This is a genomic window from Verrucosispora sp. WMMA2044 (assembly GCF_027497155.1).
GTDB classification, from domain to species: domain Bacteria; phylum Actinomycetota; class Actinomycetes; order Mycobacteriales; family Micromonosporaceae; genus Micromonospora; species Micromonospora palythoicola.
The window spans coordinates 5,109,161-5,223,269 of record NZ_CP114913.1; the positions used below are offsets into that span (position 1 = coordinate 5,109,161).

Below are 114,109 nucleotides of genomic sequence, written 5' to 3' on the forward strand. Positions count from 1 at the left end.
GCGTCGGCCCGTCGACGGCGATCACCCCGATGGTGATCACCCGCTTGTCGGCGTTGACCACCACCATGGTCAGCGCCGCGAGCACCGCCAGCAGCGCCAACGGCAGCTGTACGGGGTGCCGCAGCCGCCGGGGCACGAACGCCTCGACCAGCACCCCGACCACCGCCGCGCTCAGCATGATCAGGATCGGCGCGATCGCCGCGTAGTCGATCGGCGGCAGTTCAAGCTCAGTCACTGGACCGACCTTTCGTTCGCGACTGCGGGGCTCGCAAGCTCACTCCTCGCGCTCACGGAGCCAACCTTTCGTCTCGCGGCTGCGGGGCTCGCAAGCTCACTCCTCGCGCTCACCGGCTCGCCTCCTGGACGGTGTCTACGGACGGGGCCGGGTCGGTCCGGCCGACGTCCTGCATGGTCGCCTGGATGGCGGGGTTGATCACGTCCGTCACGGGCTTCGGGTAGAAGCCGAGCACCACGATCAGCGCGATCAGGGGGGCGACGACGACCTTCTCGCGCAGGTTGAGGTCGCGCTTCATGCCGTCGATCTCGGTCAGCGCCGGGTTCAGGGTGCCCTGCGTGGTGCGCTGCACCATCCACAGCACGTACGCCGCCGCCAGGATGATGCCCAGCGTGGCGATCACGGCGACCGGCTTGTTCACCGTGAACGTGCCGATCAGCACCAGGAACTCGGAGACGAACGGCGCGGTGCCGGGCAGGGCCAGCGAGGCGAGACCGGCGAAGAAGAGCACGCCGGCCAGCACCGGCACCAGCTTGCCCGCGCCACCGAAGTCGCTTACCAGCGCCGAGCCCCGACGCGCGATGAGCATGCCCACCACCAGGAAGAGCAGCCCGGTGGCGAGGCCGTGGTTGACCATGTAGAGCACCGCGCCGGTGCCCGCCTGGGTGGTGAAGGCGAAGATGCCCACGCCGATGAAGCCGAAGTGGGCGATCGAGGTGTACGACACCAGTCGCTTGAGGTCGTTCTGCCCGACGGCCAGCAGCGCCGCGTAGATGATCCCGATGACCGCCAGGGCCAGCGCCCACGGCGCGAACCACTGGGCCGCGTCCGGGAACAGCGGCAGGCAGTACCGCAGGATGCCGAAGGTGCCGACCTTGTCCAGCACGCCGACCAGCAGCGCGGCGGCACCGGCCGGCGCCGCGCCACCGGCGTCCGGCAGCCAGGTGTGGAACGGGAAGAACGGCGCCTTGATCGCGAACGCGACGAAGAACCCGAGGAAGAGCCAGCGCTCGGCGCCGGTGGAGATGTCCACCTGCGACAGCGCCACCCAGTCGAAGGTCTTGCCGCCGACCACCCACAGGCCGATCACGGCGGCCAGCATGAACAGACCACCGACGAGCGAGTAGAGGAAGAACTTCACCGCCGCGTACTGCCGCTGGTGGCCGCCGTAGCTGCCGATCAGGAAGTACATCGGCACCAGCATGACCTCGAAGAACACGTAGAACAGGAAGACGTCGGCGGCGGCGAAGACACCGATCATCGTGCATTCGAGGACGAGCAGCAGCGCGAAGTAGACCGGCACCGACCGCTTCGAGGCCTCCGCGTCGTGCCAGGACGCGAGGATCACCAGCGGCACCAGCACCGCGATCAGCATCAGCATGACCAGCGCGATGCCGTCGGCGGCGAAGGTGAAGTTGACCCCCCAGTTCGGGATCCACGGGTACGACTCGCGGAACTGGAACCGGTCGCCGCCGACCTGGAAGGTCACCCACATGACCACCGACAGCGCCAGCACCAGCAGCGACCAGCCGAGCGCGACCTGCTTGGCCAGCGTCGGCCGGCTGCGCGGCAGGAAGGCGACGACCACGGCGCCGACAAGCGGCGCCACGGTGAGCACCGAGAGGAACGGGAAGTCGGACATTATGCGGCCTTACCTCCGTCGTCACTGTGCGGTCCGCCGGCGACGGCCGCCTGTGAGGCCGACAGCCTCAAGAGGTCGATCACGCGAACCACCCCGCCTGTACGGCCAGGAAGGCGGCCACCACCAGCAGCGCGCCGGTCAGGATCGAGGTGGCGTACGACCGGACGAAGCCGGTCTGCAACCGCCGTAGCCGGCCCGATCCGCCGCCGACGCCTGCGGCCAGGCCGTTGATCAGCCCGTCGATGCCCCGGTTGTCGAGGTAGACGAGCGCCCGGGTGAGGAAGATGCCCGGCTTCTCGAAGACCGCCTCGTTGACCGCGTCGGTGTAGAGGTTCTTGCGGGCGGCGGTGACCAGCACCCCGGCCGGCTGCGGCGCGGTCGCCGTCCCGCCCCGGAACAGGAACCAACCCAGACCCGCACCGAGCACGGTGACCCCCTGCGCCAGGAAGAAGATCGCCAGGTGCGGCAGCACGCCGTGATGTTCCTCGGTCTCGGCGAGGCCGGCGGTGGTGGTCAGCCAGTCCGGTACGGAGGTGGCCAGCAGCGCACCACCACCCAGCGAGCCGACGGCCAGCAGGATCAGCGGGATCGTCATCAGCGCCGGGGACTCGTGCGGGTGCTCGATGTCCTCGGTCCACCGCTTGGGCCCGTGGAAGGTGAGCACGAACAGCCGGGTCATGTAGAACGCGGTCAGTCCGGCACCGAGCAGCGCGGCCCCGCCGAACAGCCAGGCAGTCCACCCCTCCCGAGCGAACGCCGCCTCCACGATCGGCTCCTTGGAGAAGTAGCCGGAGAACGGGATGATGCCGATGATCGCCAGCCAACCGGCGCCGAAGGTCAGCCAGGTGATCTTCATGTACTTCGCCAGACCGCCGAAGCGACGGATGTCGACCTGGTCCTTCATGCCGTGCATCACCGAGCCGGCGCCGAGGAACATGTTGGCCTTGAAGAAACCGTGCGCCAGCAGGTGCACGATGGCCAGCGCGTACGCCGCGCCACCCAGCCCGACGCCGAGGAACATGTAGCCGATCTGGCTGACCGTGGACCAGGCCAGCACCCGCTTGATGTCGTCCTTGGCGCAGCCGATGATCGCGCCGATGAGCAGGGTCAGCGCGCCGACGCTCACCACCACCAGCTGCAACGTGGCGTTGGCCGAGAAGATGATGTTGGAGCGGGCGATCAGGTAGACACCGGCGGTGACCATCGTCGCGGCGTGGATCAGCGCCGACACCGGAGTCGGGCCCTCCATCGCGTCCGGCAACCACGCCTGGAGCGGGAACTGGCCGGACTTGCCGGCCGCGCCGAGCAGCAGCAGCACACCCAGCACCAGCACGGTGCTGCCGGCCAGCGCGCCGATCCCGTTGAACACCTCGTCGTACTGGGTGGTGCCGAGGGTGGCGAACATGATGAAGATCGCGATCGCCAGGCCGGCGTCGCCGACCCGGTTCATCAGGAACGCCTTCTTACCGGCGGTGGCCGCGGCCGGCTTGGTGTACCAGAACGAGATCAACAGGTACGACGCCAGACCGACGCCCTCCCAGCCGAAATACAGCATCACGTAGTTGTTGCCGAGCACCAGCAGCAACATGGCCGCGATGAACAGGTTGAAGTACGCGAAGAAAAGCCGCCGGCGCTCGTCGTGCGCCATGTACTCGACCGCGTACAGGTGGATCAGGAAGCCCACACCGGTGATCAGCAGGACGAAGACCCCGGCCAGCGGATCGAACAGCAGACCGAAGTCCACGCGCAGGCCGCCGACCGCGATGAAGTCCCAGAGGCTCAGCTCGACCGACCTGTTCTCCAGACCGCGCAGGCCGAGGAAGTAGCTCAGGCCGAGCAGGAAGGCGGCACCGACCGCGGTCACCCCGAGCCAGTGCCCCCAGCGGTCGGCCCGCCGGCCGAGCAGCAGCAGGATCGTGGCGCTGACCAACGGGATGGCCACCAGCAGCCAGACGCTGCTCAGCAGCCCGTCCGCCGTCGCGTACGAGACGGTCTCGGCCGGAGCAGCCTGGGCGTACGTCATGATTTCGTCCACCGGTGGGCCCCTCTAGTACTTCAGCAGGTTGGCGTCGTCGACGCTGGCGGAGCGTCGGGTGCGGAAGATCGCCATGATGATGGCCAACCCGACCACGACCTCGGCCGCCGCCACCACCATCACGAAGAACGCCATGATCTGGCCGTTGAGGTCACCGTTCATCCGGCTGAAGGTGACCAGCGCCAGGTTGGCCGCGTTGAGCATCAGCTCGACACACATGAACAGCACGATCGCGTTGCGCCGGACCAGCACCCCGGCGGCGCCGATGGTGAACAGCACCGCGGCGAGGACCAGGTAGTAGTTCGGCTCGACCGAGAAGAAGTCACTCATTTCTCAGTGCCCTTCAGCGTGGTCTCCTCGGCGGTCAGCTCCCGCACCGGCAGGACGTCCGGCGTGCTGCGGTCGCTCAGCCGGCCGTCCGGCAGGCGGGCCGGGGTGGCGACCGACGAGGAGGTGGCGAAGACACCCGGGCCGGGCTTCGGGCCGGGGTAGTTGCCTGGCGCGAAGCGGGCCTTCATGGTGGCCACCTGGTCGCGCTTGTCCTCCTTGCGCCGCTCGACGTGCGCCAGGATCATGCCGCCGATGGTGGCGGTGATCAGCAGCGCCGCGGTGAGTTCGAAGGCGAAGACGTAGTCGGTGAAGAGCAACCGGGCGATGCCCTCCACGTTGCCACCCGCGTTGGCCTGCTCCAGGCCGATCGGGGTGCTGCCCTGCGTGGCCCGGTAGACCCCACTGCCGAGCAGGCCGGCGAAGCCGAGACCCAGCCCGATCGCCGCGATCCGCTGGCCGCGCAGCACCTCGATCAGCGAGTCGGACGCCTCGCGGCCGACGAGCATCAGCACGAACAGGAAGAGCATCATGATCGCGCCGGTGTAGACGATGATCTGCACCATGCCGATGAACGGCCCCGCCTGGAGCACGTAGAACACCCCGAGGCTGAGCATGGTCAGCACCAGCCACAGCGCCGAGTGCACCGCGTTGCGGGCGGCGACCATGCCGATCGCACCGGCCAGCGCGAGCGGAGCGAGGACCCAGAAGGTCACCGCCTCGCCGCCGGAGACCGCACCGGAGGCGGCGAGCAGCGTCGAGGTGCTCATGCCGACTCCCCCTTCTCCGCCTCGGCCCGCGCCGCGGCCTGCTCGGCACCGGGGAAGGTGACGCCCGGGTGCTCGTCGACCTGGTAGCGCCCCGGCCCCATCGGTGAGCGCTCCGCCCCGGCCGAGGTGCCCGGGTTGGTGAGGCTGCCGACGTAGTAGTCCTTCTCGCTGTCGCCCAGCCGCATCGGGTGCGGCGGCTGCTCCATCCCCGGCAGCAGCGGTGCCAGCAACTGCTCCTTGGTGAAGATCAGGTCCTGGCGGTTGTCCCGGGCCAGCTCGTATTCGTTGCTCATGGTCAGCGAGCGGGTCGGGCAGGCCTCGATGCACAGTCCGCAGAAGATGCACCGCGCGTAGTTGATCTGGTAGACGCTGGCGTACCGCTCGCCCGGCGAGAACCGTTGCTCGTCGGTGTTGTCGCCACCCTCGACGTAGATCGCGTCCGCTGGGCAGGCCCAGGCGCACAGCTCACAGCCGATGCACTTCTCCAGCCCGTCCGGGTGCCGGTTGAGGATGTGCCGCCCGTGGTAGCGGGGGGCCGGCGTCGGCGGGGTGAAGGGGTAGTCGGTGGTGACGACCTTCTTGAACATGTGCGAGAAGGTGACCCCGAAGCCCTTGAACGTTCCGGTGATCGCGCCCACGTCACACCTCCTCAGAGTCCTGGCCGGCGGGGGCGTTGGCCGGCTCCCGCTCGGCGACCATGCGCCGGGTACGCGGGCTCGGTGGTACCTGCAGATCCAGCGGGGGCAGCGGGAAGCTGCCCGGCGGCCGGTTGTCGACCTGCTCGACGAGGGTCGGCTTCGGTGCCGCCTTGCGGCTCGGCCAGAACAGCGCGGCGAGCAGCACGATGCCGGCCGGGATGCCGATGGCGTACATCCGGCTCTGGGTGTCCCAGTCGTCGATGGTGCGCAGACCGGCCAGGACCACGATCCAGACCAGGCTGATCGGGATGAGCACCTTCCAGCCGAAGCGCATCAGCTGGTCGTAACGCAGGCGGGGCAGCGTGCCGCGCAGCCAGACGAAGACGAAGACCAGCAGGATGACCTTGCCGAAGAACCAGAGCAGCGGCCACCAGCCGGAGTTGGCCCCCGACCACTCGGTGATCGGCCACGGCGCGTGCCAGCCGCCCAGGAAGAGCGTCACGGTGAAGGCCGACATGGTCACCATCGCGACGTACTCACTGAGCATGATCAGCGCGAACTTGAGCGAGCTGTACTCGGTCATGAAGCCGGCCACCAGCTCCGACTCCGCCTCCGGCAGGTCGAACGGCGGCCGGTTGGTCTCGCCGACGATCGAGATGAAGAAGACGATGAAGCTCGGGAAGAGCAGCAGCGCGTACCAGCCCGGCGTCGGGATGTCGGCGCCGAACAGGGTCAGCTGGGTTCCGTTGCCCTGGGCGGCCACGATCTCACTCGTGGACATCGTGCCGGCGAGCATGAACACCGCCACGATGGACAGCCCCAGCGCCACCTCGTACGAGATCAGCTGGGCGGCGGACCGCAGTCCGCCGAGCAGCGGGTAGGTCGAGCCGGACGCCCAGCCGGCGAGCACGATGCCGTAGACCGCCATCGACGAGAGAGCGAGCACCACGAGCACCGCGACCGGCACGTCGGTGACCTGCAACGGCGTCTGGTGGCCGAAGATGCTCACCATCGGGCCGAACGGGATCACCGACAGCGCGGTGACCGCGCAGATCACCGAGATGGCCGGGGCGAAGAAGTAGATGACCTTGTCCGCCGACTTCGGGAGGATGTCCTCCTTGAAGGCCATCTTCAGGCCGTCGGCCAGCGTCTGGAGCAGACCGAACGGGCCGAGCTGGTTGGGGCCGGGCCGCACCGCCATCCGCCCCACCACCCGCCGCTCGAACCAGACACCGAGCAGGGTGCCGAGCAGCGCGACGACGAAGGCGAAGACAATCTTGCCGAGGATCAGCCACCACGGGTCGTGGCCGAAGTCGCTCAGCGACGGCGCCTGGGCGAGCGGGTTCATGCGACACCCCCGGAGGAGTTGAGGAGCGGGCCCGGACGGCCGGCCGCGTCGGCGGCGACCGGCTCGGTCGTGCCGGGCGCGGAGATCCGCACCACCGCGCCGGAGGTCGCGCCCAGGCTGCGCCGCACGGTCGAGCCGGGCGAGTTGGTGGGTAGCCAGACCACGCCGTCCGGCATCTCGGTGATCGCCGCCGGCAGGGTGAGCGCACCCCGGTCGGTGCCCACCGTGACCGGGTCGCCGTCGGCGACGCCGAGCGCCTCCGCGCTGCCCTTGCCCAGGCGGACCACCGGCGGCCGGGCGGTGCCACCCAGGTGCTCGTCGCCGTCGGTGAGGCTGCCCAGGTCGACCAGCTGATGCCAGGTCGCCAGCACCGCCTCGCCCGCACCCGGCTGCGGCACCGACCCCGGCCGCACCGTGGGAGCGTCCGGGCGGCTCACCCGGGTCGCCGGCAGGCCGCCCAGTTCACGCCGGACGGTCAGCACGTCCCCGGTACCCAGCCGCACGTCGAGCTGCGCGGCGAGCGCGTCGAGCACCCGCCCGTCGGTCATCGCGGCGGTGTTCAACACCGCGTCGAACGGGCGCAGCCGGCCTTCCCAGTCCAGGAAACTGCCGGCCTTCTCGACCACCGGTGCCACCGGGAGGACCACGTTCGCCCGGCGGGTGACGGCGCTGGCCCGCAGCTCCAGGCTGACCAGGAACGGCACCGCGTCCAGGGCCTGCTCGGCCAGTCGCGGGTCGGCCAGGTCCGCCGGATCGACGCCGGCCACCACGAGGGCACCGAGCTGACCCGCGGCGGCGGCGGCGAGGATGCCGTCGGTGTCCCGGCCGGCCTGGCTCGGGATCACCCCGGCCGGGATGTCCCAGGCCTCACCCAGCTCGGCGCGGGCGGCCGGCTCGGTGACCAGGCGACCGCCGGGCAGCAGGTTGGGCAGGCAGCCGGTGTCGACGGCGCCACGGTCACCCGCGCGTCGCGGCACCCAGGCCAGCTTCGCCCCGGTACGCGCGGCCACCTCGGCGGCGGCGGACAGGCCGCCCGGTACGGTGGCCAGCCGCTCGCCGACGATCAGGATCGCCCCTTCGGCGCTGAGCGCCTCGGCGACGGTGGCGTGCTCGGCGAGCACCCCGGCCTCCTCGCCCGGCACCACCCGGGCCAGCTTGGCGCCGAGCTTCTCCAGGCCACGGGTGGCGAACGGGGCGATCGCGTACACCTTCAGCTTGTTCTTCAGGTACGCCTTGCGCAGCCGCAGGAAGAGGATCGGGCACTCCTCCTCCGGCTCCAGGCCGACCAGCACCACCGCCGGTGCGTTCTCGACGTCGGTGTAGGTGACGTCGGTGCTGCCGGCGACCGTACTGGCCAGGAAGTCGGCCTCCTCGCGGGAGACCGGGCGGGCCCGGAAGTCGATGTCGTTGGTGTGCAGCGCGACCCGGGCGAACTTGGCGTACGCGTACGCGTCCTCCACGGTCAGTCGACCACCGGTGAGCACGCCGGCGCCCTGGCCGGTGTCCCGGGCGGCCCGCAGCCCCTCGGCGGCCACGCTGAGCGCCTCGCTCCAGGACGCCTCCCGCAGCTCGCCGGTGTGCTCGTCGCGGACCAGCGGGGTGGTGAGCCGGTCGACGGCGCGGGCGTACTGGAAGCCCCACCGCCCCTTGTCGCAGTTCCACTCCTCGTTGACCTGCGGGTCGTCCCCGGCCAGCCGGCGCTGCACCTTGCCTCGACGCCAGTCGGTGCGCTGGGCACAGCCCGCCGAGCAGTGCTCGCAGACGCTCGGGCTGGAGACCAGGTCGAACGGCCGGGCGCGGAAGCGGTACTGGGTACCGGTGAGCGCGCCGACCGGGCAGATCTGCACGGTGTTACCGGAGAAGTACGAGTTGAACGGGACGTCGCCGTCCTCGCCCTCGGTGCCGTAGTCCTCGTCCCGGTAGATGTTGATCTCCTCGGCGGAGGAGCGGTTCATCAGGTCGATGAACTTGTCACCCGCGATCTCCTCGGAGAAGCGGGTGCACCGCTGGCAGAGCACGCACCGCTCCCGGTCGAGCAGCACCTGGGTGCTGATCGGCAGCGGCTTCGGATACTCCCGCTTGTGCTCGTGGAACCGCGAGTCGGTGCGACCGGTCGACATCGCCTGATTCTGCAGTGGGCACTCGCCGCCCTTGTCGCACATCGGGCAGTCGAGCGGGTGGTTGACCAGCAGCAGCTCCATGATCCCCTCCTGCGCCTTCTTGGCGACCGGAGAGGTGAGCTGGGTACGGACCACCATGCCGTCGGCGACGGTCTGGGTGCAGGAGGCGACGGGCTTGCGCTGCCCCTCCACCTCCACCAGGCACTGCCGGCAGGCACCGGCCGGGGCCAGCAGCGGGTGGTCGCAGAACCGGGGGATCTCGGTGCCCATCTGCTCGGCGACCCGGATCAGCAGCGCCCCCTTCGGGGCGGTGACCTCGACGCCGTCGATGGTGAGGGTGACCGTCTCGGTCGGCTTGGCAACGTCCGTCACAGTGCTCGCCTTTCGCTCGCGGCTGCGGGGCTCGCTCCGCTCACTCCTCGCACTCGCATCAGTGGGCTCCCACCAACTGCTTGTCGGACAACTTCGGCGCGGTCCGTCCCTCGATGTAGTCGAGGTAGTCCTGCTTGAAGTACTTCAGCGACGAGGTCACCGGGCTGGTGGCGCCGTCACCCAGGCCGCAGAACGAGCGGCCGAGGATGTTGTCGCAGGTGTCGAGCAGGGTGTCCAGGTCGTCCTGGGTGCCCTGGCCGGCCAGGATGCGCCGGTAGACCCGCACCATCCAGTAGTTGCCCTCCCGGCACGGGGTGCACTTGCCGCACGACTCGTGGTGGTAGAACTCCAGCCACCGGTAGGTCGCGTAGACCGGGCAGTCCTGGTCGGAGAAGATCTGCGTGGCGGTGGTGCCGAGGATCGAGCCGGCGGCGGCCACCCCCTCGAAGTCCAGCGGCACGTCCAGGTGCTCGGCGGTGAGCAGCGGGGTCGACGACCCGCCCGGGGTCCAGAACTTCAGGTTGTGGCCCGGCTGCATTCCGCCGGCCAGCTCGATCAGCTCGCGCAGCGTGATGCCGAGGCCGCACTCGTACTGACCGGGGTTGGCGATCCGGCCGGAGAGCGAGTAGATCATCGGGCCGGCGGACTTCTCCGTGCCCATCGACTTCCACCAGTCCGCGCCGCCCAGCACGATGTACGGCACGCTGGCGATGGTGCCGACGTTGTTGACCACGGTGGGGCTCGCGTACAGGCCGTGGGTGGCCGGGAACGGCGGGCGCAGCCGGGGCTGGCCCCGGAAGCCCTCCAGGGAGTCCAGCAGCGCCGTCTCCTCACCGCAGATGTACGCGCCGGCACCCGAGTGCACCACCAGGTCCAGGTCGAATCCCGAGCCGAGGATGTCGCGGCCCAGGTAACCCTTGGCGTACGCCTCGTTCACCGCGTTACGCAGCCGGCGGGCGGCGTGCACGGCCTCGCCCCGGATGTAGATGTAGGCCCGGTTGGCCCGGATCGCGTACGAGGCGATGATGACGCCCTCGACGAGCGAGTGCGGGTCGTGGGTCATCAGCGGCAGGTCCTTGCAGGTGCCGGGCTCGCCCTCGTCGGCGTTGACCACGAGATAGTGCGGCTTGCCGTCACCCTGCGGAATGAAGCCCCACTTTAGGCCGGTGGGGAAGCCGGCGCCGCCGCGACCGCGCAGCCCGGAGTCCTTCACCAGCTGGATCAGGTCGTCCGGGTGCGCCTTGATCGCCTTGCGCAGCGCCGCGTAGCCGTCCAGCTTCTCGTAGGTGTCGATCCGCCAGGCGTCCGGAGACAGCCAGCGCTTGGTCAGCACGGGCGTCAACTTGGCCAGGGTCTGCGGCGCGGGCGTGGTCACTTCTGAGCCCCCTTGTCGTGCGCGGAATCTCGGCCACCGCCGTTGGATTCCGCTTCCCTGAGGTTGCGCTCCTGCGCCCCGGTGTCGTCACCGGCCGGCTTGCCGTCGCCCGCCGGCCTGTTGGCCGCCGCCCCCGCGGCCTCCGCGGCCCGGGCGTCGCCCGCCGCGGGCGGCTGCCCGTCGACGGGGGCCTTGGTGCCGGGCGCGTCCGGGACGGCGGTCTTCGCGTCCGGCTGCCGGGTCTCGGCGGTACGCACCTGCGGCGACTTGCGGTCCGGCGCCGGAACGTCGGGTGCGGTGCTGCCGGTCGGTGCGGCCTTCGCCGGGGTGGCCGGTGCCGGCTTGTCGCCCGCCTTGCCGCTGCGGATCGGGGTGTTCGGGTCGAAGCCCGGTGCCGAGATGCCGTGCTGCTGGGCCAGCCGCAGACCGCGCAGTGTCGGCTCGCCCGGCACCCCGTCGGCGACGGCACCCTCCCGCTCGTCGGCGAAGCCGGCGAGCTGGACCGCCATCTCCTTCAGGGTGCAGAGGCGGGCACCACGGCTCGGCGTGGGCCGGCCACCGGCGCGCAGCTCGTCGACCACCCCGACCGCGGTCTGCGGGTCGACGCCGTCGAAGAAGTCGTAGTTGACGGTCATCACCGGGCCGTAGTCGCAGGCGGCCAGACACTCGGCGTGTTCCAGGGTGACCTTGCCGTCGGCGGTGGTCTCGTCGTGCCCGACACCCAGGTGCTCGGCGAGGGTGTCGTAGACCTCCTGGCCACCGAGCACGTTGCACATGGTGTTGGTGCAGACGCTGACCAGCCAGTCGCCGGTCGGCCGACGCTTGTACATGGTGTAGAAGCTGGCCACCGCACCGACCTGGGCCTTGTTGAGGCCGAGCACCTCGGCGCAGAACGCCACGCCGGCCGGGGAGACGTAGCCCTCCTCGGCCTGCACCAGGTGCAGCAGCGGCAACAGGGCCGAGCGGGACCGGTCCGCCGGGTAGCGGGCGATGATCTCCCGTGCCCTGGTCCGCGTCTCGTCAGTGAAGACAGTCATCAGCGTCGCCTTCCGTTCGCGACTGCACCGGCGTCTGCCCGCGACTGCGGGGCTCGCTCCGCTCTCTCCTCGCGCGGGCGGATGGGGCTCGCAAGCTCACTCCTCGCGCTCACCGGTCACACCCACCCATCACCGGGTCCAGCGAGGCGCCGCCGGCGATCACGTCGGCGATCAGGCCACCCTCGGCCATCGCCGGCAGGGCCTGGAGGTTGACGAAACTCGGCTCCCGGTAGTGCACCCGGTACGGCCGGGTCCCGCCGTCGGAGACCGCGTGCACGCCCAGCTCGCCACGCGGCGACTCGACCGCGACGTACACCTGACCCGGCGGCACCCGGAAGCCCTCCGTCACCAACTTGAAGTGGTGGATCAGGGACTCCATCGACTGGCCCATAATTTTCGCGACGTGCTCCAGCGAGTTGCCCATGCCGTCGACGCCGATGGCCAGCTGCGCCGGCCAGGCGATCTTCTTGTCGGCCACCATCACCGGCCCGGGCTTGAGCCGGTCCAGCGCCTGCTCGACAAGCTTCAACGACTCGCGGATCTCGGCCAGCCGGACCAGGTAACGGCCCCAGACGTCGCCGTCGGGGTGGGTCGGCACATCGAACTCGTACGTCTCGTAGCCGCAGTACGGCATGGTCTTGCGCAGGTCCCAGGCCAGGCCGGCGGAGCGGAGCACCGGGCCGGTGACACCGAGCGCCAGGCAGCCGGTCACGTCGAGCACCGCCACGTTCTGCGTCCGCTCCAGCCAGATCGGCTGGCCGGAGAGCAGGTCCTCGTACTCCTTGAGGCGCTTCGGCATCAGCGTGAGGAAGTCGCGGATCTTGACGATCGCCTCGTCCGGCACGTCCTGGGCGACACCGCCCGGCCGGACGTACGCGTGGTTCATCCGCAGCCCGGTGATCAGCTCGAAGATCTCCAGGATGTACTCGCGCTCCCGGAAGCCGTAGAGCATCATGTTGATCGCGCCGAGCTCCATCGCCGTGGTGGCCACCCAGACCAGGTGCGAGGAGATCCGGTTCAGCTCCATCATGAGCACCCGGATGGTGGTGGCCCGCTCGGTGATCTGCTCCTCGATACCGAGCAGCTTCTCGACGGCCAGCGAGTACGCCGTCTCGTTGAAGATCGGCGAGAGGTAGTCCATCCGGGTCACGAACGTCGAACCCTGGACCCAGTTGCGGTACTCCAGGTTCTTCTCGATGCCGGTGTGCAGGTAGCCGACGACCGAGCGGGCCTCCCGGACCGTCTCGCCCTCCAGCTCCAGGATCAGCCGGAGCACGCCGTGCGTGGACGGGTGCTGCGGGCCCATGTTGACGACGATGCGACCCTCGTTGATCGGGTCGACCCCCGACACCACGTCGTCCCAGTCCCCGCCGGTGACGTTGAAGACGCGGCCCTCAGTGGTCTCGCGTTCGGTGGCGTAGTTGGACGCGGTCATTGGTAAGACCTCCGCTTGTCGGGCGGCGGGATCTCGGCGCCCTTGTACTCCACGGGCACGCCGCCGAGGGGGTAGTCCTTGCGCTGCGGGTGACCCTCCCAGTCGTCCGGCATGAGGATCCGGGTCAGCGCCGGGTGGCCGTCGAAGATGACGCCGAACATGTCGTACGTCTCCCGCTCCTGCCAGTCAGCGGTGGGGTAGACCGCGGTGACGCTGGGCAGGTGTGGTTCCTCGGCGCTGACGGCGGCCTCCAGCCGGACCTGCCGACGGTAGGTCATCGAGGTGAGCTGGTAGACGACGTGCAGTCGGCGGGCGTCGGCACCCAGGTAGTCCACGCCGGACACCGACGAGCACAGCTCGAAGCGCAGCGCCGGATCGTCCCGCATCACCTGGCAGACCTCGGCGATCCGCTCGGGGCGGATGTGCAGGGTCAGCTCGCCCCGGTCGACCACGACCTTCTCGATCGCCTCGCCGAACGCCGGGTACGCCTCCTCCAGCGCGTCCCGGACCTCGTCGAAGTAGCCGCCGTACGGCCGCGGTGAATCCTCGACCGTGCGGTGCGGCCGGACCAGTCCGCCGAACCCGGAGACGTCGCCACTGCCCTGGTTGCCGAACATGCCCCGGCCGGCCGGCGCGGCCGGCGGGAACTCGGCCGGTGCGCCACTCGTCGCTCCGGCCGGCGTCACCGGGACCGGCACGCCGCCGGTGCTGGGCTTGTCGTCAGTCACTTGATCCCCCGGTACGGCTGGAGGTGGTTCTGGGCCTTCATCCAGTTCTCGATCCGCAGCTGCTCCTCGCGGCCCTCGCGGACGGCCTTCGTCCACTCGGCCCGCCGGGCCTTGTCGCTGCGGTACGACGACGGCATCGAGCCGTACGGCACCACCGGCACGTCACCGCGTGCCTCGCGGGCGGCAAGCATCTTGCGACCGTTCGGGCCGAGTGGCTCGTGGCCGATCTTCTCGCGCAGCTTGAGGATCGCGTCGATCAGCATCTCCGGCCGGGGCGGGCAGCCCGGGAGGTACATGTCGACCGGTACGACGTGGTCGACGCCCTGCACGATGGCGTAGTTGTTGAACATGCCGCCGCTGCTGGCGCAGACGCCCATGGAGAGCACCCAGCGAGGCTCCGCCATCTGGTCGTAGATCTGGCGCAGCACCGGGGCCATCTTCTGGCTCACCCGGCCGGCGACGATCATCAGGTCCGCCTGCCGGGGCGAGGCCCGGAAGACCTCCATGCCCCAACGGCCCATGTCGTAGTGCGGACCACCGGCGGCCATCATCTCGATCGCGCAGCAGGCCAGGCCGAACGTGGCGCCCCAGACCGACGACTTGCGCGACCAGTTGACCAGCTTCTCCACCGAGGTGAGCAGGACGCCGGCGGGGAGTTTCTCCTCGATACCCATAGCGGTTCCTCCCTCAGTCCCAGTCCAGGCCGCCGCGTCGCCACTCGTAGGCGTACGCGACGAAGACGGCACCGATGAACACCAACATGGCGACGAACCCGAAGACCGGCAGGATGTCGAAGGAGACAGCCCACGGGTACAGGAAGATCATCTCCACGTCGAAGACGATGAAGAGCATCGCCGTCAGGTAGAACTTGACCGGAAACCGGCTACCGCCGATCGGCTGCGGGCTAGGCTCGATCCCACACTCGTAGGCTTCCAGCTTGGCCTTGTTGTAGCGGTGGGGGCCGGCGAACCGGGCGGCGGCTATCGAGAACAGCGCGAAACCCGCGGCGAGGGCGAACAGCCCGATGATGGGTACGTAAGGCGAGAGCGACATTTCTTCTCCTGCTCGTCCTTCCCTGCCCTCGGTGGTTGGCGAAATTCACACTATTCACATCCCACCCCGCGCCCTTCGGCGGGGGTGGACATTGCCTGCTCCGCGCCCCTACACGGCCGGCGCAACCCGGGTCATCGCATTGATCACCCGGTCCATCGCGTCACCGCCACGCGGGTCGGTGAGGTTGGCCAGCAGCTTGAGCACGAAGCGCATGAGCGTGGGATGGGGCATGCCGTGCTTCGTCGCGACGCGCATGATCTCCGGCCGGCCGATCAACTTCACGAAGATCCCGCCCAGCCGGTAGTAGCCGCCGAACCGGGTCTTCAACTCCTGCGAGTACGCCATCAGGGCCCGCTCCCGCTCCGCGCCGGCCGGCCGGGCGAGCGCCTGGACCGCGACCTCCGCGGCCAGCTCGCCGGACTCCATGGCGTACGCGATGCCCTCTCCGTTGAACGGATTGACCATGCCGCCCGAGTCGCCGACGAGCATGACCCCCCGGGTGTAGTGCGGCACCCGGTTGAACCCCATCGGCAGGGCGGCACCGAGGATCGAGCCCTCGGCGTTGGTCTCGTCGGTCATCCCCCACTCCGGCGGCGTGTTGGCCAGCCAGTCGGTGAGCAGCCGCCGGTAGTTCGTCTTGCCGAAGGCCGAGGACGAGTTGAGGATGCCGAGCCCCACGTTGACCCGGCCGTCACCGAGACCGAAGATCCAGCCGTACCCGGGCAACAGTTCGTTCGTGCCCTTGGCCCGCAGTTCCAGCCAGGACTCCAGGTAGTCGTCGTCGTGACGGGCCGCGGAGCGGTAGTAGCGCCGCACGGCGACACCGATCGGGCGGTCCTCCCGCTTGGCCAGCCCGAGGGCGAGCGGGAACCGGCCCGAGACGCCGTCCGCGGCCACCACCAGCGGAGCGTGGAAGGTGACGGGTGCCTTGTCCGGCCCGTCCTCACCCTGCACCCCGATCACCCGGCCGTCGCCGTCGAGCACCGGGCCGATGACGTTCACGCTGGTCCGCAGCTTGGCGCCGGCCGACACCGCGCGCTGGGCGAGCAGGTCGTCGAAGTCGAGTCGGGTGCGCACCAGACCGTAGTTCGGGAAGCTGGCCAGATCCGGCCAGTCCAGTTCCAGTCGGACACCGCCGCCGATCACCCGCAGGCCACGGTTGTGCAGCCAGCCGGCCTCCGGGGAGGTGTCCACCCCCATCCGGATCAACTGCCGCACCGCGCGCGGGGTCAGCCCGTCGCCGCAGACCTTCTCCCGGGGGAACTCGGTCTTCTCCAGCAGCAGCACGCGTACGCCGTGCCGAGCCAGGTGGTACGCGGTCGCCGAACCACCGGGACCGGCGCCCACGACGATCACGTCGGCGTCGTTCTCCACCGCGGTCATTAGCGCCTCCTCCCCGCCCTGCTCGTGAAATGCTTCACAAGCCAGCGGGGTCGAGTCTATGACCGGCGCCGTAAGCTCGCCTTGTTAGGTAGGCCTAACCTGCTGGAACGATCTGGGGGCCGGCAGCCCCCTCAGTGCCGGGCCGGGTTGGCGCCGTCCAGGCCGGCTCGGATGGTCTCCGGCAGCTGCTCGCGCAGGGCGCCACCGGCGGCCCGGTCCAGGGCCGCGAGCACCTCGGTCACCACCTGGCGGACGTCGGCGGGATCCGCGCCGGCCAGACCCCTGAGCTGTTCGACCAGCTCCGCGGCATCCCCGATGGCCACGTTCTTCGGATCCGTCATGCCGGCCAGCCTAAGCGGCAAACCCGACAAAATCGCCTTATTCCCCTAAATGACAGTGCTGCTGCCGCGTCGACCCGCGAGGGGCACCGGGCTCATGTCCACGGGGGCGGCGCGGCGAGCGCCGGGCTCAGGTGCGCACGGCGCGGTGCAGCGCCACCACGCCGCCGGTCAGGTTGCGCCACGCCACCCGACCCCAGCCCGCGGCAGCCACCCGCGCCGCCAGCGCCGGCTGGTCCGGCCAGGCCCGGATCGACTCGGCGAGATAGACGTACGCGTCGGGGTTGCTGGAGACCGTCCGGGCCACGGCCGGCAGGGAGCGCATCAGGTACGACAGATAGACGGTGCGGAACGCGGGATTGACCGGGGTGCTGAACTCGCAGACCACCAGCCGGCCCCCCGGACGGGTCACCCGGGCCAGCTCGGCCAGGGCGGCGTCGGTGTCGTTGACGTTGCGCAACGCGAAGGAGATGGTCACCGCGTCGAAGCTGGCGTCGGCGAAGGGCAGCCGCAGGGCGTCCCCGGCCAGCAACGGCACCTGCGGCCGGGTGCGCTTGCCGGCGTACAGCATGCCGAGGGACAGGTCGGCCCCGACCGCGTACGCCCCGGAGTGGGCGAGTTCCTCGGTGGAGACACCGGTGCCCGCGCCGACGTCCAGCACCCGGTCGCCCGGTCGCAGGTCGAGCGCCGCCCGGGTGGCCCGCCGCCAGAACCGGTCCTGGCCGAAGGAGAGGACGGTGTTGGTCAGGTCGTAACGGGCCGCGACACCGTCGAACATCGCGGCGACCTCGTGCGGCTGCTTGTCCAGGCTGGCGCGCTGGCCCTGCGGGGTACGGCTCACCCCTCCACTCTGCCAGCCCGACGGGCGACGGCCCGGACAGGGTCGAGCCGACACAGTGAGGGCGGGATGGTCACCCATCCCGCCCTCACTGCCGTGCGTTATGTGAACGGCCCGCGCGGGCCGATAGAGGACGAACCTCAGGCGTTCGTCTTCTCGTCACCCGGGGTCACCAGGACCACCCGGCGACGGCGGGCAACCAGGAACATGGCCACACCGGCGGCCAGCACACCCGCGCCGACGCCACCGATCAGACCGACCTGCACACCGGTGACCGGCAGGCCGCCACCGTCACCGTTGTCGCCACCACCGGAGCCACCCTTGGCGGCCACGACCACCGCGAAGTCGTCGGTGTTGTCGCTCGGGTCGACGTCGTTACCCGCGACGCCCGTGGCGTTCTCCGGCAGCGCCGAGGTGGCGGCGGACCGGAGGATGCTGGGGGCCTCCTGCACCGACAGCGAGTCGATGGTGACCTTGCCACCGGTGAGGCTGCTCGGCTTCACACCGTCGGCGACCTTCACCAGGTTGTAGAAGCGGGCGCCGGAGAAGAGGTCGTCACCGTCGGTGTCCTGCGCGGCCGGGATGAGAACGGCCTTGTCGTACTCGCAGGTCAGCGAGGTCATCGCGGCGTTGTAGGTGCAGTCCGGCTCCTTCTCCGCGAAGGTCGCGCCCTTGGGCAGCTGCACCTCGATGCGCAGACCGCGGGCGGCCTGGTCACCCTGGTTGAAGGCGCCGTAGATGAGCTGGCCGGTGTTGCCCGCGTACAGGTCGCCGACCTCGGTGATCGTGCCACCCTCGACCTTGACGGCCTTGCGGACATCGTCGGCGACGACGGTCAGGTCCGGCCCGGTGCCCTCGACCTTGACGTCGACGGTCACCACGTTGTCGGACTCGTCCGGGTCCTCGCCGCCGTGCAGGATCACGGCGGTGATGGAGCCGGCCGGACCGACCTCCTTGCCCTTGCGGGTCAACGGGAAGAACCAGTCGACGTCCTCACCGGCACGGATGGTGTCACCCTCGATGCCACAGAGGATCCAGCCGTCCTCGCGCGGGTTGCAGCCGGTCTCGTCGATGTCGACGAGACCGGTCTTCAGCTTGCTGACGTCGAGGGCGACGAGCACGTTCTTGGCGTCGACCTTGCTCTTGTTCAGCAGCGAGACGCTGGCGTCCTTGCCCGGCGCACCGACCGCGATCGTGGTGCCGGTCGCCTTGATGGCGAGGTCCGCGCTGTCGTCCGCCAGAGCCGGGGCGGCGAAGGCGCCGGCCGCGAGGACGCCGGCGGCACCGGCTCCCAGGTACGCGGCAGCCCGGTTACGGAAAATCATGAAGGTGTCTCCCCGTGGGGTGAAGGAAGCGTACGGGCGGGGACGTTAGCGGTCAGCGATCACCCGCGCCACCCTGGATCACACCAGTCACAAGCTGCTCAGCTAATGGCAACTTAAGGATTGTCCGGATTGATGGGTCTTGCTACCTGCTCGCGCCCCCGCACCTGGCCGTGGCGGCCTGGCGCTTCGAACCGGACGGATGATCCACGCGAGCCGTTCGGCTGACAACCGATCGAGCCACCCCTGTCACCCAGCGCCCGAAACCCAGTGACACTTAGTGATCTCTCGCCCGCCGCCACCCCACCACCCAACGACGCCGCCCGCCGCGACGAGGGCCCGGGATGCCGCAACTCGTACCCTCCCGCCGCCGGGAAGACCCAAGACACCGCAACTCGCGGCACGCCGCTGCACGGGGCGACCCGGGATGCCGCTACTCGGGACTCACGGTGACGGTGTGCGACGGCCCAGGTCGCCGACCGGCGTTCGCTCCGCTGATCGGGATGGGGTGTCGGTCAGCGTGCGTCGACCAGGGGCAGCGATCGGCCGGCACCGCCGCCGGGCAGGGCGATCGACGAGAAGTGCGAGACCACCCGGTCGTCGCTCGGGTCGTCGTCGGGCGTGTGGTGCACGGCCAGTCTGTTGTAGAGCGTGTCGCGCTGGGCCGGGATCCGGTCGGCGGAACGGATCATCCCGATCAGCTCGTGCAGGTTGGACCGGTGCCGGGCACCCGCCGAGGAGATGACGTTCTCCTCCAACATGATCGAGCCGAGGTCGTCGACGCCCATGTGCAACGCCAGTTGACCGACGTCCTTGCCGGTGGTCAGCCAGGACGCCTGCAGGTGCGGCACGGTCTCGAAGAACAGCCGGGACACCGCCACCAGCCGCAGGTATTCCAGGGTCGTCGCCTGGGTGCGGCCCTTGAGGTGGTTGTTCTCCGGCTGGTACGTCCACGGGATGAAGGCCCGGAAGCCGCGCGTACGGTCCTGCACGTCGCGGATCATCCGCAGGTGCTCGATCCGCTCGGCGGCGGTCTCGCCGGTCCCCATCATCATCGTCGCGGTCGACTCGACACCCTGCCGGTGCGCGAGTTCCATGACCTCCAGCCAGCGCTCGCCCGACTCCTTGAGCGGCGCGATCGCCTTGCGGGGTCGCTGCGGCAGCATCTCGGCACCGGCACCGGCGATCGAGTCGAGCCCGGCGGCCTTGATCCGGGCGATCGCCTCGTCCAGGCTGACCCCGGAGACCTTGGCCATGTGCAGGATCTCGCTCGGGCCGATCGAGTGGATCGCGAGCTGCGGGTACGCCTGCTTGACCGAGGAGAACAGCTCCTCGTAGTACTCCACGCCATAGTCCGGGTGGTGGCCGCCCTGGAGCATGACCTGGGTGGCGCCCAGCTCGACCGCCTCGCCGCAGCGACGCAGGATCTCCTCGGTCGGATGGGTCCACCCTTCCTTGTGCTTCGGCGCCCGGTAGAACGCACAGAACTTGCACGCCGTCACGCAGACGTTCGTGTAGTTGATGTTGCGGTCGATCAGGTACGTGACGACGTTGTCCGGGTACCGCCGCCGACGGACCGCGTCCGCCGCCTCACCGAGGGCGTGGAACGGGGCGTCGGTGTAGAGCAGCAGGGCCTCCTCGGGCGTGATTCGCCCGCCGTCCGCACCGCGCTGCAGGATGTCGTCGATCTCCCGGTTCACCGTCACATCTCCGAGGGTACGCCGAGCCTGATCAGCGACAACCGGGCCCTGCTGGGATCTGACCCACAGCCAGCGAACAGCTCAGAACAGTGGATCTCCCTCACTCGTCGGGCTCTTGCGCGGCTGGCGTCGACCCCGTGGCGACAACTTCGGTCCAGGTCCGTAGGTGACCGAGGGACCACGCCGTGACTCGGAGATTCTGGCGAGCACTCCTTCGTCGACGAGGCCACCAAGTAGACGCGATGTGGCCTGCGCATCCAGGTCGAGCGCCACTCGCACCATCCGGGCATTGACTTGCCCTGCGGCCTGCAACAGTTCGATCACTTTGCGCTCCGCGTCGTCCCGGTGTCCGCGGTGGTACCGGACCGCCGGGCCCAATGCACTCAGCGCTGAACCTCGTAACCGATAGTTGGGGTGTCTACGTCTGGCCGTCTCCCGGGTCGACTCGAGCATCGCGACCGGCTCCGTACTGAGTCGCAGCAGAACCTCCTGTGCCTCAACGACATCCTTCTGCAACAGAGGAACGGCGTCGACGGCGGAGAGGACACGATGAGTCAACAAGTGATAGAGGATCAGCAAGGTGTCCGCGTCGTCCTGCTCGGTTTCCGGCAGCGCCGCGACATAACGCGCGAGATGCCGGTTCGGTGCGCCGCCCAGCAACGTCACGGTGACCCTGTCCGGCTCTTCCAGGTATCGAGGTGGCTGATGGCCCACCCGGACCATCTCCCGATACATCCGATCTACGCCGACACCGGCTTCCTCGGCGAGACCCAACGTCCGGACAGCGCCGGCAAGTAGCGGATTTCGAGGTCTGGAGGTGGTGGTCAGGATGTTCTCCACTGTCACACCGAAGACCAGCGGCCCGGGAGATGCCACCACCAGGCGAGTGGGCGCGTGCTCGATCTGCACTGGACCAGCCAGACGATAGTCACGATGCACAAGGGCGTTGACCACAGCTTCCCGTACCGCCGCCTCAGGCAGGTCAGCTAGTTGCACCTGCTGCCCGCCCGGCAGATTGACCGGGGTCTTGTCCACCCGCGCATCGATGAGTTCGAGTATCCGCACCAGGGCAGGCAGGAGCGGTCCAGTGATGCGATGCACGACTGTCGGTTCGCCCGCCGGGGTCTTGCGGAACTGGTAGACCACAAGATGTGAGCCGTTGCCTGGTCCGCCGTCCTCTTCGGCGAACAGCAGCAGCCCGGCTCGGTTTAGCCGGCCAGCCTCGTTCACTACTCCCAGAATTCGTAGCAGGTCTCCGTCGCTTTCCGCCGCGTATCGCCGACGAACCGGATCGGAGCTGCGGCGCAGCAGCGTACGGGCGATATCCAAGGCGACGGGGGACACCTCGGCGCGGGCTAGGTCGGTGTCGCCGGCAGACCAGTCGTCGTTGCGACGGTCAGCCAAGGCGGACGCGATCTGGGTAGCGGTCATCGGAAGGCACGAGGTGCCCACCCGATGCGTGGCACGCTGGTCGACCTGATGGATGTCGGGACTTCGGGGCACGGTGATGAGCAGCAGCCGTGTGTCGGAGACCTCGATCGCCTCGCTGAAGACGGTCAGGGCTGGTTGGGTCAGCTCATAGATTCGCTGCACCACACGAATCGGATCCAGGTCAGTACCCGCGAGGGCGTCGACACCAGCGATCCTGTCGTGCACGCCGACCACGAGCGTTCCGCCGATCCCGTTCGCGAAGCAGGCAGCCGCTGCGGCCAAGTCCCGGAGGGTGTCGTCGCGAGATCTTCCCTGCCGCTTGAAGTCCAGGGTTCTGGACTCCAGAGCTGCGGCCGTCTCACCAGCGAGAATTCGAGCCAGCGCCTCCTCGTACTCATGCCCAGTCATCTCGGTTTCCGATCGGTTTAGACCATTCCTTGCGAGGAAGGATAGCGCAAAACTATTGGAAAACCGGCTCCAGCCTCGTCGCGTGAACCCCGAACGCCCGACGCCTCACGCGTCGTAGTCGATGGTGAGGGTGTCGGTGAGCGGGCTGGACTGGCAGGTCAGCACGTAGCCGGCGGCCACCTCGTCGGGCTCCAGGGCGTAGTTGCAGGCCATCTCGACCTCGCCGGAGACGACCTTCGCCCGGCAGGTCGAGCAGACCCCACCCTTGCAGGCGTACGGCAGCTCGCCGCGGACCTTCAACGCCGCGTCGAGCACCCGTTCGTCGCGGCGCATGGTGAAGCTCGACGAACGTCCGTCGAGCGTGATCGTCACGTCGGTGCCGCCGGACGCGTCGTCGCTGCGGCGTACCGGCTCGGGCGGCGCGTCGACGTGGAACAGCTCGGTGTGCACCGCCGACTCCGCGACACCCCGCTCGGTCAGCACCGCACGAGCATCGACCACCAGCCCGTACGGGCCGCAGAGGAACCACTCCTCGATCGCCTCACCGGGCACGATGGTCTCCAGCAGCCGGCCGAGCCGCTCCGCGTCGATCCGGCCCGACAGCAGCGGCGAATCGCCCTGTTCGCGGGAGAGCACGTGCACCAGGTGCAGCCGGGTCGGGTAGCGGTCCTTCAGGTCGGCCAGCTCCTCGGCGAACATCACGCTGCCGGCGGTGCGGTTGCCGTACACCAGCGTGAAGGTGCTGGCCGGTTCGACGGCCAGCGCGGTGGCGACCAGCGACAGCACCGGGGTGATGCCCGAGCCGGCGACCACCGCGCCGTAGCGGCGAGCCCGGTCCGGTGCGAAGGCCGTGGTGAAGTGCCCCAGCGGCGGCAACACCTCGATGGTGTCGCCGTGCCGCAGCGCCCCGCAGGCGTAGCCGGAGAAGGCCCCGCCCGGAATCTCCCGCACGCCGATCCGCAACCGCCCGTGCCGGGCCAGCTCCGCCGGGGTGGAGCAGATCGAGTACGAACGGCGCACGTCCCCGCCGCCGTCACCGTCCGGGGCGACGGCGGCGGCCGGCAGGCGTACGGTCAGGTGCTGGCCGGCGCGGAACGCGAAGGTCTCGCGCAGTTCCTCCGGTACCGCGAAGGTGATCGCGACGGCATCGGCGGTGAGCCGGTCCACGGCGACGACGGGCAGCGGGTGGAATACCGGTCGGCGGCGGACCGGGCGCGTGATGGTGACAGTCACAGGGCCTTCACCTGGTCGAAGGGTTCGGAGCAGGAGCGGCAGCGCCACAGCGCCTTGCAGGCGGTGGAGCCGAAGCGGCTGAGCTGCTCGGTCTCCGGCGAGCCGCAACGTGGGCAGCGCACCGTCAGGGTGAGCGGAACGACGCCGTCGCGCCGGACCGGAGCGGGTGGGGCGATGCCGGCGGCGGCCAGCTTGGCCCGCCCGACGTCGCTGATCCAGTCGGTGCTCCAGGCCGGGCTGTGCACCGTACGCACCTCGGCGTCGGGATGACCGGCGGCGGCAAGCGCGCGCCGGATGTCGGCGCGGATGACGTCCATCGCGGGGCAGCCGGTGTAGGTGGGAGTGATCGTCACCACCACCCGACCGGTGGCCGGGTCCTCCAGCACCGACCGCAGGATGCCGAGATCGTCGATGGTGACCACCCGGATCTCCGGATCCACCACCGCCGCCACAGCCTCCCGCGCCCGGCTCATCGGCTCACCAGCGGGCCCCGGGATGGGCGCGGTGCAGCACCTGCATCTCCGCGAGCAGGTACGACAGGTGTTCGGTGTGCACGCCGTCGCGTCCACCGGCCGGCGTCCAGCCGACCTCGGGGACGGTGAGGGTCGCCTCGGCGAGCACCGCGGTCACCGTGTCGTCGAAGTCGGGCCGCAGGGTCGCCGGGTCGACCGGCGCGTCCGGCCACGCCGCGAACAGCTCGTCGGCGTACGGCCAGATCTGGTCGACGCCGGCCTGCATCCGCCGGTGTGACTCCTCGGTCCCGTCACCGAGCCGCTTCACCCACAGCGCGGCGTGGTCCAGGTGGTAGGCGGACTCCTTGCGGGCCTTGGCTCCGACGGCGGCCAGCCGCTCGTCCGGGCAGCCGGCCAGGGCGGTGTAGAGCGGCACCTGGTAGGCCGCCAGCACGAGCAGTTTCGCCATGGTCACCGCGAAGTCACCGTTGGGCAGCTCGACCAGCAGGCAGTTGCGGAACTCCCGGTCGTCGCGCAGGTACGCCAACGCGTCCTCGTCCCGGCCGGCGCCCTCCAGCTCACCCGCGTACGACAGCAGGAGGCGGGCGGCACCGAGCTGGTCCAGGGCGATGTTGGCCAGCGCGATGTCCTCCTCCATCTCCGGTGCCCGGGTGCTCCACTCGGCCAACCGCTGCGCCGCGATGAGCGCGTCGTCGCCGAGGGCGAGGGCGAAGTTCGCGCTCACAGGGCGATATCCGTTCGCGACTGCGGGGCTCGCAAACCCGGCTCACTCCTCGCGCTCACAGGTGCGCCACCCCGTCTGGGACCTCGTAGAAGGTGGGATGGCGGTAGACCTTGTCGGCGGCCGGGTCGAAGAAGGCGTCCTTCTCGTCGGGGCTGGACGCGGTGATGGCGCTCGCCGGCACCACCCAGATCGACACCCCCTCCTGACGTCGGGTGTAGAGGTCACGGGCGTTGCGCAGGGCCAGTTCCGCGTCGGGCGCGTGCAGGCTGCCGACGTGGGTGTGCGCCAGCCCGCGCCGGGCCCGGACGAAGACCTCCCAGAGCGGGGTGTGTTGCCGGCTCACGCTGCCACCTTCTCCTTTTCCTTCACCGCACGCTTGGCGGCGTACGCCGTGGCCGCCTCGCGCACCCAGGCACCCTCGCGGTGGGCGCGGCGCCGGTGCTCCATCCGCTGCCGGTTGCACGGCCCGTTGCCGTTGATCACCCGCATCAGCTCGTCGTAGTCCGGCTGGGTGAAGTCGTACGCCTGGCGCTCGTCGTTCCAGCGCAGCTCCGGGTCGGGAATGCGGAGCCCGAGCGCCTCGGCCTGACCGACGCACATGTCCACGAAGCGCTGGCGCAGCTCGTCGTTGGAGAACCGCTTGATCTTCCAGGCCATCGACTGAGCGGAGTGGGTGGAGTCGCCGTCGGGCGGGCCGAACATCGCCAGCGACGGGTACCACCAGCGGTCCACGGAGTCCTGGGCCATCGCCTTCTGCGCCGGGGTGCCGTGCGCCAGGGTGTGCAGGATCTCGTAGCCCTGGCGCTGGTGGAACGACTCCTCCTTGCAGACCCGGATCATGGCGCGGGCGTACGGGCCGTAGGAGCAGCGGCACAGCGGGACCTGGTTGACGATCGCGGCGCCGTCCACGAGCCAGCCGATCGCTCCGACGTCGGCCCAGCTCAGGGTGGGGTAGTTGAAGATCGAGCTGTACTTCTGCCGGCCGCTGAGCAGCAGGTCGACCAGCTCGTCCCGGCTGACGCCGAGAGTCTCGGCGGCGGCGTAGAGGTAGAGGCCGTGACCGGCCTCGTCCTGCACCTTGGCCAGCAGGATCGCCTTGCGCTTGAGCGACGGTGCGCGGCTGATCCAGTTGCCCTCCGGCTGCATGCCGATGATCTCGGAGTGGGCGTGCTGCGCGATCTGCCGGATCAACGTGCGCCGGTACGCCTCCGGCATCCAGTCGCGGGGCTCGATCTTCTGGTCCGCGTCGACGACCTCGGCGAAGTAGGCGGCCAGGTCGCCACCCGGCTCGGCGGCGCCACGGTCGCGTGCCGCGGCCGCGCGCAACGCCGCCTCCGCCGCCTCGACCTCACCGAGCAGCCCGCCGGGCGGGTCCTCGCCCGGGAAGTCATTGCCATACATGCCCCCAGTGTTACAGCTAGGCGTTGATTAAGCCAGGGGGTGTCATACAAATTCGAGACTGCCCACCGTTACCCCTCGGTCGCCATCGGTGGCGCGGGAAACTATGAATTGGGTCACGAATCAGCGACAAATCCTCGCAACGACCGCATAGCGGTTCGTTATCCCGCCTTCACGGCGAGTCGCCAGGTGTCGAGTCCTGGCATAACGCCGATCCGCACGTAGACTTCCCCCGTCACACCGATCGGCTGACGACGATCGCCAGCTCAGGCCACTTCCCCCGGCCCAGGTGATCCGCACCGGTCAGTCCTGGCAGCAAGCCGGTCCCCCCGGCCCTGACATCTGGAGCTCACCCGCTCATGCGACCTCGCGTGACCATGGTGTTCGCCGCGACGGCGGTACTGCTCGGCGGCGTCATGCTGGTGCCGGCCGCCTACGCCCGGCTCTCCGCCGGCGAGGCCGAGGCCAGCCCGGAGAGCGTCGCCGCGCCCACACCCGCGCCACCGCCGCCGCCGACCCTTGCCGCCGGCAAGGTCTCGGTGAACTTCAAGGGCGAGTTCTTCTCCTGGGCGCTGCTGGACCGGGAGACCGACCAGCTCGCCGGCTCCAAGAACCTGGCCGCGACCAGCTCCACCGAGTCGATGCTCAAGGCCTGGATCGTCGCCGACTACCTGCGTCAACTCGGCGACAAGGAGCCGCCGGCGTCGATGAAGAAGGCGGCCAGCCGGGCCATCCGGGACAGCAACGACGACGGGGCCAACCAGGTCTACTTCGCTGCGGGCGGGTCCTACCGCCTGCCGGCCAAGGGGCAGCCCGGCGCGGTGGTCAAGCGGGCGATCAAGCTGTGCGGCCTGACCGACACCAAGCCCGGCAAGGTCAAGGGCTACGAGGGCTGGTGGAGCTTCACCGAGATGTCCCCGCGCGACGCGGTACGGCTCGGCGACTGCATCGCCGACGGCACCGCCGCCGGACCCAAGTGGACGAAGTGGCTGCTCACCGAGATGAGCAAGGTTCGCGGCAGCACCGCCGCCAAGGACCAGAAGGCCCGGGAGGGCGGCGGCCGGTGGGGCATCATCGACGGACTGCCGGAGTCGATCACCAGTCAGGGCCCGGTCAGCATGAAGAACGGCTGGACCGTGCTCAACTACGACGGCAACTGGCACGTCAACTGCCTGGCCGTGACCGAGAAGTGGAGCCTCGCGGTGATGCTGCGTTACCCCAGGCAGGGCGGGCTCGACTACGGAGCGGACGTCTGTGCCAGCGTCGCCAGCCAGTTGGTGACGCCACAGCCCGGCGGTGCCCTGAAGGTGCCGCAGCAGCCGATCGGGAAGCTCTGATGGCCGGCCGCAGCCGCGGCGAGACATCGCCGCTCCGGCTGATCGCGATCGCGGCCGTACTGATCGGGCTGGTCCTGGTCTCGCTGCGCCTGCTACCCGGTTCACCGTTCGAGTCCACCGCCGCCGCCCAGTGGGGCCAGGGTGAGTCTCCGACGGGCCGGGACGGGAGCCGGACCGACCGCAGCGTACGGCCGTCGCCGTCGCCAAGTCCCTCGCCGGAGCCCGAGCCGCTGCCGTTCGAGGACAGGGAGATCGACCTGGACATCGACGGCTGGTACGCGTGGAGCGTGCTGGACCGCCGGTCCGGCGAGATGATCGGCTCGGAGAACATGGCCGAGACCAGCACCACCGCCTCCCTGATCAAGGCTTGGATCGTCGCCGACTACCTGCGCCGTACCGCCGACGCCGGGCAGACCCCGAGCGACGGGAAGCTGGACGACCTGACCCGGATCATCCGGGACAGCGACAACACCCGCACCGAACAGCTCTACACCCAGATCGGCAGGTCGGCCTCGATCAAGCGGCTGCTGTCCACCTGCGAGCTGACCGACAGCAAGGTGTCCAGCGATCTCGGCTGGAGCCGTACCCAACTCTCCCCCCGGGACACCGCCCGCCTCGGCAACTGCATCGCCGAGGGCACCGCCGCCGGCCCGAAGTGGACCAAGTGGCTGCTCAGCGAGATGCGCCAGGTACGCGGTGCCGGCGACTTCGGCATCCGCAAGGCGTTCCCGGCCGCCGAGGCGAAGAAGATCGCCATCAAGAACGGCTGGGTCGACCGCACCCGCGAGCAGGAGATCCACGTCAACTGCCTGGCGATCGGCGACACCTGGACCATGGGCGTGATGCTCCAGTACCCGATCAACAAGGGCTACGAGTACGGCATGAAGAACTGCGAGAAGATCACCGAGGCGCTGCTCACCACCAGCCCGTGAGCCTGCCGCACCCGCGGGTCAGCGGGTGAAGAAGGCGGGGCCGGTGGCGGGTAGTGGCGGGGTTTCGCCGTGGGTGGCGGTGAGGCGGGCGAACTCGCGGATGCCGGCGATCTGGCGCTCGCCGAGGGAGAAATCCAGGGTACGGAAGTAGTCGGCGAGCGTGCTGGCCTCGAACGGCTCCCATCGGGCCGCCGACTCGGCAACCTGGTCCAACTCGGCCAGGCACAGGTCACGCGAGCGGAGGAACGCCTCGTGCACCTCCTTGACCAGGCCGGGATGGGCGGCGGCGAAGTCACGGCGGACCGCCCAGACGGCGAAGACCATCGGCAGTCCGGTCCACTCCCGCCACGCCTGGCCCAGGTCGGTCACGGTCAGCCCCTGTCGGGGTGCCTCGTACATCGCCCGCAGCGCCACGTCGCCGATCAGCACCGCGGCGTCGGCCTCCAACAGCATCTGGGTCAGGTCCGGCGGGCACCGGAAGTACTCCGGACGGACCCCGTACCGCTCGCGCAGCAGCAACTGGGCGAGCAGCACGCCGGTCCGCGAGGTTGAACCCAGCGCCACCCGGGCGCCGTCAAGGTCCGCCAGCGGCCGGGTGCTGACCAGGTTGACCGACAGCACCGGTCCGTCGCTGCCCACCGCCAGGTCGGGCAGGAGCAGCAGCTCGTCGGCGTGCCGCAGGTACTCGACCAAGGTGATCGGCCCGATGTCCAGATCACCGGCGACGAGTTGGGCGCTGAGCCGGTCCGGTGAGTCCTTGCGCAGGTCGACGTCGAGCAGGGCGCCGGAGCGCATCAGCCCCCAGTAGATGGGCAGGCAGTTGAGGAACTGGATGTGCCCGACGCGGGGGCGGGCAAGGCGCTCGACCATGCCCCGACCGTATCCCCGCCGCCGGTGACCTGCTCAGCCGGACGTCGCGGAAGTGGCCAACCCCGCACCAGCCGGCCCGGTCTGCGCAGGGCCAGCCGGCGGGAGTTGCCGGACGCGGGAGCGTTCGGCCCGGACCGCTCGGCGGACGGGTACCACGAAGCCCAGTACCACCAGCAGCCCGGCCACCCCGCAGCCGACGATCAGCGGGCGTGGTGCGGTCGCCTCCAGCAGCAGACCACCGAGCAGGTAGCCGACCATCGCCGCGCCCTGCACCGAGGCACCCACGGCGGCGAAGGCCCGCCCGCGCGCCGCCTCGGGTACCCGCCGCGCCACCACCAGGTTGTGGAAGACGTTGTCGCCGCCGTTGCAGAGGCCGCCGAGCAGCCAGAGCGGCACCAGCAGCGCAGCGGTGGGGACCGTCACCGAGAGCAGCACCGCCAGGCAGCAGCCGCCGAGCAGCAACAGGCCGCCCTGGACCAGGGCGCCGTCGTCGGCGAGCCGGCCGGCCACCCGGGCGAAGATCCACGCACCGCAGAGCACCCCGAGCGTCCAGGCGCCGGTCACCAGGCCGTAGACGGAGGCCGACGCACCGAGGGTTTCGCGTACGTAGAAGACCTCGATGACGTTTATCGCGCCGATGGCTGCTATGACGCCGGCCAGGGTGGCCACCATCGCCACCAGCAGCGGGTCCCGCCGCAGCCGCCAGCCACCGGCCAGCTCCGCGCCCGTGGCATCCACGCCCACCGAGGGGCCATCGCCGGTCGCTGTCACGCGCCGCGCGCCGCCTCTGCGGGTCCGGACGAGCAGGCCGGCGACGACGAGCGCCAGATAGCCGACCGCGGCGATAAGCAGCGGTACCCGGGTGCCGAAACCGCCCACCAGGAACCCGGCCAGGGCCGGTCCGGCCAGGACGCCGAGCATGCCGGCGGTCTGGTTGAGGGCTGTCGCCCTGGGCAGGTCCGTGGCGCGCACCATCGCGGGCACCAGGGCGGCGAGCACCGGTTGGGCGACGGCGAGACCGGAGGCGAGCAGCGCGACCAGACCCACGACCAGCAACGGATGCCCGGTGTACGCCAGCGCGAGGCAGATCGCCGACTGGGCCGTCCCGGCACCGACCAGCAGCGCTCGGCTGTCCACCCGATCGGCGAGCCGCCCGGTCAGCGGGGCGAGCGCCACGAGCGGCAGGGTCGCCGCCAACAGCATGCCGGCGACGGCGCTGCCGCCCGCCCCGGAGGTCTGCAGGCTCAGCGTCAGGGTCGTGGCCGTGAGGAACTGCCCGCAGGTGGCGAACCCACGGGCGGAGGTGGCCAGGGCGACGTCCGCCCACCGCGATTCGCCAGATATGAAGGACATACTTCGAAAGTAATGCTTCATATCTGGTGTACGCAAGCACCCTCAGGCCAGCGGCAGTGCCCGGTACTGGACAGCCACCCGGCGGGCGCCCGGCGGCGGATCGGAGCGGGTGCGTTTCCGGTACGGCCGAAGCAGAGCCGTCACGGCCTCGTTCAACTCCGCCAACTCCTCGGCGGTGAGCAGCAGCAACGACTCGCTGAGGATCGCGCTGCGATACCACTCCTCGGACTCGTCCGGGGCCCGGCGCAGCCAGTCCCGGCTGCGCTCAAGTCCCCGGGCCAGGAAAACCTCCACCAGGGTCTGCTCGGCGTCGCGTACCGACGGGTCAGCGTCCCGGCCGGCGTCGATGGTCCACTGCTGGACCGCGGCACGCCACAGTCGCTCGCGGGCGTCCCCCCGGCTCGGCGCCTGCTCCACGAGGCCGAACTTGGCAAGTGCCCGCAGGTGGTAGCTGGTCGCGCTCGGCGACAGGCCCACCACCTCGGCGCACTCGGTGGCGGTCATCGCGCCCTCGGTCGTCGCCAGGTGTTCCATGATCGCGAGCCGGGCCGGATGAGCGAGCGCCCGCAGCGTCTGCGGGTCGCTGATCGTCACCCGGGGTGGCTCGGAGTGCGCCTGCGTCATCTCCCCATGATCCCCCGACCGGAGGGAAAACCGGTTGTCCACGGCAGTCCCGGGAGTAGGCTGTTCGTTCCGCCTGACGGCCGCGGTGAGTAGCACCGCAGCGGACGTCCCCGCGCCGACCCACGTGTCGGAAACGCGAGCGGCAGCCTTCTTCCCGCGTCGAGGAGTCCGTGGATGAGCCTGCACGCCGAAAAAATCTCCCAGCCACCCGCGCTGGACGACGAACTGGCCGCCGAACGGGCGCACCTGACCCGCTCGCGGGCGGCGCTGCACCAGATGCGGGAACGCGCCGAGGCCCTCTTCGCCACCGGCGACAAGGTGGCCGGAGACGCGTACACCGCCGAACAGCTCGGCCGGCACCTCGCCCGGCGGGTCGCCGAACTGGCCGACGACCCGCGCACCCCGCTCTTCTTCGGCCGGCTCGACTTCGGCGACGCGGATGCCGAACACGCCGGCCGCCGCTACCACGTCGGCCGCCGGCATGTCACCGACGAGCAGGGCGAACCGCTGGTGCTGGACTGGCGGGCACCGATCTCCCGCACGTTCTACCGGGCCAGTGCCCGCGATCCGCAGGGCCTGGCGGTACGCCGCCGGTTCGGCTTCGGCGACGGGAAGTTGACCAGCTTCGAGGACGAGCACCTCGACCGGGGCGAGGAACTCGGCACGGCCAGCCGGATCCTCACCGCCGAGATCGAACGTCCCCGGGTCGGGCCGATGCGCGACATCGTCGCCACCATCCAGCCTGAGCAGGACGAACTCGTCCGGGCCGACCTGGCTGACTCGATCTGCGTGCAGGGCGCCCCGGGCACCGGCAAGACCGCCGTCGGGCTGCACCGGGCGGCGTACCTGCTCTACCTGCACCGGGAGCGGCTGCGCCGGTCGAAGGTGCTGGTCGTGGGACCGAACCGGGCCTTCCTCGGCTACATCGCGGCGGTGCTGCCCGCGCTCGGTGAGGTCGAGGTGGAACAGGCCACCGTGGAGGACCTTGTCACCCGGGTGCCGGTCCGCGCGGCGGACCCGCCCGCGGTAGCCACGCTCAAGCACGACGCCCGGATGGCCGAGGTGCTGCGCCGGGCCGTCGACGCGTACGTCGGCGAGCCGGCCGAGCCGGTGCTCGTCTCCGACGGCTCGTTCCGCTGGCGGATCGGGCTGGAGCCGCTGCACCGGCTAATCCAGGACACCCGCGCGGAACGACTGCCGTACGCGGTCGGGCGGGACCGGGTCCGGGCCCGCGTGGTCGGACTGCTGCAACGGCAGGCCGAGGCCCGACGGGCGGAATCACCGGGCGACGCGTGGCTGCGCCGGATGAGCCGGTCGAAGCCGGTCACCGGATTCCTGGACGCCGTCTGGCCGGCACTCACGCCGGACGGCCTGCTGCACGCGCTGTACACCGATTCGGACCGGCTCGCCCAGGCCGCTGACGGTCTGCTCACGCCCGACGAGCAACTCCTGCTCACCCGCCCGGCACCCGGGACCGGGCGCGCCACCGGCACCGGGTTGGGACGGACGGCGAAGGCGACCCGCTGGACGGCCGCCGACGCGGTGCTGATCGACGAGGCGGCCGGACTGCTCGAACGGCCGAGCGGCTACGGCCATGTCGTGGTGGACGAGGCCCAGGACCTCTCCCCGATGCAGTGCCGGGTCATCGCCCGGCGCAGCGAACACGGCTCGCTCACGCTCCTCGGCGACCTGGCGCAGGCCACCGCGCCGTGGGCGGCCAGCGACTGGCGGGAGAGCCTGCGCCACCTGGGCAAGCCGGACGCGACGGTGGTGCCGTTGACCATCGGGTTCCGGGTGCCCGCCGCCGTGCTCTCCTTCGCCAACCGGCTGCTGCCGGCGCTGGCCGTCGACGTGCCGCCGGCCGAGTCGCTGCGCAACGACGGCACCCTCGACGTGCGTACCGTGCGCGATCTGACGGCCGCGACGGTGGCCGAGGTGCGGACGGCGCTCGCGTTCGAGGGGTCGATCGCGGTGATCGCCGCCGACGACGCCGTGGACGGGCTGCGGTCGGCGCTGACCGAGGCGGGGGTGCAGACCGTGACCCCCGACGGGCCGGCCACCGGCGCGCGGGTCACGGTGATGCCCGCGACCCTGGTCAAGGGCCTGGAGTACGACCACGTCATCGCGGTCGAGCCGGCCGCCATCGCGACCGCCGAGCCACGCGGCCTGAACCGGCTGTACGTGGTGCTCACCCGGGCGGTGTCCCGGCTGTCCGTGCTGCACGCCACGCCGCTACCCGCCCCGCTCGGCTGACTCTCGACCGGACGGGACCGGGTCGCCGGTTCAGTTGGCGTTCCCCCGGTTTCCGCCCCGAACGGCGGCGCACCGGTGCCACCATGCCGGGAGGGGCGACCGGTCGGTGGTCGCCGCGGGCCGGAAGGGGTGGCCGTGGTCAGCGTCGCGCCGGGTACGCCCTGTTGGGCCGACCTGGCCACGCCGGGACTCGACACGGCCCGGCGGTTCTACCCGGAACTGTTCGGCTGGACCGGCCGGGTCGACCCCGAGCCGGAGGCGGGCGGGTACACGGTCTTACTGCTGGACGGGCGGGCGGTGGCCGGGGCGGGCCCACCGGCCGTACCGGACCAGGTGCCGATCTGGTCGACGTACGTGGCCACCGACGACGCGGATCTGGTCGCCGGCCGGGTGGAGCGGGCCGGTGGACAGGTGGTGGTGCCGCCGTTCGAGGTCTTCGACCGGGGTCGGATGGCGGTCTTCACCGATCCCGCCGGGGCCGCGTTCAGTGTCTGGCAGCCGATGGCCTTCGCGGGGGCCGAGGTGTTCGACGTGCCCGGTGCGATGAGCTGGACCGAACTGGTCACCCCCGATCCGGGCGGGTCACGGATCTTCTACGAGCTGGTCTTCGGCTGGCAGCCGGAGGAGGAGCCGATGGGCCAGGTCGCCTACACCGGTTGGCGGCTCGGCGACCGCTTGGTGGCGGGGATGATGCCGCCGCTGGGCGACGAGTTCCCCTCGGACGGCCCGGCGTACTGGTCGGTGTACTTCGCGGTGGCCGACGCGGACGCCAGCGCGGCGCGCGCCGCCGAGCTGGGCGGCACGATCCTGGTGCCGCCCCGCGACATCCCGGCCGGCCGCTTTGCCGCGCTCCGCGACCCCCACGGTGCCCTGTTCCACGTCATCGCCCTCGCCGGGACGCGCTGAATCGCCAGCGGGGTGTCGGACCCGAATGCGACGCTCGGACCACCCCGCCCATCACCGACGGAAACCGGAGCCTACGCGCATGACCAGCATTCCACCGGGAAGGCCGGCCTGGGTCGACCTGTTCACCAGCGATCCCGCCGCGGCGGCCGGCTTCTACGCACCGCTGTTCGGCTGGGCGGTCGCCGAGGCGACCGGCGAACCGCCAACCGGCCGTCTCGTCTTCCACCAGCAGGGCAGACCGGTGGCCGGCGCTGGCCCGACCGACGACGGGCAGCCGGCCTGGACGCCCTACCTGGCCACCGAGAATGTCGACACGGCCTGTCAACTCGCGACGGCCACCGGTGGGCGGCTCCGCTCGGGCCCCGTCGAAGTGTCCGACTCCCGTCGCTCGGCGGTGCTCACCGACCCGGCCGGCGCGTCGTTCGGGGTGTGGCAGTCGCTGGGTCTCTCCGGCGCGGAGGTCTTCGACGTGCCGGGCGCGCTGACCTGGGCCGAGCTGACCACTCGGGAGCCCGACCGGGCCAAGGAGTTCTACGGTGCGGTCTTCGGCTGGACGGCCGACGACCAGCCGATGGATGCGATCACCTACACCACCTGGCAGCGCGACGGCCAGCAGGTGGCCGGGATGATGCCGATGGTCGGCGAGGAGTGGGGCGACCTGCCGTCGCACTGGATGGTCTACTTCGCGGTGACCGACACCGACGCGGTGGCCGACGAGGCGCAGCGGCTCGGCGGCAGCGTGTCCGTCCCGCCGACCGATCTGCCCCGGGGCCGGTTCGCGGTGCTGACCGACCCGCAGGGGGCGTTCTTCTCCATCCTCGGCCCGGTGCCCGCACCCGCCTGACTCACCCTGCGGCCGGCACTACTGTCGCCTGGGGCGTACCGGCACCACGAGCGGGCCGTGTTCACCGTCGACGACGCGGACGCTGGCCCGGTAGTGCTCGGCGAGCAGCCGGTCGGTGAGCACCTCCCGGGGGGTGCCGACCGCGACCACCCGACCGGCGGCGAGCAGCACCATGCGGTCGGCGTACTCGCCGGCGATGGACAGGTCGTGCATGGTGGCCAGCACCGTCAGTCCGTGCGTACGACGGAGCTGGTCGACAAGTTCGAGCACCTCCTGCTGGTGGCCGATGTCGAGAGCGCTGGTGGGTTCGTCGAGCAGCAGCAGGGTGGCGCCCTGGGCCAGCGCCCGGGCCAGGAAGACCCGCTGCCGCTCACCGCCGGAGAGGGTGGCCAGTTCCCGGGCGTGGAAGCCGGCGAGGTCCAGCCGGTCGAGCACCTCGTGCACCACGGCCAGGTCGGCGGCGGACTCCCGACCCAGCGGCGGGATGTACGGGGTGCGACCGAGCAGCACATAGTCCAGCACCGCCATGCCGGGCGGTACGACCGGCGACTGCGCGACCGTGGCCACCACCCGGGCCCGTTCCCGGCGACGCAGCCCGCCGATCGGCGTACCGAAGAGCCGGACGGCGTCCGGCGCGGGGAGCAGGCCGCCGACGGCGCGCAGCAGTGTCGACTTGCCCGCGCCGTTGGGACCGATCACCGTGACCCACTCGCCGGTGGCGACGGTCAGGTCGACGCCCGCGAGGATCGACGTACCGTCCACGCTGATCCGCAGGTCCCGCAGGTCGACGGCGGGCGCGGCCGACGAGCCGGTCACGTCAGCACCCGCCGGACGGAGCGCAGCACCACCACGAAGAACGGGCCACCCAGCAGCGCGGTGACCACCCCGATCGGGATCTCCTGCGGTGCGGCGGCGGTCCGTGCCACCACGTCGGTCAGCGCCAGGAAAGCGCCACCGAACAGCAGCGACAACGGCAGGATCACCCGGTAGCTCGCCCCGGCCAGCATCCGTACGGTGTGCGGCACGATGATGCCGACGAAGCCGATCAGACCGGAGGCGGAGACGGCAGCGGCGGTGCCCAGCGAGGCGGCGGCGATCAGCAGGTACCGGGACCGCTGCGGGTGCAGGCCGAGGCTGGCCGCCTCGTCGTCGCCGACCGACAGCACGTCCAGCTCCCGCCGGTGCAGCAGGATGACCAGGCTGGTCACCAGGAAGTACGGCAGCACCAGCCGGACGTCCTGCCAGCCCGCGGTGGCCAGCCGGCCGAGCAGCCAGGAGTACACCTGCTGGATGCTCTCCGCGTGTCGTTGCAGCAGGTACGTCTGCCCGGCGCTGAGGAACGCGGAGACGGCCACCCCGGCCAGGATCAGGGTCGCCGGGGAGCGGCTGCGTCCACCGGCGGAGCCGAGCAGGTAGGTCATCGCCACCGCGCCGAGGGAGCCGACGAAGGCGGCCAGCGGGATGGTGGCCGGCAGGCCGCTCAGCGCTCCGCCCGCGCCCACCCCCAGGGTCAGCACCACGGTGACCGCGAGCCCGGCCCCGGCCGCGACACCGAGCAGGTACGGGTCGGCCAGCGGGTTGCGGAACACCCCCTGGTAGGCGCCGCCGGCCAGGGCGAGCAGCCCGCCGACCAGCAGACCCAGCACCGCCCGGGGCAGCCGCAGCTCGGTGACGATGGCGATCTCCCGCTCGGTCAGCCCACTGTCCAGGCCTACCCCCGGCAGCAGGTTGAGCAGTTCGATCGCGACGCTGCCGGGCGGCAGGCTGACCGGGCCGAGCGAGACCCCGGCCACCAGCGCGACGAGTACCGCGAGCACCCCGGCCGCGAGCCAACGCTTCCGCAGGCCCGCCGGCCGGGGTGGGGTGACCGCCCCGACCGGCGGGCCGAGTCGGCCACGCTTCAGCACGTCGTGCACGATCCGTTCAGCGCTCGACGGCCAGCGTCACTCGGCGGCCTTTGCGGTGGCGTCCACGATGGTCCGCAGCAGGTCCACCACGCGCGGCCCCCAGCGGGAGGCGACGTCGTCGTCGAGTTCCACGACCTGGTCCTGCTGCACCGCGGTGAGCGAACCCCAGCCGCTGCGCGCCTTGACCGTCGCGGCGCTCTGCTGACAGCACTTCACGTCGGAGAGGAAGATGAAGTCCGGGTCGGCGTCGACGATCACTTCCTGGGACAGCTGCGGGTAGCCACCGTTCTTGCCGTCGGCGTCGGCCGCGTCGGCGATGTTCTCCAGCCCGGCCAGGCTGTAGATCGAACCGATGAAGGTCTTGCTGGTGGCGGTGTACAGCTCCGGACCCAGTTCGTGGAAGTAGGTGGGCGCCTGCGCCCGCTGCGGCACCTCGGCCACGATCTTCGTGATGTCGTCCTTCATCCGCTGGACCACGTCGGCCGCCGCGTCGGCGTTACCGGTGAGCGTGCCCAGCTCGGTGAGCTGCCGGTACGTGTCGTCGAGGGTCTGCGCGGCGGGAGTCAGGTAAACCGGGATCTTGAGCGTGGTGAGCTGCTCGACGATCTTGTTGCGGTCGTCGCTGAGCACCACCAGGTCGGGGTCCTTCGCGGCGACCGCCTCGGCGTTCGGCTGGTAGCCGGAGAGATCCGTCTTCGGTGCGTCGGCCGGAAAGTTGGACTGGTCGTCAACCGCGGTGACCTGCGGACCGGCGCCGATCGCGAAGAGCATCTCGGTGGCCGTCGCCGACAGCGAGACGATCTTTTCAGGGCGCTGTTCCAGCATCAGCGACCCGACGGTGACGGGGAAGGTGGCGGCGCTGGGGCTGCCGCTGGCGGCGGGGGTGTCGGTGGTCTTCTCGGCGCAGGCGCCGAGCGCGAGCGCGGCCACCGCCAGGCTGGCGGCGAAGACCCTGGGCGTACGTCTGAACATCGGTCCTCCTGTCGGTCGAGGAGTGTGCTGCTTCGCCGACAGAGAGCCGAGGCACCCGTCCGCGAGGCGCCCTTCCTCGAGAGCGCGGATCGCGACCGCGCCCCAGGCGACCTGGCTCGTCCCCGGTAACGGGGCATCACAGTTGCGGGACAGCGCCGGTGTCTCACCGGCTTCGCTGGAACGGGTCGGTAAGACCGTAGCGCACGTCGCGTCGGCGCCCCGCCGGGCAGGCCGTCGCGCTGCCGCAGACCCGGCCGCGAGCCGTCGGGAGAACGGCGGTCTGCCCGTTTGCTCCCTGGAACGGGGCCCCGCGCGAGGGGGTGCGGGGCCCCGTCCGCTTTCAGGAGGCGGTGATGGTGACGTTGTCCACAGCCGCCTCGACGAGGCTGGCGGTCGAGGTGTCCGCGGCCTCGACCAGGATCCGGACGGACTGGCCGGCGTACGGGGTGAGGTTGAGGTTCGACACCGTCCAGGCACCGTTGCGGTTGCTGGCCGCACCGGCCTGGGTGAGCAGCGCCGTGGTGCCGCCGTTGTGCACCACGCTGACCCGGAAGTAGTCCGCCGACGACGAGTTCGAACCGTGCGCCAGGTACCACGCCAGCGACAGGGTCAACGTGCCGCTGGACGGCAGTGCGACAGCCGGCGAGCGGGCGCTCGTCACCCCGCCGTCGATGTCGTAGTCACCCGCACCGCTGCCGGCGAGCCGGCCGGTGACCAGGTCGTTGCTGCCCGCGTACGGGGTGAGCTGCTTGGCTCCGCTGGAGGTGGTGGCCTGCGCGGCACCGCGCTCCCACTGCCCGGTGGTCGCGCTGTCGGTGCCGTTGGGGTTGATCGTCCAGCCGGTCGCGGTCTCGAAGGTGTCCGACCAGACCGTGGTCCCCCCACCGCCGCTGCCGCAGTACTGCGCCTGCTTCCCGATGGCCCGGTACGGGCAGTCGGCGTACTCGGAAAGGATCAGCACCGCCTCGCGGTTGCGCGAGGTCTGTTGCGGGATGACCTCGTCGGGCGGGTAGAAGCCGCCGCCGGAGGCCCCGCCCGGATACAGCTCGAAGGTGTACGCCCAGATGCCGTGCTCCGCCCACATCCAGTCGATGCTGCTGCCGTCGGTGATGTACAGGTCGCTGGACTGCTGCGGGGTGAATCCATTCGTCGCCGCCATCTGCTGGCCGATGGTGGCGAAGGTGTTGTACTGGTCGGCGTTCATCCCGGTCGCGGTGTTGCTGGTCGTGTAGCCGTACGGCCAGAGCACCAGCTCGGAGTAGGTGTGGAAGTCGATGTTGGCCTTGATCTGCTGCGTCCCGCCGACGACCCGGCTGTTGACGAAGTTGCGCAGCGCCTGCGTCTCGGGTGCGGAGAACGCCGACGGACCCCGGTAGGTGTCCGATGAGGTGGAGCCGGACGAGCCACCGCAGCACCCGAAGTTGTAGCTCCAGTTCCGGTTCAGGTCGGTGCCCACGTACGACGATCCGCTGTTGGGTTGGCGGTTCTTGCGCCACGACCGGTAGGAGCCGGTGGCGATGTCGTACTCGCTGCCGTCCGGGTTGACCGACGGCACGACCCAGATCTCCCGGTTGTTCACCAGGCTGGTGATCCGGGAGTCGGAGCCGTAGTTGTCGGTGAACAGGTTCAACAGGTAGAGCGCCATCTCGACGGTCAGGTGCTCGCGGGCGTGCTGCTGGGCGTTGAACAGGATCTCCGGCTCGTTCTCGTCGGAGGCGACGTTGTCGGAAATCTTCACCGCGACCAGGTCACGGCCCTCGTACGAGCTGCCGATGCTGATCTTCCGCGCGATCGTGGGATGGTCGGCCACCACCTTGTTGACCGCCGCGATCATCTCCGGGTAGTCGTGGTAGTTGGAGTCGGCCGACGGGAAGCCGAGGATCCCGATGTCGCCGTCGGCCTGCCCCCGGTCGGTGGGCAGCGCGGCGATCGCCTCCAGCCGGAACCCGAGCCGGGTGATGGCGGCGGCCTCGGCCCGGGTGGCCGAGACGTGCAGCACCCCGTGCTCGGAGTAGTCGATGGCGGCGCCGGTACGGGCGACCGCGTTGCGATCGGCGAGGGTCTTCGGGCCGAGTACCCGGTAGGGCACGGCGGCCGGTTGTTCGTCCCGGTTGGGCGCCGGCTCGGCGGAGACCGGTGGCGCGGCGATGGTGAGCAGGCCGAGCCCGGCGGCGACGATGAGCGCCAGGGCACGGCGGACGGGGATGGAACGGAAGGCCATGGACAACCTCCTGGAGGCGCGGGGATCCCCCGCTCGGTAGCGGACAGCCCACCACCGGTCACATGGTCATATCAACATTGATCGCTGTTTGGTCCATCCCAGCCTGATCCTCATGCCGGCGACATGGTTCCGCCGACCGGTGCACGGAGCCGACTGTCAGGGCGCTCAGCCCTTCTCGTCGGCGGCCCGATCACCCGTCGTGCCGTCGGCCTGGTCGTCGCCGGCCAGCGCGGACCGCAGCCGCTCCTTCTCCACGCGGCGACGCTCGGCGGCGGCGGCCATCTCCTCGGCCATCTCGTCACGCCAGCCCTTCAGCAGGAAGAACGAGAGGGCGGCGGAGAACAGCAGCGCCAGGATCAACTTGAGGAAGATGTCCATGTCGACCGGCCAGAGGGCCGCCACCACGACCACGAACAGACCGATCCGGCCCAGCGTGTACTTGACCGCCGCACTCACGTTCGTTCGCTCCGCTCGCTCACGTCATCACTTCGTCTCAGCCGGTCCGGTTGGCCAGCCAGCGCACGCCGGGAAACCAGATCGTCGCGTACACCACGGTGAACGTGGTCGCGGCGAGCACGCCGGACAGCAGTGGCGGCAGCGTCGTCGCCAGGCCGGCCACCAGCAGGCCGGAGACCACCGCCGTCGCCACGGCCACCAGCGCGGTCACCACCCGGGGGGCACCGAAACCCCAGGCCCGGAAGTCCTCCCAGAACAACCAGGCGGGCAGGATCACGGCCAGCCAGCCGTTGGCCTGGCCGAACTCACCGGCACCGAACCAGGCGAAGGCCACGTCGAAGAGCACCAGCACCAGCAGCCCGATGACCACCCCGGCAAGCCCCACCCCCACCAGGTCGCCCAGGGTCCGGATCCGCCCCTCGGCATCCCGACGGGGGAACGCGCTCTGCTGCTCGGTCATCGTCGTGCCAGGGTACGCGTCGGATCAGGCCCAGACCTGCTGCGGCTCGGCCCGGCGCTCGGCCAGCGTGGGAGCGGCGTCGTACTCGCGGACCACCTCGTAGCGGGTGTTGCGCTCGACCGGGCGGAACCCGGCGTCCCAGATGAGGTGCAGCAGGTCGTCGCGGTGCATGGTGTTCGGCGTCCCGTACGAGTCGGCATCGTGCGTGATCTTGTATTCCACGACCGAGCCGTCCAGGTCGTCGACACCGAAGTTGAGCGAAAGCTGGGCCACCGACAGGCCGTGCATCACCCAGAAGCACTTGACGTGCGGGACGTTGTCGAACAGCAGGCGGGAGACCGCGAAGGTCTTCAGCGACTCGGCCGGCGAGGCCATCGTGGTGCGGGCCTGGATCCGGTTACGGATCTTGCCGTCCGCCGAGTCGACGAAGTCGTGCTGGTAGCGCAGCGGGATGAAGACCACGAAGCCGCCGGTCTCGTCCTGCAACTCGCGCAGCCGCAGCACGTGGTCGACCCGGTGCCGAGGCTCCTCGATGTGGCCGTAGAGCATCGTCGACGGCGTCTTCATGCCCTTGCTGTGCGCCAGCCGGTGGATCCGGGACCAGTCCTCCCAGTGACAGGCGTGGTCGACGATGTGCTGGCGGATCTCCCAGTCGAAGATCTCCGCCCCGCCACCGGTGAGCGACTCCAGGCCGGCGTCCATCAGCTCGTCGAGGATCTCGTCCGCGCCCAGTCCGCTGATCTTCTCGAACCACTGCACCTCGGTCGCGGTGAACGCCTTGAGCTTGACGTTCGGCAGGGCGGCCTTCAGCTCGCGCAGCACCTTCGGGTAGTAGCGCCAGGGCAGCGTCGGGTGCAGGCCGTTGACGATGTGCAGCTCGGTGAGCTGCTCGTCCTCCATCTCCTTGGCCTTGCGGACCGCCTCGTCGATGCGCATCGTGTACGCGTCCTTCTCCCCCGGCTTGCGCTGGAAGGAGCAGTACGCGCAGCTCGCGCTGCACACGTTCGTGAGGTTCAGGTGCCGGTTGACGTTGAACATCACCCGGTCACCGTTCATCTCGGTGCGCCTGTGGTGGGCCAGCCGCCCCAACCAGGTCAGGTCGTCGCTGGCGTAGAGGGCGATCCCGTCCTCACGGGTCAGCCGCTCCCCCGCGTACACCTTCGCTTCGAGCTCGCGCTTGAGTCCGGCGTCCATCGAAAGCCCCGTCCCCTTCCACCTGCGGTCGCGACCCGAGCGCGGTCGCCACCCGAGCCTACGTCGGCCGCGCTGACAACTCACACCGTGGTCGTCGGCAGCAGACTCTCAGCCTCCCGTTATCCGGCCAGACATCGACATCAGTGCACCGGGTGAGGTAAGACAGGGTGGGGCACGACACACACTGGTAGCGTCCCGAACCGCCGCGCCGACCGAGCGTGGCAGAGCAACGCCGGACGGGGAGCGGAATGATCGACAGCGCGGACGGACGGCAGCGGCGACGAGGTCCGGCGGTTTCGCCGGTGCTACGTCCGGCCCTGTGGTCCGCCCTGCTCGCCGCGGTCGCCAGCACGGTCCTCGCCGCACCGGCGTACGCCGAGCCCGGCATTCCCGTCACGGTGCCCGACACGGGCTCCCGTCCCACGGTGACCGGTCCCCTTCAACTACCCGGCATGCCCGCCGGTACCACCCCGGGCCTGACCCCACCGACGCTCGGCGCTCCCGGTGCCAGCGCGCTGGAAACCCGGATCACGGCCGCCGAGGCACGGGTCGCCGAGCTGGGCACCCGACTCCTCGAACTCGAACAGCAGCGCAACGAGGTGCAGGTCCAGTTCCGCACCGCCGAGCGTGATCTGGAGTTCGCCCGGGGGGCGGTCCAGCAGGCTCAGCAGCGTGCCGACCAGGCCGCCGCCGAGGCGATGAAGGCAGCCGCCGCGCTGCCACCCGGCGGCTTCGCCACCGACCTGCGTGACCTGGATCTGCTCAGCCGGGCCAACCGGGGCGAGAAGGTCGGGCACGACACCGGCCCGGCCGCCGGCGAGATGGCGCGTGCCCGCGCCGACGAGCAGGTGGCGACGCAGGCGTACACGGCCGCCCAGTCGCGGCTTCAGGGGGTTCAGCAGCAGTACACCGCCACCCAGCAGGCACTGCGCGACGCCGAGGCAGAGCTGATCAAACTGCGCGACGAGAACTCCGCGCAGCTTGTCGAGTTGGCTCGCCAGCAGGAGGCCGCCGAGCAGCAGATCGGTGCCGACTACGTCGACCAGTCCGCCGGCGGGCTGGCCGCCCACCCCACGGCTAAGGCCGCCGTCGCGTACGCCCGCAAGCAGCTCGGTGACCCGTACGTCTGGGCTGCCGAAGGGCCGAACTCGTTCGACTGCTCGGGCCTGATGTGGGCGGCGTACCGGTCGGCGGGTTACCGCCAGCTGCCCCGGGTTTCCCGGGACCAGTACCGCGCGACCAGCTCGCGGACCGTGCCCCGCACCGCCCTTCTCCCCGGTGACCTGCTCTTCTTCGCCTCGGGCAGCAGTTGGCGCAGCATCCACCACGTGGGGATGTACATCGGCGGCGGCAAGATGATCCACGCACCGACCACCGGTGACGTGGTGAAGATCTCCACGGTCCGGTGGTCCCGGCTCTACGCCGCGACCCGGGTGGTGGGCGCGGTGCCGGCACCGACGACCACGCCGACCCCGTCGCAACCGCCGACCCCCAAGCCCAAGCCGACGCCGAAGCCCAAGCCCACCAAGACGCCGAAGCCGACCAAGACGCCGACCCCCTCGCCCACTCCGTCGGGCAGCACGTCGCCGTCACCGACCCCGACGGGTTCGACCACGCCGTCGGCAACCCCGTCGGCGACCACCACGCCGTCGGCAACCCGGTCGGTGACCACGACGCCGTCGGCGACGACCTCTGCGTCCGAGAACACCGCACCGACCCTGGAAGCCAGCAGCGTCGCTCCGACCACGGCTGCCGCCAAGGCCGACCCGACCACGACTGCCGGCAAGGCCGACCCGACCACCGCGGCGAGCAGCGCGGCACCGGAGGACAGCGCCTCGGCCAGCCCGTCCACGGTCGGCGGACGGTGACCTGACCCGACATCGCACCCGCCGGCTCCGCGACGCCCACCGGTCACCGGGAGCAACTGGGCGGGTGCAGACGTCGGTCGATATCCGGGCTGCCGGGCGGCTGATGACACCGCGACGCGGTACGCACTCCGGGTGTGCCGCACGGGCGGAATGTGGCACGGTGTCACTCAGGCACTCCCGGTCCGGCGGTACGGGTCGGTGGCGAGCGTGGCGCGGAGGCGACGATGACGGAGCAAGAGGTTCCGGCGGGGCCGGCGGGCCCGCCCCCTGCCCCCAAGCCGGAACCCACACCCGCCGTCGAGTCGCGGCCGGCTACCCGCGGCGCCTCGGACCGAACGGTCGATGAACCGGCCGAACCTGTTGCTCAACCGCCGACCTCCCGCCCGAGCGCGGACGTCGTCGGCCAGTCGGCAGGTCCGGCCCGGGGTCGGGCGGGCGTCGCCAGGGTTACAGCACCCGGCGACGTGGCTCACGGGCAGCCACCGGCAGGCCCCGGATCGACCGTGACGGGCGGGGGCACCACGTACCGGGCCGCCGCCGGACCGGTGGGCACGAGCGAGGCGCACCAGCACCCGGCAGCACCGAAAGCGGCACGGGCCAGCGTTCGGGTACCCAACCTCAGCCCGGTGAGCGTGGACGAGGCGCAGTCCGCTGGAGGCGGCGGCAAGGCAGCGGGTGTCTATCGCTCCACTCCGGCTCAGGTGGCCACTCCGGCTCAGGTGGTCGGGCCGGCCGGACCGGAGCCGGTCGAGCCGCCCGAGCCCGACCGGCCGCCCGAGCCGGCCGAACCGCCCACGCCACCCGCGCCCGAGCCGGAACCGGCACCCCATCCCCCGGTGCCCGGCCCGATTCCACCCGGACCGACTCCACCGTCGCCGGCACCGCCCTCGCCGGCGCCGGCACCACCGACGCCCGGCCCGTACCCGCCGGGACCGGCCCCGGTTCCGCCGCCCACCCCGCGTCCCGCACCACCAGTGCCGGGTCCGCCGACACCGCCGCCCGGTCCGCCCGTGCCGGCGCCGCCACCGCCACCGGGTCCGCTGCCGGCACCGCCGTTCCCGCCCCCACCGGCCACCGCCGGCGTCATCGGGCTCGCACCGGCGACCGCCGACCCCACCCGCGCGACGCCGGCCGCCGACATCCGCGCGACGCCGGCCGCCGAGTCCCGAAGTGTTCCGTCCGCCGGACCTCGCGAGCCCGACGCGGCTCCGGTCGTGCCGGCGCCGGCGCTGCCCGTCTGGCCGCCGCCGACGAATCCCGCCGGCCGCCGAGACGAGCCTGCGCCCAGTTCGCCGGGGGTCGTGCCCCGGCCTTCGTCCCGTCCCGGGCTGCGCCCGGGCTCCGGCGGGTCGCTCGCGGCGGTGGGCCCGCCGGGCGCTGATTCGGATGCGACGCGAACCCCGAGCAGCATGGCCGGAACCGCCGCGTGGGTCGGGACGCCCGCGACCGCATCGCCGCCGGGCGTCGGGGCAGCCGGCGAGACGGAGCGCACCCACCGGCCGGCCGAAGCGGCGCAGGCGCACCGGCCGGCCGGGCCAGCGCCGACACAGCGTCCCGGCGGTTCCGACCTGAGCGCGTACTACGCCGGGCTGGAGAGTTCGGCGACGGTGGCGTTCCCGGCCGGTGACCAGGAGACCTCCGGCTCGTTGACCGGGCACATCCTGGCCCAGGGTTGGGCGGACACGGCGGCCGAGCGGTCCCGTGGCACCCTCCGGGTCGTGATCCTGATGGCGGTCGCGCTGGGGGTGCTGGTGGCGATCAGTGTCCTTGTGGTGCTGTTCGCGAACGACGCGCTGCCCAGCGCGAGCGGTGGCCTGCCGGACGACCGACGGCTTGTGGATCGTTGGTGAGTCCGCCCACTACCCGGCTCCGGGCACGGGCGGGCAGGCGCCGACCGCCGTACACTGGTCGCTGATCATTGACCTGGCGCGTGACCACGCGCCCATGGGCGTTCTTGCGGAAGATCCGGCGGCCACGGCCGCAGCGGGACATCGCGAAGATGCGCCCCGCTTGAAAGGCATTTCTTGACCACCTCCGCTGACCTCGGCATGCCCCCGTTCTCCCCCGACCTCCCCGCCGCGCCGCGACCGGCCGGCTCGACCGCACCGGTCACCTTCGACTCGCTCGGGCTTCCCCGGCAGTTGGTCCGGGTCCTGGACCGACAGGGCATCACCACTCCGTTCGAGATCCAACAGGCCACCGTGCCGGACGCGCTCGCCGGACGCGACGTGCTGGGCCGTGGGCAGACCGGCTCCGGCAAGACCCTCGCCTTCGGGCTGCCGTTGCTGGCCCGGATCGCCGCCGGTGAGCGGGCCCGCCCCCGGCATCCACGGGCGCTCGTGCTGGTGCCCACCCGGGAACTGGCCATGCAGGTCAACGACGCGCTGCTGCCGCTGGGCAAGGCCGTCGGCGTGTTCCTCAAGACCGCCGTCGGCGGGGTGCCGTACGACCGGCAGATCGATGCCCTGCGGCGCGGCGTCGAGGTGGTGGTGGCCACCCCGGGTCGGCTCGCCGACCTGATCGACCGGGGCGTCTGCCAGCTCGACGACGTCGAGATCACCGTGCTCGACGAGGCCGACCAGATGGCCGACATGGGTTTCCTGCCCGAGGTCACCGAGCTGTTGGCGAAGACGCCGGCGGACGCGCAGCGACTGCTCTTCTCGGCCACTCTCGACGGTGACGTCGACGCGCTGGTGCGGCGGTTCATGACCGATCCGGTCACCCACTCGACCGCACCGCCGACCGCAGCCGTGTCCACGATGGACCACCACCTGCTGCTCATCCCGCCGCAGGAGAAGTTCCCGGTCACCGCGTCGATTGCCGCGCGATCGGGCCGGACCATCGTGTTCGCCCGGACCCAGTTGGGCGTGGACCGGCTGGTCACCCAGCTCGCCGCCGTGGGCGTACGGGCCGGTGGGCTGCACGGGGGCAAGACCCAGCGGATGCGTACCCGCACCCTGGCGGAGTTCCGCGAGGGACGCACCAACGTCCTGGTCGCCACCGACGTCGCGGCGCGGGGCATCCACGTCGACGGGGTATCCCTGGTGCTGCACGTCGACCCGCCCAAGGACCCGAAGGACTACCTGCACCGCGCGGGGCGTACCGCCCGGGCCGGTGAGACCGGTGCGGTGGCCACCCTGGTGCTGCCGAAGCAGCGCCGCACCACCCTGGCGATGCTGGAGAAGGCCGGTGTGGAGCCGGCCCAGTCCCGGGTACGCGTCGGCGACCCGGTGCTGGCTGAGCTGACCGGGGCACGGGAGCCGAGCGGCGTGCCGGTGCGCGACGAGCCGGAGCCGCAGTCCCGGCGTGGCAGCCGGCCGGGTGGCCCCCGTCGCTTCGGCGACCGGCCTGGCGGCGAGCGCCGGTACCACGACCACCCGCGCGGCGAGCGCCGCTTCGGCGGTGATCGCAACGGTTGGTCGGAGGGCCGGAGCACGCACGACCGGCCCCGCGAGGACCGGCGCGGTACGGGCGGCCGAGCGCGGGCCCGCAGCTACTGACCGCGGCGCTCCGCTCGCGGTGCTGATCTTCGGCGCATACGCTGCCCGGCTCCGCCGGGTGGCGTAACGTCCGGCTCATGCCGACCACGCCGAAGTCACTGTTGTGGACCCGTACGGACACCGCCGGTGCCGAGCACGCCCTGGTCGACGACGGCCACGGCCTGACGGCGCAGGGCACCCAGTTGGCCGTCGACCCGGTGCCCTACACGTGCCGCTACCAGGTGACCACCGACACCGACTGGGCCAGTGTCCGGCTCGAGGTCGAGGTCGAGGGAGCCGGGTGGCGGCGCAGCGTACGGCTGGAACGGGCGACCCAGCGGTGGCGGGTGACCGCCGCGGAGCAGGGTGATCTCGACGCGGTCCTGACCGCCGCCGGGCACGCCCCGGCCGGGCTGCCCGGCGTGGAGGATCCGGATCGGCTGGCCGACGCCCTGGACGTGGATCTGGGCGGCTCACCGCTGTTCAACACCCTGCCGCTGCGCCGGCTCGGCCTGAACACGGCACCCCCCGACACCGCCCACTCGATAAGCGTGGCCTGGGTGCTGCTGCCCAGCCTCACCGTGCTCCCCACCGAGCAGGTGTACACCGGGCTGGGCCCGAACCGCTTCCGGTACGCCAGCGGCGGCTTCAGCGCCGAGGTCGAGGTGGACCCGGAAGGCTACGTGCTGCGCTATCCCGGTCTGGCCGAGCGCGCCGCCACCCGCTGACGGTCTGGTCGGGCGGTCAGACCGGCCAGGAGCCGTCGGTCAGGAAGCGGTCGACGGTGGCCAGGTGCGGGGTCAGGTCGAGGCCCTGCCCGGCCACCCACTCGTCGGCGTAGTAGGTGTCGGCGTACCGGTCGCCCGCGTCGCAGATCAGGGTGACCACCGAGCCCGTCCGGCCGGCGGCCAGCAGTTCGGCGATCAGGCCGAAGGCACCCCACAGGTTGGTGCCGGTCGATCCGCCCACCCGCCGGCCCAGCACCGCCGAGGCGGCTCGCATGGCCGCCAGCGAGGCCGCGTCGGGTACCTGCATCATCCGGTCCACCACCGAGGGCAGGAACGACGCCTCGACCGTCGGGCGGCCGATGCCCTCGATCCGCGAGCCCCGGCCGGTACGCACCGACCAGTCGGCCGCCTGCCAGGCCGGGTAGAACGCGGAGTTCTCCGGGTCGACCACGCAGAGCATGGTGGGCAGCCGCCGGTACCGGGCGTACCGGCCGATGGTGGCGCTGGTGCCGCCGGTGCCCGCGCCGACCACGATCCAGGCCGGAATCGGATGCCGTTCCAGGGCGAGCTGGGCGTAGATCGACTCGGCGATGTTGTTGTTGCCCCGCCAGTCGGTGGCCCGCTCCGCGTAGGTGAACTGGTCCATGTAGTGCCCGCCGGAGTCCTCGGCGAGCCAGCGAGCCTCGATGACCACCTTCGCCGGGTCCTGGACCAGATGGCACCGGCCGCCCTGGAACTCGATCTGGGCGATCTTCTCCGGCGAGGTGGAGGCGGGCATCACCGCGATGAAGGGCAGTCCCAGCATCCGGGCGAAGTACGCCTCGGAAACCGCCGTGGAGCCGGACGACGCCTCGATGATCGTGGTACCCGGCCCGATCCAGCCGTTGCAGAGCCCGTACAGGAACAGCGAGCGGGCCAGTCGGTGCTTCAGCGACCCGGTCGGATGCACCGACTCGTCCTTGAGGTAGAGGTCGATCCCCCAGTGCCGGGGCAGCGGGAACGGCAGCAGGTGGGTGTCGGCGGACCGGTTCGCGTCCGCCTCCACGGCCGCGATCGCCTCGGTCACCCACCGCCGGCTGACCTCGTCGCACCGGTCGAGATGAGTCACGCCCGGAAACCTAGCAAGGCGAACCGCGGAGCCGGGCCTCAGGCCGTCGGCGGAGCGACCGGCTGCGGCCGGTTCTCCCACTTGGTCGACAACGCGATGCCGGTACGGGTGGAGGCGACCCCGGGTGTCCGGTTCAGCCGTACGATCAGCTGCTCCAGCTCGGCGATGGTGCCCACCCGGGCCTTGAGCAGAAAGGACTCGACGCCGGCCATGAAGTAGCAGGACTCGATCTCGGGCATGGCCCGGAACGCCTCCAGCACGTCGTCGGTGTCCGCCCCGGAGTCCTCCACGATGCCGATCAGCGCGGTCACGCCCAACCCGATGGTTTCCGGCTCGACCTCGGCGCGGTACGCCCGGATGACGCCCCCGGACTCCAGCTTCCCGACCCTTTCGTGCACTGCCGGAGCGGAAAGGCCGACCTGGCGGGCCAGTTCGGCGTACGACAGGCGGGCGTTGCCACGGAGCAGGTCCACGAGGTTGAGGTCGATGGCGTCCACGGACTGTGACCCTAGTCGGCGGGGCGGGGCAGCCGGACTCCGGTATCCGTTTGATCTGGCAGGGGGTGACAGTTCGCATACCCGGGGTTCGGAGGGCGCGACGCCGGTACCATTTACTAACTTCCCACTCAGTGCGTTTTTCGCGTTTGGCGGACACGCCAGGTCGCTGGTGCTGTAATTGCCATACGTCCCTCATGACGGCTCTGGGCTCGCACCGGCCGGGGGCAGTGTGTTCAGCCGGGGGCTTCGTCGATGCGAGGAGGGGGCTGTGGACACTGGAGATCGCCTGCTGACACCGGGTGAAGTCGCCGCACTGTTTCGGGTGGACCCGAAAACCGTGACGCGATGGGCGGCGGCGGGCCGGATCGGGAGCATCCGGACTCCAGGAGGGCATCGCCGGTTTCGGGAATCCGAGGTGCGGGCCCTGCTTGAAGGGGAGGGCATGCTGGACGAGGCGGACGAGATGGGTAGACCGCGTAATGCGGGCCCGACCGCTTCGACCGGCCCTGCCGGCCCGGCAAACGCCGGCATGTACTGAATTGCGGGTCGGGGCGCGGACCGGCCGTCAGGTCCGGTCCGCGTTCAATTTTCCGGCCCACCGCTTGAACAGGGTGTGCGGTACGTCGAGGGCGTCGAGCACCTTACCCGCCACGAAATCCACCAGCTGGGCCGCGGAGGCGGCGGCACCCGCGCCGTAGAAGCCGGGGCTGGCCGGGAGCACCACCGCGCCGGCGTCATGCAGCGCGATCAGGTGTTCCAGGTGGCTGCGGGTCACCGGCGTCTCCCGGGGCACCACGACCACCCGCCGACGTTCCTTGAGGTTCACCTCGGCGGCCCGCTGCAACAGGTCCTTGGACAGACCGATCGCGATGCCGGCGCAGGCCGCCGTGCTGGCCGGCACCACCACCATCCCGCGTACCGGGTAGGAGCCGCTGCTCGGGCCGGCGGCAAGGTCACCGGCGGGCCAGTGGCGCAGGTCCGCTGTGGCCACCTCCCGCCCCAGCCAGGCGGCCAGGTCTTCGGCCCAGTGAGCGTCCCGGAACGGCCGTCCGGTCTCGTCCAGCACGGTCAGCCGGGCGGCCCGGGAGACGATCAGGTCCACCGGCTCCCCGGCGTCGAGCAACCCGCGTACGACTGCGGCCGCGTACGGCGTGCCGGATGCCCCGGACACCCCGACCACCCATGGTTCGCGCATGCCATCAGCCTGCCTGGTCACCGCGGGCGCCGGACGGGCACCCCGGGAAGCGTGTCCGAGGTGCCCATGATCGTCGAGGCTGCGCCGTTACGCCACCGATGCCCGGCCGGTCTGCGCGGGCCATCGGGAGCTGGCATGCTGCCGGGGACGAAAGCACCGTGGGGGCCGACCGGAAGGATGTGGAGATCATCTCGTCGTCGGCCGGCTCCACCCGCCACATCCTGCCGTCGCTGCGTGCCGCCTGCCCGATCGCGCCGCAGCTCTCCCCGTACGCCGATGACGTGCAGGAGTGGCTGGTGTCCGAGCTGCCGCTGGACGCGCCGACGCGGGAGCGGCTGGGGCGGGCCGGTTTCGCCCGCTACGCGGGGCGGCTCTATCCCGATGCCACCGAAGCCGACCTGCGCACCCTGACCGCGCTGTTCACCTGGTTCTTCCTGGTCGACGACGCCTGCGACGGGCCCGAGCGGGTCGGCCTGGACGAGATCCGGGCCTTGCGCGACGGCGCGGTCGCGCTGCTGCGCGGCGGTCCCCGGCTGCGGCACCCGGGGTTGGCCGGTCCGCTGCGCCGGCTGCTGGTCGGTGCCTGGCGGGAGCCGCACCGCCGGATGCCGGCCCGCTGGCGGTTGCGCTTCGCCGACGCGGTCGCCCACCACCTCGACGGCACCTGGCAGGAGGCGGTCAACAAGGCCACCGGCCACGCGCCCGCCGTCGAGGAGTACGTCGAGCTGCGCCGGGCGACCTCGGCGGCGTACGTGTCGTATCCGCTCGTGGAGTTCGTCGCCGGCCGGTCGCTGCCCGAGCCGGTCTACCACCACCCACGGCTGAGTCAGCTTCGCGACGTCGGCAACGACCTGCTCTCCTGGTACAACGACATCGCGTCGCTGGACCGGGACGTGGCCACCTCCGGCGGGCACAACCTGGTGCTGGCGCTGGCCACGGCACACCGCGTGCCGATACCCGCCGCCGTCGAGCTGGCGGCGCGGCATTGGCACGAGTCGATGCGCCGCTTGGTCGCCCTGCGCGCCACGATGCCCTCGTTCGGCCCGGCGCTGGACCCTGCCGTCGCCGCCCACCTCGACGGGGTGGCCCGGGCCGTCCGCGGCACCATCGACTGGACCATGGAGAGCGCCCGCTACGCCGTGTCGGGCGGCAGGTCGTCGGGCGCCCACGCCGAGCCGGCCGGCTGGTCCGGCGCGTAGGCCGAGCCGGTCGGCCCAGCCGGTGAGCCGAGCCGGTCGGTCAGGCGCGCAGGCCGAGCCGGACGACCAGGTCGAGCAGGGCGAAGGCGAACAACGCGATGCCGACGAAGCCGTTCGCGGTGAAGAACGCCCGGTTGACCCGGCTCAGGTCGGTCGGCGTGACCACCAGGTGCTGGTAGCCGAAGGCGACCGCGGTGAGGGCCAGTCCGATCCACCAGAGCCAGCCGAAGCCGATGAGCACGCCGAACCAGCCGAACAACGCGAAGGTGACCACGTGCGCGACGGTGGAGGCGTGCAGGGCGAAGCGCAGGCCGTAGCGGGCCGGCACGCTGTGCACGCCGATCTCGCGGTCGACCTCGGCGTCCTGGCAGGCGTAGATCAGGTCGAATCCACCGATCCACAGGCCGACGGCGGCACCGAGCAGCCAGGCCGGTCCCGAGCCGGCGAAGGTGCCGGTCACCGCGAGCCAGGCGCCGACCGGGCCGACCATCTGTGCGACGGCCAGGATGGCGTGCGGCCAGTTGGTGAACCGCTTGCCGTACGGGTAGACCACAAGCGGCACCACGGCCAGCGGCGCGAGCGCCAGGACGAGCGGGTTGAGCAGGGCGGCGGCGACCAGGAAGACCACCAGCGCCACGCCCGCGCCGGTCCAGGCCGTCCGCAGGCTCACCGCCCCGGTCACCAGTTCCCGGTTGGCGGTACGTGGATTCCGCGCGTCGATCCGGCGATCCAGGATCCGGTTCGCGGCCATGGCGAACGTCCGCGCCCCCACCATCGCCACGGTGATCAGCAGCAGGTCCAGCCACCGCACCCGCCCTCCGTTGACCTGCATCGCGGTCAACGCCGACAGGTACGCGAACGGCAGCGCGAACACCGAGTGCTCGATCGCCACGAGCTTGAGGAAGGACTTCACGCGCCCGGGGCGCTCGGTCGGCTGCGCAGCGGCGGCGGTCGCCATCAGATGCCGTACTCCTTCCAGCGCTTGTCGACCAGGGAGACGACCTCGGGGGCCATGGTCATCTCCTCGGGCCAGCCCCGGTGGTAACCCTCCTCCGGGAGCTTGCGGGTGGCGTCGATGCCGGCCTTGCCACCCCAGAACTGCTGGTACGACGAATGATCCAGGTGGTCCACCGGGCCCTCGGTGAGCAGCAGGTCCCGGGCGTAGTCGACGTTGCCGAACGCGCGGAAGGCGACCTCGCGGTAGTCGTGCACGTCGCAGTCCTCGTCGACGATCACGATCAGCTTGGTCAGCGACATCATGTGCGCGCCCCAGATCGCGTTCATCACCTTCTGGGCGTGCTTCGGGTAGCGCTTGCGGATCGACACGATCGCGCAGTTGTGGAAGACACCGGCGGCCGGCAGGTCGTAGTCGACGATGTCCGGGATCAGGAACCGCAGCAGCGGCGCGAAGATCCGCTCGGTGGCCTTACCGAGGCCGTGGTCCTCCTGCGGCGGCTTCGAGGTGACGATCGAGTGGTAGACCGGGTCGCGTTGCGTGGTCATCGCCTCGACGTGCAGCACCGGGAACGGCTCGACCGGGGTGTAGAAGCCGGTGTGGTCGCCGAACGGGCCCTCCGGCAGCCGCTCACCCGGCTCCAGGTAGCCCTCCAGCACCACCTGGGCGTGCGCCGGCACCTGCAACGGCACGGTCAGGCAGTCGACCATCTCCACCCGTTCGCCGCGCAGGAAGCCGGCGAACAGGTACTCGTCGATGTCGGCCGGCAGCGGCGCGCTGGAGGCGTAGCTGACCACCGGGTCGCAGCCGATGGCGATGGCGACCGGCAGCCGCTGGCCGAGCCGCTCGGCGACGGCGTGGTGCGCGGTGGAGTTCTTGTGGATCTGCCAGTGCATGCCGAGCGTGTTGTGGCTGTGCTGCTGGAGCCGGTAGAGGCCCAGGTTCCGCTTGCCGGTCTCCGGATGCTTGGTGTGGGTCAGCCCGAAGTTGTGGAAGATCCCACCGTCGCCCGGCCACACCTGGAGCCCGGGCAGCCGGTTCAGGTCGACGTCGTCACCCCGGTAGACCACCTGCTGGCAGGGGGCGGTCCTGACCTTCTTCGGCGGCATCGAAGTGAGCTGCATGACCTTGCCCAGGCCGCCCATCATGCCGGAGAAGCCCACCGGCAGTTCCGGCTTGAGCATCTCACCGATCCGGTTGCCGATCTCGTCCAGCGACTCGACGCCGAGCGCCATCGCGGTGCGCTTCTCGGTGCCGAACAGGTTGATCGCCACCGGCATCTCACCCCGGGTGGGCTGCTCGAACAGCAGCGCCGGCCCGTCGGCCCGCACCGTCCGGGTGACGATCTCGCTGATCTCCAGCGTCGGGTCGACCGGGACGCCGACGCGCCGCAGTTCACCCGCGCGCTCCAGCGCCGCGAGGAAGTCCTTCAGATCGGTGTACGGGAAGCCACGAGCCGCCATGCCCGCAAGTCTCCCGCACCGCCCGACCGGCCTGCCAAGCGCGGGCGGACTTTCGGTCGGGGATCACCTCGCACGGGGCATCGGGTGTCGCACTCCAGATCTAAGCTCATGACTCCCGACCGGCGCCTGGCGCGCAGGGCGCCGGTGTGCCGTCGCGGGTCCCTCGGTTGAAGGAGTCAGATGCGATCTGTGCGTAGTCCGCGCGTCCGGGCGGGGCGGTCCGCCGTGGCGCTGGCGGTCGCCGCCTCGGCCGTGGCGTTCGGAGCCTCGGCCCACGCCGAGACCGGGTCCGGTTGGTTCCAGGCCCAGCTCGACGATGTGGTGATCGGGGCCTCCGGGGCTCCGGGCAAGGTCAAGCCCCTCTACGTGTACGCGCAGGACACGGTGAACCCCCGGGTCGTGGTCGACCTGAGCGATCTGGCCGGCGTCGCCACCGCCGAGTTCCCTGCCTGGTGCACCGCCGCCGGCACCCAGATCACCTGCCCGCTCCCGCCGGATGTCGACCCGACCGCCAGCCTCCAGGCCGGCAGCATCCCGGTGCTGTTCCGGCCAGCGGACGGCGCCACCCGGGGCGACAGCGCCAGCGTCGTCTACCAGGCGTTGGCCGACAACGCCGAGCCCTCGGTGGCGACGGCGACGGTCTCCGTCAGCAACGGAGCGGATCTGGTCAACCTGGGCGACGGCCGGGTGGACAGCGCCGCCGTCGGCGACCGGTTGGCCGCACCGATCCGGCTCACCAACCTCGGCAACCGGACCAGCCGGGGAGTCAGGGTCACCTTCACCCTCTCCTCCGGGCTGACCCCGTCCACCTGGTCGAACTGCTGGTACGCGCCGCTCACCGGGCACCGCACCTCGGTCGTCTGCGACCTCACCGGGCGGGTCCGGCCGGGGACGACGATGGAGGTGCCGGGCGGCTTCGGCTTCGAGATCGGCAGCTCGGCGTACGCCGGGGAGAGCCTCGACCAGTTCGTCGAGCCGCTGGCCGGTGCCGCGCCGCTGCCGGAGCAGCTCGGCTACCAGCGTCCGGAGGGCGGCACCGAGCTGAAGCTACGACCCAGCCGGACCACGTCCACGGCGGCCCGCGCCCTGACCAGGGAGATCGATCCGAGCGACAACTGGGCGTCCTTCTACGTCGACGACGTGCCGAACAGCCTGGACCTGGCCGCTCTGGCGGAGCCGGTCGTCGGCCCGGTCGACGGTTCGGCGGTCCTGCGGGCCGGAGTTCGCAACAACGGTGCCGGCAGCCTCGACGACTTCCGCAGCGGCGGAGGCGAGGTGGCGCCCTTCTACCTGAAGGTGCCGGCCGGGGTGACCGTGGAGTCGGTGCCCGCGTCCTGTTTCGCCCTGTACGAGTCGGAGGACGGTTGGTACGGCGGCGAGCCGCTGCTCGGTGCCACCCGGTACCGCTGCGCGGTGCCCAGCTCGGTATTCGCCGCCGGCGAGACCTACCAGGTGGACTTCGGTGTCCGGATCACCGCCGCGGGCGGCGAGGCCGGCGCGGTGAGCCTGAACGCCCCCGGGCCGTACCGGTCCTGGTGGGATGACGACGCCGACAACGACGAGGTGGCGGTCGTCGTGTACGCCCAGTCCTGAACGTGCTGGTTCGCGCCCCGAGGCCGACCTGGTCGCGTCGGACCCAGCCCAGGCGAGCCTCGCCTGGGCTGGGTCCGGGCCTGTCGAGCTGAGAGCGTGAACGGATCGCGGGGGCACCGCCATCCGGCAGATTTCGCGATGCTTGCTCCGCCCAAGCCGGGCGCACCCCCGGCCCCGCCCCGGTCAGGCAGCCGGCTGCCACGCGTACGCGGTCAGGGGCGGGTCGATCGGTGCCCGGGTGAGCCGGTTGGCGAAGGTGGAGATGGTGTACGTGCCGACGCCGAGCACCACGTCCAGGGCGTGCCGGGGCTGGTAGCCGGCAGCCAGGAAGGCGGCCAGCTCCGCGTCGGGCACCGCGCCCCGGTTGTCGAGCACGGCCAGGGTGAAGCACCGCAGCGCCTCCAGCCGCTCGTCGGGCAGCGTCGCTCCCGCACGCAGCGCGTCGATCAGCTCGGCGGCGGCGCCGTGCCGGACGAGGGTGGCGGTGTGCATGGCCACGCAGAGGTGGCATTCGTTGCGGCCGGCGACCGTGAGCACCACGACCTCCCGCTGGATCGGGTCCAGCGCGCAGCTCTCGAAGCTGGCGTTCGCGGTCAGGAAGCCGGTGAGCAGTTCGGGCGACTCGGCCATCAGGCCGACCGCGCCGGGCAGGTAACCGATCCTGCGGTGCACCCCGGCCATGGTGGGCCGGGCGGCCTCCGGAGCGGTGTCGACGGTGTGGGTGGTGAAGGCGTACGTGGACATGGTGACACCCCTTGCCGTAGTTTGGTCAACGTGGTTGACCAAACCGTAAACCAGGTTGTCGAAATTGCCAACGCCTGATCCCCCGCGCCCCGGCTTCGTGCTGCCGCTGCTGCTGCTTGCCGGTTTCCGGACGCTCATCGACGACCTGCACGCCGAGCTGGCCCGGCAGGGCCATCCGGAGTTGCGTCCGCTGCACGGATTCGTGCTCCAGGCCGTCGGCACCGACGGCACCACCGCCTCCGAACTGGGCAACCGACTGGGCGTCTCCAAGCAGGCCGCCGGCAAGACCGTCGACCGACTGGTCGCCCTCGGCTACCTGGAACGCGCCGACGACCCCCGCGACGCCCGGCGCAAGCTGGTCCGGCTGACCCCGTACGGGCTCGACGGGCTGCGCCGGTCGGCGGTCGTCTTCGACGAGCTGCGGCAGCGCTGGACGGAAGCGCTCGGCGCGGATCGGGTGGCCGCCATCGAGGACGACCTGCGGAGAGTCACCCCCGCCAACTGGTTCCGGCTCGACATCCCGGGTTGGTTCACCGGCTGACCGGGAGCACCTCCAGGAACGCCCGCCAGGCCGCCGGGCCGAAGGTCAGCACCGCGCCGTCGCGGTCCTTGCTGTCCCGGACCGCGACCAGGCCGGGCAGGTTGTCGGCCACCTCGACGCAGTCTCCGCCGTTGGTGCTGCTCCGGGTGCTGGTGCGCCACCGGGCGTCGGTCAGCTCCGCCATGACTCCGCCACCTCCGTCAACAACTCGATCGACTGCCGGGGCGGCAGCGCCTCGCCCTGGATCGCCTCCCAGGAGGCCCGGATCGCCAGCACGTCCTCGGTGTGGTCGATCACCTGCCCCTTGAGCTGATCGTCCAGATAGGCCACATCCTCCCCACCCGGAAGGGTAGCCAGCACGAAGGCCCCGGCGACACCCGGATACGCGCCGACCGAGGCGGGCACCACGTGCAGTCGTACCCGGGCGTGCTCGGTGGCCAGCTTGACCAGCCGCCACAGTTGCTCGCGCATCACCACCGGCCCACCGACCGGGCGGCGCAGCACGTGTTCATCGAGCACGGTGACCAGTTGCGGCGGTCGCTCGCCGGCGAGCACCGCCTGCCGGGCCAGTCGCGCCTCCACCCGCCGCTCCACCTCCGCGTCGTCGTAGAGGCCGACGCTGCGGAACAGCGCGCGGGCGTACGCCGAGGTTTGCAGCAGCCCCGGCACCACCGTGTTCTGGAACGAGCGCAGCACGGTGGCCTGCCGCTCGTTGGCCTCCCACTCCCGCATCCACTGCGGCGAACCGAGCCGGGCCAGCATCCGGACGAACGCGCCACCGGTGTCGAGCGCCGCGTCCGCCCGCTCCCAGAAGTCGGGTGGCGGCTTGCGCGCCTCGGTCTCCACCATGGCCACCGTGGACGGCGAGTAGTTGATCGCCCGAGCCAGCTCCTCCTGGGTCACCTTGCGCGCCGCCCGCATGTGCCGCAGCTCCTCGATCAGCACCCGCGACCGCTCGTCCACCCGCACCACTCCTCACCCACGTGTCCCGCGTTCTCACCGCCCTCACCGGCGGCCACGCCAGGCACACAGGGCGATCGATTGCCTTCCGAGCGTAGTCGGCATCTGGCCAGACTGTCCCCATCGGAACCGCCCGGATCCGACCCGAAAAGGACGGGCGCGACCGAAGCGGGGCCGTCCGGCACGTCGGCGACGGACGGCCCCGCCTCCAGAGGAGGTAGGCAGATGACCGCGCGGTTCCACGTACCGCTCCGGCCGCTCTGGCTGTGTCGAGCCTGCGCCGCACCGTGGCCCTGCGCCACCGCCCGGCTGGCCCTTCTCGCCGAGTACCGGGACAGCCACGTGGCCCTGTCGATCTACCTGGCCGGGACGCTGTACGACGCCGTCGACGACCTGTACCGCCTCAACCCGCACGACGCACCGAAGCCGGCCGCGCTGCACGACCGCTTCCTCGGCTGGGCCGCGCCCCGCGCACCCCGCCCACAACCCACCGACTGACCGCCCGGCCGTCGGGCCCTCGGGCCGTCGGGCCGTCGGCGACGACCTGTCAGGTACCGATTGGTCGTACGCTCGCACCTCATGACGACCGTCCCCGCCGACCGGCCTTGCTCCGACGACAAGCCGGCGGTGGTCGAGAAACCGGGCGCGTCGGCCGCCTCCGAGGGCCGGGGCGCTGAGGCCATCTCCGAGGGCCGGGGCGCGGCGGCCAGCTCGCCGATTTCCGTGGCGGAGGCGGAGCGGATTCAGCAGGAGTTGCGGCAGCGCCTCGACCTGGTTGACTGCCTGGACGCGGCGCCGAGGCTGGTCGCGGGTGTGGACGTGTCGTACCACAAGGACTCGCCCCGGATCGTCGCCGCCGCCGTGGTCATCGACCTGGCCGACGGTGCCGAGGTGGAGTCAGCCGTGGTACCCGGCCAGGTGAGCTTCCCGTACGTGCCGGGGCTGCTGGCCTTCCGGGAGGTGCCGATCCTGTTGACGGCGCTGGGCCGGCTCGACCACCAGCCCGAGGTGGTGGTCTGCGACGGGTACGGCGTCGCCCATCCCCGGCGGTTCGGGCTCGCCTGCCACCTGGGCGTGCTGACCGGGCTGCCCACCTTCGGGGTGGCGAAGACGCCCTTCGTCGGTGCGTACGACGAGCCGGGCACCCGGCGGGGCGACTGGTCGCCGCTGCGCGAGGGCGACGAGGTGCTGGGTCGGGTGCTGCGTACCCAGACCGACGTCAAGCCGGTGTTCGTCTCGGTCGGTCACCGCACCAGCCTCGACCTGGCGACCACGATCACGCTCGATCTGAGCCGCCGCTACCGCCTGCCCGAGGTGATCCGCCGAGCCGACTTCCTCTCCCGCCAAGCCCTCCGCTGACCGGGAAATGTCCAAGATCTCGACGCACCTGGGGGAAATCTCACCAGCAGTGGACCGGGACGGCGGGCGACGACAGCATTACGGCATGTCGGATGCGTACGTCGTGGGCCAGCCGGACGGGCTGTCGCCGCTACAGGTCGAGCTGCGCGACGCCATCGCCCGCGAGTTGCACGCACAGCTCGCACTGCGGTCCGAGCGCATCGAGCTGTCCGATGTACCGGAGGTCGCCTACCAGGTCACCCTGCGGGTGAGCGACACCCTGCACCGGCCGCTGTCGGCCCTAGATCCAAGCTGAGACGGCAGCATGGTGGCCATGGGTGCGCGCCTCACCGCAGCATCGGCGGAACATCGACAGATCCAGGTCACGGGTCAGTCTGCGGTGTAGAGACGCGTGGGGTCGGCGAGGATCACGTCGGACCGGTGGCGGCTGGCCGCCCACAGGTCATCGGTGAACCCCGCGCCACTGGCCAGCAGCAACCGGGTGTCCCGGGCGTCCAGACCAGGACGAGCGACGAGCAGGTCTCGCGCCCGGGCGAGCCGGTCCAGGTCAGCCAGGCCCAACATCCGCCCCCACTTGACTTCGCCGACGGCGAGCAGCGGGCGTGGCCCGTCGCCGAGTGGCGGCTCGCCGAGCGCGACGAGGTCCAGTTCCAGACTGGTCCGGCTGACCTGATCGACGAGAACGGCGGGACTCGCCTCGGCGGCGATGCCGCCAAACGTCTCGGGAGCGGCGAAACGTACTGCCCACTGCCGGACCACCTCTTCGAACGACGGACCGAGCACCGCGCTGGCGTACCGCCGCTGGGAACGTCGCCAGACCTCCGGGCCCCGCCGCTGCTCCAAGGCCGTCCAGGCCGGCCGCATGACCGCCTGATAGAAGGTAATCAAGGGCTCGTTGATGCGGTAACGGCTACGGCCGCTACGCAGCGGGTCCGGCTCCCGAACCAGGAGACCGGCATCCTCCAGCACGGTGAGCGGGTGGTGCAGGTCAGTGCTCTTGCGCCCGATGAAGCCAGCGATCCCGCCGCGCGTGCCGTTCCCCTCGGCCACCGCCGCGAGAACGGAGTGATAGAGCGCCGCGTCCCGCAGATCCGGATCCTCAGCGAGGAGGTACCGCGCCTCGCGGAAGAGCGGCCGGGCGGGATTCAGCACGGCACGCACCACCCAGTCATCGAAGTCGTCAGGCCCTTCCGGTGCGTCGTCCTGGACGTACTCCCGGCGATAGGCCGGTGTGCCACCCACGATTGCGAACACCTTGGCCGCGAGCAACGGATCACTGACCTCCCAGAAGGCCGCGGCCGCCCGATAGTCGAGGGGAGCGACCGGCAGTTCGAGCCCGGCCCGCCCCCGGAGCGGCGCGGAGCCGGCCAGCAACCCGCCCATGAAGGAAAGCGCGGAGCCGCACAGTAGAAGGCGGGTATGCGAGCCGGTCCGCTCGGGTCGGCCCGGCGTGAACGCATGCTGGATCACCGACGGCAGGTCGCGACTCGCCCGAGCCAGGTAGGGGAATTCGTCGATCACCACCGGGACCGGCCGAGACCGGCCCAGGGCCAACAGCGCGTCGACAGCACTCGACCAGTCCGCCAGGTGCACCGGACCTGGACTGTCCGTGTACCGGCCAAGCGCCTCCCCGAGCCGCCGAAGCGATTCCGTCGAAGTCGCCTCGGTAGCCCCGAAGTAGAAGCCGCCCGTGGCGCGCGCCAACTCGTACAGCAGGAGGGTCTTCCCTTGCCGGCGGCGTCCGCTGACCACGCCCAACGTGGCGCCGGGCCGTTCGTCGGTGGCGAACCGGGCCAACTCGGCCCACTCGACTTCTCGATCGAAGATCTCTGGAGGCTTGATGAGGCTCACGACCACCATCCTGCAAGATGTATAACCACAGTTATTATAAGTGCAGTTATACGTCTTGCGGGTCAGAGGCCGCCGTAGGAGTGCAGGCCCTCGAAGAAGATGTTCACGCCGAAGAGGTTCATCAGCACGGTCAGGAAGCCGAGGATGGCCAGCCAGGTGGCCGTGCTCCGGCGCACGCTCGGCGTGGCCCGGGCGTGCAGGTAGCCGGCGTACACCACCCAGGAGATGAACGCCCAGGTCTCCTTCGGGTCCCAGGCCCACGGGCGGCCCCAGGCCGCTTCGGCCCAGATCGCCCCGGCGATGACCGCAAAGGTGAAGATCGGGAACGAGAAGGCGTGCAGCACGAAGGTGAGCCGTTCCAGCCCGGCTGCCGCCGGCAGCCGCTTCGCCAGGGTGTACGGGAAGCTGCGCCTGCCGTCCTCGTAACCCGCCCGCATCAGGTACGCCGCCGCCGGCACCACGCCCAGCAGGAACAGACCGGACGCGAAGACGATCGTCGACACGTGCACGACGAACCAGTACGAGTTGAGCGCCGGCACCAGCGGCACGATCGGGGTGTAGAGCACCAGTTCGGCGGTGGCCACCAGCAGCACCATCACCAGCGTCAGGAACAGCCCGAGGCGGCGCAGGAACGGCCACTTCACCAGCACGGTCAGCCAGGCGGCGACCCCGATGAACGAGACCGTCAGCACGAACTCGTACATGTTGCCCCACGGCATCCGGTCGGCGGCGAGGCCGCGGGTGACCAGGGCCGCCAGGTGCAGCGCGGCGGCCACGGCGGTCAACCCGACCGCGATCCGACCGCCCAGCTCCGCCCGCCGCGCGGCGCGTCCGGCTCGACCGGCCGGGCCCACCACAGCGCCACCAGCCGTCACCGCAACGGTCGGGCCCGCGCCCACCCCCGCACCGACCAGCTCGCGGGACGGTGCCGCGACCGCCCTGGCGCGCGAGTTGCCCAGGGCGTACTCGACGGCGTGACTGATCATCGCCAGCAGGTACACCAGCGTGGCGATCGACACCAGCTGATCGGAGAGTGCGGACATCACTCGGCTCCTTCCCGTGCCCGGGCCGGCGCGCCCGGGTCGGTGCCGGCGTCACCGGATCGTCCACCGATCGCGGTGACCAGTTGGGCGAACTCGGCGGCGAACCCGGGATGCTCGGTACGCGGCAGACCAGCCACCTCGACCAAACTACTACCGCCCGTCGGAGATCCACCGCCGGGGTCACCCGGCGCAGCCGGCAGCAGCCGGACGAACACCCGCCGACGCCTGACGAACAGCGAACCCATCAGCCCCAGCACCAGCCCGATGGAGCTGACCAGCAGCAGCATCATGCCCGGGTCGTGCCGTACCGACAGCACGATGTACCGCTGCGTGGCCACGAACTCGACGGTGGTGCCGTCGTCCAGCGTCCAGCTCTCCCCGATCCGCAGTTGCTTCGCGCCGATCTCGGTGAGCCGGCCGTTGCGTACCTGACGCTGGTCGAGCTGGTAGACCGAGCCGGGGATGCCGGCGTCGAGTCCCAGGTTCCCCCGGTACGCCACCAGGTCGAGCAGCGGATTCTGCTCGGTCGGATGCTCCGAGCGGACGAACGGCGGTTGCTGCGGTGCGGTCGGCAGGTAGAGCCCGGAGAAGGCCACCTGGAGGTCCGGGTTCCGCTCGCCGGTCTCCGGGTCGACGTTGGCGTCCGGGAAGGCGGCCAGTCCCTCACCGGTCAGCCCGATGTCACCGGTGGTGAGGAACGGCACGGCGCTGGTCTGCGTGCGGCCGAACCGGTCGGTGTACCGGATCACCGGGGCGTAGCCGTGCCCGAGCAGGTAGACGTTCGCGCCGTCGAGGCGCAACGGTGAGTTGACCGAGAACTCGGCCTGGCGCGGCGCGCCGCCGTCCTCGTCCACGGTCACCTTCGCGTTGAACGAGGACGCCTGGCCGTTCGGCAGGAACCGCGCGTCGAACTCGTCCAACTGCATGCAGAACCGGGGCAGGTCGTCACCGACGCGCGGTCCGAACTTGGCCTCGGCGTACTGCTGGCGGGTGTTGCAGAAGACCTGGTCCGCTCCGGCGACCAGCAGCCGGTTGCCGTGCCAGCCGTACCAGGAACCGAGCGCGACACCGACCAGCACCAGCACCATCGAGCTGTGGAAGATCAGGTTGCCGGTCTCCTTGAGGTAGCCCTTCTCGGCGGAGACCTCGTCACCGCGTACCGTCACCCGCCACCGCCGTCGCCGCAGCGTCTCCGCGACCGCCGCCGCGCCGCCCTCGGGCGCGGGCACCACCGCGTGCTGCGGCAGCCGCTCCAACCTCTTCGGTACGGCCGGCGGCCGGGCCCGCAGCGCCCGGACGTGGTCGCGCAGCCGGGGCGTGATACACCCGATCAGCGAGGTGAACAGCAGCAGGTAGATCGCGGAGAACCAGACCGAGCTGAACGCCTCGAACGCGCCCACCCGGTCGAGCAGCGGAGCCAGGTCGGGGTTGGCGGTGTAGAAGTCGCGTACGTCCTCCGGGTTGACCCCACGCTGCGGCAGCACCGACCCGGGGATCGCGGCGACGGCGAGCAGGAAGAGCAGCACCAGCGCCGTACGCATGCTGGTCAGCTGCCGCCACGAGTTGCGCAGCAGCGCGAGCAGCGGGTTGGGGCGGCGCCGGGGCGCCTCGGCCGGGGTGGCGGGCCGGTCATCCACGGCAGTCATCAGATGCCCACCTCGAAGTTGCCCACCCCGACGGTGGTCTGCAACCAGATCACCACGTTGGTCCAGCCGCCGGTGACCAGCGCCAGCCCGATCAGGATCAGCAGCGCCCCGCCGATCCGGGTGACCCAGCGGCTGTGCCGACGCACCGTCCGGAAGACCCCCAGCAGGCGGTTGAAGCCCAACCCGAAGACGACGAACGGCAGGCCCAGCCCGAGGCAGTACGCCACGGCCAGCACCACCGCCCGGTCGGTCTGCCCGCTGGTGGTGGCCATGCCGAGCACCGCGGCCAGGGTGGGACCGGTGCACGGCACCCAGCTCAGCGCGAACACGGCACCGAGCACGGGCGCGCCGAGCAGCCCGGCGGCGGGTAGCCGGTTGATCCGGAACTCACGCTGGAACCCGGGCAGCGCACCGAGGTAGCCCAGACCGAGCACGACGATGAGCCCGCCGACGATGATCTCCAGCGTCCGTTCGTGGTCGAAGAAGACCCGGCCGACCCCGCTGAACAGGACCGCGGTGGCGGTGAACACGACAGTGAAGCCGGCGATGAACAGCAGCGTCCCGGCCAGCACCCGGCCCTTCACCGCCGGGACGACCCGGCTGCGTTCCCGTACGGCCGTGCCGACGCCACCGCCACCTGGTGACTCCGCTGGCGTCGGCTCCTGCCGACCTTCTAGGTCCGTGCCGGCCAGGCCGGTGACGTACGAGAGGTAGCCGGGCATCAGCGGCAGCACGCACGGCGACAGGAAGCTGACCAGACCGGCCAGCGCCGCCGCGCCCAACGCCAGCAGCAACGGGCCGGACTCGGCGAGCTGACCGAATGTCCCGCCCATCAGCGCTGACCGGCCGGGGCGGGTGTCTCGGCGGCGATCCGCTCGACGATGGGTTGCAGCCCCTCCTGCCGGACCGCCGCCCGGATTACCGTGGCGATGCGGCCCTCCCGGTCCAGCACGACGGTGGCCGGGATGGTGTTCGGCGGGATGTCCATGTCGAGGGCGAGCCGGCTGCCCGGGTCGAAGATGCTCGGGTAGCTGACCCGGCCCTCCTCGAAGGCGATGGCCTTGTCCCGGCTGTCCTGCACGTTGATGCCGAGGAAGGTCACCCCGGAGTCCTTCGTCGCCTGGTAGGTGTTCTCCAGGTCGTCGGCCTCGGCCCGGCACGGCGCACACCAGGAGCCCCAGAAGTTGACCACCACGACGTTGCCCCGCTGGTCGGCCACGTCGTAGGAACCGCCGGCCAGCAGCTCACCGGCGATCTTCGGGGCGGCGGAGCGCTGCTCTGGGGCGCACTCGACGATGCCGCCGGCGCTGTCGCAGGCGGACTCCCTACCGTCGGCCGTGCAGCCGGTCAGGACCACCGCGGCGGTCGCGGTGGCGAGCAGGCCAGCGGCCAGCCTCCCGGCACCCATCTCAGGCCCCCTTGGCCGTCCGCGCGGTCGGCGACATCGCCACCAGGTGCGCGGCCGGCTCGGAGTAGCCAATGCCGACGATCTTGGCGCCGTCGAAGTGGAACGTGGTGAGCGAGGCCAGTCCGCACTGCCGGCGACGTGGGTCGTGCCACAGCCGCTTGCGCTCCACGTAGCGGCGCAGCGTCCAGATCGGCAGCTGGTGGGAGACCAGGACGGCCTCCCGGCCCTCGGCGGCGATCCGGGCGGCGTGCAGCGCGGCGAACATCCGCTCGGCGATCGCCCGGTACGCCTCGCCCCACGACGGGGTCACCGGGTCACGCAGCACCCACCAGTTGCGCGGGTCGCGGAACGAGCCGTCGCCCGGGGAGACCTTCTTGCCCTCGAACCAGTTGGCGCTCTCGATCAGCCGCTCGTCCACCCCGACCGGCAGCCGGAACTGGGCGGCGATCGGCTCGGCGGTCTGCTGCGCGCGTTCCAGCGGGCTGGCCGCCACGTGCACGACCTCGCGTTCGGCGAGCCCCTGCGCGGCGGCCTTGGCCATCTGGACGCCCAGTTCGCTGAGGCGGAAACCGGGCAGGCGGCCGTAGAGGATGCCCTCCGGGTTGTACACCTCGCCGTGCCGAAGCACATGGACCACCGTCTTACTCACCGTTACGCCCCCTTGTTCGCGACTGCGGGGCTCGCAAAACCGGCTCACTCCTCGCGCTCACCGCTACCCCCCGTGACCGGCCGCTGCCGCCGCGTTGGCCGCCGTCGGCAGCGCGCCGGCGAGCTGTTCCAGGGCGGCATCGTCGATCGCCGCCGAGACGAACCAGGACTCGAACGCGCTCGGCGGCAGGTAGACCCCGGCGGCGAGCATCGCGTGGAAGAACGCCTTGAACGCCGGCACCTGCTGGGTGCGGGCGCTGTCGTAGTCGACCACGTCGGCGTCGGTGAAGAAGATCGAGAACATGTTGCCCGCGTACGACAGTCGGTGTGGGACCCCGGCGGCGGCCAGCGCGTCGGTGGCGAGCCTGCCCACCGTGGCGGCCGTGTCGTCCAGCCGGCGGTAGAGCGCGTCGTCGGCGAGCCGCAGCGTGGTCAGCCCGGCCGCGCAGGCGAGCGGGTTCCCGGAGAGGGTGCCGGCCTGGTAGACGGGGCCGGCGGGCGCCAGTCGCGACATGATCTCCGCCCGCCCGCCGAACGCCGCGGCGGGCAGCCCACCGCCCATGACCTTGCCGTACGTCCACAGGTCCGCCTCGACCGGGTCGAGTCCGTGCCAGCCGGCGCGGGAGACCCGGAACCCGGTCATCACCTCGTCGACGATCAGCAGTGCGCCGTGCGCGTGGGCGATCCGGGCCAACTGGGCGTTGAACCCGTCGCGGGGAGCGACCACACCCATGTTGCCCGGCGCGGCCTCGGTGATCACGGCGGCGATGTGCTGGCCCTCGGCGGCGAAGGCCGCCTCGACGGCGGTCACGTCGTTGTAGGGCAGCACGATCGTCTCGCCGGCCGCCGCGCCGGTGACTCCCGGCGAATCGGGCAGGCCCAGGGTGGCCACGCCGGAGCCGGCGGCGGCCAGCAGCGCGTCGACGTGCCCGTGGTAGCAGCCGGCGAACTTGATGATCTTCGAGCGGCCGGTGTAACCACGGGCCAGGCGGATCGCCGACATGGTCGCCTCGGTGCCCGAGTTGACCAGCCGGACCTGCTCGACCGGGGTACGCGCGACGATCTCGTCGGCCAGCTCGACCTCGCCGGGGGTGGGCGTACCGAAACTGGTGCCGTTGGCGGCGGCGGCCTGCACGGCCGCGACCACCTCGGGGTGGGCGTGGCCCAGGATCAGCGGGCCCCAGGAGCAGACCAGGTCGACGTAACGGCGACCGTCCGCGTCATGGAGCCACGGGCCCTCACCCCGGACCATGAAGCGTGGGGTGCCGCCGACCGCCCGGAAGGCGCGCACAGGTGAGTTCACCCCGCCCGGCACGATGGCGCAGGCGCGGTCGAACAGGGCCGCTGAGGCCGGCGCGTCGACCGGGTAGCGGTCGGATCCGGCGGTAAACACCTCGGTCACGATGCCGCCATTGTGTCAGCGCCCGGCTGCGGATCGGCAGCCACCCCGGCTTGGGGTTACCGGGCTCACCCCCGGCACGCTGCGCCGGGACGGCACGCCTCGACAGGCCGGGCGACGGAGATCGCGATAGGCTGACCCGGTGGATCGTGCCGAACTGTCCATCACCGTACACCGGACGGGCGACGAAGCAGTGCTGCGCCTTGCCGGTGAGATCGACATGCAAACGGCCGCCCAGCTGTCGACCGTCGTCAACGAGGTTCTCACCGAGCCCCCGCCCCGGATCGTGCTGGATCTCGCGGGCGTGACGTTCTGCGATTCGCAGGGTCTGGGCACCCTGGTCGTCCTCAGCCGCAAGGCCAGCCACGCCCAGAGCCTGCTCGTGCTGACGAACGTCGGCGAGTTCCTGCTCCGCGTCCTGGACATCACCGGCCTACGCAGCGCCCTGATGATCCGCAACGACACCCCCACCCCCTGACCCCCGTCCCACCCCCGCAGACCCTTGTTGATCATGAGGTTAGCGGCGATCTTGATCTTTGAAAGTGCCGCTAACCTCATGATCAACGCGGTCGGGGGTGGGGTGGGATGGGTGGGTTAGTCGGGGGTGGTGCCCCAGCGGGCTTGTTCCAGGAGGGTTACGGCGCGGGAGTGGGACTCCGGGTCGTCGGTGTCGCGGAGCAGGGTGGTGGCCTCGTCGACGGCGTTGGTGAGCAACCGCCACTGGGCGTCGCGCTCGCGGACCATCTCGGACTGCGCGGCCAGTTGGCGGGTCTTGGTCCACAGCTCGACGAAGACGGAGACCTTGGCCCGCAGCACCCAGGGGTCGAACGGCTTGGTGAGGTAGTCCACCGCACCGGCCGCGTAGCCGCGCAGGGCCAGTTGAGCGTCCCGGTCGGCAGCGGTCAGGAAGATGATCGGAACGTGCCGGGTACGCTCCCGCCGCTTGATGTGGCTGGCCGTCTCGAACCCGTCCATGTCCGGCATCTGGGCGTCCAGCAGGATCACCGCGAAGTCGTCCACGAGCAACTGCTTCAGCGCCGCCTCACCGCTCTCCACGGCGACCGACTGCACCGGCAGCCCCTGGAGGATCGCCTCCAGGGCCATCAGGTTCTCCCGGCGATCATCGACCAGCAGCGCCTTCGCCACCTGCGTCACGAGCCCTCCTCGGTACGGCTGCCACTGATCCAGGTCCCCATCAGCTCGATCAGTTGGTCCAGGTCGACCGGCTTGGTGATGTAATCGCTGGCTCCGGCCGCGATCGCCGACTCCCGGTCGCCCGGCATCGCCTTCGCGGTCAGGAACACGATCGGCAGGTCCGCGAACCGGTGGTTACGCCTGATCTGCCGGGTTGTCTCGTATCCGTCCTGATCGGGCATCATCGCATCCATCAGGACGATATCGACCTCCGGGTGTTCGGCCAACAGACGGACCCCGTCGGCGCCGTTGTCGGCGTACAGCACGGTCATGCCGTGCAGTTCGAGCGCGCTGGTCAACGCGAAGACGTTACGCACGTCGTCGTCGACGATCAGCACGGTCGCACCGTCCAGCTGACGGGTCTTCGGTGCCTCGGGTGCCTCCGACAGCAGCTCCATCGGCGGCATCAGCAGCGAGGACGGCAGCCCCGCCCGCTGCGGTGACGGTGGGGCGGGTGCCACCACCGCGTCCGGCGCCAGCACGTCGGGCAGGTAGAGCGTGAACGTCGATCCCTGACCGGGTGCCGAGGCGACCGTGATGGTGCCACCGATCAACCGGGCCAGATCGCGACTGATCGACAGGCCCAGCCCGGTACCGCCGTACCGGCGGCTGGTGGTCCCGTCCGCCTGCTGGAACGCCTCGAAGATCAGCGACAGCTTGTCGTCGGAGATCCCGATGCCGGTGTCGATCACCGTGAAGGCGATCACCTGTCGGGCGTTCGTCAGCGCCGGCACGTCGAACACCGCGTGCTCCGGCGCTCGGGAGATGCGCAGGGTCACCGCACCGTTGTCGGTGAACTTCACCGCGTTCGACAGCAGGTTGCGCAGCACCTGCTGGAGCCGCTGCGCGTCGGTCACCACGGCCGGCGGCAGGTCCTTGCCGATGCGTACCTGGAAGTCCAGGCCCTTCTCCTCGGCCTGCGGGGCGAACGCCTGCTCCACGTAGGTGCAGATCTCGGTGAACCGGACCTCGGTCGGCTCGACGTCCATCCGCCCGGCCTCGATCTTGGACAGGTCCAGGATGTCGTCGATCAGGCGTAGCAGGTCCGACCCGGAGCCGTGGATCGTGCGGGCGAACTCGATCTGCTTCGGCGTGAGGTTCTGCTCCGAGTTCTCCATCAGCAGCCGGGCCAGCAGCAGCAGCGAGTTCAGCGGCGTACGCAGCTCGTGGCTCATGTTCGCCAGGAACTCCGACTTGTACGCCGAGGCCCGGGTGAGCTGCTGCGCCTTGTCCTCCAGGCCCAGCCGGGCCAGTTCGATCTCCCGGTTCTGGGTCTCGATGTTCGCCTTCTGCTCCGACAGCAGCTTGGCCTTGTCCTCCAGCTCGGCGTTGGTCCGCTGCAACTCCGCCGACTGCTCCTGCAACTCGTGCGCCAGCCGCTGCGACTGGGCCAGCAGTTCCTCCGTACGCCGGTTCGCCTGGATGGTGTTGACCGCGATGCCGATGGTGGAGACCAGCCGCTCCAGGAACGACAGGTGCAGCTCGGAGAAGGGTGTGACGGTGGCGAACTCGATCACGCCGAGCAGCTCACCCTCGAACAGGACCGGCAGGATGACCAGGTCCGCCGGTGGGGTGTCGGCCAGCCCGGACCGCAGCGTGATCCGGCCGTCCGGTACGGCGCCGACCCGGATGGTGCGCCGGGACAGCGCGGCCTGGCCGACCAGCCCCTCGCCCGGTCCGAAGGTCACGTCGTGCCCCCGGGACACATAGCCGTACGAGGCGGTCAACCGCAGCCGCATCACGCCCTCGGAGTTGTCCACCAGGAAGAACGCGCCGAGCTGCGCGTCGACGAGCGGAGTGACCTCCTGCATGATCATCCGGCAGACCTCGCCGAGATCACGCTGACCCTGGAGCAGCCCGCCGATGCGGGCCAGGTTGGAGTCGAGCCACCCCTGCTCGGCGTTCTTGTGGGTCGTCTCCCGCAGGGTGACGATCATCTGGTTGATGTTGTCCTTCAGCTCGGCGACCTCACCCTGGGCCTTCACCGCGATCCGTTGGGTGAGGTCACCCCGGGTCACGGAGGTCGAGACCCGGGCGATCGCCCGGAGCTGGGTGGTGAGCGTCGAGGCGAGCTGGTTGACGTTCTCGGTGAGGTCACGCCAGGTGCCGGAGACCCCCTTGACCTGCGCCTGACCACCCAGTTTGCCCTCGGTGCCCACCTCCCGGGCCACCCGGGTCACCTCGTCGGCGAACGACGACAACTGGTCCACCATCGTGTTGACGGTGTTCTTCAGCTCCAGGATCTCGCCCTGCGCGTCGACCGTGATCTTCTGCGACAGGTCACCGTTGGCCACGGCGGTGGTGACCGAGGCGATGTTGCGCACCTGGCTGGTCAGGTTCGACGCCATCGAGTTCACGTTGTCGGTCAGATCCCGCCAGGTGCCGGCGACGCCGCGTACCTGGGCCTGACCGCCCAGCTTGCCCTCGGTGCCCACCTCACGGGCCACCCGGGTCACCTCGTCGGCGAACGACGACAGCTGATCCACCATCGTGTTCACCGTCGACTTCAACTCCAGGATCTCGCCCCGGGCATCCACGGTGATCTTCTGGCTCAGGTCGCCCTTGGCCACCGCCGTGGAGACCTGGGCGATGTTGCGCACCTGGGCGGTCAGGTTCGACGCCATGGAGTTCACGTTGTCGGTCAGATCCCGCCACGTACCGCTGACGCCCTTGACCTGCGCCTGACCGCCGAGGTTGCCCTCGGTGCCCACCTCACGGGCCACCCGGGTCACCTCGTCGGCGAACGACGACAGCTGATCCACCATCGTGTTCACCGTCGACTTCAACTCCAGGATCTCACCCCGGGCATCCACCGTGATCTTCTGCGACAGGTCACCGCGCGCGACGGCCGTGGTCACCGAGGCGATGTTCCGCACCTGGCTGGTCAGGTTCGACGCCATCGAGTTCACGTTGTCGGTCAGATCCCGCCACGTACCGCTGACGCCCTTGACCTGCGCCTGACCGCCCAGCTTGCCCTCGGTACCCACCTCACGGGCCACCCGGGTCACCTCGTCGGCGAACGACGACAACTGGTCCACCATCGTGTTGACGGTGTTCTTCAGCTCCAGGATCTCGCCCCGGGCGTCGACAGTGATCTTCTGGCTCAGGTCGCCCTTGGCGACGGCGGTGGAGACCTGGGAGATGTTGCGGACCTGGCTGGTCAGGTTGCCGGCGAGCTGGTTGACGTTCTCGGTGAGGTCACGCCAGGTGCCGGAGACGCCGCGTACCTGCGCCTGACCGCCCAGCTTGCCCTCGGTACCCACCTCACGGGCCACCCGGGTCACCTCGTCGGCGAACGACGACAACTGGTCCACCATCGTGTTGACGGTGTCCTTGAGTTCCAGGATCTCGCCCTGCGCGGCCACGGTGATCTTCTGCGACAGGTCACCCCGGGCGACCGCCGTGGAGACCTGAGCGATGTTGCGCACCTGGGCGGTCAGGTTCGACGCCATCGAGTTGACGCTGTCGGTCAGGTCCTTCCAGGTGCCCGCGACGCCCGGCACCTCCGCCTGGCCACCCAGCTTGCCCTCGGTACCCACCTCACGGGCCACCCGCGTCACCTGCTCGGCGAAGAGACGCAGCGTGTCGGTCAGCGAGTTCATCGTGTCGGCCAGCTCGGCGACCTCGCCGCGAGCACTGACGGTGATCTTCTGGGAGAGGTCACCCTTGGCCACCGCGGTCGCCACCTGGGAGATCGACCGCACCTGACCGGTCAGGTTCGACGCCATGGTGTTCACCGAGTCGGTGAGGTCCTTCCAGGTGCCGGCGACGCCACGGACGTCGGCCTGGCCACCCAGCTTGCCCTCGGTGCCCACCTCCCGGGCCACCCGGGTCACCTCGTTGGAGAACGACGAGAGCTGGTCGACCATGGTGTTGACCGTGCGGCCGATGCGCAGGTACTCACCACGCAGCGGGCGACCGTCGATCTCCAGCGCCATGTGCTGGGTGAGGTCACCGTCGGCGACCGCCACGATGACCCGGGCGATCTCGGTGGTGGGCCGGCCCAGGTCGTCGATCAGCGAGTTGACCGCCCGCTGACCCTCCGCCCAGGAGCCGTCCAGCCCCTCCTCGTCCAGGCGCTCGGTCAGCCGGCCGTCGCGGCCCACGACCCGACTGATCCGGCGCAGGTCCAGGTGCTGCCGCTCCTGGAGCGACACCACGTCGTTGAAGGCGTCCGCCACCTCACCGGCCGCGCCCGAGCGCCGGGGCAACCGCACCTTGAGGTCACCGCCCCGGACCCGCCGTAGCGCCTCCGCCAGCTCGGTGAGGACCGCATCGTGGTCGGCGGCGGAGGTCTCCGCGGTCACCGACTGTTTCGCCGTGGTCATCATTCCTCGCTCACCTCGGGGTCCACCGGCTCCCACCGGCCACCCCATCATTGTCCCCGTGACCTCGAAAACGCCACGGCACGGCGCCGTCCGACGGCAAAGAGCCGGTGGTGATCGGCTTGGCAGCGGCGGAGTGTCGGTGGAGGATACGAGGGTGTCAGCGGAGGCGGGGCCCGCGACGAGGACGGGCCTAGACGAGCACGTGCGGCGCGTCCGGCTTCCCGCCGACCGCCGTACGCCGGCCGCCGCCCGCGCGGTCGTGCGGTCCGTGCTCGCGGAGGCGGACCTGGACGAACTGCTCAACGAGGCACTCCTGTTGACCACCGAGTTGTCCACGAACGCGGTCGAGCACGCCCGCACCGAACTGGACATCGAGGTCACCGCCGACCAGGCGGGGCTGACCGTGACGGTCTCCGACTTCGCCGCCGGTCCGGTCGACGAGCTGACCGTCGGGGTACGTAACCTGGCCACCGACATCGCCGAGGTCGCCGAGCGGGGGCGCGGGCTGCTGCTGGTCGACCACTTCGCCAGCCGCTGGGGCACCACCTATCTGCGCACCGGCAAGGGTGTGTGGTTCCGGCTGGACCGAGCCGATCGCAGGGGGAAGGGGCCGACCACCCCCGCACCACCGGCGAGCGCCACGCAACCGGACGGCGCCGGACAGACCGCCGTACCCAGCGCCGGTGCGATGAACGCGCTGATGCAGACCACCCCCGACCCGTACGCCGAGGATCCGCTGCCGGACTTCGCCGCCGGCCTGCTGACCCGGGTGGCGGAGATGGTCGGTGCCGCCGGTGGCGTGGTGCGGCTGGACCGCGGCGACGGCCAGGGTGCCCAGGTCCTCGCCCGGTACGGCCGTCAGCCCCGGGCCGGCAACGACCTGCTCCGGGTGCCGTTGGCCGTGCACCGCCCGTACGCCGGTGAGCTGGAACTGGACGCCGCGCCCACCGCGTACGCCCAGCCGCTGGCGATGCTGACCGCTGAGCGGCTCTCGCTGCACCTGGAGAACGACCGGCTGCGCCGGGCGGACGTACGCCGGCAGGCCTGGCTGACCTTCCTCGCCGAGGCCAGCGAGCTGCTCGCCCAGTCGCTGGACGTGGAACTGACCATGGCGCTCGTCCCGCAGCTGGTGGTGCCCCGGCTCGGCCAGTGGTGCGCGGTGCACACCACCGACGAGTGGGGCCGGCTCCGGCTCGCGGCGGCCAGCCACGCCGACGAGTCGATGCTGCCGCAGCTGCACGCCTCGCTCCGCGAGGCCGGCCCGGATTCCGTCCTGGCCCGGCTGCGTGAGGCCAGCCGCAACGGCACCCGCACTCCGCTCGGTGCGCCGATGGAAGGCTTCGCCGTACCGTTGATCGCCCGTGGGCAGCGCCTCGGCACGCTGGCGGTCGGACGCCACCAGCGGCACCGGCAGGACCCGGACGAGATCGCCGTGCTGGAGGACGTGGCCCGGCGGGCGGCACTCGCCATCGAGAACGCCCGGATCCACGCCGAGCGCCGCCGGGTCGCCCAGACCCTGCAACAGTCGTTGCTGCCGCCGGTCCTGCCGGTGGTCGAGGGCATCGGCTTCGCCGCCGAGTACGTGCCGACCGGCGGGGACGTCGACGTCGGCGGCGACTTCTACGACGTGGTGCCGCTGCCGGACGGGCGCTGGCTGGTGGTGATCGGCGACGTCTCCGGCAAGGGCGTGCAGGCGGCGGCGGTCACCGGGCTGGTGCGGGACGTGATCCGGGTGCTGGCCGGCGACGGCAAGCCGCTGCCCGAGGTGCTGGCCCGGCTCAACGAGACGCTCGTCGAGCGGGGTGCCGGCCGCTACTGCACGCTGGCGTTGGCGGCGGTCGGGCCGGGCGAGGGCGACCAGCTCGACGTCGGGCTGCACCTGGCCGGGCACGACCGGCCGGTGCTGCTGCGGTCCAGCGGCGGTCCGGCCGCCTTCGTCGGCACCGGTGGCACCGCCCTCGGGCTGCTCGACGCGATCGCCTCGCCCACCGCGCAGCTCAGTCTTGAGCCGGGCGACTGCCTGGTCTTCTACACCGACGGGGTGACCGAGCGTCGCCGGGGTCGGGAACTGTTCGGCACCGGGCGGCTGCGCGACGCCGCCGCGCCGCTGGCCGGCTACTCGGCGGACGTGGTGGCGGCCCGGCTGCGCGCCACCGCGATCAACTTCTCGGTCGAGGAACCCCGCGACGACATCGCCATCCTCGTCCTGCGCAACGACGCGCTGCCGGACCGGTGATTCGGCCTAGAGGCCGCCGGGGAGGCGGCCGGGGGCGAGGCGGTGGGTGGGGTCCAGGTGCTGCTTGACGGCGCGTAGCTGGGCCAGGTTGGCGCGCTCGCCCCACAGGTCGACGGTGCGGCGGACGGCCGGCGGGGCGGCGAGCACCACGCACCGACCCTGTCGGGCGAGCAGCACGCCACGCACCGCGGCCAGGATCGACGCGACCCGGCTCGGGGCCATCGCCCCGGGCAGGGCGGCGTGCACCACGCCGAGCCCGGCCGAGCCGCGTACCGGCACCGGGCCGCCGGCCGCGTCACGCAGGGCGTAGACCGCGGCGTGCAGGTCGGTCATCGGCACCTCCAGTCGCAGTGCCGTGTCGCCGGGGGCGAAGGGATAGCTGCGCCACCAGGGAGGTGCCGTGCGGGCGACCGTCGCGCGGGAGCCGAGGAGACCGACCAGCCGGTCGGTCCGCTCCGCCACCTCCGCGGGGCCGCCCTCAAGCAGCACCACGAGCGAACCGGTGCCCGCCGGGCCGGTCGGCACGCGCCCGGTCATCGACGGGTGCAGCGCCATCGACTCGGCGCGGCGGTCCCGCCGGGGCCGGCAACCGGACCCGACCGGCAGGTCCAGCTCGATCGCGGCCGGGTCGAGCCGGGCGGCGAGCACCGCCTGGATCAGATCGTGCACCTCCAGTGGGGTCCACACCGGTCGGGTCACCCACACCCGCGCGGCCGGCACCGCCTGCACCCGCAGCGTCGCGCCGACCAGCACGCCGAGCGCGCCCTCCGAGCCGCACAGCAGCCGTGCCTCGGCCAGCCCGGCCGCTCCACCACCCGCCTCGGCCAGCTCACCGTCGGCGGCCAGGTAGCGCAGGCCGACGAGCTGGTCGCAGGCGGTGCCGTGCCGGTGCCGCAGCGGGCCGGCCTCGTCCGCCGCCAGCACCCCGCCGAGGGTGGCGCCCGGTGAGGGGGCGTCCAGCGCCAGCCGCCGGCCGGTGCGCTCCAGGATGGCCTGAACCGCGCGCAGCGGCGTACCGGCGCCGATCTCGGCCGTGCCCCGGTCCGGGGCCTGATGGCCGATGCCGGCCAGTCTCCCGGTGTCGAGCATGATGTCGACCCGCTCGGGCGGCGCACCCCAGTCGATCTTGGTGCCGGCTCCGCGAGGCACCACGCTCAGGTCGTGCCGGGCGGCCAGCCGGAGCACCTGCGCGGCGGCGTGCGGACCGCCGGGCACGGCCACCCAGCGGGCCGTGCTGCCGGCCACCTCGTCGGCGGGGCCGGCGAGGCGGGCGAAGCGCGGACCGCAGATCTCGGCCAGTCGGCGGGTGATGTCGCGGACACCGGACGCACCGGCGGGAGGGGGTGGCACCATGCCGGCGATCGTACATGTGTTCGAACGATCAGAGGTGGAATTGCGCCGCGCCACATGTCGCTACGGCCGGTAACGTGACGCCGTGACCACCGAGACCCCCGTTCCCGCGGCCAGGCGGGTGCCGACCGAACGTGTCCACCACGGCGACACCGTCGTCGACGAGTACGCCTGGCTCGCCACCAAGGACGATCCGGAAACGATCAAGTATCTGAACGCCGAGAACGCCTGGACCGAGGCCCGGACGGCACACCTGTCCGGGCTGCGTACGGAGTTGTTCGAGGAGATCCGGCGACGGACCCAGGAGACCGACCTGTCCGTGCCGACCCGCAAGGGCCAGCACTGGTACTACACCCGCACGGTCCAGGGCCAGCAGTACGGCGTGCACTGCCGCCGGGCGGTCCACCCCGACGAGACCACCCCGCCGATCAGCGCCGACGGTGCTCCGCTGGACGGCGAGCAGGTGCTGCTGGACGGCAACCAACTGGCCGAAGGACGCGACTTCTTCTCGCTCGGTGCCTTCGACATCAGCCCCGACGGGCGCTACCTGGCCTACTCCACCGACTTCTCCGGCGACGAGCGGTTCACCCTGCGGGTCAAGGACCTGAGCACCGGTGAGCTGCTGCCCGACGAGATCCCCGGCACCTTCTACGGCACCGCGTGGTCCGCCGACGCCTCGGTGCTGTTCTACGTCACGGTGGACGAGGCGTGGCGACCCAACCGGGTCTGGCGACACGTGATCGGCACCGCCGCCGACGACGACGTGGTGGTGCACGCCGAGGACGACGAGCGGTTCTGGGTCGGGGTGGAGCTGACCCGCTCGGAGCGGTTCGTCCTCATCGACATCGCCAGCAAGCTCACCAGCGAGGTGCGGGTGATCCCGGCCGGCAACCCGACGGGCGAGCCAGCGGTGATCGCGCCCCGCCGGCAGGGTGTCGAGTACTCGGTGGAGCACCATGGTCACCGGTTCCTGATCCTGCACAACGACGACGCCGAGGACTTCGCCCTCGCGTACACCTCGGCCGACGCCCCGGGCGACTGGGTGCCGCTGATCGAGCACTCCCCGGGCACCCGACTGGAGTCGGTCGACGCCTTCGCCGACCACCTGGTCGTCTCGGTACGCAGCAACGGCCTGACCGGGCTGCGGGTGCTGCCCGTCGGCGGCGGCGACGCCCACGACATCGAGTTCCCGGAGCCGCTGCACACGGTCGGCCTGGACGCCAACCCCGAGTACCGCACCGGGCGGCTGCGGCTGCGCTACACCTCGCTCGTCACGCCCGACTCGGTGTACGACTACGACCTGGTCACCCGCGAGATGACGCTGCTGCGCCAGCGACCGGTGCTGCCCGGGCCGGACGGTCAGGTGTACCGGTCGGAGGACTACGAGCAGCAGCGCGACTGGGCGCTCGCCGACGACGGCACCAAGGTGCCGATCTCCCTGGTCTACCGGCGCGGCACCCCCCGGGACGGTTCGGCGCCCTGCGTCATCTACGGCTACGGCTCGTACGAGGCGAGCATGGACCCGTGGTTCTCGGTCGGCCGGCTGTCCCTGCTGGACCGTGGGGTGATCTTCGCGGTGGCGCACATCCGGGGCGGCGGCGAGCTGGGTCGCCGGTGGTACGACCACGGCAAGATGCTCGCCAAGAAGAACACCTTCACCGATTTCGTGGCCTGTGCCCGGCACCTGGCCAAGGCCGGCTGGACGGCACCGGACCGGCTGGTCGCCCGGGGTGGCTCGGCAGGCGGGCTGCTGATGGGCGCGGTGGCGAACCTGGCACCGGACGCCTTCGCCGGCATCGTCGCGCAGGTGCCGTTCGTGGACGCGCTCAACACGATCCTGGACCCGTCGCTGCCGCTGACGGTCACCGAGTGGGAGGAGTGGGGCAACCCGCTGGCCGACCCCGAGGTGTACGCGTACATGAAGTCGTACACGCCGTACGAGAACGTCGCCGCGCTGGACTATCCCGCGATCCTCGCGATGACCAGCCTCAACGACACGCGGGTGCTCTACCACGAGCCGGCGAAGTGGATCGCCCGGCTGCGGGCGGTCGCCCCGCAGGGTGACTACCTGCTCAAGACCGAGATGGAGGCGGGCCACGGCGGGCCGAGCGGGCGCTACGACGCCTGGCGGGAGGAGGCGTTCATCAACGCCTGGACCCTGGACCGCCTCGGCCGCGCCTGAACCGGCCGGCCGGCTGGCCAGCGCTCGCGGGATGCGGCATCTCGCGGCTTCCTGGAGGCGGGAAAGTCCAACATCCCGCATCCCGCATCCCGCGAGCGCCCACGACCGGCGCCGGCGGGCGAGGTAGTGCTGGCCATACCGGGAAGCGGTGTCCAGCGGGCTGGGACCGCCCTGGCCGGGTCACTAGCGTCGGCGGCATGACCTCTGCCGCGCCGCCCCATCTCGCCCAGGCCCTGCGGCAGCCCCCGTGACTCGCTCACCGGCTGCCGTGGCGCGCCCTGCTACCCGCGGCGCCCTGGCGTGGGCTCGCCGCCCGGTTCAGCACCGGCACAGCCCGACAAGAGGCTGCCTACCTGTTCGTTCGCGTTGGCCCGTCCCGGCCGTTACTGGCTGTTCACCATGGTGGTCACAGTCCTGATCGTCAGCCCGTTCGTGGTCGCCCGCGGCGACGAGGTGGTCCTGCTCTGGGCACCCCGGACACGGTCGAGGCAATCCCGCACGCGATCGTCCGGGTGCTGCTCGTGCCGGTTCTCTATATGTGGCCGGGCCGCTCGCCATAACGCAGGGCGCCGTTGCGCGGTGGCTGCTGTGGACGGCCTCGCGTGGCGCGAGGTCACCCGGTCGCGCGTCCGATTGGTGGACGCGTACGGCGCCTGGACGCGGGACGGCAAGCAATACTCGCCCTGGCTCACGTGCACAACTGTGACACCCTCACCCGCCTCGCGGCCGGCTTCGAGGTGTCGGTTACCACCGTGTGACGCTACCTGCGTCGAGGCCGTCGACCTGCTCGCCCACTGCGCCGACGACCTCAACGCCGCCATGCGCCGGGCTGTACGGCTGGCCTACGCGATCCTCAACGGCACGCTGCTCCCGATCGACCGGGTCCCCGACCAGCAGCCCTACTACTCGGGCAAACACAAGCACCACGGCTCAACATCCAGGTCCTCGCCGACGCCGCCAGGCGACTGCTCCGGGCCTCGGCCACACTGAACGGCTCGGTGCACGACCTGACCGCCGCCCGCAGGCAGAAGTCCGTCAGCCGACACCACGCCATGGTCCGAGCCCTCGGCGAACGCGCCGTCTACACACTCAAGACGCGGAAGATCCTAACCAAACTACGCTGCCGCCCACGCCGCGCCACCCCGAGCGTCCAGGCCATCCTCATCCTCAAACCGCCGAGGAAGCCCGTCACCCCACGCCCCGGCGCAGGGCGACCACGGCCACGTCGTCCTGGATCTCGTCCGGGGCCAGTTCGACGAGCAGCCGCTCGCAGAACCGGTCGAGGTCGTCGTCGACCTGGCTGGCGCAGGCCGAGAGGGCAGTCAGCCCCTCGTCGATGGTGGCGTCCCGTCGTTCGATCAGACCGTCGGTGTAGAAGACCATCGTCGCACCGGCCGGCAGCACGAACTCCAGGTCGGCGGGGCGGGGCGCGCGTACCCCGAGCAGCGGCGCGGCGTGCTGCACGTACTCGGCCTTGCCGTCCTGCACGATCAACGGCGGCAGGTGACCGGCGCTGGCCAGCCGGACGTGACCGGTCGTCGGCTCCACCAGCAGTACGCAGATCGTCGCCAGCTCGTCGGGCAGCAGCGTACGCATCAGCTCGTTGACCCGGTGCAGGATCTCGCCCGGCTGGTGCCCCTCCACCGCGTACGCCCGCAGCGCGTGTCGCAGCTCGGCCATGATGGTGGCGGCGTGCAGCGAGTGACCGGCCACGTCCCCGATGGCCAGCAGCAGGTGGCCGTCGAGCATCACCAGTTCGTAGAAGTCGCCGCCCACCTCGGTCTGGGCGCTGGCCGGCTCGTAGCGCACGGCCAGGTCCAGGCCGGTGATCCGCGGGATCTTCCGGGGCAGCAGGCTGCGTTGCAACGTCACCGCGATCCGGTGCTCCTCGTCGAAGGAGCGTTGCGCCTCCACGGCGGAGGCCACCGCCTGGGCGAGCTGGACCAGCACCGGGGTACGCGCCGTCTGCGTCGCGGTGGGCACCACGACGTAGAGCGGCGCGCGGTCCTCGCGCAGCCGGGCGGCGGCGACGGTGACCGTGTCGCCGGCCGGCCAGTCGACAAGCGACCAACCGTCCGGCTCCTGCACCACGACGGTGGCGCCGGTGGGCACGCCGGTGTCGTCGACGATCCAGGGCACCACGCGGGGCCCGGCGCCGGGCCCGGCGCAGACCCCGGCGAGGCAGTCGCCGTCGAAGGTCTCGGCGATCACCGCCGCGGGGCTCTTGAAGATCTCCGCGGCGCCGGCCGCCGCCACCTGCAGCAGCTTGGTGAAGCTCGGCGCGGCGTGCACCGCGACGGTGGTGTCCGCCAGCCCGGTGAGCCGCTCGGCGAGCAGCTCGGCTCGCCGACGGGCCTGGTAGTACCGCAGCACCGACTGGGCGGTGGCGACCAGTTCCTCCGGTTCGATCGGCTCGGCCAGGTACGCGTCCGCGCCCCGGGTCAGGCCCTGGGTCCGGTCGTTCGTGTCGATCGCGTGCGCGGACACGTGGATCACCGGCAGCGCCGGGTGCGCCGACTTGATCCGCTCGCACACCTCGAAGCCACTGAGGTCCGGCAGCCGGACGTCGAGCACGACCAGGTCGATCGGGTCGACCCCGACCCGGCTGAGCGCCTCGCCACCCGTCTCCGCCTCCAGCACCGTGAATCCGGCCCGGGTCAGCCAGTTCACCAGGAGGTAGCGCTTGGTCCGACTGTCGTCGACCACCAGCACTGTCGCCGCGCCGTCCACGTCACGTCCCGTCCGTGGGCAGCCACACCGTGAAGGTGCTGCCGCGACCCGGCTCGCTGGCCAGGTCGAGAGTGCCGCCGAGCAGGTTCACCAGCCGCCTGGCGTACGGCAGGCCGAGGCCGGTGCCGCCGACCCGAGCCGGGCCGGGCGCCTGGTAGAACTCCTCGAACACCCGGTCGTGCAGCTCTCCCGGAATGCCCGGCCCGGTGTCGGAGACGGTCAGCCGCCAACCGTCACCGTGCCGCTCGGCGCGCAGCCGGACCTCGCCCGCGGTGGTGAACTTGAGGCCGTTGTGCAGCAGGTTGCGCAGCACCTGGGCGAGCAGCACCTCGTCGGTGCGTACCGTGGCCGGCGTGGCCGGCTCCTCCACCACCAGGTCGACGCCGTCGGCGGCCGGCAGTGCCCGCAGCGTGCCGCGCAACTGGCCGAAGACGGCGCGCAGGTCCACCTCGGACCATTCGGGCTCGATCCGCCCCGACTCCGCCTTGGCCAGGTCGAGCAGCTCGTTGACCAACGTGAGCAGATCCGACGCCGAGGCACGGATGAGCCCGACCTGGCGTTCCTGCTCGGTGGTCAGCGGGTCGGACGCGGAGTCGCCGAGCAGACGGGCCAGCCCGATGATCGCGGTCACCGGTGCCCGCAGCTCGTGGCTGACGTTGGCCAGGAACCGGCTCTTCGACTCGCTCGCCGCGCGCAACTGCGCCGACTTCTCGTCCAGCTCCGCGTAGAGGGCCACCACGCCCTGGTTGGTCGCCTCCAACTCGTCGGTGAGCTGTTGGTAGAGCGCCATCACGCCCCGGTTGGTCTGTTCCAGTTCCTCGTTGAGCCGGGCCAGCTCGTCGCGCTGGTTGCGCACCTCGTCGAGGGCGTTTATCAGTTGGAGGTTCTGGGTGGCGAGTTCCTCCTCCGCGGTACCCGGGGCACTCTCGCCGAGTTGGGCACGCAGCTCCGCCAGGCGCTCGGCGGTGAGCGCCCGGGCGGTGGCCGGAACCCGTCGTGACATCCTGACGACCGTAACCCCCTGAACCGTCAGCACGCTCAATGTGTCCACCAGGCGTGCCACCGCGCCCGACTCCGGCTCGTACCGCCCGCCCGGCAGGGGTGCCACCGGAGTGAGGTCGACGTGCAGGTGACAACGGCCGTCCGGCGACTCGGCGACGGCGAAGACCACCTCGGCACCGCCGACCGCCCGCAGCATGTCCCGGGCGACCTCGCTCAACGCGGTGGCGATCCGGACCTGGTCCTGATGTTCCAGACCGACCGCCGCGGCGACCTCCCGGCCACGCTGGCGGACCACGAAGATGTCCTGCTCCACCCGCAGCGCCATCCTCAGCACCGGCGTCGTGGTCATGACCAGGACCTCGCCACCAGCACCCCGGCGTCGTCGCGCCGGATGCCGGCGTCGCGTAGCAGGGTGGCGGCCACCACCAGGGGTGCCCGCCCGGCCAGGCCCGGGTAGTCCGCCAGTCGCCACCTGTCGACCACGCCGTCGGTGTGCATGACCAGCAGGCTGCCCGCCTCGAAGGGATAGTCGTACTGCCGGATCACCGGTCGTTGATGCCCGGCGATGCCGGGCAGCGAGACCAGGCCGCGACGCCGGCCGTCGCCGGTGGCCACGACGCCGGTGATGTTGCCCAGCCCGGCGTAGCGCAGCATGCCGGCCGCCGGATCCGGCTCGGCCACGGCGAGGGCCGCACCACGGGTGTGCGACATCGCCCGGTGCAGGTGACCGACCACCTCCGCCGGTGAGCCCGCCGGGGCGTCCCGGAAGGCGGCGAGCGCCGCGTCGGTGGCCGCCGCGGCCAGCGGCCCGTGCCCCAGACCGTCGGTGACCAGCACCTGACGGCGGTCGCCCACGATCCGGACCGCGTACCCGTCCCCACTGACCGTCTCTCCGGTCAGCGGTCGGGTCAGTCCGCCGACCCAGGACGCCGCCGGGTCCGGGGCGGCGAACACCCGCACGGCGATGACCGTCCCCCGGCCCGGCCGGGAGTACGCGTCGAACCAGCTCGCCTGCCGGACGATCGCGCCCAGACCGATGCCGAGGGTGCCGGCGGTCGAGTGTCCGTCGCGGGCGGAGTCGGCGAGGTCGACCATGCCCGGACCGGTGTCGACGGCGATCATCTCCACGCCGGCGTCCAGCTCGCGGCGTACCGGCCGGAGCAGCAGCAACCCGTCGTCGGCGTGCTTGATGAGGTTGCTGGTCAGCTCGGCGGCGACGATGGCCAGGTCGGCGATCCGTCCGGCGGGCAGACCCAACTGGCCGCCCAACCGCTCGGCGGCCCGCCGCACGGCGCTGCCGGCACTGCCGTTCTCCACCCGGAACCAGGTGCCCCGGTCGGCGATCGGCTCGACGGTCACCGGGACCACTTGGTGATCGTGACTCGGGTGCCCTGACCGGGCGCGGTCTGAATGTCGAACTCGTCGACAAGTCGGCGGGCGCCGCTGAGACCGAGGCCGAGGCCACCACCGGTGGTGTAGCCGTCGGTCAGCGCGAGATCCAGGTCGGCGATGCCGGGGCCGGAGTCGGCGAAGACGATCCTGATGCCGGGTCGCCGGCCGTTGTCGATGGCGGTCACCTCGACCGTCCCGCCGCCGCCGTAGACGAGCGTGTTGCGGGCGAGTTCACTGGCGGCGGTGACCACCTTGGTCTGGTCGACCAGGGAGAGCCGGACCGCCACGGCGACGGTACGCACCAGCTGACGGACGCGTACGACATCCTCGTCGCTGCCGACCGACTGCGCCTGGGGGCGGCCCAGGTCGACCCCGCTCGTCACGTGGACGCCGTCGGCTCTGGGACCGGATCGTCGTCCGGCTCGTCGTGATCGTCGGCCCGGTCGATCGCGATGAGTTCCATGCCCCGCTCGACGTTCAGTGCGGTACGGATGCCGTTGAGCGACAGCCCCAGCTCGACCAGGGTGATGGCGACGGCGGGGCGCATCCCCACGACCACCGTCTCCGCGTCCAGCACGCGGGAGATCGAGGCGATGGTGGAGAGCATCCGACCCACGAAGGAGTCGACGATGTCCAGCGCGGTGATGTCGATGATCACGCCGTGGCAACCGGTCGCGACGATCCGCTCGGCCAGGTCCTCCTGAAGGGCGACCGCCGTCTGGTCGGACATGTCGACCTGGATGGAGACCAGCAGGATGTCGCCGATCTTGAGGATCGGCACCCGCTCCATCACGCCTCCCGACGCGACTGGCGGCGGGACGTCTCCACCCCGGTGAGCCGCAGCACGTGCCGCAGTGCGTCGGCGAGACTCGCCTTGGTGGCGATGTCACCGAACTCGATGCCGAGCGCCACGATGGTCTGCGCGATCTGCGGCCGGATGCCGGAGATGATGCAGTCGGCACCCATCAGCCGGGCGGCCACCACGGTCTTCAGGATGTGCTGGGCCACCTGGGTGTCCACCGCCGGCACGCCGGTGATGTCGATGATCGCGTACGGCGAGCCGGTGTCGACCAGGGTCTGCAGCAGCCGTTCCATCACCACCTGGGCGCGGGCCGAGTCGAGCGTGCCGACCAGCGGCACCGCCACCACGCCCTCCCAGAGCTTGACCACCGGGGTGGAGAGCTCCAGCAGTTGCTCGGCCTGATCGGCGATCAGGCTCTCCCGGGTGCGGACGAAGGTCTCGAAGGTGAACAGGCCCATCTGGTCGACGAGCGCCGAGAAGGAGACGTAGTCACGCAGCGTCCCGGCATCCTGGTCGGCCTGAAGAACGCTGAGCAGCGCCTCCTTGAGGGCGAACACGCCGGTGGCGGTCTCGGTGGCGGAGAAGCCCTGCCGGGCCTGGCCGCGGGAGAACTCGGCGAGCACGGCCCGCAACTCGGTGGCGTCCTCGGCGTTCAGGTCCACCGCGCCCTTGCTGAGGGCGTCGACCAGGGCGCGGTGCAGCTCCTGCACCTGCCGGACCAGTTCGGCCTGACTGAGCCGGCCCCGCAACTGCCCGGCGATGATCTCCGTCCACCGCTGGGTGACCAGCTCGGCCCGGCTGGTCAGCAGCTCGCCCAACCGGCCGCTCTCGTCAGCGCTGAGCGCCATGGCAATACCCCCCTAGACCTGGACCGGCCGGACTCTATCACCGGGGCCCGACGAACTACTTGTCGCAGAGCAACGGAATGACGGTGACCACCTGATACTGCTCCCGTTCTGCGTACCACGGTCCGGGTGGGATACCGTTCCACCGATAAACAGGAGGTCTGGCGAATGTCCTTGACGGTGCACACGGAACAGCGCGGTGACGTGGTCGTCGTGTCGGTCGCGGGCGAGTTGGACATGGCCACCGCACCGCAGTTGCAGGACCAGATCACCGACCTGCTCGACAAGGGGCGCAGTCGCCTCGTGTTCGACCTGTCGGACGTCTCGTTCTGCGACTCTACCGGTCTGTCGGTCTTCGTCCGCGCGAAGAACAGCTGCGACGAGGCCGGCGGCGTGGTCCGACTCGCCGCGCCCCAGCGCGGCGTGCTGCGGATCCTGGAGGTGAGTGGCCTGGTCGAGGTGCTGCACACGTACCCCACCGTCGAGCAGGCGGTCGCCGGCGATCCGACGCCGGCCTCCTCCTGACCGTGACGCCTCAACGCTCGTCCTCGATGTAGCGGGGGCGAGCGATCAGCACGCCCGCGCAGGTCTGTACGGCCAGGGCGACCAGCAGGAAGCCGATCGGCGCCAGCCATCCCCCGGTCGCGTCGTGCAGGATCCCGACCAGCAGCGGGCCCAACGCCGCGATGACGTAGCCCGTGCTCTGCGCGAAGGCCGACAGCGCCACGGTGCCGTCGGCGGTGCGGGCCCGCAGCCCGATGGTGGCCAGGATGAGCGGGAAGGCACCCTGCCCGAACGCCAGCAGCACCACCCACACCAGCGCCCCGCCGCGCGGCGCGAACGCCAGACCCAGGTACGCCAGACTGGAGGCGGCGGTCAGTGCGAAGACCAACGGCCGCAGGCTGCCCAGTCGGCCGGCAAGCGTCGGCATCAGCAACGCGATCGGCACCCCGAGCGCGGTCACTCCGGCGAGCAGCAGGCCGGCGTCCTGCGGGCGGAAACCCGCGTCCCGGAACATCTGGGCCAACCAGCCCATGATCGCGTAACCACTCAGCGACTGCGCCCCGAAGTAGACCGCCATCGCCCAGCCGAGTCGGGTGCGTCCGGGCCGCACTCCCGAACGGCGGGCGGTGCCACCTCGCCGTGCGGCGGTCCGGCCGCGCAGCGCCGCCGGCAGCCACGGCAGTACGGCCACCGCCGCCAGCCCGGCCCAGACCCCCAGCCCGGCCCGCCAACTGCCGAAGGCGTGCGCCACCGGCACCGCGGAGGCGGCAGCCACCGTCGTGCCCACCGTCAGCGCCATCGTGTACGCCCCGGTGACCAGCCCGGTGCGATGCGGGAAGTGCTGCTTGACGAGCATCGGCAGGAGGATGTTCGCCACCGCGATCCCGGCCAGCGCGAGCGCGCTGGTGGCCAGGAACACCACGGCGGAGCCGGTGACCGCCCGCAACACCTGCCCGACGGTGAGGGCCAGCATCGCCAGCACCAGCAGCCGGGCCGGGGAGAACCGGCGGACCAGCCACGGGGTTGCCGCGCCGAGCCCGGCGAACGCGATGGTGGGCAGGGTGGTGACGAATCCGGCCATCGTCCCGGAGAGGGCCAGACCGACGCGTACCTCGTCGAGCAGCGCGCCGAGGCTGGTGACGGCGGCCCGCAGGTTGAGCGCCACCAGCAGCATCCCGGCCAGCACCAGCCATGCCGGGTTGACCCGCGACGTGGTCGCAGCCGCGCCGCCGGCCGGGCCGACCGCGCCCGGGAACCTCTCAGCCGTCCCAACGTCGCCGGTCGGGACGCCCTGACCGGTGACCGCACGCGTCGGGGCGGCCTGGCGGGTGACCGCGTCCGTCGGGACGGCGGGGACGGCAGAGGGTGACGGGGGCATGACCTCGAACCTACAATCATGGGATGAATTTCGGCGAGAGGTTGTAACCAGTGCCACCGGCAGTCGACGCCACCCCGGTGCCGCCGCGCGGCCGGCGGGTCCGGGAGACCATCGCCCAGCTCCGGCAGCGAATCATGGACGGCGAGTGGCCGGTGGGCGGGCGGATCCCTACCGAACCGCAACTGGTCGAGACCCTCGGCGTGGGGCGCAACACGGTGCGTGAGGCCGTCCGCGCGCTGGCCCACGCCGGGGTGCTGGAGTGCCGCCAGGGCTCCGGCACCTACGTCCTCTCCACCGACGAACTCGCTCCGGTGGTGGCCCGCCGGCTCACCGACGACCGGATGACCGAGGTGATCGAGGTACGCCGTGCCTTCGAGGTGGAGGCCGCCCGGCTCGCCGCTCGGCGGCGTACCCCCGAGGACCTGGCCGCCCTCGACGACGCGCTCGCCGCCCGCGAGGCGGCCTGGCGCGGCGGCCGGGTCGCCGAGTTCGTGGCGGCCGACGCCGCGCTGCACACCGCGGTGGTCGCGGCGGCGCACAACGCCATGCTCGCCGAGTTGTACGCCTCGGTCGGCACCGCGATGCGCAGCACGCTCACCCAGGCCATGGGCGACGCGCTGACGCCGGACCGGCACGTCGACCACGCCCGGCTGGTGGCCGCCATCCGGGCCAGCGATCCGGAGTTGGCCGCCCGGGAGGCCGGCGCTTTTCTGGAGCCCCCGCCCGGGGCATAGGTTGTCCCCGACATAGACGGGACACCTCGGGAGTACGGATGCTCAAGGGCTTCAAAGACTTCATCATGCGCGGCAACGTCGTCGACCTCGCGGTCGGCATCGTGATCGGCGCCGCGTTCACCGGGCTGGTCACGGCGTTCACCAACTCGTTTCTCCAGCCGATCATCAAGATGGTCGGCGCCTCGCCCGCCGGGCCGGGAGCCCGCGTCAAGCTCGGCACCGAGAACTACATCGAGTGGGGACAGTTCCTCAACGCCCTGATCACTTTCGTGCTGACCGCCGCGGTGCTGTACTTCCTGGTGGTGTTTCCGATGAACCGGCTGGCGGAGCGTCGCCAGCGGGGCGAGGAGCCGCCGCCGGCCGCGCCGAGCGAGGAGATCAAGTTGCTCACCGAGATCCGGGACGCACTCGTCGCCGCCGGCCGGACCACCCCGGCCCAGCAGCGCGGGGCCCTGGACGACGCGCTCGGCCGGCGGGACGAACCGCCCGCCGCGCGCTGAATCCGGCAACCGCACATCGACCCCTGCGGGAATCCCGCAGGGGTCGCCTTGTATCGAACAGATGTTCGATAGAGTCCGGGCCATGGAGCAGCGGAAACACCTGTGGAACGGGAAGTGGGGGCGACTGGCCCGGCGGGACGTCTTCCTCCGGACGGATGCCGACCGATGGTTCGTCGAGCAACGCGCCGGCGGCGCCGAGGGCGTCTCCCGGTTCTACGAGTACGACACCGTCGACGAGGCCGAGGACACCATCCGCGCGCTGCTCCAAGGCACCGACACCTGGCGCGAACTAACCCCCCGCCCCCCAACCCCCTGACCCACCCCCCACCCCGACCCCCACCCCCCACCCCCACTCGCGTTGATCAAGAAGTTTTGGTCGGGATTCGCGGCGCTGCCGACCAGAACTTCTTGATCAATCGGGTGGGGTGAGGGGGAGGGCGGGGGTGGGGTGGGTTTAGGGGGTGGGGAGGGTGGGAACCGCGCGGGGATGGAGCAGCAGGGCATCGATCAGCGGACAACCCTCTCGCGGGTCACCACCGGCATGCGGGTGGTCGACTCGGCCGGCGTCGACGTGGGCACCGTGGACCTCGTGCAGCGCGGCGACCCGAACGCGGTGACCGTGCAGGCACCGACCACCGACCCCGGGAGCAGCCTGGACGAACTGATCGAATCCGCGACCGTGGAGGAACCGGACGTGCCGGCGGACCTGGCAGCCCGACTGCTACGCACCGGCTACCTCAAGGTCTCCACCGAGCTGGTACCCACCGGCGCCGTCTACGTCCTCGCCGACCAGATCTCCACCGTCACCCCCACCGAGGTAACCCTCAACACCCCCGCCACCACCCTCCCCCCAGAGTCCTAACCCACCCCCACCCACCCCCACCCCCCACCCACCCCCGGACCACTCCGTCGATCATGAAGTTATTGCCGCGGGTAGGCGCTTGCCGGGGCAACAACTTCATGATCGACGCTCTGGGTCCGGCTGGGTCGCTGGCGGACCGCCCAGAGGGCCACCTCGGTGCGGGAGGCGGTGCCGGTCTTGCGCAGCAGGTTGGAGACGTGCACGGTGACGGTGCGTACCGAGATGCCCAGGGCGCGGGCCGCCTGTTTGTTGGACATGCCGGCGATCAGGCAGTCGAGCACCTCCACCTCCCGGCCGGTCAGGCAGATCGGCGGCGGGACCGCCGACCCGGGGAAGGACCCGGACCCGGACTCCGGCGCGGCACGGCGGCGCGTCGACCGGCCAGGAGTTGACTCCGGCACGGCAGCCCGGGACGCGGGCACGGGCGGAGCAGACGGGGAGGACGCAGGATCGGACTCGGGCGGCACGGGCGAGCCGGCCGGGGCCAGCAGGGTGTCGGGATCCTGCCCGGCGTGCGCGGCGAGCAGTTCGGTGAGCGCGTACGGGTTGCCGTCGGTGCGCCGCCAGACCTCGTGCACCAGTTCGGGGCGAGGGTCCGGGTACACCTGGGTCAGCACCTCGGCGACCTCGGCCGGGCGCAGCGGGCCGAGGTGCTGGCGCACGACGCCGCGTACCCCGCAGAGGCGGGCCAGGGTGCGGCCGGCGAGTTCCGGTGAGACCGCGTGCGCGGCGGGCCTGGTCGCCACCACCAGCAGGGCCGGCAGCCCGTCGGCGGTGGCCAGTTCGCCGACCAGGTTGAGGCTGGCCGGGTCGAGGGCGTGCAGGTCCTCCACCACGAGCACCGCCGGACCGGCACCGACCAGCACCCGGACCGTACGCACGGCCAGCCGGAGCAGGGTGCCGGGGGCGTAACGCTCGCGCGGCGCGGTGGGCTGCTGGGCCAGCCAGGCCAGCGCGTCGGCCGGCAGGTCGAGCCGGGCGGTGTCGCGTCCGCTCAACACCGCGGCCAACCAGTCGTACGGGGCGGGGCTGTGCACCCGGGCGGCGCCGCTGAGCACCACCGCCGGTCGCGGGGTGAAGGCGTCGAGCGCGGCGGCGACCAGCAGGCTCTTGCCCACGCCCGGTCCCCCGGTGACGACCGCGACGGCCGGGGAGCGGCGGCGGCCCAGGACCACGCTGGACCAGGCCCGGTCCAGTTCAGCCAGCTCACCGGCGCGCCCAACCATGGACACCGGCAACATTCCTCAACCCTACGCAGTAGTGCGTAGAGACGCGGGAAGGGTCTTCTTGGCAAGCTTGTCCCATGACGCTGATCCTCCGCTCGGCCATCCTCAACGACATCGGTCTGGTCCGGACCAACAACGAGGACTCCGCCCTCGCCGGCGAGCGCCTCGTCGCGGTGGCCGACGGCATGGGTGGCCTGCCCGCCGGTGAGGTGGCCAGCGAGATCGTCATCCGGATCCTCGACGAACTGGTCCCGCCGACCGCACCGGACGCCGCCGCCGAGGCGCTGCGTGCCGTGGTGAGCACCGCCAACCAGCGCATCCACGCCGCGATCACCACCGACCCCGCCCGGGACGGCATGGGTACGACGCTGACCGCGGCCCTGCTGGCCGGGGAGACGCTGGTGCTGGCGCAGGTCGGCGATTCCCGCTGCTACCTGCTCCGCGACGGTCAACTGCGCCAGCTGACCCGGGACGACACGTTCGTGCAGGCGCTCGTGGACCAGGGTGCCCTCTCCCCCGAGCAGGCTCGCCACCACCCGCAACGCTCGCTTGTCACCCGGGCGGTGCAGGGCGCCGACGCGCCACCGACGATGGGCGCGGTGACCCTGGCCGCGGGTGACCGGCTGCTGCTGTGCAGCGACGGGCTTTCCGACTATGTGGCCGACGACGCGATCGCCGCCACGCTTGGCATGCACGCCGACCGCCACCAGTGCGGCGAGCAGTTGGTGAAGCTCGCCCACCAGGCCGGTGCGCCCGACAACGTCACCGTGGTGATCTCCGATGTGGTGACCGGCTGAGCTACGCCGGCACCGGCCGGTCGGACCGCCGTACCCGCACTAGGTAGTTGTGCCATCTAGATAGCGGCACTAGGGTTCGGCGGGTGGATTCCGACCGTCGGGGGCAGTGGCTGCGTGGGGTGCTCGACCTCTGCGTACTCGCCCTGCTGCGCGACGGCGAGTCCTACGGCTACCAGCTCGCCCAGTCACTCGACGCCGCGGGCGTCGGACCGATCCAGGGCGGCACGCTCTACCCGGTGCTGCTGCGGCTGCAACGCACCGGTCTGGTCACCGCGCGGTGGCGGGAGGGCGATTCCGGTCCGGCCCGCAAGTACTACCAACTGACCGACGACGGGCGAGCGGCGCTGCGGCACGGCGGCAACGCCTGGTTGGCGTTCGTGGCCCCGGTGACCGGCATCGTCACGAAGGGGGTCGACGGGTGAACGCCGACGACTGGCTGCGCGCGTTCGCGGCCGAGCTGTACCAGCGCCGGGTGGGCGGCGACACCGCCCGGCACGTGGTCGCCGAGGCGGCCACCCACCTGCGTGAGGGCGGCGGTGATCCGTGGCTGGTCTTCGGCTCGCCGCCGGCGTACGCGGCCGCCATCGTGGAGAGCATCGGCACCGCGCCCGGCCCGCGCCCGGGCCCCGTCCGGCTGCACGCCCGGGGCATCACCAAGCGGTACGGCCGGCAGGTGGTGCTCCGCGACGCGTCGCTGACCGTACGGGCCGGACAGATCGCCGCCGTGGTCGGCGCGAACGGTTGCGGCAAGAGCACCTTCCTGCGGATCTGCGCCGGCCTGGTCTCGCCCGACGCCGGGGAGGTGACCGTCTCGGGCCGGCTGGGCTACTGCCCGCAGCAGGGCGGCACGGCCGACTTCCTGCTGCCCGACGAACATTTCGTGCTGGTGGGCGCCGGTCAGGGCGTGGCACGGGGGCCGGCCCGGCAGGCCGGCCGGGCGGCGGCCCGACAGCTCGGCTGGGACGCCGAGAACGCCGTGCTCGCCCGGCACCTCTCCGGCGGCACGCGGCAGAAGCTGAACCTCACCATGTCCACCCTGGCGCAGCCGGACGTGCTGCTGCTCGACGAGCCGTACCAGGGCTTCGACCAGGGCAGCTACGTCAACCTCTGGGACCAGCTGACCCGGCTGCGCGACGAGGGACGGGCCATCGTCGTGGTGACCCACCTGCTCAACCAACTCGACCGGGTCGACATGGTCCTCGACCTGACCCCCGCCCACCAGGGAGGCCGATCGTGAACCGGCTGGTCACCGTGGCCGAGATGACGCTGCGGGAGCTGGCGCGCCGCCGGGGCGTACTCCTGCTCCTGCTGTTGATGCCGTTGACCTTCTGGTTGATCCGGCGGGACTCCTACGTCGGGCAGTCCGTGCGCGCGCTGCTGCTCGGCATCAGCTGGGCGGTCAGCACCGCAGCCCTGTTCGCCACCAGCGCGGCCCGTGAACTGGAACCCCGGCTCCGGCTCGCCGGCTACCGGCCGCACCACCTCTACCTCGGCCGGATGCTCGGCCTGTGGGCGCTCGGACTGGCCATCTCGGTGCCGTTCTTCCTGCTCACCGTCGTCGACGCGAACAACCTGCGGTACGGCGGCATCGCCGTGGCGATGCTGTGCTGCGTGGCCGTGGCCGCACCGTTCGGCATGGTGATCGGTGTCCTGCTGCCCCGCGAGCTGGAGGGGACGCTGCTGCTGCTCACCGTGGTGGCGATGCAGATGCTGCTCGACCCGGCCGACGCGGGCGCGAAGCTGACGCCGTTCTGGTCCAGCCGGGAGATCGGTACCTGGGCGGTGGACCACACCGACGACGGTTACCTGACCCGGGGCGTCCTGCACGGGCTGGTGGTCACCGTGCTGCTGATCGTCACGGTGGCGGCCGTCTTCGCCGTCCGGCTACGTCGACGGCGGCACCTGCACCACGTGCCGCTCGCCTGAGACTCGCGCCCACGGCGGGGCCCAGGTTCGTTGACACAGGCCCTAGCATCACGGGGTGCGCCTCAGACCCTCCATCGCCGCGGTCGCGTTCGGCGTCGCCATCGCCACCCTGACCGCGTGCAGCCCGTCCGTGCCGAGCGCCGACCCGCGCGGCGCGCAGGCCCCGGGGAGCGACACGTCCGCGACGCCGAGCGCGGGGCAGGCGCCGGGCGCGGGGCAGGCGCCGGGCGCGCAGGCCACCCCGGCGGCTCAGACCGGGCTGGGCAGCAGCCCGACCGCAAGTGCCAGTCCGACCCCGCCTGGTGCCTCCAAGGGTGCACGTGGCACCGGCAACGCCAGCGGACGGGTGACCGTACCGGCGGCCGGGCGGGCGGTCGACACGTCGAAGCCGACCCGTACCGTCGGCAACGGCAGCCCCGACAGCTGCACCTCCGCCGCCGTCATCCGGGCGGTCGCGGCCGGCGGCATCATCACCTTCGACTGCGGTCCCGACCCGGTGACCATCCGGATGACCGCCACCGCCAAGGTACGCAACGCCAACGGCCCACAGGTGGTTCTCGACGGTGGCGGCAAGGTCACGCTCAGCGGGCAGGGCAAACGGCGCATCCTCTACATGAACACCTGCGACGCGTTGCAGGGCTGGACCACCTCGCACTGCGACGACCAGGATCACCCGCGTCTGACCGTGCAGAACCTCACCTTCGCCGACGGCGACGCCACCGGCCAGCGCACCGACGGTGGGGGCGGTGGGGCGATCTTCGTCCGGGGTGGCCGGTTCAAGGTGGTCAACTCACGCTTCGTCGACAACCGCTGCGACCGGACCGGCCCGGACCTCGGCGGTGCCGCGATCCGGGTGCTCGACCAGCACGACGACCAGCCGGTGTACGTGGTCAACAGCACCTTCACCGGCGGCTCCTGCGCCAACGGCGGCGCGTTGAGCAGCATCGGCGTGTCCTGGGTGGTCCTCAACAGCGTGCTGCGGGACAACGAGGCGGTCGGCGAGGGCGCCAACCCGGCCCGCTCCGGCACGCCTGGCGGCGGCAGCGGCGGGGCGATCTACTGCGACGGCAACAACTTCTCCGTACGCCTCGCCGGCACGGTCGTCGAGGACAACGACGCCCGGGAGGGCGGCGGGGCGATCTTCTTCGTCAGCAACGACCGCACCGGCACGCTGCGCATCGAGAACTCGACCCTGCGCCGCAACCCCAGCCACGGCTTCGAGAACCACCCCGGCATCTTCTACCTGGGCTCCGGCAAGCCCACCTTCACCGCCTCCACCGTCCGCTGACCCGCCGATCGTTCCCGGTTGATCAAGAAGTTTGCGTCACCGTCGAGGCGGTTCCTCGACGCGAAGCTCTTGGTCGACAGCGGCGGAGGCGGGGTCAGTAGGGGTTGCCCTCGCCTGCCGGGAAGGTGGGTGAGATGGACATGGGTGGGCTGGCGGTACGGGATTGCGCGGCCAGGCCGGCGAAGAGTTCCCGCAGCGCGGTGACCGAGTCGACGCTCGGGCGCCAGCCGAGCTCGGTCTCGGCCCGCTCGCTGGACATCAGCGGCGCGTTGAGCGCCAACTCGATCCAGCCGGCGTCGACCGGTTGCAGCCGGGCCCACCAGGTGAGCGTCGCGGCGGCCCGCAGCACCGGGGCGGCCACCGGTACCGTCCAGCCGTGGAAGTGCCGGGCCACCAGCTCGGGAGTCAGCACCGGGTCCGACGCGACGTTGAACGCACCGCGCGCGTCGCCCATGATCGCCCGGGCGTACGCGTCCGCCACGTCGTCGGCGTGCACCACCTGCATCCGCAGCCGCCGGTTGGTCGGCACCAGCGGCAGCCGGCCGAACCGCAGCAGCCGAACCGGTGCCAGCGGACCGAGGAAGTAGCGGCTGATCTCGGTCCCGGCCTCCCGCTGGAAGATCAACCCAGGACGCATCCGCACCAGGCGCAGCTCCGGATGGCTCCGCTCGATCCCGTCGAGCATCTCCTCCACCGTCGCCTTGTCCCGGCTGTACGACGACCCGGACACCCCGGTGGCCGGCCAGCGCTCGCTGACCGGCACATCCTTGGGACCTGGCGCGTAGGTGCCGACCGACGAGGCGTACACCAGGGCCGGCACCCGCGCACGCAGCACCGCGTCGACCACCGCCCGGCTGCCACCGACATTGGTCCGGTGCAACACGTGCTGGTCGTGGCTGGGCTGGATCTGCCAGGCCAGGTGCACCACCACATCGGCACCGGCGAAGACACCGGTCAACTCGTCCGCCGCGCCGGCCAGGCCGATGTCGCAGGAGTGCCACCGCACCCCGTCGTACGGTTCACCCGCACCCGGAGGCGGCAACCGCCGCGCCACCCCGACGATCTCCACGTCGGGCTCACGCCGTAACCGACGCAGCACCGCCGAACCGACGTTCCCGCTCGCACCCACGACCACGATCCGCATGCCCGGTCCGTACCCGGTCAGCCGCTTTCCAAGCGCAGCCATCGGGCCGTCGTCCTGCGCGCGCCGGCCGGCATCGAGTCGCGGCGCCCCGCCGGCCTCGGGGAACCCCCGCACCGGTCGCTCATCGGGCGAGCAGTGCGCCGATCAGGCACGCGAAGGCGGCGACCGAGCTGACGGTACGGATCAGGTTCCACCGCACCCAGGGCGTCTCGAACCACTGCCGTACCCCCGCCAGATCGTCGATCCCGTCGACCGGCCCGGCGGCCTCCAACCGGTTGTTGAGCGGCACGTTGCACCGGCCCGTGACACCGAGCGTGACCAGGTGGCCGACCAGCGCGGCGACGAGCCAGCCGAGCACCGCGCCGCCGCTGCCGACATACCCCACCACTGCCACCGCCACGAGCAGCGGCCCACCGAGAAACGCCGACAGGAACCAACCGTTGATGATCTTCCGATTGATCGACTGCATAGTGCCGACCAGGGTCCGACCGTCGGTCGCGGCCAGACCCGGCATCACCGAGCATGCGTACGCGAAGAACAGCCCCGCCACCAGCCCGGTGGTGAGCGTGGCCCCGGCCAGCACGGTGAGGCGGATCGGCTCCGACATGGCGGCACCTCCAGGAAGCGGGCAGCCCGGCCAACGACGAGACCCGCAGGCCGGCACAGCCGATCCTGCCAACCGACGTCCACCCCGATCCGGCCGGAGCCGCCCCACGCATCGACGGCGGGCGGGAAGCCGCGAGCCCGCCCCCGCCGGTGTCCGGTAACCTGAGCCACGCGGGCCGCTAGCTCAATGGCAGAGCTGTGGACTTTTAATCCATAGGTTCAGGGTTCGAGTCCCTGGCGGCCCACGCACTTCTCCGACCTGCGGCTCTTGGCTGTACCACCGGCGTCATGCGATCAGCTGTTCGAGAGGGCGAGCCTGGCTAGCAAGTGAGCAATGCTGCATGCATAATGAATGCATGGTTGCCCTCCAGATTCGTGACGTGCCGGAGGAAGTGCGAGACGCGTTGGCGGCCCAAGCCAAGGCGCGCGGGCAGTCCCTCCAGGCATACCTGCTGGAACTGGTGGAGACGCAGGCTCGCCGGCCGCGTAACACGGCGGTCCTTGATCGCTTCGCCGGCCGATCGGACGGTGCTCGCTCCCTGCCGGGGGAGAGCGCGGCCGAGTTGAATGACCAGCGGGAGCAGCGCGGATCGTGGGGAAGCGCCGCGTGATCGTGGTGGATGCGTCGGTTCTGGCTGATGCCCTGGTTGATGACGGGCCGGTTGGCGACGCGGCGCGGGCGGCACTGACCGGAGATCCGCACTGGGTCGCTCCGGGTCATCTTTTGGTCGAGGTCATGTCCGTGGTCAGAGGCAAGGTCCTCGGCGGGAAGCTCGGTCTCGCTCGGGCAGAGGAGGCGGTCGACACTCTGCCCTCGTTGGTCATCGATGAGGTTGGTGTTCCTATGCTGCTTGACCGGATGTGGCAGTTGCGGGGCAATGTCACGTCGTACGACGCGGCTTACGTCGCGGCGGCGGAGTTGATGGCCTGCCCACTCGTGACCAGTGACGGTCGGCTCGCCAAGGCCAGCGGTATCCGCTGCGAGATTCGACTTCTCGCCGCGTCCTGACGGCGGGGCCGCCCGAGGATCATCGGCCTGACAGCTACGCCAGAACCTGGCCGCCGAACTCGACAGGGTCATCGACGACGCCGAGGAAGTGGTGGTGACCCGGTCTGGCCACGAGCCGGTGGTGATCGTGTCGCTCGCCGAGTACGAGTCGATGAAGGAAACCGAGTACCTCCTGCGCAGCCCCAGCAACGCCGCAGCCCTACGCCAGTCGATCGCCGAGCTTGAGCAGGGCGACACGACCGAGCGGAAGCTGACCGACCCGGACACCGCGCGGAACGTCGCGTGAGGCTGGTCTTCACCGCGACCGCATGGAGCCAGTGCCTCCGCCACACCGACCGCAAGCTCATCAAGCGCATCAACGACCTGATCGCGGACGTGATGCGCAATGGGTACGAGGGCATCGGCAAGCCGGAGCCCCTGAGGGGCGAGCTGTCCGGCTTCTGGTCCCGCCGGATCGACCGCGAACACCGGCTGGTGTACCGAATCACCAAAGACGACGTCGAGATCGTCGCCTGCCGCTACCACTACGGCGACTGATAGCAAATCGGTGTGGCACCAGCAGCGCAGGGCGGTCATCGGTCGAGCGTCTGACCGAGCCGCTTGAGCGCGTCGCGGGTGGCTGTCGAGCACACCACCGGTCGTCCAGGTGCCGGCTCCGCAGCCGCGCACGGTCAGGTCAACTGCGCCACTGTGGCGTTGTCCGCCGGGGGTACGCTCCGTGACGCCGAGAGCCGGCCCAGTCTGTTCCGGCAGCGCCCGCACGAGCCGTCAAGGCCCGCTTGACATGGGGGCCGAGCGGCGGCCCGCTACCCTGCGGCATGTCTCGAACCCGCTACGGTGGCTTGGCTCAACCGGGACCGTGGCACTGCTGGATGGACCTCCGGCCTTTCTCGGACGAGAGGCTGAGCAGGTCTGATCAACGATGTGATGGGGGATCGCTGGTGGGACAGCGGCACGTGCGGAAAATGTTGCGGAAGATGGCCGGCGGGCAGCCGGTGGAGGTCGAGCAGGTGGCCACGTTGCGCTCACTCGCCCTTATGGCCGCTGTTGCCGAGCAATTCGGTTACGCGTACACGGACACACGGCAGCGACACCGCAGCGGACCGCAGCTGTTCTTCGTACCCGACCCCCGTCCGCAGGCCCGCGAGAGGGCCGAGCGGAACCGGGTGCAGTACCCGGATGCTTCCACCGGGGGCGCACTACCCCCCGTGCCTGCCGACGTGCTGGAGCTGTTCAAGGCCCGTATCAGCTACGACCTCGAGGGCTGGAGCGACGACAAGCAGCGAACGTGGTTCCTCTATGTCGTCCTCACCGTGCTGTGCACGGTCCTCGGTGTGCTGCTCGGACTGGGAGGGACGTCCCCCACCACCGCTGCGGCTGTCGCCGCCGTCGCCTGGGCGGCGCTGATGTCTGTCACCCTGTTGCTGGTCTCCATTCGTCGACGCAGACGGGCTAAGTTCGCTGCGATCCTGGAGGCGGCCGGCTTCACGCAGACGACTGAGCAGAGCGGCCGGGAGCGGTATCTGCCGCTGACGTACCAGTAGGCCGCACAACCGCGGCGAGCACGGTGACGGCAGCGGAGTCTTCCACCTGGCGGTGTCCACCGGTCGTCTCGCACCCGGGCAGTACACGATCGGATTCTCGCTGACTGACCAGGCCGGAAACACGAGCAGCTGGGGTTACCCGAACGACGTCGGCAACCCGATACCGAACGGTCCGCTGATTCTGACCGTGGTCGCCGAGTGGGATAGTGGTCCGACCCTCAGCCGGGCCGCAGGAGCAGCAGCGCGACGGTAGCCAGGTAGATGATCGGGATGGCGGCTCCTTCGAAGCCGATGCCCCGGCGTTCTCTGATCAGCAACCCGGCGGTCAGCGTGGCCGTCATCAGCGTGGTCATGCCGGTGAACAGCAGCCCCGACAGGTTCGCCTCGGAGTAGATCGACCCGGGCCGGTAGGCGGCGTCGGCGAGGAAGATCATCAAAGAGTCGAAGGCGTTGCCGCCGAGGATGTTGCCGATGCCGAGGGTCAGCGCGCCGATGCGGACCGCCGCGATGAGCGTGATCAGCTCCGGCAGCGAGGTGATCGCCGTTGTGATGGTGAAACCCACGAAGCCGCTGGGCAGGCCGGACGCGGCGACCACGCCGAGCCCGCCCTGCCCGATCAGGTAACCGGTGGCGGCCACCACAGCCGCCAGGGCGGCCAGCCGGAACCACAGCCGACGCAGGCTCAGCCCGGACGTCTCGGCAGCCGGCTCGTCCTGACGGGTCTCGGTGGTACGTCGGGCGAACCACATCGGTTCCCGGCGGAGCCGGCGCAGCAGCACCAGACCGTACAGGTAGATGACGGGGATAAGCAGGCTCGCCGGGTGCACCCAGAGCAGGGTGAGTTCAGGTGTGGCGTACGCCACCACGGGTAGGCAGAGCAGCGCCACCAGCACGACCGCCTGCAGGACGTTCTCCAGGGAGGCCGCCGCGTGTTCGATGTTCGAGCGGCGGTAGAGCAGGTCGGCGATGGCCAGCCACACCGTCTGGACAGCGATGCCACCGATCGGGTTGGCGAGGGCGAACTCGGCGTCCTGCCGAACCGACCCGATGACCGTGGTGGCGATGCCGGGCAGCGAGGTCACCGCGCCGAGCAGCAGGGCACCGGCCACCGCCTCGCCCATCCCGGTCCGGTCAGCCAGTTCGTCGGCCGTCCGCACCAACACCCGGCCGGCGGACAGGATCGCCGCGAGTGCGACGACCAGCGCGAGCACGCTGGGCAGGAGCGGCCAGGTACCGGTGATCACGAGGGGTCGCCTGAGGTTCGTCCGTACGCCATGCCTCCCCCCGTACCCATCTGGCGGGATTTTGTGCAGCAACGGGCCAGGCGCCCGGGGTGCGGAGGTCTGTCAGACTCGCTCGGCGTGAGGCATCAGCAGATTCTGGACAAGCTCGCCGCGCCGGTCCTCGTCCGCGCGTTGAACGAGGATCTGGCCCGGTGGGTGGGCTGGCATCTGGTGGCCGTGCCAGAGGATCACCGCGACCTTGGGCAACGGGTGATCCCGCCGATCCTCACCCGCTGGCGGTGCCTGCTCGACGCCGACGACACCGCGGCGGAGACCCGGCACCGTGGCTGGGTGGCGATGGCCGTGCTGCTGCACCGGTACGGCCTCACCGACCAGGCCGTCACGGCCCACGCGTCGGCCGCCATCGACTCACTCAACCGCGATGTCGTGCTCTCCGACGCCTTCGCCCGGCAGTCTCCGGCCGTCAAGGACTTTCTGGCCACGCCGCCGCCACCGCTGACCCGCCGGCCACGCCGGCCCGGGACGCTGACGCTGCTGCGCCCCGGAGACGTGGTGTCCATCCAGGTGGAGGCCAGCTTCTACGCGGCGTTCGTACGGCAGGTCGCGGGCGGCAACGAGTACCCGGTCATCGAGTTCTACTCCGGCCGTTTCCAGCAGCCGCCGACGTTGAACGAATTGTCCGGCCGGGCCGCCGCCCGCGACCGTGGCGGAGCCCGGTTCGGGGTGGTCGGGCTCACCTACCTGCCCGACCCCGCCAACCAGGTCCGGGCCCTGGCCTCCCAGCACCCGCAGCCACCGCTGGGTAACGAACCCGGGCCGGGCGAGGGCCGGTACACGATGACCGACATCATCCGGCTGCAACGCGCCATCGTCAGCCTGTTATCCGAGCGCACGTAGCCAAGGCCACCAGGCAACTCCGAGTGGTAGCGCTCTCATCACCGGCTGACCTGGCCAAAGACGTCCGAGCGGGTTGCCTCCGTTGGGTACGCCCGGCACGCTTGCCGCCATGTCGATCGAGTCGCTTGAATGGCAGGACGTCAACGGTGATCGCGTCAAGCCGCCTGGTGTCGGAGCGCTGAGCGCTTCCGCCCGTACGGACTGGTTCGTCGACCCGGCCGGCGGCGAGCCGCTCGGGTCGGCACCGCTCACGCTGGCGCGGTTCGACGGCGACTTTCAGCTCAGTGCCCTCGTCGAGGCACCGCTGGCGGAAACCTACGACGCGGTCGCACTCTTTATCCACGGTGGACCGACGATCTGGGCCAAGCTGGCCCTGGAGCGATCACCGGCCGGTACCGACATGATCGTCACCGTGGTGACCCGCGAGGTGTCCGACGACGCCAACGGGGTTGCCGTGGCACAGCCCGGCCGATCGTGGCTGCGAATCTCCCGCACCGGTGCGGTGTACGCGTTCCACCATTCCGACGACGGCGCGCACTGGGCGCTGGCCCGACTGTTCACGCTCGGGCCGGTGGCCGGGCACCGGGCCGGATTCAGCGTGCAGTCCCCAATGGGTGACGGGCTCAGCGCGCGCCTGACGGACATCAGGATCACCCCCACCACGCTGGCCGACGCGCGGAACGGCTCCTGATTCGGCCGCCGGACAGCGTCGGGATGCGGTCGGTGCAGCGCGCCCATCCGGGCCGCCCCGGCCCCAGCGGACTCCCGCAGCGCCGATCGTGCCGGGAACGTCAGGCCAGGTCGTTCATCGCGGGTAGGGGTTCCAGCCAGGCCAGGTGGCCGTCGGCGACGGCGACGGTCCGGCTTCCTCTCGCGTCGGTGGCGGTAAGTCCCCAGCCCGACCGGCCCGACGGTGCGACGAGATGGTCATCCTCCAGGGCGAGGTGCAGCATCGGGCCATCGACTCCGAACGCGGCAACGGCGGCGTCGAACGCCGGACGATCCTCGGCGGGCACGTGGATCCGCGTCGCGGTGTGCACGACGAGTCGTGGCAGCCCCGGCGGAAGCGTCGCCGCGACCGTGGGACCGATCTCGGTGGCGTTGCCGGCCACCACGCGCGGCGGATCGGCCGCCACCACGGCCATCGCCGCCTGCAACTGCGCCGCCTGATGCGAGTTCTCCGGCCATACGAGCGCGCGCAGCCACGCCCGGTCGTCGGCGTCGGTGAGGTCCGGCGGGGCCAGGTCGATACCGACCACATCGGCGATCTCTGGCAGCCGGTCCAGGTCCGGCAGCGGGTCGGTGTCCGGCACATCAACTCCGATGTGGACCGGCGAGCTGTGGTCGCCGACCGGCGTGCCACCCACTGTGTAGGCGTACCGGTCGGCGCGGAGGTTCAGCCCCGCGCTACAGCCCACCTCGACAACGCACACGGGTGCGGAGGTGGTGCGGCGCAGCAGCGCCAGGCCCAGCCGTAGCACCAGTGCGCGCTGCACCTGGTTGGTCTGCACCAGGCGCGTGCCGAGCAGTGACGCGATCCGGTCGGAGTACGCCGCGCAGAAGCGGGCGAAGGCCGGGCCGGTGCCCCCGTCGACCGGACGAGCGGCAGCGCCGGCCACCGACGGGTAGTACTCGGCCAACGGATCGGGCGTTCCGGCCAGCAGCAGGTGGTGGACCGCGCCGAAGAGCGCGAACGTGGGCTGCTGGCCGGGGCGGGTGCGGGCCGCCAGTTCGAGCAGCGCCCTGTCCGCCGCGACGACCGCGAGCAGCCGGCCGTACAGCGGCGAGCTGCCGAAGCCACGGGCCGTGCGAAAGGCCGCCGCGACGTCACCGATGTCCTGCATGCGGCGACGGTAGCGGCGACGGGCGCGGCGGAGCGATGTCAGCGGTCACAGTGGCAGCGCGGGTGTCTCCCGGTGCGCCGGGCCGGCTGCGTCGCGAGCCTGTTCCAGACCGTCGAAGAGCAGGTCGAGGGTGAACTCGAACTCGGTCTGGCTGTCACACCAGCCGAGGGTGGGGTCGGTGGCGTCGTGCAGCTCGGCGGCCACCATCGCCGCCAGGTGGGGTAGCCGCGCGGACAGCTCGGCCAGTTCCGCCTCCGCCGCTTCGGCGTCGACCTCCTCGCCCGCGCCGGGCTGGAAGACCTCCTGGGCGAAGCCGAGGGCCAGGCTGCCGAACGCGTGCAGCGCCCGGTGGGCGATCCGGTACGAGAAGCCGCCGTCGATCAGGGTGGCGAGGATGCCCTCGTAGTAGCCGTACACCCCGGCGGGAATCGTCGAACGGGCAGTGAGCAGGGCCGGTGCCCACGGGTGCCGCAGCATGACCGTGCGGGCGGCGAGGAAACGCAGCCGTAGTCGGGTACGCCAGTCTCCGCCGGCCGCCGCGGTCTCGGCCTGCGTGGCGACCGTGGCGATCTCGGCGACGACGGCGTCGACGAGGCCGTCGAGCAGCCCTTCCTTGCCGGGCAGGTGGTGGTAGAGCGACATCGCCTCGACCCCGAGGTCGGCGGCGAGCCGGCGCATCGTCAGCGCCGGCATCCCTTCCGCGTCCACCAATGCGATGGCGGCGGCAAGTGCCCGGTCACGGCTCAGTGGCTCGCGGCGTTTCCTCGCTCCCATGCGGCTCCCATCTTCCCTTGACCTTACAACGTATGGTTGCCTTACGACGTAAGGCTGATCGCGTTACCGGAGTCGCAACCGAAGGAGCCACCATGCATCCACTGATCCGCACCGCCCGGACGACCGGGCTTTTCTACCTCGGGCTCGGCATCGCCGGCGCACTGGGCTTCCTCACCATCCGACCCATGATCTTCGAGGTGGGCGATGCCGACGCGACCCTTGCCAACCTGCTCGCCAACGAGTCGTTGGCGCGCCTCGGCGTCGCGTTCGAACTGCTCGTCGTGCTCACCCAGACACTCGCCGCCGTCTGGTTCTACCGGTTGTTCCGCTCCGTCGACAGCACCGCCGCCGGCAGCATCGCCGCCTTCGGCATCGTCAACGCCGTCGCCATCCTCGGCAGCGCCGCGATGCTCGGCACCGCGGTCGGGGTCGCCACCGACGGGACCGGCGGCGCCGCCGACACGATCCAGTTGCTCTACCTCGTCAGCGAGAACCTGTGGGCGGTGGGCGGACTCTTCTTCGGCCTCTGGCTGATGCCGATGGGCTGGTGCGTGCTGCGTTCGGGTTGGCTGCCCCGGGCCCTCGGCTGGATCCTCGTGGTCGGTGGTGTGGGGTACGTGCTGATGACGTTCGTCGGGTATCTCGCCCCCGGCGCCGGGATCGTCCGCGACCTGCTGGTGGTCCCCGCCACCGTGGGCGAGCTGTGGATTCTCGGCTACCTGGTCATCTTCGGCGTCCGGAAGCGGGCGCTCACCGAGGCACCGCGAACGACGCCGACCGCGCCGCTCACCGCCGCGTCGACCGCCTGACCGTCCCGGTCGGCCCGGGTTCGGGTCGTGCTCGCATCCGGGTACGCCCGAACCGGGGCCGGTCGTCGCGCCGTGTCGTTGATCCGGTTGTGCCTGCCACCCGCCGGTGACCACGGTGGGGGCGCCGAGAAGTCCGGGAGGGACGCCGATGACCAGCGAACGCGAGACCGTCGAGGTAGACCCCGCCCTGTTCCAAGCCGTCTACGACTCGCCCGCCGCGCTGCCCGGCCGGCACCGCTGGACCACCCCGGAGTCCGACGTACGGCGGATCGAGAAGCTGCTCAACATGCCGCCCCGGACCATCGGCGCACCGCTGTGGGTGAGCGGTGACCACCCGGACTGCCCGAAGTGCGGTCGCCGGATCACCTGGTACGACATCGTCGCCTCGGCCCTGAAGGGCGTACACGACCCGATGATGATCGCCACGGTGATCCTCGGCGACCGCCGTTACGTGAACACCGGTCTGCCCGCCGCCATCCCCGGCGTTCGCTGCGCCGACTGCCGGTCACCGATCGACGGGCTGCGCAGCTTCAAGTGCCACAACTGGGCGTACGCCTTCGAGGAGCTGGACGCCGTGCGACAGCGGATGTCCGGCGGCCCGGTCCTCGGCGACCAGGGTGAGCCGGTCCACTGACACCACCGGATCAGCGGCGGGCCGGGCGGCGGCCGGGTGGGGAGGGCGGCTCGGGACCGGAGTCCGGCAGCGGGGGCATGGGGCGGATGGTCGCCTCGCCTGCGGTCACCCGCAGGCGCTCACCGTGGTGCCACAGCTCGATCGCGACGTCGGCGTCGGCGTCCGGCAGTTCGTACCGGGCCTCGTCGGCGGTCAGCGTCACGTGTAGCCGGTGACCATGCCAGAGCAGGCTGAACGCGAGGCGGTCGATCCGGTCGGGCAGCCGCGGGTCGAACGACAGCAGTTCCCGGTCGTCGCGCAGGCCGCCGAAGCCCTGCACCAGTGCCAGCCAGGCCCCGCCCAGTGAGGCCAGGTGCAGCCCGTCGCCCGTCTTGTCGCCGAGATCCTCCAGATCCTGGAGCACCGACTCGGCGAACAGGTCGTACGCCAGGTCGAGGTGGCCCAGCTCGGCGGCGAGCACGCCCTGCGGTGCGGCGGACAGTGACGAGTCCCGGACCGTCCGCGCCTCGTAGTAGGCGAAGTTGGCGGCCTTCTCCTCGGCGGTGAACTCGCCCGGGCAGCGCAGCATCGCCAGCACCAGGTCGGCCTGTTTGACCACCTGGTGTCGGTACAGCTCCAGGTAGGGAAAGTGCAGCAGCAGCGGATAGTCGTCGTCGCCGGTGTCGGCGAAGCTCCACTCCGGCCGGTCGGTGAACCCGGCGGACTGCTGATGCACCCCGCGCTTCGGGTCGTACGGCATGGTCATCGCCTCGGCGGCGGCCCGCCACCCGGCCACCTCGGCCGGGTCCACGCCCAGCCGGCCGGCCGCCTCCGGGTGCCGTTCGGCGGCGTCGGCCGCGCCGCGCAGGTTCCGCCGCGCCATCAGGTTGGTGAACAGGTTGTCGTCGACGAGCGCGGCGTACTCGTCCGGGCCGGTGACGCCGGCGATGTGAAAGCTGCCGTCGTCGGTGAAGTGCCCGAAGCCCTGCCACAGCCGGGCGGTGGCCACCAGCAGGTCCAGTCCGGGCCCGGTGCGGAATTCCTCGTCGTCGGTGGCACCGACGTAGCGCAGGACCGCGTCGGCGATGTCGGCGTTGACGTGCAGCGCGGCGGTGCCGGCCGGCCAGTAGCCGGAGCACTCCCGGCCGCTGATGGTCCGCCAGGGGAAGGTGGCGCCGGTGAGCCGCAGCTCCGCCGCTCGGTCGTACGCCTGCGTCAGGTGCGCGTGTCGCCAGCGCAGTGCCGACCGGGCCACGGCGGGCGCGATGTAGGTCAGCACCGGCAGTACGTACCCCTCGGTGTCCCAGAGCACGTGCCCGTCGTAGCCGTTGCCGGTCAGCCCCTTGGCGGGGATGGTCCGGTCGCCGTCCGCGCGCCCCGCCTGGATCAGGTGGAACATGGCGAACCGGATCGCCAGTTGCAGCTCCTCATCGCCGTCGAGCAGCACGTCCGCGGTGCGCCAGGCGTGGTCGAGGGCGGCCCGCTGCTCGGTACGCAGCTCGCCGAAGCCGTCCGTACGCGCGGCGTCCGCCTCGGCGGTGACCTGGGCGGCCAACTCCTCGACGGTGGAGTCGTCCACGGGTGCCCACTCGAACGCCGCGAACTTGGTCAGCCGCACCCGCTCCCCGGGGCCCAGCGCACCGGTGAGGGTCAGCCGGACCCGGTCCGGGGTGGCGTCGGCGTCGGTGGTGAGCTGTGCCGGCGCCGCTGCTCGGTGGGCGACCGCGACGGCGACCCGCTGCTCGCTGCGCTCGGTACGGTGCACCAGCAGCGCGTCGGCACCGTCGACCCGGTGCAGCTCGGCGGTCAGCGGGTCCTGGATCAGCGAGGCGGCCCGAGGGTCGTCGGCCCGTTCCGGCACATGCTCGTTGGCCAGCAGGTCGGCGCAGATCCGCACGTCGACCGGCCCGTCCAGGGGTTCCACCGTCCAGTCGACGGCGGCGACCCGGCGGCGGGCCAACGACACCAGCCGGGTGCTGCGTACCCGCACCCCGTCGCCGCCCGGCGAGACCCACTCGGTGAGCCGTTCGATCACCCCGGCCCGCAGGTCGAGCACCTGCTCGTGGGCGAGCACCGTGCCGGTGCGCAGGTCCAACGGCTCGTCACCGACCCAGAGGCGTACCAGTGTGGCGTTCGGTGGGCTGATCACGGTGTCACTGAGCTGTGGGAAGGCGTAGCCGTCCTCGGGGTAGGTCAGTTCCCGGCGTTCGTGCAGCCCGTTGAGGTAGCTGCCCGGCATCTCGACCGGTGCGCCCTCGTCGAGGGTGCCCCGCCAGCCCAGCCATCCGTTGCTCAACGCGAAGACCGACTCGGTCTCGCCGAGCCGGTCCAGGTCGTCCCGGGTCCGTCGGATCCGCCACCGCTCCTCGGGCTGCGGCTCGTCCGGCTGCTGGTCAGGGGTGGGGTGCACAGTGCCTCCAGGACTCTCCGACGGTCCCTGCGGGCTGACAATTCCCCGCCGGCCCGTTCACCACACCAGCAGCAGGGCGCCGACCGTGCCGAGCACCAGGTACGGCCCGAACGGCAGGTGACTCGACAGGCGGGCCCGACGACTGACCAGCAGGCCCAGGGCGACCAGCCCGGACAGGGTCAGCGCGAGCAGCAGGCCGAACACCGGCAGACTCCAGCCGTACCAGCCCAGCAGGGTGCCAGCGCTCAGCGCGAGCTTGGCGTCGCCGATGCCGAAGCCCCGCGCACCGAGCAACAGGGTGGTGGTGGCGAAGAAGAGCGCCAGCCCGAGCCCGGCGGCGACGGCGCGCAGCCATGGTGTCGCATCGGCCCCGGTCAGCGCGGCCAGTCCGAGCAGCAGCCAGGTGCCGGCGGCGGCCGGCCAGGTCAGCCGGTCCGGCAGCCGGTGCACCGCGAGGTCGATGAAGAGCAACGGCACCGCGAAGGCCAGCCACCACCCGGCGACGACCATCTCCACGGCGGGTGGGTGGGTCAGCAGCAGCGCCGCCACGGCTGCCAGGACGGCCAGTTCGACGGTTGCCGGCGGGGCACCGACCCGGGCGCCGCAGCCGCCGCAGCGGGCGGTCGGACCGAGCGCCGGCCAGGGACGTTGCGGGCCGATCGGCGCGCCGCAGGCGTCGCAGCCGGTCCGGCGGCCGGTGCCCGGGGGTACGGCGTGCCGGGCGACGACGTACCGAAGCAGTGGGGTGATCGCCAGTACCGCTGCGGCGGGCCGCCATGAGCGGGCGGTGCCTCCGGACGACGCGGCAGCCGGCGTGGCCGCCCGGTGCGGGGGTGCCGGTAGAGCCGGTGGCCGGGTCATCCGAATCGCCCCCTCACGCAGGGTAGTGTGTCCGGTCGGTTCCGGTGGCGGCCCGATCGTCGGTCACCGGCTGCCGTCGTGCCGTCCGAACGTCGGACCGGATGCCCGGAACGGGCAGATGCAAATCCCGTCGGTGACAATTCACCGCCCATTGGCACCATTTCTGCCGGGGACGGATCGGACCGATTGCCATTTCCCGCCTCATTGCGCCCGGCCGGCCGGGCGCCCGCCCACCGGTGGGATCGTCCGCTTCGCCGCCCGCGCCCGCCCGCGTCGAACACCGGGCCGAGCAACATCGGCAACCTGTCGGTAACCATGCGGCACCACCACCCTTCCTCACTCAGCGTGTTCGAATGAATTGCCTCTGTTGCATCGGCCAGCGTCAGCCTATGCTCGCCCCTTGGATGTGACGCAACCCACGTCCACCACCGACGAGCAGCCTGGCGAGTGCATTTCTCAGAGATCCATAACAGTAAATGTGGCTGCGCACGGAACCGGACGGAGAGATTCGTCCGGTCGCGCCGCCGCACGCCCGGAGACGCTGGTGACGGCGTACGCCGGTCGGCACCGAGGAGGGCACGAGGTGCGAGCACGGCAGCTGAGCCGCTGGACGGCCGGCCTGGTCGCGGTGGCCACGGTCGGCACGAGCACCGCCTGTGGCAACGCCCAGGAGGCGGCCACGACCGCGGCACCCGAACGGAACAGACCAGCCGGCGCCGAGCGGGCCGCCGAGGAGGCGGCTGCGGAGAAGGCGGCGCTGGCGGCCTACTCCGGCTACCTCGCGGCGTCCCGCACGGCGAGCCGGCGCAGCGATCCGCAGGAGCCGGCGCTGACCCGGTTCCTCGCCGACCCACTGCTGACCAGGGTCCGGTTCAGCCTGCGGCAGGCCCGCCAGAACGGTGCGGTGAGCGCGGGCACGCTGCGCTCCGAGGGGCCCACCGTCATCTCGATGGACCTCGACGCGACACCGCCCACGGTGGAGATCCAGGACTGCGTCGACGCCAGCAACTACCGCTTGGTCTACCTCGCCGACGACAAGGTCGTACCGGGTACCCGCGGCTCCCGCCACCTGGCCACCGCCACGGCGGCCCGCTATCCCGACGGTCGCTGGCGGATCAGCGCCGGCGCGGCCCACCAGGACCAGCCGTGCTGACCGGGCCGGCCGACCGCCGCCGCCCGGCCGCCGTTGTCCGGCGGGTGCTGCTCGGCGGCGCGCTGGTGGCGCTGCTGGCCAGCGGCGGCGCGGTTCCGGCGACCGCCGCCGATCCCGGTGCCGAGTGCCCACCCGCCCAGCCGAACTGCAACGTCTGGGACGACGACCCGGGGACCCCCGGTGGCGGTGGCAACGGTGGGGACAACGGCAGCGGCGGCGACAACGGCGGCGGGGGCGGCGGCGTCTGCCAGTGGCAGGGCCGCACCGTTGCCTGCTACCACGACCTGCTCGGCTGGTTCAACAGCGGCGACGGCTGCTACTACAAGCTCGCCGAGTCGCCACCCACGGAGCCCCCCGAGGGACAGCAGTGGTACCTGAAGAGCTGCAACGCCGGTGCCCTGGGCCAGGGAACCCTTGAGCTGCTGGACACGCCACCGCCGGGCTTCGGCGCTCCGCCGGACCCGGAGGAACTGGCCCGTCGGGCGTTCGCCTCGATCACCCTGCGCGCGCCCCGCGCGTCGGTCGCGCCACGCAAGTCCATCGGCCCCGGGCTGGTCGGTCTGCCGGTCTGGATGTGGGCCGAATCGGGTGTCGAGCAATTCGGCCCGCAGAGCGCCACCGCCGAGGACCGGGGCCTCGAGGTGACGATCTGGGCCAAGGTGAACCGGGTGGTCTGGGACATGGGCAACGGCGACACCGTCACCTGCGCCGACGCCGGTACCAAGTACGAACGCCGGGGCCCGCACGCCGGACGACGCTCCCCCGACTGCGGCTACCACGACGGCTACCCCGAGGCCGGGACGTACACCGTCCGGGCGACCACGCACTGGTCGGTGACGTGGACCAGCAACGGCGGCGACAGCGGGAGCATCGGCGGTGTCACCCGCACCACGGGCCCGGTCGTCATCCAGATCAACGAGCTTCAGGTGGTGGCCCGGTGAGCGCGAGGAGTGAGCCGATCCTGCGAGCCCCGCAGTCGCGAACGAAAGGTCTGACCCGGTGAGCGCGAGGAGTGAGCCGATCCTGCGAGCCCCGCAGTCGCGAACGGAAGGTTGGTACCAGTGAGCGTGGCGACCCGCAACGGAACCTCGCCCGTGGACGCGCCGATCGCCCCGCCCCGGGTGGTCCGCCAACGCCGGGTCCGGCCCGGCCTGCTCGGCCTCGCCGTCCTGCTGATCGCCCTCGGCGGACTGGGTTCGGCGTTCGCGGTGACCTCGGTCCGGGCGACCGGCAGCTACCTGGCGGTGGCCCGGGCGGTCGAGGTGGGCGACGTGGTACGCGCCGACGACCTGGTGTCGGTGCAGGTGGCCGGCGGTCAGGGACTCGAACCGGTGCCCGCCGCCCGGCTCGCCGACGTGATCGGGATGCGGGCCGCCGTTTCGTTGGCCCCGGGCACCCTGCTGACGATGGCGCAGCTCACCGACGACCCGCTGCTCGGTCCCGGGCAGCAGCAGCTCGCGCTCGGGCTGCGCGCGGCCCAGGTGCCGGCGCCGAAGCTGCGCCCCGGTGACCAGATTCTGCTGGTCAGCACGCCGAGCAACGACAGCGGCGGAGGCTCGTCGTCCGGTGCCACCCGGTTCACCGCGACCGTCACCGACGCCGTCTCCACCGATGGACGGGACGAGGTCGTCGTCTACCTGGCGCTCGCCGTCCGGGACGTACCGGCCGTGGTGGCACTGGCCGCCCAGGATCGGATCGCGGTCGTGCTGACCAAGGCGGCCTGAGCATGGCGATCATCGCGCTGGTCTCGGCGAAGGGTTCGCCGGGGGTCACCACCACCGCGCTGGCCTGCGCGTTGAGCTGGCACCGGCGGCTGATCCTCGCCGAGTGCGACCCGGCCGGCGGATCCGTCCTCGCCGGCTACCTCGGTGGCGCGCTCGACGGGCCACGCGGCATCGGTGAGCTGGCTGTCGGAGAGCTGCGGGACGGCAGCCTGGAGAGCTCGTTCTGGTCACAGCTGGTCGACCTGGACGCGCCGCGCCGGGAACGGCTCCTGTTGCCGGGAGTGATCGACCCGGCCCAGGCCGGCAGCGTCACTCCGCTCTGGCAGCGGTTCGCGGACTTCTTCACCGGCCTGGAACGCGGCGACCCACCGTACGACGTGATCGTCGACTGCGGACGGCTGCACGTGCTCGGCCCACCCTGGCCGCTGCTGCGCGCCGCCTCGGTGGTGCTCGTGGTGTCCCGGGCGCAGCTGCCCGACCTGTCCGGTACCCGGGCCATGCTCCGGGCGATCGAGCGGGACTTCGTCGAGCACCGGGTGCCGTCGGGCACCCTGCGCCTGCTGCTGGTCGGCGGCGGCCACGGTCGGAGCGAGGTCAGCAAGGCCCTTCAGCTGCCGGTGATCGCCCGACTGCCGCACGACCCGCGTACCGCCGAGGTGTTGAGCCTGGGTGGGACGGTGCGGGCGAACCGGCCGCTGCTGCGGGCGGCCCGCGAGCTGGAGGTGCCGATCGGCGCGCTGCTGGAGCGGCGGCGGGCCCGCCTGGCATGGCCCGTGTCCCAGGGGGTGCCCGATGCGTTTTGAGCCGGTCTCGTCCGACCCGCGCCGGCAACCGCCGGGCGCCACCTCCACCGTCCCGCCGCTGGCCCCGGTCAACGGTTGGCACCAGCCACCGAACGGGTCGGTGCCCGTCGCGGCGCCGCCGGCGGCGCCACCCCGGCCCCGGGTCGACTTCCAGGTGGTGCGCGAGCTGCGCCGTCAGCTCAGCGAGCGGCTCACCCGGTGGCAGCGTGGCCGCGAGTTCAGCGTCGCCGAGGAGGACACCGAGCGCGCCCGGCTCGCGGTCGAGCTGGTCGCCGAGTACGCCGACGCGGTGCGCCGCGCCGGCACACCGATGGCCGCCGGCGAGGAACGGCTGCTGCTCGACCAGGTGACCGCCGAGCTGGCCGGTCTCGGTCGACTCCAGACCCTGCTTGTCGACGACACCATCGAGGAGGTGCACATCCTCGGCTGCGACCAGGTGCGCATCACCCGGCACGGCGGTGGGGTCGACTGGGCCGACCCCATCGCCGACAGCGACGACGAGCTGGTGGAGATCCTTCAGGCAGCGGCCCGCCGAGCCGGCGCGACGGAACGGTCCCTGTCCACCTCGAAACCCACCCTGGACCTGCAACTGCCCGACGGCAGCCGACTGGCCGCGGTGTTCCTGGTCAGCCACCGCCCGTACGCGGTGATCCGCAAGCACAACACCCTCGACGTGACCCTTGACGACCTGGCCGGTGGCCGGGGCGACCTGGACGAGATGATCGACCCGCTGCTGCGCGACTTCCTCCGGGCGTCGATGCGAGCCGGGCTGAACATCATGGTCGCCGGGCTGGCCGGTGCCGGTAAGACCACCGTGATCCGGGCGATGATGAGCGAAATCCCGCCGGACGAGCCGTACGTGCTGCTGGAGGAGAGCCGGGAACTGCTACCGGCCCGGCGCGGCGACCGGCACCGGGCGGTGATGAGCTTCGAGGCCCGGGAGGGGCACGGCGAACGCGGACCGGACGGTCGACCGGCCGGCGAGGTGAGCATCGCCGACCTGATCCCGGTCTCGCTGCGGA

Annotated in this window: 108 protein-coding genes, 1 tRNA gene, 4 pseudogenes and 1 riboswitch (2 of these 114 cut by a window edge); of the genes and pseudogenes, 45 read left to right on the plus strand and 68 right to left on the minus strand. The window is 71.2% G+C overall.

Annotated elements, in window-relative coordinates:
• From nuoN to paaA, 25 genes and pseudogenes are all read right to left on the minus strand, one after another.
• A protein-coding gene (nuoN, locus tag O3597_RS23205) for an NADH-quinone oxidoreductase subunit NuoN (protein WP_164446488.1) crosses the window boundary here: on the minus strand, nt 1-235 show its 5' portion. The gene continues 1,316 nt to the left of window position 1, outside the view; the window shows 235 of its 1,551 coding nt (coding positions 1-235); its start codon is at nt 233-235; its stop codon lies off the left edge, out of view.
• A gap of 109 nt (nt 236-344) precedes the next feature.
• Nucleotides 345-1,877 carry an NADH-quinone oxidoreductase subunit M gene (locus tag O3597_RS23210; protein ID WP_164446489.1) on the minus strand — a complete coding sequence of 511 codons (1,533 nt, stop codon included), beginning with the start codon at nt 1,875-1,877 and terminating at the stop codon, nt 345-347.
• Between the two features lie 79 nt (nt 1,878-1,956).
• The gene (gene nuoL / locus O3597_RS23215) at nt 1,957-3,900 is read right to left on the minus strand and encodes an NADH-quinone oxidoreductase subunit L (RefSeq protein WP_164446490.1); all 1,944 of its coding nucleotides are present in this window, start codon (nt 3,898-3,900) and stop codon (nt 1,957-1,959) included.
• Between the two features lie 24 nt (nt 3,901-3,924).
• Nucleotides 3,925-4,242, minus strand: coding sequence for an NADH-quinone oxidoreductase subunit NuoK (nuoK, locus tag O3597_RS23220; RefSeq protein WP_013731028.1), 318 nt, complete (start codon nt 4,240-4,242; stop codon nt 3,925-3,927).
• A complete protein-coding gene (locus tag O3597_RS23225) occupies nt 4,239-5,009 on the minus strand; it encodes an NADH-quinone oxidoreductase subunit J (RefSeq protein ID WP_164446491.1) in 771 nt (256 codons plus the stop codon). Before O3597_RS23225 ends, nuoK begins: the two co-directional genes overlap by 4 nt.
• Nucleotides 5,006-5,647, minus strand: coding sequence for an NADH-quinone oxidoreductase subunit NuoI (gene nuoI, locus O3597_RS23230; protein ID WP_093404032.1), 642 nt, complete (start codon nt 5,645-5,647; stop codon nt 5,006-5,008). Before nuoI ends, O3597_RS23225 begins: the two co-directional genes overlap by 4 nt.
• A gap of 1 nt (nt 5,648) precedes the next feature.
• The gene (nuoH, locus tag O3597_RS23235) at nt 5,649-6,995 is read right to left on the minus strand and encodes an NADH-quinone oxidoreductase subunit NuoH (protein ID WP_281602388.1); all 1,347 of its coding nucleotides are present in this window, start codon (nt 6,993-6,995) and stop codon (nt 5,649-5,651) included.
• A complete protein-coding gene (locus O3597_RS23240) occupies nt 6,992-9,487 on the minus strand; it encodes an NADH-quinone oxidoreductase subunit G (protein WP_164446494.1) in 2,496 nt (831 codons plus the stop codon). Before O3597_RS23240 ends, nuoH begins: the two co-directional genes overlap by 4 nt.
• A 58-nt stretch (nt 9,488-9,545) precedes the next feature.
• A complete protein-coding gene (gene nuoF / locus O3597_RS23245; protein ID WP_164446495.1) occupies nt 9,546-10,862 on the minus strand; it encodes an NADH-quinone oxidoreductase subunit NuoF in 1,317 nt (438 codons plus the stop codon).
• Nucleotides 10,859-11,905, minus strand: a pseudogene (gene nuoE / locus O3597_RS23250) (NADH-quinone oxidoreductase subunit NuoE); the annotation flags it as partial. The gene nuoF and the pseudogene nuoE, both read right to left, overlap by 4 nt.
• A 103-nt stretch (nt 11,906-12,008) precedes the next feature.
• On the minus strand, nt 12,009-13,334 hold the full coding sequence (locus O3597_RS23255) for an NADH-quinone oxidoreductase subunit D (RefSeq protein WP_164446497.1): 1,326 nt from the start codon (nt 13,332-13,334) through the stop codon (nt 12,009-12,011).
• Complete coding sequence (locus tag O3597_RS23260; RefSeq protein WP_164446498.1) at nt 13,331-14,062, minus strand: NADH-quinone oxidoreductase subunit C; 732 nt, start codon at nt 14,060-14,062, stop codon at nt 13,331-13,333. The genes O3597_RS23255 and O3597_RS23260 overlap by 4 nt, the downstream gene beginning before the upstream one ends.
• On the minus strand, nt 14,059-14,736 hold the full coding sequence (locus tag O3597_RS23265; protein ID WP_119578786.1) for an NADH-quinone oxidoreductase subunit B: 678 nt from the start codon (nt 14,734-14,736) through the stop codon (nt 14,059-14,061). Before O3597_RS23265 ends, O3597_RS23260 begins: the two co-directional genes overlap by 4 nt.
• 13 nt (nt 14,737-14,749) lie before the next feature.
• On the minus strand, nt 14,750-15,115 hold the full coding sequence (locus O3597_RS23270) for an NADH-quinone oxidoreductase subunit A (protein WP_093404019.1): 366 nt from the start codon (nt 15,113-15,115) through the stop codon (nt 14,750-14,752).
• Between the two features lie 108 nt (nt 15,116-15,223).
• Entirely contained in the window at nt 15,224-16,498 is a 1,275-nt protein-coding gene (locus O3597_RS23275; protein ID WP_164446499.1) for a geranylgeranyl reductase family protein, read from the minus strand.
• A gap of 131 nt (nt 16,499-16,629) precedes the next feature.
• Nucleotides 16,630-16,839, minus strand: a complete 210-nt coding sequence (locus tag O3597_RS23280; RefSeq protein WP_164446500.1) for a hypothetical protein — start codon at nt 16,837-16,839, stop codon at nt 16,630-16,632.
• Nucleotides 16,840-16,966: 127 nt separating this feature from the next.
• Entirely contained in the window at nt 16,967-17,677 is a 711-nt protein-coding gene (locus tag O3597_RS23285; protein WP_164446501.1) for a demethylmenaquinone methyltransferase, read from the minus strand.
• Nucleotides 17,678-17,814: 137 nt separating this feature from the next.
• The gene (locus O3597_RS23290; protein WP_281602389.1) at nt 17,815-18,999 is read right to left on the minus strand and encodes a cell wall anchor protein; all 1,185 of its coding nucleotides are present in this window, start codon (nt 18,997-18,999) and stop codon (nt 17,815-17,817) included.
• Between the two features lie 512 nt (nt 19,000-19,511).
• Nucleotides 19,512-20,702 carry a cyclic dehypoxanthinyl futalosine synthase gene (gene mqnC, locus O3597_RS23295; RefSeq protein WP_281602390.1) on the minus strand — a complete coding sequence of 397 codons (1,191 nt, stop codon included), beginning with the start codon at nt 20,700-20,702 and terminating at the stop codon, nt 19,512-19,514.
• 75 nt (nt 20,703-20,777) lie between these two features.
• Nucleotides 20,778-22,535 (minus strand): ATP-binding protein, encoded by a 1,758-nt coding sequence (locus O3597_RS23300; protein ID WP_164446505.1) that lies wholly within the window; start codon nt 22,533-22,535, stop codon nt 20,778-20,780.
• Nucleotides 22,536-22,640: 105 nt separating this feature from the next.
• Nucleotides 22,641-23,768, minus strand: coding sequence for a 1,2-phenylacetyl-CoA epoxidase subunit PaaE (gene paaE / locus O3597_RS23305; protein ID WP_164446506.1), 1,128 nt, complete (start codon nt 23,766-23,768; stop codon nt 22,641-22,643).
• The gene (paaD, locus tag O3597_RS23310; protein WP_164446508.1) at nt 23,765-24,241 is read right to left on the minus strand and encodes a 1,2-phenylacetyl-CoA epoxidase subunit PaaD; all 477 of its coding nucleotides are present in this window, start codon (nt 24,239-24,241) and stop codon (nt 23,765-23,767) included. The genes paaE and paaD overlap by 4 nt, the downstream gene beginning before the upstream one ends.
• Nucleotides 24,242-24,245: 4 nt before the next feature.
• Nucleotides 24,246-24,971, minus strand: a pseudogene (gene paaC / locus O3597_RS23315) (1,2-phenylacetyl-CoA epoxidase subunit PaaC); the annotation flags it as partial.
• Between the two features lie 49 nt (nt 24,972-25,020).
• Nucleotides 25,021-25,308 carry a 1,2-phenylacetyl-CoA epoxidase subunit PaaB gene (gene paaB, locus O3597_RS23320; RefSeq protein WP_093404003.1) on the minus strand — a complete coding sequence of 96 codons (288 nt, stop codon included), beginning with the start codon at nt 25,306-25,308 and terminating at the stop codon, nt 25,021-25,023.
• On the minus strand, nt 25,305-26,366 hold the full coding sequence (paaA, locus tag O3597_RS23325) for a 1,2-phenylacetyl-CoA epoxidase subunit PaaA (RefSeq protein WP_281602391.1): 1,062 nt from the start codon (nt 26,364-26,366) through the stop codon (nt 25,305-25,307). Before paaA ends, paaB begins: the two co-directional genes overlap by 4 nt.
• Nucleotides 26,367-26,722: 356 nt before the next feature.
• Here paaA and O3597_RS23330 point away from each other — a divergent pair, with 356 nt between their 5' ends.
• Entirely contained in the window at nt 26,723-27,700 is a 978-nt protein-coding gene (locus tag O3597_RS23330; RefSeq protein ID WP_281602392.1) for a hypothetical protein, read from the plus strand.
• Complete coding sequence (locus O3597_RS23335) at nt 27,700-28,632, plus strand: serine hydrolase (protein ID WP_281602393.1); 933 nt, start codon at nt 27,700-27,702, stop codon at nt 28,630-28,632. The genes O3597_RS23330 and O3597_RS23335 overlap by 1 nt, the downstream gene beginning before the upstream one ends.
• An 18-nt stretch (nt 28,633-28,650) precedes the next feature.
• On the opposite strand, the gene O3597_RS23340 is transcribed toward O3597_RS23335, so the two are convergent.
• The 3 genes from O3597_RS23340 to O3597_RS23350 are packed head-to-tail and all read right to left on the minus strand — an operon-like array spanning nt 28,651 to nt 31,479.
• Nucleotides 28,651-29,502, minus strand: a complete 852-nt coding sequence (locus O3597_RS23340; protein WP_281602394.1) for a menaquinone biosynthesis protein — start codon at nt 29,500-29,502, stop codon at nt 28,651-28,653.
• 33 nt (nt 29,503-29,535) lie between these two features.
• Nucleotides 29,536-30,855, minus strand: a complete 1,320-nt coding sequence (locus O3597_RS23345) for an MFS transporter (RefSeq protein ID WP_281602395.1) — start codon at nt 30,853-30,855, stop codon at nt 29,536-29,538.
• Nucleotides 30,856-30,897: 42 nt separating this feature from the next.
• Entirely contained in the window at nt 30,898-31,479 is a 582-nt protein-coding gene (locus O3597_RS23350) for a metalloregulator ArsR/SmtB family transcription factor (RefSeq protein ID WP_281602396.1), read from the minus strand.
• A 174-nt stretch (nt 31,480-31,653) separates the two neighbouring features.
• On the opposite strand from O3597_RS23350, the gene O3597_RS23355 reads away from it, so the two are divergent.
• The 3 genes from O3597_RS23355 (at nt 31,654) to O3597_RS23365 (ending at nt 35,482) form a co-directional block, all read left to right on the plus strand.
• Nucleotides 31,654-33,732 carry an AAA family ATPase gene (locus O3597_RS23355; protein WP_281602397.1) on the plus strand — a complete coding sequence of 693 codons (2,079 nt, stop codon included), beginning with the start codon at nt 31,654-31,656 and terminating at the stop codon, nt 33,730-33,732.
• Nucleotides 33,733-33,867: 135 nt separating this feature from the next.
• Nucleotides 33,868-34,638: a VOC family protein gene (locus O3597_RS23360; RefSeq protein WP_281602398.1), complete on the plus strand. Its 771-nt coding sequence runs from the start codon at nt 33,868-33,870 to the stop codon at nt 34,636-34,638.
• A 79-nt stretch (nt 34,639-34,717) separates the two neighbouring features.
• Entirely contained in the window at nt 34,718-35,482 is a 765-nt protein-coding gene (locus tag O3597_RS23365) for a VOC family protein (RefSeq protein ID WP_281602399.1), read from the plus strand.
• A gap of 18 nt (nt 35,483-35,500) precedes the next feature.
• Here O3597_RS23365 and O3597_RS23370 read toward each other — a convergent pair whose 3' ends face one another.
• From O3597_RS23370 to mqnE, 7 genes are all read right to left on the minus strand, one after another.
• Nucleotides 35,501-36,298, minus strand: coding sequence for an ABC transporter ATP-binding protein (locus O3597_RS23370; RefSeq protein ID WP_281602400.1), 798 nt, complete (start codon nt 36,296-36,298; stop codon nt 35,501-35,503).
• A complete protein-coding gene (locus O3597_RS23375) occupies nt 36,295-37,386 on the minus strand; it encodes an iron ABC transporter permease (RefSeq protein WP_164446785.1) in 1,092 nt (363 codons plus the stop codon). Before O3597_RS23375 ends, O3597_RS23370 begins: the two co-directional genes overlap by 4 nt.
• A 39-nt stretch (nt 37,387-37,425) precedes the next feature.
• Complete coding sequence (locus O3597_RS23380; protein WP_281602401.1) at nt 37,426-38,361, minus strand: ABC transporter substrate-binding protein; 936 nt, start codon at nt 38,359-38,361, stop codon at nt 37,426-37,428.
• Between the two features lie 110 nt (nt 38,362-38,471).
• A riboswitch (cobalamin riboswitch) is annotated at nt 38,472-38,532 on the minus strand.
• A 169-nt stretch (nt 38,533-38,701) separates the two neighbouring features.
• Nucleotides 38,702-40,582, minus strand: a complete 1,881-nt coding sequence (locus tag O3597_RS23385; RefSeq protein WP_164446529.1) for a M14 family zinc carboxypeptidase — start codon at nt 40,580-40,582, stop codon at nt 38,702-38,704.
• A gap of 165 nt (nt 40,583-40,747) precedes the next feature.
• Nucleotides 40,748-41,038, minus strand: coding sequence for a DUF4229 domain-containing protein (locus O3597_RS23390; protein WP_164446530.1), 291 nt, complete (start codon nt 41,036-41,038; stop codon nt 40,748-40,750).
• 37 nt (nt 41,039-41,075) lie between these two features.
• The gene (locus O3597_RS23395) at nt 41,076-41,498 is read right to left on the minus strand and encodes a hypothetical protein (protein ID WP_281602402.1); all 423 of its coding nucleotides are present in this window, start codon (nt 41,496-41,498) and stop codon (nt 41,076-41,078) included.
• Nucleotides 41,499-41,522: 24 nt separating this feature from the next.
• On the minus strand, nt 41,523-42,692 hold the full coding sequence (gene mqnE, locus O3597_RS23400) for an aminofutalosine synthase MqnE (RefSeq protein WP_281602403.1): 1,170 nt from the start codon (nt 42,690-42,692) through the stop codon (nt 41,523-41,525).
• 248 nt (nt 42,693-42,940) lie between these two features.
• Here mqnE and O3597_RS23405 point away from each other — a divergent pair, with 248 nt between their 5' ends.
• The 4 genes from O3597_RS23405 to O3597_RS23420 all read left to right on the plus strand — a co-directional run bounded on the left by O3597_RS23405 (nt 42,941) and on the right by O3597_RS23420 (nt 48,767).
• On the plus strand, nt 42,941-44,560 hold the full coding sequence (locus O3597_RS23405; RefSeq protein WP_281602404.1) for a C40 family peptidase: 1,620 nt from the start codon (nt 42,941-42,943) through the stop codon (nt 44,558-44,560).
• A 1,409-nt stretch (nt 44,561-45,969) separates the two neighbouring features.
• Entirely contained in the window at nt 45,970-46,410 is a 441-nt protein-coding gene (locus tag O3597_RS23410) for a hypothetical protein (RefSeq protein ID WP_281602405.1), read from the plus strand.
• A gap of 174 nt (nt 46,411-46,584) precedes the next feature.
• Complete coding sequence (locus tag O3597_RS23415) at nt 46,585-48,060, plus strand: DEAD/DEAH box helicase (RefSeq protein WP_235944545.1); 1,476 nt, start codon at nt 46,585-46,587, stop codon at nt 48,058-48,060.
• Between the two features lie 77 nt (nt 48,061-48,137).
• Nucleotides 48,138-48,767, plus strand: a complete 630-nt coding sequence (locus tag O3597_RS23420) for a putative glycolipid-binding domain-containing protein (protein ID WP_164446538.1) — start codon at nt 48,138-48,140, stop codon at nt 48,765-48,767.
• A gap of 16 nt (nt 48,768-48,783) precedes the next feature.
• Here O3597_RS23420 and O3597_RS23425 read toward each other — a convergent pair whose 3' ends face one another.
• Together O3597_RS23425 and O3597_RS23430 are read right to left on the minus strand one after the other, a co-directional pair.
• On the minus strand, nt 48,784-49,875 hold the full coding sequence (locus O3597_RS23425; RefSeq protein ID WP_281602406.1) for a PLP-dependent cysteine synthase family protein: 1,092 nt from the start codon (nt 49,873-49,875) through the stop codon (nt 48,784-48,786).
• A 38-nt stretch (nt 49,876-49,913) separates the two neighbouring features.
• Nucleotides 49,914-50,372, minus strand: coding sequence for an Lrp/AsnC family transcriptional regulator (locus O3597_RS23430; protein ID WP_269740293.1), 459 nt, complete (start codon nt 50,370-50,372; stop codon nt 49,914-49,916).
• Between the two features lie 268 nt (nt 50,373-50,640).
• Between O3597_RS23430 and O3597_RS23435 the strand changes: the two genes are divergently transcribed.
• A complete protein-coding gene (locus O3597_RS23435) occupies nt 50,641-50,910 on the plus strand; it encodes a BldC family transcriptional regulator (RefSeq protein ID WP_099847941.1) in 270 nt (89 codons plus the stop codon).
• Nucleotides 50,911-50,937: 27 nt separating this feature from the next.
• Here the strand turns inward: O3597_RS23435 and O3597_RS23440 are convergent, their stop codons facing one another.
• On the minus strand, nt 50,938-51,567 hold the full coding sequence (locus tag O3597_RS23440; protein WP_164446544.1) for a UbiX family flavin prenyltransferase: 630 nt from the start codon (nt 51,565-51,567) through the stop codon (nt 50,938-50,940).
• Nucleotides 51,568-51,725: 158 nt separating this feature from the next.
• On the opposite strand from O3597_RS23440, the gene O3597_RS23445 reads away from it, so the two are divergent.
• Complete coding sequence (locus O3597_RS23445) at nt 51,726-52,766, plus strand: terpene synthase (protein WP_281602407.1); 1,041 nt, start codon at nt 51,726-51,728, stop codon at nt 52,764-52,766.
• Nucleotides 52,767-52,806: 40 nt separating this feature from the next.
• On the opposite strand, the gene mqnP is transcribed toward O3597_RS23445, so the two are convergent.
• On the minus strand, nt 52,807-53,724 hold the full coding sequence (mqnP, locus tag O3597_RS23450) for a menaquinone biosynthesis prenyltransferase MqnP (protein WP_281602408.1): 918 nt from the start codon (nt 53,722-53,724) through the stop codon (nt 52,807-52,809).
• Nucleotides 53,724-55,184, minus strand: a complete 1,461-nt coding sequence (locus tag O3597_RS23455; protein ID WP_281602409.1) for a menaquinone biosynthesis decarboxylase — start codon at nt 55,182-55,184, stop codon at nt 53,724-53,726. The genes mqnP and O3597_RS23455 overlap by 1 nt, the downstream gene beginning before the upstream one ends.
• Before the next feature lie 180 nt (nt 55,185-55,364).
• Between O3597_RS23455 and O3597_RS23460 the strand changes: the two genes are divergently transcribed.
• Nucleotides 55,365-56,777, plus strand: coding sequence for a hypothetical protein (locus O3597_RS23460; RefSeq protein ID WP_281602410.1), 1,413 nt, complete (start codon nt 55,365-55,367; stop codon nt 56,775-56,777).
• A gap of 183 nt (nt 56,778-56,960) precedes the next feature.
• On the opposite strand, the gene O3597_RS23465 is transcribed toward O3597_RS23460, so the two are convergent.
• Nucleotides 56,961-57,521, minus strand: a complete 561-nt coding sequence (locus O3597_RS23465) for a carboxymuconolactone decarboxylase family protein (RefSeq protein WP_281602411.1) — start codon at nt 57,519-57,521, stop codon at nt 56,961-56,963.
• Nucleotides 57,522-57,585: 64 nt separating this feature from the next.
• Between O3597_RS23465 and O3597_RS23470 the strand changes: the two genes are divergently transcribed.
• Nucleotides 57,586-58,062 carry a MarR family winged helix-turn-helix transcriptional regulator gene (locus tag O3597_RS23470; RefSeq protein ID WP_164446550.1) on the plus strand — a complete coding sequence of 159 codons (477 nt, stop codon included), beginning with the start codon at nt 57,586-57,588 and terminating at the stop codon, nt 58,060-58,062.
• Here O3597_RS23470 and O3597_RS23475 read toward each other — a convergent pair.
• Both O3597_RS23475 and O3597_RS23480 read right to left on the minus strand, forming a co-directional pair.
• Nucleotides 58,052-58,246, minus strand: a complete 195-nt coding sequence (locus tag O3597_RS23475; protein ID WP_164446551.1) for a DUF397 domain-containing protein — start codon at nt 58,244-58,246, stop codon at nt 58,052-58,054. The genes O3597_RS23470 and O3597_RS23475 overlap by 11 nt on opposite strands.
• Nucleotides 58,234-59,025, minus strand: a complete 792-nt coding sequence (locus O3597_RS23480) for a helix-turn-helix transcriptional regulator (protein WP_309246231.1) — start codon at nt 59,023-59,025, stop codon at nt 58,234-58,236. Before O3597_RS23480 ends, O3597_RS23475 begins: the two co-directional genes overlap by 13 nt.
• A 222-nt stretch (nt 59,026-59,247) precedes the next feature.
• Here O3597_RS23480 and O3597_RS23485 point away from each other — a divergent pair, with 222 nt between their 5' ends.
• The 3 genes from O3597_RS23485 (at nt 59,248) to O3597_RS23495 (ending at nt 60,676) form a co-directional block, all read left to right on the plus strand.
• The gene (locus tag O3597_RS23485; protein ID WP_281602412.1) at nt 59,248-59,520 is read left to right on the plus strand and encodes a hypothetical protein; all 273 of its coding nucleotides are present in this window, start codon (nt 59,248-59,250) and stop codon (nt 59,518-59,520) included.
• 225 nt (nt 59,521-59,745) lie between these two features.
• Entirely contained in the window at nt 59,746-60,381 is a 636-nt protein-coding gene (locus O3597_RS23490) for an endonuclease V (RefSeq protein ID WP_281604620.1), read from the plus strand.
• Between the two features lie 85 nt (nt 60,382-60,466).
• The gene (locus O3597_RS23495; protein WP_164446553.1) at nt 60,467-60,676 is read left to right on the plus strand and encodes a hypothetical protein; all 210 of its coding nucleotides are present in this window, start codon (nt 60,467-60,469) and stop codon (nt 60,674-60,676) included.
• A gap of 74 nt (nt 60,677-60,750) precedes the next feature.
• Here O3597_RS23495 and O3597_RS23500 read toward each other — a convergent pair whose 3' ends face one another.
• From O3597_RS23500 to hemL, 7 genes are all read right to left on the minus strand, one after another.
• Complete coding sequence (locus O3597_RS23500; protein WP_281602413.1) at nt 60,751-62,232, minus strand: ATP-binding protein; 1,482 nt, start codon at nt 62,230-62,232, stop codon at nt 60,751-60,753.
• Between the two features lie 62 nt (nt 62,233-62,294).
• Nucleotides 62,295-63,275 carry a c-type cytochrome biogenesis protein CcsB gene (gene ccsB / locus O3597_RS23505; protein ID WP_164446555.1) on the minus strand — a complete coding sequence of 327 codons (981 nt, stop codon included), beginning with the start codon at nt 63,273-63,275 and terminating at the stop codon, nt 62,295-62,297.
• Nucleotides 63,275-64,921: a cytochrome c biogenesis protein ResB gene (locus O3597_RS23510; RefSeq protein ID WP_281602414.1), complete on the minus strand. Its 1,647-nt coding sequence runs from the start codon at nt 64,919-64,921 to the stop codon at nt 63,275-63,277. The genes ccsB and O3597_RS23510 overlap by 1 nt, the downstream gene beginning before the upstream one ends.
• Nucleotides 64,921-65,754, minus strand: coding sequence for a cytochrome c biogenesis protein CcdA (locus O3597_RS23515; protein ID WP_281602415.1), 834 nt, complete (start codon nt 65,752-65,754; stop codon nt 64,921-64,923). The genes O3597_RS23510 and O3597_RS23515 overlap by 1 nt, the downstream gene beginning before the upstream one ends.
• On the minus strand, nt 65,754-66,329 hold the full coding sequence (locus O3597_RS23520) for a TlpA disulfide reductase family protein (RefSeq protein WP_164446558.1): 576 nt from the start codon (nt 66,327-66,329) through the stop codon (nt 65,754-65,756). Before O3597_RS23520 ends, O3597_RS23515 begins: the two co-directional genes overlap by 1 nt.
• 1 nt (nt 66,330) lies before the next feature.
• Nucleotides 66,331-66,978, minus strand: coding sequence for a histidine phosphatase family protein (locus O3597_RS23525; protein WP_281602416.1), 648 nt, complete (start codon nt 66,976-66,978; stop codon nt 66,331-66,333).
• A gap of 63 nt (nt 66,979-67,041) precedes the next feature.
• Nucleotides 67,042-68,379, minus strand: a complete 1,338-nt coding sequence (hemL, locus tag O3597_RS23530) for a glutamate-1-semialdehyde 2,1-aminomutase (RefSeq protein WP_281602417.1) — start codon at nt 68,377-68,379, stop codon at nt 67,042-67,044.
• A gap of 139 nt (nt 68,380-68,518) precedes the next feature.
• On the opposite strand from hemL, the gene O3597_RS23535 reads away from it, so the two are divergent.
• Entirely contained in the window at nt 68,519-68,854 is a 336-nt protein-coding gene (locus tag O3597_RS23535; RefSeq protein WP_164446561.1) for an STAS domain-containing protein, read from the plus strand.
• Nucleotides 68,855-68,970: 116 nt separating this feature from the next.
• Here O3597_RS23535 and O3597_RS23540 read toward each other — a convergent pair whose 3' ends face one another.
• Nucleotides 68,971-69,531 (minus strand): response regulator, encoded by a 561-nt coding sequence (locus O3597_RS23540; RefSeq protein ID WP_281602418.1) that lies wholly within the window; start codon nt 69,529-69,531, stop codon nt 68,971-68,973.
• Nucleotides 69,528-73,898, minus strand: a complete 4,371-nt coding sequence (locus O3597_RS23545; protein WP_164446564.1) for a HAMP domain-containing protein — start codon at nt 73,896-73,898, stop codon at nt 69,528-69,530. Before O3597_RS23545 ends, O3597_RS23540 begins: the two co-directional genes overlap by 4 nt.
• 154 nt (nt 73,899-74,052) lie before the next feature.
• Here O3597_RS23545 and O3597_RS23550 point away from each other — a divergent pair, with 154 nt between their 5' ends.
• Complete coding sequence (locus O3597_RS23550; protein WP_281602419.1) at nt 74,053-76,134, plus strand: SpoIIE family protein phosphatase; 2,082 nt, start codon at nt 74,053-74,055, stop codon at nt 76,132-76,134.
• A 6-nt stretch (nt 76,135-76,140) separates the two neighbouring features.
• On the opposite strand, the gene O3597_RS23555 is transcribed toward O3597_RS23550, so the two are convergent.
• Nucleotides 76,141-77,487, minus strand: a complete 1,347-nt coding sequence (locus O3597_RS23555; protein ID WP_281602420.1) for an FAD-binding oxidoreductase — start codon at nt 77,485-77,487, stop codon at nt 76,141-76,143.
• Nucleotides 77,488-77,569: 82 nt separating this feature from the next.
• Here O3597_RS23555 and O3597_RS23560 point away from each other — a divergent pair, with 82 nt between their 5' ends.
• Both O3597_RS23560 and O3597_RS23565 read left to right on the plus strand, forming a co-directional pair.
• Nucleotides 77,570-79,666: a S9 family peptidase gene (locus O3597_RS23560; RefSeq protein ID WP_164446566.1), complete on the plus strand. Its 2,097-nt coding sequence runs from the start codon at nt 77,570-77,572 to the stop codon at nt 79,664-79,666.
• Nucleotides 79,667-80,307: 641 nt separating this feature from the next.
• A pseudogene (locus O3597_RS23565) lies at nt 80,308-80,835 on the plus strand (transposase family protein); the annotation flags it as partial.
• 19 nt (nt 80,836-80,854) lie between these two features.
• On the opposite strand, the gene O3597_RS23570 reads toward O3597_RS23565, so the two are convergent.
• The 6 genes from O3597_RS23570 to O3597_RS23595 are packed head-to-tail and all read right to left on the minus strand — an operon-like array spanning nt 80,855 to nt 86,440.
• Nucleotides 80,855-82,396 carry a SpoIIE family protein phosphatase gene (locus O3597_RS23570; RefSeq protein WP_281602421.1) on the minus strand — a complete coding sequence of 514 codons (1,542 nt, stop codon included), beginning with the start codon at nt 82,394-82,396 and terminating at the stop codon, nt 80,855-80,857.
• A gap of 1 nt (nt 82,397) precedes the next feature.
• The gene (locus O3597_RS23575) at nt 82,398-83,747 is read right to left on the minus strand and encodes a sensor histidine kinase (protein ID WP_281602422.1); all 1,350 of its coding nucleotides are present in this window, start codon (nt 83,745-83,747) and stop codon (nt 82,398-82,400) included.
• Entirely contained in the window at nt 83,744-84,766 is a 1,023-nt protein-coding gene (locus O3597_RS23580; protein WP_281602423.1) for a SpoIIE family protein phosphatase, read from the minus strand. The genes O3597_RS23575 and O3597_RS23580 overlap by 4 nt, the downstream gene beginning before the upstream one ends.
• Nucleotides 84,754-85,173, minus strand: coding sequence for an ATP-binding protein (locus O3597_RS23585; protein WP_281602424.1), 420 nt, complete (start codon nt 85,171-85,173; stop codon nt 84,754-84,756). Before O3597_RS23585 ends, O3597_RS23580 begins: the two co-directional genes overlap by 13 nt.
• Nucleotides 85,170-85,580, minus strand: a complete 411-nt coding sequence (locus O3597_RS23590) for an STAS domain-containing protein (RefSeq protein WP_281602425.1) — start codon at nt 85,578-85,580, stop codon at nt 85,170-85,172. Before O3597_RS23590 ends, O3597_RS23585 begins: the two co-directional genes overlap by 4 nt.
• A complete protein-coding gene (locus O3597_RS23595; protein WP_281602426.1) occupies nt 85,580-86,440 on the minus strand; it encodes an STAS domain-containing protein in 861 nt (286 codons plus the stop codon). Before O3597_RS23595 ends, O3597_RS23590 begins: the two co-directional genes overlap by 1 nt.
• Before the next feature lie 165 nt (nt 86,441-86,605).
• Between O3597_RS23595 and O3597_RS23600 the strand changes: the two genes are divergently transcribed.
• A complete protein-coding gene (locus tag O3597_RS23600; protein WP_093403921.1) occupies nt 86,606-86,962 on the plus strand; it encodes an STAS domain-containing protein in 357 nt (118 codons plus the stop codon).
• Between the two features lie 10 nt (nt 86,963-86,972).
• Here the strand turns inward: O3597_RS23600 and O3597_RS23605 are convergent, their stop codons facing one another.
• Nucleotides 86,973-88,319, minus strand: coding sequence for an MFS transporter (locus tag O3597_RS23605; protein WP_235944548.1), 1,347 nt, complete (start codon nt 88,317-88,319; stop codon nt 86,973-86,975).
• Between the two features lie 50 nt (nt 88,320-88,369).
• Here O3597_RS23605 and O3597_RS23610 point away from each other — a divergent pair, with 50 nt between their 5' ends.
• The 4 genes from O3597_RS23610 to O3597_RS23625 all read left to right on the plus strand — a co-directional run bounded on the left by O3597_RS23610 (nt 88,370) and on the right by O3597_RS23625 (nt 90,415).
• Nucleotides 88,370-89,053 (plus strand): FCD domain-containing protein, encoded by a 684-nt coding sequence (locus O3597_RS23610; protein ID WP_281602427.1) that lies wholly within the window; start codon nt 88,370-88,372, stop codon nt 89,051-89,053.
• A 38-nt stretch (nt 89,054-89,091) separates the two neighbouring features.
• On the plus strand, nt 89,092-89,553 hold the full coding sequence (mscL, locus tag O3597_RS23615; RefSeq protein WP_281602428.1) for a large conductance mechanosensitive channel protein MscL: 462 nt from the start codon (nt 89,092-89,094) through the stop codon (nt 89,551-89,553).
• 82 nt (nt 89,554-89,635) lie between these two features.
• Complete coding sequence (locus O3597_RS23620; RefSeq protein ID WP_164446583.1) at nt 89,636-89,869, plus strand: hypothetical protein; 234 nt, start codon at nt 89,636-89,638, stop codon at nt 89,867-89,869.
• A gap of 186 nt (nt 89,870-90,055) precedes the next feature.
• Nucleotides 90,056-90,415, plus strand: a complete 360-nt coding sequence (locus O3597_RS23625; RefSeq protein WP_216592757.1) for a hypothetical protein — start codon at nt 90,056-90,058, stop codon at nt 90,413-90,415.
• A 59-nt stretch (nt 90,416-90,474) separates the two neighbouring features.
• Here O3597_RS23625 and O3597_RS23630 read toward each other — a convergent pair whose 3' ends face one another.
• Nucleotides 90,475-91,641 carry an AAA family ATPase gene (locus O3597_RS23630; RefSeq protein WP_281604621.1) on the minus strand — a complete coding sequence of 389 codons (1,167 nt, stop codon included), beginning with the start codon at nt 91,639-91,641 and terminating at the stop codon, nt 90,475-90,477.
• 77 nt (nt 91,642-91,718) lie between these two features.
• On the opposite strand from O3597_RS23630, the gene O3597_RS23635 reads away from it, so the two are divergent.
• The 5 genes from O3597_RS23635 to O3597_RS23655 all read left to right on the plus strand — a co-directional run bounded on the left by O3597_RS23635 (nt 91,719) and on the right by O3597_RS23655 (nt 95,652).
• Nucleotides 91,719-92,438, plus strand: coding sequence for a PP2C family serine/threonine-protein phosphatase (locus O3597_RS23635; RefSeq protein WP_281602429.1), 720 nt, complete (start codon nt 91,719-91,721; stop codon nt 92,436-92,438).
• 83 nt (nt 92,439-92,521) lie between these two features.
• Nucleotides 92,522-92,860 carry a PadR family transcriptional regulator gene (locus tag O3597_RS23640; protein ID WP_093403911.1) on the plus strand — a complete coding sequence of 113 codons (339 nt, stop codon included), beginning with the start codon at nt 92,522-92,524 and terminating at the stop codon, nt 92,858-92,860.
• Nucleotides 92,857-93,675 (plus strand): ATP-binding cassette domain-containing protein, encoded by an 819-nt coding sequence (locus tag O3597_RS23645; protein ID WP_281602430.1) that lies wholly within the window; start codon nt 92,857-92,859, stop codon nt 93,673-93,675. The genes O3597_RS23640 and O3597_RS23645 overlap by 4 nt, the downstream gene beginning before the upstream one ends.
• On the plus strand, nt 93,672-94,364 hold the full coding sequence (locus O3597_RS23650) for an ABC transporter permease (protein ID WP_164446588.1): 693 nt from the start codon (nt 93,672-93,674) through the stop codon (nt 94,362-94,364). Before O3597_RS23645 ends, O3597_RS23650 begins: the two co-directional genes overlap by 4 nt.
• 55 nt (nt 94,365-94,419) lie before the next feature.
• Nucleotides 94,420-95,652, plus strand: a complete 1,233-nt coding sequence (locus O3597_RS23655; protein ID WP_281602431.1) for a hypothetical protein — start codon at nt 94,420-94,422, stop codon at nt 95,650-95,652.
• 94 nt (nt 95,653-95,746) lie between these two features.
• Here the strand turns inward: O3597_RS23655 and O3597_RS23660 are convergent, their stop codons facing one another.
• A complete protein-coding gene (locus O3597_RS23660; protein ID WP_164446792.1) occupies nt 95,747-96,796 on the minus strand; it encodes an NAD-dependent epimerase/dehydratase family protein in 1,050 nt (349 codons plus the stop codon).
• Nucleotides 96,797-96,917: 121 nt separating this feature from the next.
• Nucleotides 96,918-97,403 carry an anthrone oxygenase family protein gene (locus tag O3597_RS23665; RefSeq protein WP_281602432.1) on the minus strand — a complete coding sequence of 162 codons (486 nt, stop codon included), beginning with the start codon at nt 97,401-97,403 and terminating at the stop codon, nt 96,918-96,920.
• A 172-nt stretch (nt 97,404-97,575) separates the two neighbouring features.
• On the opposite strand from O3597_RS23665, the gene O3597_RS23670 reads away from it, so the two are divergent.
• From O3597_RS23670 to O3597_RS23695, 6 genes and pseudogenes are all read left to right on the plus strand, one after another.
• Nucleotides 97,576-97,647, plus strand: a tRNA-Lys gene (locus O3597_RS23670).
• Nucleotides 97,648-97,758: 111 nt separating this feature from the next.
• Nucleotides 97,759-98,013 carry a hypothetical protein gene (locus O3597_RS23675; protein ID WP_281602433.1) on the plus strand — a complete coding sequence of 85 codons (255 nt, stop codon included), beginning with the start codon at nt 97,759-97,761 and terminating at the stop codon, nt 98,011-98,013.
• A complete protein-coding gene (locus O3597_RS23680; protein ID WP_164446593.1) occupies nt 97,995-98,411 on the plus strand; it encodes a type II toxin-antitoxin system VapC family toxin in 417 nt (138 codons plus the stop codon). Before O3597_RS23675 ends, O3597_RS23680 begins: the two co-directional genes overlap by 19 nt.
• A 43-nt stretch (nt 98,412-98,454) precedes the next feature.
• Nucleotides 98,455-98,697: pseudogene (locus tag O3597_RS23685) on the plus strand (type II toxin-antitoxin system prevent-host-death family antitoxin); the annotation flags it as partial.
• On the plus strand, nt 98,694-98,948 hold the full coding sequence (locus O3597_RS23690; protein WP_164446594.1) for a Txe/YoeB family addiction module toxin: 255 nt from the start codon (nt 98,694-98,696) through the stop codon (nt 98,946-98,948). The pseudogene O3597_RS23685 and the gene O3597_RS23690, both read left to right, overlap by 4 nt.
• A gap of 404 nt (nt 98,949-99,352) precedes the next feature.
• Nucleotides 99,353-99,955 (plus strand): hypothetical protein, encoded by a 603-nt coding sequence (locus tag O3597_RS23695; RefSeq protein WP_281602434.1) that lies wholly within the window; start codon nt 99,353-99,355, stop codon nt 99,953-99,955.
• Nucleotides 99,956-100,173: 218 nt separating this feature from the next.
• On the opposite strand, the gene O3597_RS23700 is transcribed toward O3597_RS23695, so the two are convergent.
• Nucleotides 100,174-101,199 (minus strand): sodium:calcium symporter, encoded by a 1,026-nt coding sequence (locus O3597_RS23700; RefSeq protein WP_281602435.1) that lies wholly within the window; start codon nt 101,197-101,199, stop codon nt 100,174-100,176.
• A 117-nt stretch (nt 101,200-101,316) separates the two neighbouring features.
• On the opposite strand from O3597_RS23700, the gene O3597_RS23705 reads away from it, so the two are divergent.
• Together O3597_RS23705 and O3597_RS23710 are read left to right on the plus strand one after the other, a co-directional pair.
• Nucleotides 101,317-102,096: a hypothetical protein gene (locus O3597_RS23705; protein ID WP_281602436.1), complete on the plus strand. Its 780-nt coding sequence runs from the start codon at nt 101,317-101,319 to the stop codon at nt 102,094-102,096.
• 109 nt (nt 102,097-102,205) lie between these two features.
• Nucleotides 102,206-102,787 (plus strand): DUF1349 domain-containing protein, encoded by a 582-nt coding sequence (locus tag O3597_RS23710; protein ID WP_164446598.1) that lies wholly within the window; start codon nt 102,206-102,208, stop codon nt 102,785-102,787.
• Nucleotides 102,788-102,887: 100 nt separating this feature from the next.
• Here the strand turns inward: O3597_RS23710 and O3597_RS23715 are convergent, their stop codons facing one another.
• Nucleotides 102,888-103,940: a DUF2332 domain-containing protein gene (locus tag O3597_RS23715; protein WP_281602437.1), complete on the minus strand. Its 1,053-nt coding sequence runs from the start codon at nt 103,938-103,940 to the stop codon at nt 102,888-102,890.
• Between the two features lie 45 nt (nt 103,941-103,985).
• Nucleotides 103,986-104,714: a TetR/AcrR family transcriptional regulator C-terminal domain-containing protein gene (locus O3597_RS23720; RefSeq protein ID WP_164446600.1), complete on the minus strand. Its 729-nt coding sequence runs from the start codon at nt 104,712-104,714 to the stop codon at nt 103,986-103,988.
• A 92-nt stretch (nt 104,715-104,806) separates the two neighbouring features.
• Between O3597_RS23720 and O3597_RS23725 the strand changes: the two genes are divergently transcribed.
• Nucleotides 104,807-105,523 (plus strand): DUF4386 domain-containing protein, encoded by a 717-nt coding sequence (locus O3597_RS23725; protein WP_164446601.1) that lies wholly within the window; start codon nt 104,807-104,809, stop codon nt 105,521-105,523.
• A gap of 148 nt (nt 105,524-105,671) precedes the next feature.
• Complete coding sequence (locus O3597_RS23730; RefSeq protein ID WP_281602438.1) at nt 105,672-106,157, plus strand: hypothetical protein; 486 nt, start codon at nt 105,672-105,674, stop codon at nt 106,155-106,157.
• A 10-nt stretch (nt 106,158-106,167) separates the two neighbouring features.
• Here O3597_RS23730 and O3597_RS23735 read toward each other — a convergent pair whose 3' ends face one another.
• Together O3597_RS23735 and O3597_RS23740 are read right to left on the minus strand one after the other, a co-directional pair.
• Nucleotides 106,168-108,546, minus strand: coding sequence for a glycosyl hydrolase family 65 protein (locus O3597_RS23735; protein ID WP_281602439.1), 2,379 nt, complete (start codon nt 108,544-108,546; stop codon nt 106,168-106,170).
• A gap of 57 nt (nt 108,547-108,603) precedes the next feature.
• On the minus strand, nt 108,604-109,407 hold the full coding sequence (locus O3597_RS23740) for an A24 family peptidase (RefSeq protein ID WP_281602440.1): 804 nt from the start codon (nt 109,405-109,407) through the stop codon (nt 108,604-108,606).
• Between the two features lie 583 nt (nt 109,408-109,990).
• On the opposite strand from O3597_RS23740, the gene O3597_RS23745 reads away from it, so the two are divergent.
• The 5 genes from O3597_RS23745 to O3597_RS23765 form a co-directional block, all read left to right on the plus strand.
• Nucleotides 109,991-110,560, plus strand: coding sequence for a hypothetical protein (locus O3597_RS23745; protein ID WP_164446606.1), 570 nt, complete (start codon nt 109,991-109,993; stop codon nt 110,558-110,560).
• Nucleotides 110,554-111,501 carry a hypothetical protein gene (locus O3597_RS23750; protein WP_281602441.1) on the plus strand — a complete coding sequence of 316 codons (948 nt, stop codon included), beginning with the start codon at nt 110,554-110,556 and terminating at the stop codon, nt 111,499-111,501. The genes O3597_RS23745 and O3597_RS23750 overlap by 7 nt, the downstream gene beginning before the upstream one ends.
• A gap of 120 nt (nt 111,502-111,621) precedes the next feature.
• Complete coding sequence (locus O3597_RS23755; RefSeq protein ID WP_281602442.1) at nt 111,622-112,284, plus strand: SAF domain-containing protein; 663 nt, start codon at nt 111,622-111,624, stop codon at nt 112,282-112,284.
• Nucleotides 112,285-112,286: 2 nt separating this feature from the next.
• A complete protein-coding gene (locus O3597_RS23760; protein ID WP_281602443.1) occupies nt 112,287-113,087 on the plus strand; it encodes a ParA family protein in 801 nt (266 codons plus the stop codon).
• On the plus strand, nt 113,077-114,109 hold the 5' portion of the coding sequence (locus tag O3597_RS23765; protein ID WP_164446795.1) for a CpaF/VirB11 family protein. 497 nt of this gene lie beyond the right edge of the window; 1,033 of the gene's 1,530 nt are visible here — the first part of the coding sequence; its start codon is at nt 113,077-113,079; its stop codon lies beyond the right edge, outside the window. Before O3597_RS23760 ends, O3597_RS23765 begins: the two co-directional genes overlap by 11 nt.

Bases quoted from the DNA above. Each gene is read 5' to 3' on its own strand.
- O3597_RS23715 (WP_281602437.1), bottom strand. From the start codon at position 103,940: ATGCAGGACATCGGTGACGTCGCGGCGGCCTTTCGCACGGCCCGTGGC.
- nuoL (WP_164446490.1), bottom strand. From the start codon at position 3,900: ATGACGTACGCCCAGGCTGCTCCGGCCGAGACCGTCTCGTACGCGACG.
- O3597_RS23720 (WP_164446600.1), bottom strand. From the start codon at position 104,714: ATGGGAGCGAGGAAACGCCGCGAGCCACTGAGCCGTGACCGGGCACTT.
- nuoK (WP_013731028.1), bottom strand. From the start codon at position 4,242: ATGAGTGACTTCTTCTCGGTCGAGCCGAACTACTACCTGGTCCTCGCC.
- O3597_RS23465 (WP_281602411.1), bottom strand. From the start codon at position 57,521: ATGTCCACGTACGCCTTCACCACCCACACCGTCGACACCGCTCCGGAG.
- O3597_RS23355 (WP_281602397.1), top strand. From the start codon at position 31,654: ATGAGCCTGCACGCCGAAAAAATCTCCCAGCCACCCGCGCTGGACGAC.
- O3597_RS23665 (WP_281602432.1), bottom strand. From the start codon at position 97,403: ATGTCGGAGCCGATCCGCCTCACCGTGCTGGCCGGGGCCACGCTCACC.
- O3597_RS23290 (WP_281602389.1), bottom strand. From the start codon at position 18,999: ATGATTTTCCGTAACCGGGCTGCCGCGTACCTGGGAGCCGGTGCCGCC.
- O3597_RS23255 (WP_164446497.1), bottom strand. From the start codon at position 13,334: ATGACCGCGTCCAACTACGCCACCGAACGCGAGACCACTGAGGGCCGC.
- O3597_RS23345 (WP_281602395.1), bottom strand. From the start codon at position 30,855: ATGTCCTTCATATCTGGCGAATCGCGGTGGGCGGACGTCGCCCTGGCC.
- O3597_RS23440 (WP_164446544.1), bottom strand. From the start codon at position 51,567: ATGCGCGAACCATGGGTGGTCGGGGTGTCCGGGGCATCCGGCACGCCG.
- O3597_RS23335 (WP_281602393.1), top strand. From the start codon at position 27,700: ATGGCCGGCCGCAGCCGCGGCGAGACATCGCCGCTCCGGCTGATCGCG.
- O3597_RS23620 (WP_164446583.1), top strand. From the start codon at position 89,636: ATGGAGCAGCGGAAACACCTGTGGAACGGGAAGTGGGGGCGACTGGCC.
- O3597_RS23555 (WP_281602420.1), bottom strand. From the start codon at position 77,487: ATGGTGCCACCCCCTCCCGCCGGTGCGTCCGGTGTCCGCGACATCACC.
- O3597_RS23740 (WP_281602440.1), bottom strand. From the start codon at position 109,407: ATGACCCGGCCACCGGCTCTACCGGCACCCCCGCACCGGGCGGCCACG.
- O3597_RS23520 (WP_164446558.1), bottom strand. From the start codon at position 66,329: ATGGGTGCCGGGAGGCTGGCCGCTGGCCTGCTCGCCACCGCGACCGCC.
- O3597_RS23590 (WP_281602425.1), bottom strand. From the start codon at position 85,580: ATGGAGCGGGTGCCGATCCTCAAGATCGGCGACATCCTGCTGGTCTCC.
- O3597_RS23350 (WP_281602396.1), bottom strand. From the start codon at position 31,479: ATGACGCAGGCGCACTCCGAGCCACCCCGGGTGACGATCAGCGACCCG.
- O3597_RS23630 (WP_281604621.1), bottom strand. From the start codon at position 91,641: ATGGTTGGGCGCGCCGGTGAGCTGGCTGAACTGGACCGGGCCTGGTCC.
- O3597_RS23710 (WP_164446598.1), top strand. From the start codon at position 102,206: ATGTCGATCGAGTCGCTTGAATGGCAGGACGTCAACGGTGATCGCGTC.
- mscL (WP_281602428.1), top strand. From the start codon at position 89,092: ATGCTCAAGGGCTTCAAAGACTTCATCATGCGCGGCAACGTCGTCGAC.
- O3597_RS23405 (WP_281602404.1), top strand. From the start codon at position 42,941: ATGATCGACAGCGCGGACGGACGGCAGCGGCGACGAGGTCCGGCGGTT.
- O3597_RS23210 (WP_164446489.1), bottom strand. From the start codon at position 1,877: ATGTCCGACTTCCCGTTCCTCTCGGTGCTCACCGTGGCGCCGCTTGTC.
- O3597_RS23485 (WP_281602412.1), top strand. From the start codon at position 59,248: ATGACCGCGCGGTTCCACGTACCGCTCCGGCCGCTCTGGCTGTGTCGA.
- O3597_RS23605 (WP_235944548.1), bottom strand. From the start codon at position 88,319: ATGCCCCCGTCACCCTCTGCCGTCCCCGCCGTCCCGACGGACGCGGTC.
- O3597_RS23595 (WP_281602426.1), bottom strand. From the start codon at position 86,440: ATGGCGCTCAGCGCTGACGAGAGCGGCCGGTTGGGCGAGCTGCTGACC.
- O3597_RS23280 (WP_164446500.1), bottom strand. From the start codon at position 16,839: ATGACGGATCCGAAGAACGTGGCCATCGGGGATGCCGCGGAGCTGGTC.
- O3597_RS23300 (WP_164446505.1), bottom strand. From the start codon at position 22,535: ATGACTGGGCATGAGTACGAGGAGGCGCTGGCTCGAATTCTCGCTGGT.
- O3597_RS23760 (WP_281602443.1), top strand. From the start codon at position 112,287: ATGGCGATCATCGCGCTGGTCTCGGCGAAGGGTTCGCCGGGGGTCACC.
- O3597_RS23675 (WP_281602433.1), top strand. From the start codon at position 97,759: ATGGTTGCCCTCCAGATTCGTGACGTGCCGGAGGAAGTGCGAGACGCG.
- O3597_RS23380 (WP_281602401.1), bottom strand. From the start codon at position 38,361: ATGTTCAGACGTACGCCCAGGGTCTTCGCCGCCAGCCTGGCGGTGGCC.
- O3597_RS23600 (WP_093403921.1), top strand. From the start codon at position 86,606: ATGTCCTTGACGGTGCACACGGAACAGCGCGGTGACGTGGTCGTCGTG.
- O3597_RS23340 (WP_281602394.1), bottom strand. From the start codon at position 29,502: ATGGTCGAGCGCCTTGCCCGCCCCCGCGTCGGGCACATCCAGTTCCTC.
- O3597_RS23275 (WP_164446499.1), bottom strand. From the start codon at position 16,498: ATGACCGCGGTGGAGAACGACGCCGACGTGATCGTCGTGGGCGCCGGT.
- O3597_RS23265 (WP_119578786.1), bottom strand. From the start codon at position 14,736: ATGGGTATCGAGGAGAAACTCCCCGCCGGCGTCCTGCTCACCTCGGTG.
- O3597_RS23730 (WP_281602438.1), top strand. From the start codon at position 105,672: ATGACCAGCGAACGCGAGACCGTCGAGGTAGACCCCGCCCTGTTCCAA.
- O3597_RS23660 (WP_164446792.1), bottom strand. From the start codon at position 96,796: ATGCGGATCGTGGTCGTGGGTGCGAGCGGGAACGTCGGTTCGGCGGTG.
- O3597_RS23515 (WP_281602415.1), bottom strand. From the start codon at position 65,754: ATGGGCGGGACATTCGGTCAGCTCGCCGAGTCCGGCCCGTTGCTGCTG.
- paaA (WP_281602391.1), bottom strand. From the start codon at position 26,366: ATGTATGGCAATGACTTCCCGGGCGAGGACCCGCCCGGCGGGCTGCTC.
- O3597_RS23330 (WP_281602392.1), top strand. From the start codon at position 26,723: ATGCGACCTCGCGTGACCATGGTGTTCGCCGCGACGGCGGTACTGCTC.
- O3597_RS23395 (WP_281602402.1), bottom strand. From the start codon at position 41,498: ATGACCGAGCAGCAGAGCGCGTTCCCCCGTCGGGATGCCGAGGGGCGG.
- O3597_RS23475 (WP_164446551.1), bottom strand. From the start codon at position 58,246: ATGGCGGAGCTGACCGACGCCCGGTGGCGCACCAGCACCCGGAGCAGC.
- O3597_RS23510 (WP_281602414.1), bottom strand. From the start codon at position 64,921: ATGACTGCCGTGGATGACCGGCCCGCCACCCCGGCCGAGGCGCCCCGG.
- O3597_RS23385 (WP_164446529.1), bottom strand. From the start codon at position 40,582: ATGGCCTTCCGTTCCATCCCCGTCCGCCGTGCCCTGGCGCTCATCGTC.
- mqnE (WP_281602403.1), bottom strand. From the start codon at position 42,692: ATGGACGCCGGACTCAAGCGCGAGCTCGAAGCGAAGGTGTACGCGGGG.
- nuoH (WP_281602388.1), bottom strand. From the start codon at position 6,995: ATGAACCCGCTCGCCCAGGCGCCGTCGCTGAGCGACTTCGGCCACGAC.
- O3597_RS23545 (WP_164446564.1), bottom strand. From the start codon at position 73,898: ATGACCACGGCGAAACAGTCGGTGACCGCGGAGACCTCCGCCGCCGAC.
- ccsB (WP_164446555.1), bottom strand. From the start codon at position 63,275: ATGTCCGCACTCTCCGATCAGCTGGTGTCGATCGCCACGCTGGTGTAC.
- O3597_RS23270 (WP_093404019.1), bottom strand. From the start codon at position 15,115: ATGTCGCTCTCGCCTTACGTACCCATCATCGGGCTGTTCGCCCTCGCC.
- O3597_RS23455 (WP_281602409.1), bottom strand. From the start codon at position 55,184: ATGGCGGCTCGTGGCTTCCCGTACACCGATCTGAAGGACTTCCTCGCG.
- paaD (WP_164446508.1), bottom strand. From the start codon at position 24,241: ATGAGCCGGGCGCGGGAGGCTGTGGCGGCGGTGGTGGATCCGGAGATC.
- O3597_RS23635 (WP_281602429.1), top strand. From the start codon at position 91,719: ATGACGCTGATCCTCCGCTCGGCCATCCTCAACGACATCGGTCTGGTC.
- O3597_RS23575 (WP_281602422.1), bottom strand. From the start codon at position 83,747: ATGACCACGACGCCGGTGCTGAGGATGGCGCTGCGGGTGGAGCAGGAC.
- O3597_RS23725 (WP_164446601.1), top strand. From the start codon at position 104,807: ATGCATCCACTGATCCGCACCGCCCGGACGACCGGGCTTTTCTACCTC.
- O3597_RS23420 (WP_164446538.1), top strand. From the start codon at position 48,138: ATGCCGACCACGCCGAAGTCACTGTTGTGGACCCGTACGGACACCGCC.
- mqnP (WP_281602408.1), bottom strand. From the start codon at position 53,724: ATGGCGACCGCCGCCGCTGCGCAGCCGACCGAGCGCCCCGGGCGCGTG.
- O3597_RS23365 (WP_281602399.1), top strand. From the start codon at position 34,718: ATGACCAGCATTCCACCGGGAAGGCCGGCCTGGGTCGACCTGTTCACC.
- O3597_RS23495 (WP_164446553.1), top strand. From the start codon at position 60,467: ATGTCGGATGCGTACGTCGTGGGCCAGCCGGACGGGCTGTCGCCGCTA.
- O3597_RS23225 (WP_164446491.1), bottom strand. From the start codon at position 5,009: ATGAGCACCTCGACGCTGCTCGCCGCCTCCGGTGCGGTCTCCGGCGGC.
- O3597_RS23460 (WP_281602410.1), top strand. From the start codon at position 55,365: ATGCGATCTGTGCGTAGTCCGCGCGTCCGGGCGGGGCGGTCCGCCGTG.
- O3597_RS23410 (WP_281602405.1), top strand. From the start codon at position 45,970: ATGGCCGGAACCGCCGCGTGGGTCGGGACGCCCGCGACCGCATCGCCG.